Raw genomic sequence first — 115343 nt, 5'->3', positions numbered from 1 at the left:
TGTCTTGCGCGAAACAGTCTACGGGGTCCATGACAATCGCCTTTCTACGCCGCCCTTTCTCCCGCACACGCCGCCCGGATTTCGGGTTCTGGCTTCTTGTCTCCATGGTGTTGGCCCCATCGGTCCTGTCTTCGCATGGAATCGTACGCAGCGTGGCGACGGCCATGTTGCTGATGGCCGCACTGGGGCAACGGCGGCTGGTGGTCGTGGCGTTGCTGCCCGCGCTGCTGCTGATGCCCATGGCGCTGTATTACGTGCATCTGACGGGCCACCTGCCGGGGGTGCAGCTCTGGCTTGTGCTGTTCTACTGCTCGCTGCCGGTCATCATGGGATACCTGCATGCATTCTGGCCGTGGCTGGTGATGTGGGGGGCGGTATGTATTGGCGTGACGGCGGGATATGTCGCACGCCCGCGCGGGCCGGTGCTGCCGTCGGGATGGGGGCGGCGGGGATGGGTGCGGTGGTTCACGCTGCTGATGCTGGTGCCGATGGGCGCGCGGGTCATGCAGCTGAACCACGAAAATTTCCACCGTGCCGTGAATTACAACCCGTTTTACGGGCTGGAGGATTTCTACGATCATTCCTATCCATGGAACCTTGTCGCGGGGTACCTTGCCGGGCGGTATGAAACACGGCGCGTGACCGACATGGCGCGGCGGATGAACCACCAGCCGGTGCGCTTTGTCGCCCCGCCGGATCGCGACCCGCCACATATCGTCGTGCTGGTGATCGGTGAAAGCGCGCGGCGCGATCACCTGCACATGTATGGGTATGACGTGCCCGACACCCCGGAAATGGAACGCGAAGACGGGCTTCTGCGCTTTGGCGACATGGTGACGCCGTTTGATTACACGGTCGGGTCGGTGCCGGTCATCCTGTCGCAATATGACCGGGTCATGTCGCCACGCATCACGCAACATGACCTGATTTCCCTGTTCAACGCCGCCGGATATGGGACATGGTGGATCAGCAACCATCCCCGCCTTGGCCCGTATGACAGCGTGATCGGCGCCTATTCCGAACAGGCGCGTCACGTTATCTATACCACCGTGCATGGCGGGATGATGAGTCGGCCGAAACTTGACGAAGCCTTGCTGCCCGAATTTGCGCACGCCCTGCACGATGCGCATGGCAACACCTTTATCGTGGTGCATATATTCGGCAGCCATGAATTCGTGGCCGACCGTTTCCCCCGCGCCTATGCCCGGTTCGGGTCCGATTATGACGACAGCATCGCCTATACCGACCATATCATGGCGCAGATCACCGACATGCTGCGCGCCACACCGGGGGATAACATGCTGTTCCATGTGGCCGACCATGGGGTGCGGGTGGATGAATGCACCGCAGGCCATACACAGCATGGCGACCTGAAGCAGGATTACGCCGTGCCATTCCTGATCTGGCTTTCGCCCTCATGGATTGCCCATCACCCGGCACAGTACCAGACCGCGCGCACGCATCTCGACACGCCACTGATGACATGGAACCTGCCCGACAGCATCACCGATGCCGCCGGGCTGCACCTGACCGATGCGGACGCCACGAAATCCGTGTTTTCCCCCCGGCTGGCCCGTCCACACCGCGTGGTGCATGGCGACGGGGACAACATCAACGTGGATTATGACCACAGTCATAACACCGCCGAATGCCATATCATGCCCGACTGAATCATGCCCCCCGGCGGGAATGGGGGGAGCGCATCACCGGGCGCGCGCCAGAGATTGTCTGGAAACACACCCCTGATGAAAAAGGAAAGTTTCCGGGGGCCGCATTTTGATCGAAAAAGGCGGTGTCTTCTGAAGCTTTTTAGAAAAAGCTTCGCCAAAAAAACTTTATGATTTCAGCATGTTACCTGTGGGAACGCAGGCATCGGGCGATGGCTGCGCCTGATGCCTGACCGTGCGGTATCAGTGCTGCTGTGCGGCGCCGGGATGATGGCGGACATAGGCGTCGTAACGGCGCTGGTCCACGCAGAAGGCAAGGTTTTTATACAACTGGATATGCCGCTGTGCCGTGACCTGCTGCTGGCATGTGACGCGGTCGGCGTCCTTGTATTCATCCCACACACCACGCAGGACCGCGGCCTTTTCCTTTTCAGCGGAAACGCAGGCATATTTCACTTCATCGCCGAATTCATTGGTACAGTCAGCATCAATGTCATATTCGGGAAAGGCCGGGCTGGCGGCGGGCAGGTGAACCGAAGGATCGACATACAGGGAATCCAACATGGCCTCTGACACCGCATGGGCGGGCGACACCCCCGTAACAAGCGTGGCCGCCACAACCGACAGCACCGCGATAACGCCACCTGTTTTCTTCATGTCCGCAATCCTTTTACGCACATCCGGCCTGCCACCGCGCAGGTCCGTCGTGGCGCGCACTGTGATGGAGTTGCAGGTAATTGGAAAGCCCAAAATCCACCATCACCGGCCCTGCGTCACGCGGGCGTGATGGCGCGGGGCAACGACAATCCCGCCACACGCGGGGGTTGCGACTGGACACCGGTGGACAATGCCGCAATGATGATGCCCCATCACCCCGACAGGTCATGGCCGCGCCCCGGACCATCGGCCTTTATGCCGCATGTACGTACTGAGGGACCGACCGCATGACCGCACCAACGCCATCGTCACCCGCCCCATCGCATGACACGTCGCGGCCCATCCGCATCGCCATCATCGGGACGGGCACGATCGCCAATACGCAACATGTGCCCGTCATCCGCGCGCATGCGGGATTTGAACTGGTCGCCGGGGTCAACCCCACGCCCGTGACATGGTGGGACGCGGCGACAGGTGATGCCAAGATGTTTTCGTCCCTGACCACCCTGATCCAGTCGGGGACAGAGGTGGACGCGGTGGCGATCTGCACCCCGCCTGCGACGCATTACGCACTGGCGGCGCAGGCACTGGCGGCGGGATGGCATGTGATGCTGGAAAAACCCCCCACGCCCATCCTGTCACAGGCGATGGACCTGCACCGCCTGGCGCGCAACGCGCGGCGCACGCTGATGACGTCATGGCATGCGGCCTGCGCCCCGGCCATCGCCCCGGCACGACAGATCCTGTCGGCCAACGGCATGCGCGCCATGCGCATCACCTGGCGCGAAAACGTGCAGAAATGGCACCCCGGTGCGAACTGGTTCTGGAAACCCGGTGGCCATGGCGTGTTCGACGCGGGCATCAACGCGCTGTCGATCGCCTGCGCGGTGATGGACGATCCCCTGTTCGTGCGCGACGCCATTCTGGATATCCCCGCCGGGGCCGCAACCCCGTGCATGGCGCAGGTACAGTGGAGCACCCCCTCCCTGTCGAGCGGGGTGGAGGGCATATTCGACTGGACCCATCGCGGACTTGAGGTATGGGACATCGCATGGACCCTGAACAACGGGCGCAGGCTGTTGCTGTCACAGGGGGGCGGCGGCCTGTCGCTGGACGGGGTGGGCATCACCCTGCACGGGACGCATGAATATGAATGTGTCTATAGCCGGTTCGAATCCCTGGTCCATGCCGGCGCATGCGACATCGAATACCGCCCCGTCGCCCTGGTGGAAGACATCCTGTCCACCGGACAGCGCCGACCCGCCGAAATGGCGGTGCCGATCACACCCGACCCAGCCCCCTGAGACGCGCGTTGCCCGGTGTGTCCTGCGGGAGAGTATTTTAAAACAACTCATTGATAAAAAACAGGACAAGTTTCTGGGTGCCGCCTTTTGATCGAAAAAGGCGGCGTCTTCTGAAGCTTTCTGGAAAAAGCTTCACCAAAAACTTTTATGATTTCAGGACGTTATCGCGCCGGATTTTGCCAACAGTCTCTAACACGTCCCCTGGCATGCCCCCGGCGCGACCCCACCTGGCTATACGCGCCCATCGTCGCATCGCCGCCGCCAGCCATAACATCGCGCGATGGAGGCCCTGCATCACGGGGGATGCCATAGGGGGGGATTGTGTTCTATAATCACCCCGTGTGATCCCCAACAGGCGAAACGGACGGCAATTCAGGTGACATGGGTGACATGGGGCGAGTATCAGGCGCTCGTCCAGCTTTCGGCCGGGATGAACATGGCGATCCTGAGCTTTGTGGACATCAGCCTTCCGGCGATCAAGGAACGCCGCCGCGTCTTTGAAAAGGCACAGCAGGAACTCGAACGCCACAAAAAAAGCACACGCCACGACAGCAGTGACAGCGACGCGCAGGACACCCACAAGCGCAGCATCAGCGCCATGGACCAGAAGATGTACCTGCTGTGGAAAGAAGCCGCCACCTTCAGCAGCGAGGAGGACTCGCTCCTTAAATCCACCGGCGTGATGGGGGTGACGGGATCTGTCGTCAGCCTTGGGCTGCTGTGGTATTCGGCACAGCATTACAATGACCCGATTTCCCTTTTGGGCAAGATCCTGATCGGGCTGTCCTTTGGCTCCCTGCTTGGGGCATTCATCATCAATTTCATGACCGCGTCACAGGCCGGGATGCTGACGCGCAAATGCAACGATATCCGCAGCGAGATGCACGACCTGCTGTAAGGTGCGCGGCGCAATGCGCATCGGGCATGCGCCACCATGGCTTAGCCCCCGCGCACCGGACGTGGTATCGCCATGTCCCGACGCGGCATGAACGCCGCCACCCGATTGACCATCCCATCGCCACGAAAGGGCATCCGCACATGAACGCCACCGAAATCCGTACCCGCTTTGCTGCGGCGCTGGACAATATCCTGTCCGATGACGAAGTGCCCGCCGATGCCCGCATCCTGCCGCAGGCCCTGTCGCAGGCGCTGGTTGAATACCGCCTGTCCGCCGCACAGCCGGGACAGGACCTGACCCCCGCCGACATCACCGTGTCCGACATCACCGAAATCGACCGCCTGAAGGGCTGGGACGACGCAACCGCCGCCACCTTGCGCAGGATTACCGATGGGCAGGATGCGCGCGCCCTTCGGCTGGCGTTCCTTTATTACTGTCAGGCCATCACCCGCATGGCCGCCTGACGTCACGGCGCAAAAGGCGCGCAGGCGGGCGCGACATGTTATGGCCGCATGTTATGGCCGCCGCGCCCTTGCGCGCCACCCCGCCTTGCGTGGGGGCGGGCGTTGGTCCTTAATGTCCATCATCCATGGTGGGCATACGTTCAGGCGGGCGTGCCTGCCGCACTTGACGGGACATGGGCTGACGATGAGGCATCTTGGGCATACGTTGCGGCTGTCGCGCATATTTTTGGGGCCGTTTGCGACCCTTGCCCTGGTTGCGGGGATATCCACCATGGCGCAGGCGCAGCAGACGCAGGCCCAGCAGACCCGCTTTGGCCCCGTCGCCATCAGCAAGGACAGGATCACATGGCGCGGCCATGCGGTGCATCCCGTCCTGACGGGCAATAGCGGCCTGATGCTGTCACCGCCGATCGCGATGGGCGACAGCGATATCGTGGTGGTCCAGAGCATCGGCGGTTCCCTGTGTCCCGCCACGTTCGCCGTCTTGCAGGTCAGCCGTAAAAAAGAACAGCACACCAATTTCTTTGGCACCTGTTCGGACATCGTCCACACAAAGGTGGTGGGCGATACGCTGCAACTGCGCATGCCCTCCATGCACACCAACGGCGTGCAACGCACCTATACCTATCACGATGGGCTGGTCAGCAAGGAAGGTGTCCTGCTGAATTCCCCCTGTACCAAAGGTATTTGCGAGAATTACTTTGGCGACGAGTGAGCCAGGCGGTCTTTTTGTAACATAAAGTCACACGTTGTTACATAGCCATACATTTCCAGACATGCGACAAAGCCGGGTCATCATGAACGGAGAAGATCATGAACAAGCTCGTGCCGCTGTTTGGCGGTATGGTGCTGTTGGCAGGATGTGCCGCCAGCCCCGATAGCATCCGGCCGGCCTATATTCCCGACAGTGCCTATTCCAGCCTCAGTTGCCAGCAGCTTGGCGAGGCGGAGTTGAAGGAAGGCGACGTGTTGCAGACCCTGACGGACAAGCAGCACCGCGCGCGCAAGACAGACACATGGGGTGTCCTGATGGTGGGGCTGCCGCTTTCGGAAATGACCGGCAGCGACGTCAAGGGCCTGCTGGCGCGTGAAAAGGGCAAGATGGAAGCCCTGCACCGCGTTCAGGCGGCCAAGGGATGTGCGGGCGCGGGGGGCCTGAACGACATGGGGGTGCCCGGCGGCACCACGACCGGGACGTCGCATGGTGCATCCGGCAATACCGGCGCCAACAGCTATATCGGCGGTACGGGCGGCAGCGGGTCTTATGGCAGCACGGCATATGACACCGGGATTTCCAGCCGCGACAATGCCACCGGCATCGGCCCAAGCGGCATGATGAGCGATCCCGGCGGTATCGGAACCTCGGTCACGCCAGCGGCGAACCTGCCGGGCGCGGGCGATTTCCGCCACTAGAGCAGATCCGGTTTGAATGGACACATTCGAACTGGCGAATATGACTGAGAAATAATGAGTTAGAGCATATCCGGTTTGAATGCGTGCGTTCAAACCGGTGAAGATGCGCGTAAAAACAATAACCCGGAGCATTTTCACCGAACCGGTTTTCCGTGGAAATGCGTCAGGCGTCACATCCCCGGTGGTGGCCCCTGCCCTACCCTGCCGGGGCAGGGTTGCACGCATGCATGTCCCCATATGCCCCCGCCCCCTGCCGACATAATGGCATCGCGACGTCCCTGATCTGTCTGAACACAGATCCTTGATAAAAAAGAAAAGTTTCTGGGTGCCGCCTTTTTTCAAAAAGGTGATGTCCTGTGACGGGGTCTGGAAAAAGCTTTACCAAAAACCTTTATGATTTCAGGAGGGTACTGGCCCTGACTTTTTGAACAATCCTGCACTCCCTTTCTGCTGTCAGGGGCATCGACCATACATTTCGTGACATTTTCATCATCCCGTCATGATGGTTTCGCGGTTATGAAGGATGCAGGCCCCATCCATCGGGGATGGGGGGACAGGTAGGCTGGCCTTTGTGAACATGCACAATCTTCTGGTAATCTGCTTTGTGGCGGTGTGGTCCTGATGGCGCGCATTACGGCGCGACGGGTGCATGGGTGGTCCGCGCTGGTCGCGGCCCCAAGCCTGCTGTTTTTCGCGCTGACAGGTATTTTCCAGATTTTCGGGTTTCACGAATCCCATAACGGATACGTGCCCGTCCCGATTATCGAAAAGCTGGGCGAGCTTCATAAAAAACAGGCTTTCCGCACCAAGCCGCCACGCCCCGGCCCACCACGCCCCGCCGGGGACAACGCGCCACAACGCCCGCCGCGGCCTGCGTCCACACCCGTGCCGACCCTGTTGCTGCGGTGGTTCTTTGCCCTTGTTTCCGCAAGCCTTGTGGTGTCCACCGTGCTTGGCGTCTGGATCGGGCTGACACAGACGCGGCAGAAGAAACTGCATTACACGCTTCTGGCCGCAGGAACGCTGGTCCCGATCATACTGGCGATGCTGTAACGCGCCCCCTTAACATGGCGGGACGGGGAAATTCAGCGGGGGTTAGAGACTGTTTGAAAAGCGAGTCTCAATAACATCCTGAAATTATAAATGTTTTTGGTGAAGCTTTTCCCAGAAAGCTTCACAAGACACCGCCTTTTTCGATCGAGAGGCGGCACCCCAAAACTTTTCCTTTTTATCAATGCGTTGCTTTCAAACAATCTCCTATATCCGACCATGCCGCCCGGTGGGATCGTCCTCGGGCTCTTCCTCTGGGGGATCGGGGGGCAGGGTTTCATCATCCCCATCCGGGTCGTCGCCCCCTTCGTTATCCCACGTGCCCAAGCCGTCATCTTCCGCCACGTCATATTCCGGCAGTTTCAGCGGCGCGGGCACGTCGTCTTCCTCCCCCGGAAGCGGGGCAGTGGGATCATGATCCTCCGGGTGGGGATCGGGCGGGGCCTCTGGCGGGATGCCAAGGCCCGGTCCGGGGCGCGAAGGCTGGGCCTGTGGGCATGATGCAGGGCACATGGGCGTTGTCCTTGACCATCTTGCTGTCCCAAACCTGCGGAACAGGGCAAAGTTCCCGTCCCGGCCAAAAGTGCGCCCGATAGACCCGATAGAACAGCAGCCAAGCAGAACACCGCCTGTCAGAACAACGACAACTGGAAAAGCGGCCGTCGAAAAACAGCCATTGGGAAACAGCCAGTCGCCTGCCTTTCCTCTTGCCTTTTAGAGACTGTTTGGAAACAAGCTGTTGATAAAAAACAGGAAAAGTTCCTGGGTGCTGTCTTTTTTCAAAAATTCAGCGTCTTTCGAAGCTTTTTGAAAAAAGCTTCACCAAAAACTTTTATGATTTCACGATTTTATCGGACTTAGCTTTTCAAACAGGCTGTTAAAGACTTCTTTAAAACATCCCATCAAGAGAAAACGGGAACATTTCAGTAATAACAATAATTTTTCAAAAAATCAGGCTTCCATAATACCCTAAAATTATAAAGATTTTTGGTGAAGCTTTTCCTAAAAGCTTCAAAAGACGCCACCTTTTTGAAAAAAATCGACACCCAGAGACTTTTCCTGTTTTTCATCAATCACTTGTTTTCAGACAACCTCTTGGCGAAAGGCCATCAATCACATGCCATCGGCAGGTCAGTGCGCGATGGCCGGACACCCGATAACAGGGAACTTCACGACGGATATGGGGTTATCGCCCCAAGATATCGCCGTGACACGACCATGTGGGGCCAGCATCGCGGCACCCGCCCGGTGTGGTTGATGGCACCACGGCGATGCCCCATTCCCGAAGGGTCCGAACAATGAACAATATCCTTCTTGTCATCATCATTATCCTGCTGATCGGGGCGTTACCAACTTGGCCCTACAGCGTGGGATGGGGCTATTATCCCTCGGGCGCGCTGGGGCTTGTGGTTCTTGCGCTGGTGGTCCTGATGATCATGGGGCGAATATGACGCCCCATTCCCTACGCGCCCCTGCTGGAAAATAGAGGCAAAAACAGGCAGTCGGGCCATTCCCGCCGCCTGTTTTCATATTCGGCCCCGGCCCCTGCCTGGGGACAGGCCGGGACGTGATTGCATGCCCCGCGAATAACACCCTGCCTGTACCGGACGGGACGATACGGGTCTGCCCCCCACATGCGCCATGCGGACCATGCTGCATCATGACAGACAGGAACGAAAGGCTGGCACGGAACATTGGCACGATATACTGGCATGACACACTGGTACAAAAGGCTGGACGGGGCCGTTTTTCAGGAACGTGACGTCCCCTGAGGGATTGTTTGAAAACAAATCCAAGAAAAGTTTCCAGATGTCGCCTTTCGATCGGAAAATGCGACGTCTTCTGAAGCTTTCTGGAAAAAGCTTCACCAAAAACTTTTATGATTTCAGTCTGTTATTGATCCTGATTTTTCAAATAACCCCTGAGGCTTTCTGCACAGGATGTTACCAGAAAATATCCTGATGATTTCAATATATTGAATGGGTCATTTGTGAAAAATCCCCTATTCATGAATGATCCGCCGGGGTGGACCGCCATGGTGCAATTCCCTCGACAGGTCAGCTATGACCCGATCATCATGCATGCAGGAAAAAAAACGCACGACCATGCATGAACTGCCCCCCATGCCACAACACATCACATTGCGCATTGGTGCGCCCCTGCCCGCGCCGGTGTCACTGCCGCCCGGACACGTGGAATTCGTCATTGGCGACGTGCATGGCGAACGCGCGCACCTGCATGCGCTGCTGCGCCATTGCGCGCGGCATTTCCCCACCGCGACCTGCACCTCCCTTGGGGATGTGATCGACAGGGGGCCAGACAGCATCGGCTGCCTGATGGATGTGCTGGATTTCGCACGCCACGGCAAACTGCCGGGGACGGACATCGCCTTTCACGCGCTGCCGGGCAATCATGAACAGATGCTGTTCGCCCCCCTGTTCAACCCGGATTATCCCGACATCTTCGCCGGGCATGGCGGCGACTGGCTGATGCCATGGAAAGGGGCCTATGGCGGCGATACATGCCGCGCGCTGGTCCATGCCGCGATGGCGGCGGGCATCGCGCATGACGCGGCGCGGTCCATGGTGGATTATGCCATCGCACGATGGAAACCCGGCACGGATGGCCGCCCGTCCATCGCCACGTTCCGCACCATCGGGTCGGTACTGTTGCTGCATGCGGGCATCAACCCCACCGCGCCGGACCCCGTGGCATGGGCACGGCGGTATAACGCGCTGCATGCCCATGACGACGACAATCCCCTGTGGATACGCAAGGCATTTCATACCTCCACCACCCCATGGCCCGGCGGGTGGTTCGTGGTGCATGGCCATACGTTCGAACACCGCATTCCCACCGCGCGCGACGGAACATGCAAACCCATCGGGACATTACGACCCGAAGGATACCGGCTGGGCCTTGATGCGGGATCAAGTGCAACCGGAATCGTCGCCGCGGTCGCAATCACCCATGGTGCGGTGCAGATCATCACCGCCCACCAGTCCCGTGACGGATGAAACAGCCACACAGGGGATGATGGAGCATGCAAAGGGGACAGGTGTTCAGGCGTGACCTTATATTTTGATAACATGCAATATTTTTCAAAGATCTTTGAAAAAATATCCTTGCCCGGAACTTCTGTTGTTTTAGAGATTGCTTGAAAACAAGTCATTGATAAAAAACAAGAAAAGTTTCTGGGTGCTGCCTTTTTTTTTCAAAAAGGCGGCGTCTTCTGAAGCTTTTTAGAAAAAGCTTCACCAAAAACCTTTATAATTTCAGGGTGTTATTGAGCCTGACTTTTCAAAAAGTCTCTTAATGGGGTTCTGGCCCAAACCCCGCAAACAGTTGCCAGAACGCACCTGTAAAAGGCAGAGGCAGAGGCAGAGGCGGGGCCAGCACCACACCAAACCCGATCAGGATATCTGGTGCGGGTTCTGTCAGAAAGCTTCGGGAAATGCCGCCTTGCATCTGCTAAAAGGCGGCATCCGCCCCCTTCACATCCCGATTGCCGGGACAGGCATCGCCCCTGCAACCTGTCACGGTTTCGTCTGCGATTCCATGGGCGGTTTTTACGCGCCCGACGCCAGTGCGCAGCCACATTCACGCGGCATGACATCTTCCGCCACTCCCCTTGCCGCGGCCTGGCACGGCCATTCCCGCAGGACGGGACGGCCCGTACGATCCCAGGCATGCAGCAATGTCTGCTTCCATTCGTCACGGATTTCGCGGGGAATCTGGCGGATTGAGCGTTTCATGGCGTGACCTCCGTCATGCAGGGGTGACATGGTCCCTGTCGATACATAACATATCGCAATCATGACGTGCGGAATGTGGATTTTTCATGAATTCGCCCTCCACCCGATCATAAGAATGTCAACCACGCCATTGCAGGCATGGGCGGGTGGGCGTGACCTACATTCCGGGGGCGCCCGCACTGCCGGGGCCTGCGCCAGCCTGTTGCGGGGAACCGCCCATGCCGCCCGTCCCGTCGGGATAGCTGGCCCCGCCCGGCGGTGCCGCATGCCGTCCGGCACAGGCCGCAAGCCCTGCCGAAAGCACAAGGATATACAGGATGCGCGCTGTTGCCTGTCGCATATGCTTAACTCTCCTGTTCTTGGTTAAGGAATTATTTAAAATCAATGGATTGAGGCCATGAAAACACTTCCCCACATCACGTTTCACAAACAGGGGCAGCCTGACGGGCATGCACGACCTGCCATGACTGCCGGGGGAGGAGATACGGCCGATATCAGGGCCAACGCAGGGACCAACACCGGAACCCGGAGGAGACCGAGCCAGAGCCAGAGCCAGAGCCAGAGCCAGAGCCAGAGCCAGAGCCAATCCCGGAAACCGGGCACGGGCCGGAGTCAAGACCGGGATAATCCCCGGGTTGGGGCCTGTCACACGCCAACGCTGCACCCGGCAAGATGTTCGGCAAGAGATCCCGCAGGCCCCCGACCGACCAGTCACGATGGCCAGAGGCCACGTTGACCGGATCAGGACAGTAACCCCCTGAAGCAACAAAAGTTTTTTAAAAAATGTTTGAAAGATACGGCATTTCCAAAAATGCACGGCAACGCCTGACATCTTTCCCCATTCATTATCACGGGGCATGTCCAGACATTATTCCAAGAGCTTGTTTGAAAACACATCATTGATAAAAAACAGGAAAAGTTTTCGGGCGCCTCCCTTTTGCAAAAAAGCGGTGCCTTCTGAAGGCTTTTTAGGAAAATCTTCACCAAAACCTTTATAATTTCAGGATGTTATCGAGCCTTTCTTTTCAAACAGCCTCCAAAAACCACCACTCTTTCAATATGATATTGGCTCGCTCTTTTCATCCCTCCTGCCACGCCAAACCCATCCCCCTGCCCGGGCGTTGGCACGGATACACCCATGGCGATAGCAGGACAAAACAGGACAGGTCATGCGACAATTTTCATTTGCGGGGATATTCCTGCCACATGGGGGACGTACACACAGGATATTGCTTGGGGGGATGGTGCTGGGGGGCCTGCTGGCTGGGGGCATGATGGCACTGCCCGGCGCATGGGCGCATGAACCCACCCGGCAGCAGCAGGCCCGCGCATGCCGGGGCGACGCGCTGCGTCTGTGTGCGACCTCCATCCCCGATGAAGCCCGCATCACCGCCTGCATGCAGCGCAAGATCGACCGCCTGTCGCCACGCTGTCGCGCCATGTTCCATCCACCCGGCATGCCCGCGTCCCCGTCGGGAAAGGTAACGCGGGCCACCCCCTCCGTCACGCCGCAGCCCACGCCGCGCGCCACGTCATCAGGCGACCGGCGGCCGGTATGACCCCTTTCGTCGGCGGTACACGCAACCCGGCGCACCCCGGCGCGTTTTCCCTGCTCCCCCCACCAGGAGCCCATACATGACACGAACACGCGCGATGACCGTCCTGATGCTGTCGGTGACACTGGCCTGTACCGGCCTTGCCGGGTGCAAGCGCCATCATGAGACAGCGGGCGAAAAGCTGGATAAATTCGGCAACAAGGTGCAGGACACCTTTGACCCGCCCAAGGGTCCGGCGGAAAAGGTGGGACGCAGCATCGACCGCGCCACGGGCGACTGACCCCCACCCAAGCAAGGTCGCAGGGACGGGGCCGTGGCATGTGCGGGCCCGATACCCGACCGGCGTTACAAGGGTTTGGAGACTGTTTGAAAAGTCAGGCTCGATAACACCCTGAAATTATAAAGGTTTTTGGTGAAGCTTTTTCCAAAAAGCTTCAGAAGACGCCGCCTTTTTCGATCAAAAGGCGGCACCCAAAAACTTTTCCTGTTTTTTATCAATGATGTGTTTTCAAACACTCTCTTAGGGGATTTCCCTTCCTCTCTTTGAAACGGCGATTACGCTTAAAACAGGCAGTAGGCATCAGGGCATGCCGTGGCGGCGTCATCCCATGCGGGGGGCACCCGCCACGGCACGTGCGCAGGCCGCGACCGCCACCAGCATGGCCGCCAGCATCGCAAACGCCATCGGCAGGCCGCTGTACTGCGCCACAAGACCGATCAGCGCAGGCCCGATCAGTATCCCGGCATAACCAATGATGGTGATGCCCGATATGGCGGCCTCGACCGGCATGATCCGCTGCCTGCCCATCGCGCCATACAGGACCGGGACAATATTGGCACACCCCGCCCCCATCAGCGCCAGCGCGCACAGTGCAACCCAAAGCGAGGGCGCCACCACAACCAGTGCCAGCCCCATCGCCGCGCAGGCAGCCCCCACACCGATCACCCATGCATCGCCCATACGCCGCACGACGGCATCCCCCGACAGCCGGCCCAGCACCATGGCGGCGCAAAAGGCCACATAACCGCCCCCCGCACGCGCGGGCGGCAGGTGATGCGCGCTGGACAGGAAAATGGCACTCCAGTCCAGCATGGCGCCCTCGACCAGAAACGCGGCACAGCACATCAGCCCCGCCAGCAGCACGACCCCGCGCGGCAGCATCAGGCGACGTGCGACACCAGGGCGGGCAGCATCAGGGCGGGCGGCACCATCATGCGCCGTGGTGGGTTTCTGGGGGGGATGCCGGGATGCATGCAATGTCGGATTCCGGCAATGATTCCGCCACCATCCCCGGCAAGGATTCCAGCATGGACTCCGCCGCAGCGCCCGGCACAGCGTCCGTCACGGCATCCGGCGCAACCGCCGGTCCGAACACCGGCCCCAGCAGCCCCCCCGCCGCCAGCGCGATCGTGCCGCCAACGCATATGACACCCGCCACGGTAATGCCCGCAGGCGACATCCCCATGCCCAGCCCCCCGCTGGCCCCCGCCGCACCCAGCAGCGTGCCGACACTGAACATGCCATGGAAGCCCGACATCATGGGCCGCCTGCTTTCATGTTCCACCGCGACGGCCTGCACGTTGATGACGCAATCCATCGCCCCCATCGCCGCACCAAACAGCAACAGGCATGCCGCCAGCGTGACAAAGGTGGAGGCCAGCCCAAGCCCCGGTAACGCCAGACACAACAGCGCACACGCGACCACCAGCACCCGTCGGCATCCCGCGCGCGCAACCAGACGCGCGGCAATCGGCATTCCCACAACCGACCCCAACCCCAGACACAGCAGCAGAATACCCAGCGCCCCCGATGACAGCCCGGCACGCGCCCGCGCGAACGGAACCAGCGGCCCCCATCCCGCCAGCGCAAACCCCACCACCAGGAATACCATCCGCGTCGCCACCTGCCGCCGTCGCAGGCCAACGGGCAAATATCCGCCACATTCCACAGGCATATCAGCAGGGTTCCTCGGTTCACGGTGCCATGCGCCAACATCAGGGCAGGCAGGGGCAATGTCCGGCATGGATAGGGGATTATGCGCGCGCCCGGCAACCCTGCCCGCCACCAGCCGTTGGCCCCCTGCTTCTACGCGGTCCATGACGGACCATGGGAGAAATATCATCATGACAATATTGCGCACCCCCACCCTCCGCACGCCCCGCCATGACGGGGCACAGGGACAGGCACGACCCCCAGGGCGCAGGCGTGTCGCCGCGCCCCTGCGCCCGGTCGCGCTGTTGCTGTGCCTTGTCTCACTTGCGGGGTGTTACGGTGGCCGGGACTGGCACGACCATCACCATCATCGCGACGGATATTATGGCGGCGGATACCATGACGGGCGCGGCGGGTATGGGCGCGGCGGATATGGCGGAGGCGGATATGGCGGAGGCGGGCGCGGGTGGTAAGCAGCCGGCACCGGGCGGTGGCCAGCGCGGACAGGTGGTTGCCATATGACCACCATGGCGCCACCATGCGCCGCGTCGGTACAGCACGGAGCATGACGCAGGATGAAGGACCAGATCATCGAAGGCATAATTTCAATCGCCTTGGCGCTGGTGGTCCTCCTGATCCTGCAAAGAATACTGGGGTAGCAAAAATTACCGGGCCAGGGGTTTTTTCCCACCCGGAAGGCGCAGCAGTGATATGCAGCGGTATTGTGCCGCGATATTTCCGCACTCCTGCCGCAATGGCCGTGCGATATGTCACCCGGCAGCCCCGTTAGTGGAGAATGCAGGATGAAGAAAACGATATTTGGTGCGCTGGCGCTGATGCTGGGCCTTGCGCCCGCGCTTGCCATGGCGCAGCCAATGCCGCCGGGTTATTATCATTATGGTCCGCGTTACGAACGCCGTGGCTGGCGCAGGCCACCGCCGCCACCGCCCATGTGGCGCAGGCCACCGCCCGTGTGGGGCCGGTATTACGGGCCCCCCCCGCCGCCACCGCCTCCGCCGGTCTATCCTTACTGGTAAGGGATGGCGGAACGCGGCAGGATGCCTGCGTTCGCGAACAACGTCTTTGATGGAAACCTTCCGGACGTCGCCTTTTTCCGAAAAGGCGGCGTCTTTATGATGCCTTTGGCAAAAGCCAGAACCCGCGCCCCATTGAAATCATCAATGTTTTTGGCGAATATTTTTCCAAAAACCCTTCGAAGACATCATATTTTCAAAAAATTCCTATGCCTGAAAAGTCAGGCTCGACAACATCCTGAAATTATAAAAGTTTTTGGTGAAGCTTTTTCCAAAAAGCTTCAGAAGACACCACCTTTTTGAAAAAAGTAGAATCCATAACCTTTTGTTGTTTTTAGGGACTGTTTAAAAACAGGTCTTTGATAAACAGTAGGAAAATATTTTCTGTTGCCTTTCGAAGCTTTTTGAAAAAAGCTTCACCAAAAACTTTTATTATTTCGTGCTCTTATCGGATTTACCTTTTCAAAATGCGTCCCGCATCCCACCATGGCACTGACCCGACCGTTTCGGACATGCGCGCCCGCCGCGCCGGCAGTCCGGGCGAGGGCACAGCCCAGCATGCGCATTGCAATGTTGCAATAACGGCAGGGTGTTTCATTTGTGACGATGCATGTATTGCGCGCCAGCACATCCCCGGCACAACGATGGATGCCATCATCATGCCCGGCGTTTTTATTCCCTGAAATTAACACTCAATCAATACATGGGATATCATAGTAAAGGGTGCGTTACTTTCCGCACCAATGGAACCCGACGCCCATCGCGGCGTTGGGATCTGTATGGCGGATCGCCATGATCAGGCCACCAGACGTGTTCGCACCATATGGTACGGACACACATCAACGGAATCAGGAAGCATCATCATGGGTGAATTTACCGACAAGCTGAAGGGCACAGCCGACAAGACCGTCGGGTCGATCAAGGAAACCGTCGGCAAGGCCACAGGCAACGAGGAACTTCAGGCCAAGGGCACCGCCCAGAAGCTGAAGGGAGAGGCTGAAAAGGCCGTAGGTAGCGTCAAGGGCGCGATCAACAAGATCTGATCCCCCTGCCCCTGCGACCGGAGGCAACGGACCATACGCCGTCCCCCTGTCACCTCAATCCCCCACCGCACCATGCCGGTGCGTGGGGGAAGGGGGCAGGCCCACCCACCGGGGGCGCAGCAGAGCACCTTGCGCATGTCATGGGACACCATGGCATGCGTTTTTTATGTTCCCCAAAATCATGATGCCCAAATGATACTTTCCCTGCCGGGCCAAGGGGGATGCACCCTGCACCTGAGGGATTATTTGCAAAGTCAGAATGAATACCACACTAAAATCATAAAGGTTTTTGGTGAAGCTTTTCCCAAAAAGCTTCAGAAGACGCCGCCTTTTTCGATAGAAAGGCAGCACCCAAAAACTTTTATTTTTTATCGATGAGTTACGTTCAAACAATCTCTGATATGCAGATCAGGGCTTCGACAGGTTTGCAACGACCGGCGCGATACAGGCGGGATCCGTCATTTCCCCATCATCGTTATCATCACTGTCGCCACCATCACCGGCACCACCCAGCCATTGCCCATCGCGCGCCACCCGCCCGGCGGATGCATCAAGCGCGCAGTTCACGACAATCCGCGCCGCCCCCGGTGGGATAAGGGCGTCAAGGCGCAACGTGTCCGGTCCGCTCATGACATCGAATGTACCAATCGGTCCGTATGTCTGGCGCAGCCACGCCGTCGCGGCCCCCTGCCCCGGCAACAGCCGCACATCCCCCGCCCGCACCAGCAGTTCGGCGCGCCCATCCGGCCCCTGCGCGGGGACGGGACGCATATCGGGCAGGTCCGCAATGAACAGGCCCGCCGCCACCCGGCCGGGCAGGTGGGTCACATCCTGCATGAACGCCATGGCAAAGGGGGTGGCCGGCGCATCGCGCAACTGTTGTGGCGTGCCGGACTGCACAATGCGGCCATCGCGCATCAGGGCGATGGTATCGGCCAGTTCGCAGGCCTCGTTCCGGTCATGGGTGACAAGAATGGTCGTCAGGCCCAGCCGGTCATGCACGTCACGCAACCACCCCCGGATACTGCGCCGCACCAGCGGGTCCAGCGCACCGAACGGTTCATCCAGCAGCAGCACACGCGGCCCCGTCGCCAACGCACGCGCCAGCGCGACACGCTGCCGCTGTCCACCCGACAGTTCATGCGGATACCGCCCGCCCATGCCCGGCAGGTGCATCAGGTCCAGCAGTTCCTCCACCCGCGCGGCGATCTGCGCGCGAGTGGGACGTGTTTTGCGGGGACGGATCGACAGGCCGAACGCAATGTTACGCGCCACCGTCATATGATCGAACAGGGCGTAATTCTGGAACATAAAGCCGATATTGCGCGAACGTGCCTCCAGCATATCCACGCGCGCGCCATTCAGGAACACACAGCCCGCATCATGCCCGTCCAGCCCCGCAATGATACGCAGCAGCGACGTCTTGCCCGCGCCCGACGGGCCAAGCAGGGCGGTAAAGCTGCCGGTTTCCACCTCCAGCGAGATATCATCGACAATCGGGCGTCCGCCCACCCTGCGCACCAGATGTTCCAGGCGTACGCTCATGCGATTTTCCCCATCCGAAGGGCCGTGCGTTCGACAAGGCCCCGCACCGCGACCACGCCCATCGCCATGAGCGCAAGCAGCGCCGCCATCGCAAAGGCCGCGACCGTCTGGTATCCGTTATACAATGTCTCGATATGCAGCGGCATCGTTTCCGTCAGGCCGGGAATATGGCCCGACACCACCGATACCGCGCCGAATTCACCCATCGCCCGCGCCGTCGTCATCAGCACCCCCGACAACAGGGCCGCCCGCGCGCCCGGCAGCGTGACATGCCACAGCACCCGCCACATGCCCGCCCCCAGCATCACGGCGGCTTCCTCCTGCGCGCGGCCCATATGGCGCAGCATCGGCATCATCGTGCGCGTGACATAGGGAAACGTGACAAACAACGTCGCCAGCAGGATGCCCGGTGGCGCAAACATGACGGGATAGCCCCAGCGTTCCAGCGCCGCCCCCCACCATCCCTGCGTGCCGAACACCAGCAGCCACACCAGCCCCCCCACCACGGGCGATACGCTCAGAGGCAGTTCCACCAGCACGATCGCAAGCCCCCGCCCCGGAAACGAAAACCGCGTCAGCGTCCACGCCGCCATCACGCCAAAAAAGCTGTTGATCGCCACCGCCAGCGCGGTGATGAGCAGCGTAAGCCGGATGGCCGACAGCGCATCGGGATCACACAGGCCATCCCATGCCGCGCGCAGCCCGTGCGACAGCGCCCCGGCGAACACCATCACCGGCGGCAGCACCACCATCATCCCCACCATTCCCCACACAAGGGCGGCAAACCCCCATCGCCCGACCTGGCCGTTCATATCGCGCCCCCCGCACCGCCACGCCCGACATGGCGACGCACCCATGCGATCACACCCAGCGACGCCATCGCGATCGCCACCAGCACCAGCCCGATCAGGCTGGCCCCCTGCGTGTCATATTCCTGAAGGCGGATGACAATCAGCAGCGGGGCGATTTCGGTATGGTACGGCTGGTTCCCGGCGATGAAAATGACCGACCCATATTCCCCCACCCCACGGGCGAACGCCATCGCGAACGCTGTCAGCAACGCGGGATACAGCGCGGGCATCACCACGCGGGCCACCACCTGCGCACGGGTCGCGCCAAGGGTGCGCGCCACCTCCTCCGCCTCGGGCGGGAGGGCGCGCAGGACCGGGACAACCGTACGCACCACAAACGGCAGCCCCACAAACATCAGCGCCACGACAATGCCCAACGGCGTGAACGCCACCTTCATCCCCAGATGCGACAGCGGCGCGCCAACCCATCCATGCGGGCCATATAACGTCGCCATCGTAATGCCCACCACCGCAGTCGGCAGCGCGAACGGCAGTTCCACCAGCGCGTCGATCACGCGCCATCCCGGCACCCTGACCCGCACCAGCCCCCATGCGATCACCACACCCGCAACCACATCAAGTGCCGCGGCCACCAGCGCGGACACGAAACTGACCCGCAGGGCGGCAAGCATCCGCCCGTCATGGACGATATGGGCGAACGCACCCAGACCACTGCCGACCCCTTGTGCCCAGGGGCGCGCCAGCAACGCCAGCAGCGGCAGGATCACCAGCACACCCAGCCACCCCAGCGTCAGCGACAGCCCGACGCCAAAACCCGGCAGCCCGTCACGCCGCCGCCGCCACAACGTGAACGGAGCGTGCCCGCCCGCGCCCTGCCGCGCCGCGCAATGTCCGGCCATACCACCACCGTCCATATCATGGGCGGGTGTCATCGGGCCGGGTGTCATCGGGCATAAATACCGTCGAAAACACCGCCATCGGCGAAATGCGTTTTCTGCACCTGCGTCCATCCGCCAAGCGAGGCGATGTCGAATGTCGCGGTGTCGGCAAAGGTCGCGCGGTTTTCAGCAAGGATGGAGGGCGTGACCGGGCGGAAATAATGTTTCGCCCCGATCCGCTGTCCCGCATCGGTAAACAGGAAATCAAGATAGGCACGCGCAAGGTCCAGCGTGCCATGCGCCTTTGCATTGCGTTCCACCACCGCGACGGGCGGTTCGGCAAGGATCGTCAGCGGCGGGACGACCATGTCGAACTGGTCCGGCCCGATGTCGCGCGCGGCCATCAGGGCCTCATCCTCCCACGCCAGCAGGACATCACCGGTCCCGCGCTGTACAAAGCTGTTGGTCGCGCCGCGCGCACCGGTATCAAGCACCGGCACATGCGCAAACAGCGACCGCAGGTACGCCCGCGCCGTATCGGGCGTCGCGCCCGGCTGCCGCAACGCCCAGCCCCATGCCGCGAGATAGTTCCACCGCGCGCCGCCCGATGTCTTTGGATTGGGGGTGATGACCTGCACCCCGTCACGCACCAGGTCGGGCCAGTCATGGATGCCCTTTGGGTTGCCCTTGCGCACAAGAAAGACAATCGTACTGGTAAATGGCGTCGAATTATGCGGCAGCAATCCCTGCCAGTTGGCAGGCAGCAGGCCGACCGCCGCCAGCATGTCGATGTCATAGGCAAGGCCAAGCGTCACCACATCGGCGGGCGCGCCCTCCTGCACCGAACGGGCCTGCGCGCCGGACCCGCCATGCGACGTGCGCACGACCACCGGCGCGCCGCCATGCGTGCGCGCCCATTGCGCGGCAAAGGTGCGGTCGACCTCCTGATACAATTCGCGCGTGGGGTCATATGACACATTCAGCAATGTCGTCGCAGCCCACGCCGCGCGCGGCCGCGCCGCCAGCAGCGCGGCACAGCCCAGCCCGGCCTGAAGGAAACCACGGCGGCTCGAAAGGAATGATGGCTTCATGGAACAGTTCTTTCCAGGCGGCGTCACGTCGTTGACGGGTCTTTCCCCAGGATGGCCAGCCATAATGGTGACGCATGGCGGGGATAATTAAACCATTTTATATCGTTTAATACTCTAATCCACGCCCCTGAAACCTGTCAATAATCATCTTCCAACGGCGTGCTTCGCACAAATTAACGAATTATATATGTTGTATATACCCCTGTGGCAGGCATGGATGTTTCAATTTTTATAATTTAATTTCAATATGTTATAAACATGACGCAAAAAAGTGGGTCTGCGTGTCGGCGCTAAGCACTTATATTTTGATGTGTTTTCTAATTTAACTTTATTGACCGTATTATAAAATCCCATTACGGATATGAACCAGATTCCTTCCGCTTTTCCCTTCCTGTCCACCGAAATGGTTTTCCCATGACACCCTTGCCACGGTCAGCCACAGCAGGCGCGACGCCTTTTAGTTTCGCATCCGTCCTTTCATGGAATGCGCGCTGCCTGCTTGTCGCACCGCTTGCGGTACTGTCATGGGGAATGATGACGGCCACGCGCGCGCAGGGAGCGGCAACACAGGGGGCAGCAACACAGGGGGCGACCACACAGGGCACAAGCACACTGGGTACGAGCACACTGGGCGCACCCCCAAATGCAGTGCAGGGCACAATATCGGGCACGATCCCACACACGGCGCACCCGCTGTCGCCACGCACCATGGCGCGCGCGCCCGTGACGCCATCGGCCAATCCCGCCGCCATACATTCCACCACCGGCACCGCACAGCCTGAAAGCATGATGGTGCATGTTGGCCCACGCCCGCCCATCCAGACCTATCCCCATGCCAACCCGGTGGGGCAGCCCATCGTCATGACCGGTGCGCAGAACCGCATCAACGGCCATCCCTATGACTGGGGCGTGTTCAATCGCGGTAACGGGGAATCCGCGGGCTTTGGCCCGGTGGGTCAGTACGGCATCGCCCCGTGGGCCGAGGACTGGAGCCGCCTGCGCAACAGCACAAAACATACCGACCCGTTCGACGTGCTGAAATATATTCCGCTGACCCCTGACGGGCAGGTATGGATCAGTTTTTCAGGCGAGACGCGGCTGCGTAACTGGTTCGAGACACGTCCCAACCTTGGCACGCAAAAACCCAACGATTCAGGCCGCTTTGGCGTGCGCAACCTGTATGGCGCGGACCTGCATATCGGATCGCACCTGCGGTTTTTCGGGCAACTGATCAACGCCGATGCGGGCGGGTGGGGCGGATATGGATATGGCTCCACCTATCGCAAGCGTCTGGATGCGCAACAGGCATTTGTGGAAACACGGTGGAACCTGCTGGGTGCGAAAACGGGGTTCATGTTCGGGCGGCAACAGTTCCTCGATGCACCGTCTTACATGCTTTATAACCGTGAAACACCCAATGTGCCGCTGTCATGGGACGGGTTCCGCGCCTATGCCATCTGGAAACGCATCCGCATCGACGGCTGGGATTTCGTGCAGACGAACGACAGCCAGAACAAGATGTTCCACGACACCGAAAACTATTCCACGCGGCTGTACGGGTTCGACACCACATGGGCGCCACCGGATTTCCGTTTCCTGGGCGAACGTGGCTATTCCTTCGTCGATGCCTTTTATATCGGCTATAAACTCTCCGGCTCCTCTGGCGCGATCGCGACGCAGACGGGCACGGCGACGGGTTCGAACACACGGAACAATTTCGGCGTCCGCTGGCACGGGCAGGCCGGGCCGATCGAATTTTCCGTCGGCGCGGTATGGCAGGGCGGCGTGTTCCGATATGCCAAAACCAATATCGCCCGCAATGTCAGCGCCTATGCCATCAATTCCATCGTTGGGTACCGTGTGCCAAAGGACAGGCTGCATACCTTCGCCGGCGTGCAGACGGATATTTATTCAGGTGGCAATGACGCCAGAAAAAATGGGGATATCGGCACCTATATCTCGCCCTTCAATCCGCAGACCAACTATCTCGACACCACGACATACATGACTGCGTCCAACCTCATCAGTGTCGCGCCACTGGTGCGTATCACGCCGTTCAAATCCGTCAGCCTCCAGGTCAAATTCCCCCTGTTCTGGCGCGACAGCACCAATGACCGGGTTTACAAATCCTCTGGCGCCTACAGCTTTGCAGGGAATTTCGGCGGCAAGTTCATCGGCATGGCCCCACAGGCGTCACTGGCGTGGCAGATCAATACACATCTGTCATGGACGCAATATGTCTCGCGCTTCATGACGTCACGCGCCCTGAACGATGCAGGCGGGTCGAGCGGTACATATTACCAGTCCAACTTCGTCTTCCGCTTCTGAGAGGCTGTTTGAAAACAGATCATTGATAAAAGATCATAAAAGTTTCTGGGTGCTGTCTTTTTTCAAAAATGTGGCGTCTTCTGAAGCTTTTTGGAAAAAGCTTCACCAAAAACTTTTATAATTTCAGTATGTTATCAAGCATGACTTTTCAAACTGTCCCTGATCCCAGGTCAGGGGGCGTTGCACATGCCCCCGACCAAAGGATGTCGCCCTTTGATTCCAGGCACAAGGTCAGGGAATTCATGGTTTTTGACAGATTATTTTTAAAAGATATCTGTCCATACAGGGCATTTCAGAAAATCACCCCGCTGCGGAAATATCTGCCATCCAGTTTGAAAATTCAACACTGGAGCATTTTCACCTGTTTGAATGCAGGCATTCAAACCGGATCCACCCTAAAATCATAAAAGTTTTTGGTGAAGCTTTTTCCAAAAAGCTTCAGAAGACACCGCATTTTTGGAAAAAGTCAGCACCCAAAAACTTTCCTTATTTTTTATCAACGCGTTATTTTCAAACACTCTCTCAGGCGGCAGAAGGCGGTCATCGGCCCCCTGATGCACTGCCCTTTGCAGCATGCATTGCCCCGGCTGTCCCGCGTTGGTGGATTGGCGCCATGCGTGTCGTGACCATCCCGGCCATGTCCCGGCATACCCCTCACCTTATGACGCCCGCCAGATGAGGCCCACCAGATGAGGCCCACCATGTCCGGGCCATCACAGATCCCCGGATTTTTCAGGCGGCCGATTCTCTTCCGGCTTTGATAAGGCAGGTCGCGTTCCCCACTCCGCCCCCCCGATGTCACCCGATGTCGCCCGGCCACCAGTCCTGACATCAACCGCGCTGGCGGGATGCCGACCATGCGTCGCACGGACCCGGCACACACCAGTGGGCAGAGATGTCAGCGCCGTTTCAACGCGCGGTCGCGCGGAACAGGGTGGCGACGCGGCGGCGCAGGCTCGACAGGTCCGGCAGCACCACATTATGCAATGCCCGCACACTGTCATGGGTGGCGTAAAACCGCCGCCCGACCGCATTGGCCAGCACGATCGCGGTTCCGACGAAAATTCCGTCAATTTCAATAATTGTTGATTCCAGCATGATCTGTATCCGAAAAAATCTTACGCAGGGCCAGACGGTTTCGGCAGACCACAGGGATGCCTACCGTACTGGACGTATATGCCGGGGTCGCGCCGGCGCAGGAAAAACAGGACATCGACCATATCCACACATATATAGAAGCATGGGCTGACCTTCTATGGCAGTCATGGGTTTCGATTTGGCCTGCATCATATGCGCCAAGGGGAGGATGTCAACATTAAACAGTTCAAGTTCGTTTTAATACATATTAAACGTATTTATATGTATTTTTTATGCCCCTTATTTTCACATTGTTTATCATATGGTTACGATAAATCTGATGCCGCATGCGCCAATATCCATCTCCATCTACGGATCACAACCGACCGCCTGGCATCCCTGCGGCAGGGGTTTGCGCCATAAATCACGTAACGGGCGTGAATATGCATCGGCCCTGACACGTGATGATACACTCCCCAACATTCATGGCACCTGACAAAAGTGTTCAAACCTGCTATTCACGCGATGGGCATCAAATCTATTATTCAAGGTTAAATAAACACAGGAAGCACGATAATAAACATTTATATTACAAGTATGTTTTTATTTTTATTCATTCCACCACCGTCACACGACATGCGCATGACTGCACCCCACACCCGCGCGCGCATGCCACATGCCGTCAGACCTTTGCCAAGGAGATAGCCCGTCAGCATGGCCGCCACCCCGATGCAAGCCACCACGCGCCTGAGGCTGCTGGAACAGGCATGGCCCCTGATTGCACAGAAAGGCTTTGCCAATACCAGCATCAATGACGTGCTGGAGGCCGCCCATGTGCCCAAGGGTTCGTTTTATTATTATTTCTCCTCCAAGGATATCTTCGGTCAGGAGGTCTTGCAGTACAACATGCGCGAACATGCCGATGCGATCCGCATGTTCCTGTCCCGCCCGCACCTGACGGGGATGGAACGGATGATGGCGTACTGGTCATCATGGGCAGAGCGTGAGTCCAATCCCGACCCGCGCCAGAAATGCCTGATCGTCAAGATCGGGTCAGAGGTCAGCGAACTGTCCGATGGCATGCGCGTGGTCATGGAACGCGGAATTGACATGCTTGTGGCGCTTCTGGACGGGGGGATTCGCGCGGGCGTCAACGATGGCTCCATCTGCCCGGTCATCGAACCCGCACATGTCGCGCGCGAACTGTTCCATTACTGGCTGGGCAATGCGGTGGCGTTCAAGATACATCGCAACCCGCCGCGCCTGATACGTGCGCTGGACATCACGCGCACCATCCTGCTCGGGCTGCGGTCCGAGCAGGATATGCCGGTTGCCGTGCCATGAACGCCCCATGACAACGGGCGTGCTTCGATATCGCCTTTTTCAAGAGACTGTTTGAAAAGTCAGGATTAATAACACCCTGAAATCATAAAGGTTTTTGGTGAAGCTTTTTCCAAAAAGCTTCAGAAGACGCCGCCTTTTTTAAAAAAGGCGGCACCCGGAAACTTTTCCTGTTTTTTATCAATGCGTTGTTTTCCAACAGGCTCTTACTGCCCGTCAAAAGCATAATGGAACAGCAGCATCCCGTCGGTTTCCGACCATGGGCCAGAACGCGTATAGCCCCCTTCAAGCCCGACGCGGAAACGATGGTCCACCTGATAGACCACGCGCCCGCGCACATTCCCCGCAAGGCCACTGGCCCCATACCCGCCATAGGACCCAGGCGCCATGACTTCGGATTGCAACAGCGTGCTGGTGGGGTAATAGGGCGCGCCCCTGCTGTGATAATCCTGATATCCCGCCTCGCCCCGCAGGAACCATGTCCAGCGATCAGTATGGCCCGACCATTCCACCGGCACCATCGCCGCGAAATATTCATGCGGCGAGAAGTAGCCCCCCTGCCCCCATGTGAAGAAATAGGAATCCTTTTTATACCCGAAATAGATCAGGTCCGCCCCCACACGCAGGCGCTGGCGTTCGTGATACTGCCACACTGTGGCGCTGCCACCGGCCCCGGCCTCGGTCTCGGTATTGCCTTCGACATTATGCCCCTGCAGATAGGCGAACCCACCCCCGGCATAGGCATTCCACCCGGCCTCCCCCCATTCCAGCGCGGCATGGCCGAAATTGCGGGTGACACCGCCCCATGTCCGCCCCGTGCCCGGATCACGTTCCCCGGCATAGGACAGTTCGCTGTCCGTGACCATCCGCCGGCCGCCACTGATGCGCAGGATCAGGTTGTCCGTCAGGTGAGGGGAAAATTCGACGCCCCCCACCACGTTCGCCACCGCAAAGCCCAGCGGCGACGACCCCACATCCGCATTGAACCAGCGGTTGAAGTAGCTGAGGTTCAGCCCAACCCCTTGCGTATAATAATGATGGTATGCCCACCCGTGCGCACCATTGACCGCAACCGTCCCGAACTGCCGCGCGGATGTGGCATTGTCGAGCGGATCGCCCGTAAACAGCAGCGTGGGCGTCACGGAAAATGACAGGCGGTGATCCCACGACCCGAACGGCAGGGTTGCGGTGATCGGCACCGCGAATTCCGTCAGCTGCCGCAGGCCGGGCGTACCGGTGCGGCTGCGCACAAAGGTATTGGCGTCAAGCTGTGGTGAAATCGAATCCCGCAGATACACACGCTGCCGGTCGGTGGCCTGTATCTGGTCATCGTGATGCAGGTAATGGTACGTATCGGGCAACTGCGCGCCACGCAGGTTGACATACTGGCTGTCGATATCGGGCCAGCGGTAATCCGGCTTCAGGCTTTCACGCCGCGCGCAATGGACCACGCCCGACATGTCGCACTGCTGTGCATGGACATGATCCAGATCCGCAAGCTGATCGCGCATGGAATGGTCCATACGGGCCAGTTCGGCGCGGATTTCCCATGTCAGCGGGCTGTCGGGCGCAATCGCCGCCAGCCGCCCGGCATAGGCACGCGCCACCTTGATATCGCCCGTCCCGCCCGCATCGCGCGCGGCGGCGGCCAGGGCATAGATATTGTTGGGCTGGATATGCAACGCCGCCTGGTCCTCCGCCAGAGCGCGCGCGGGTTCCCCCCGCGCCTGATAGACACGGCCCATCGCAAGGCGGAGGTCAACCGAGTTGGGATACTGCGCCAGCAACGGCGCAAGTGCGGCCTGCGCGCGCCGGGGATGGCCCTGGGCATCCGCCCCTTCGGCGTCGAGTATGTGCAGCGCAAGGCCAAGCTGCGCCCGCAGGCGCGCCTGATCCGCCGTGGCATGCATGTCGGGATTGCGCACCAGCCGGTCATACACCTCAAGGCAGCGACGCGCATCGACAGCGTCGTGTACCTGAAGGTACAACCCGGCATAGGACAGCATCTCCCACGGTTGCGGGTCGGGGGTCAGGCTTTCTTCACGCGCCAGCACATCGCGCGCGACCTGCGGCATGTTGTGATCGATGAACGCATTGGCAACCATCGTGCCACGCACACCGTTGGGATCGGCACGATCCGCCAGCGCCATCAGCCCCGCACGGTCGAAATGCGGCGCGGCGTCGATGTCCCGCACCTGCTGCGCCAGGGTGATCTGCTGGGCCAGCGCGTCCACATCGCTGGACCTGTCGGCCGCACGGATACGCGCCAGCAGGCGCGCGGCCGTCGCGTCGTCATGATGGTCCAGCGCAAAGATCATGCCCGCCTGCAACGCCTCCGTGCTGGCCTTGGGGCTGTTGGTCAGGGCCTCCATGATACGGGCCGCCTGCATGCGGCGTTCGGGCATGTCGGTCCGGTCAAGCGCCTGCGCAAGGTGCAGACGCAGCCACGGATTGCGCGGGTCGGTCCCAACCGCGCGCAGCAACAGGCTGATACGTTCGTCATCGGTGGCCGCCTGTTCGGCCTGCGCGCCCAGGATCTGCCCCTCCAGATGGGCGACCATCGCCTCATGCCCACGGCCCAGACGCGGGATCAGCGCGCGGGCTTCGTCCACATTCCCGTTCTGCGCCAGAATATCGGCAAGGTTGAACAGCGCATCGGTATTGTCCGGCCAGCGATGCAAGATGGTGCGATAGGTCTGCATCGCCTCCGTCATGTTGCCTTCACGCCGCGCCAGCGCGCCCTGCAGGGACAACAGCGTCAGCGCGCTGCCCTTGCGCCGGGCCAGCACCGCCAGCCCTTCCTGCGCGCGTCCGATCTCCCCCAGGGCGATGGCGCGCGCAATGTCCGCCACCAACAGGTCCGGCGCACCGCCATGCCCCCCCCGCCCTGACGAGGACCATCCCTCCAGACTCTTGATCGCGGCGTCCCAGCGCGCCTTGTGGTCGGGGTCCAGCGCACGGGCACGCAGGAAATACGCCCGTGCGCGATCACGCTGCCCGCGCGATTCAGCCACAAAGCCAAGGCCGCCGATCGCCTCTATGTCCTTGTCATCAATGGCAAGCGCCTTGTGAAACAGCGCCTCCGCATCGCCATAGCGCCGCTGCGCCAGCAGGGTATAGCCCTGCATGCGGTCATTCGCACTGTCGAGGCGCCCCTGCTCGGCCTGGGCGCGCTGGCGCAGGGCGCGGATTTCCCCGTCATCGGGATGCAGCGACAGCCATTCGTCATAAAGCGGGATCGTCTGGCCCGCCACCGGTTCCCACAACAGCGCGCCACGCCATGCGGCCATTGCCTCGGTATGGATACCTGCGGGCACATGCCCCGACATCAAGCGTTCCAGCCCGGCCATCCCGTCCGTGCGCGAAACCGCCTGATAGGTCAGGACCTGATAATATGTCAGCGCCGCATCAAGGTCATGCGGGTTGCGCGCGACATAATCCGCAAGCTTTGTCCGCGCCTCCTGATACCCCAGCGGCGTGCCGCCAAGGATGCGGTAATATTCCATCGCCAGTTCGGGCGGCGGTTCGCCATGGCCAAAGATTTCGCGATATTTGACCATCGCGTCATGCATCTTGCCCTGCGCGACAAGGGCACGGGCCTCGGCCAGCAGTTTTTCATTGACCGGCCCGGTGCGGATCATCCCGCGAAGCTGCGCCACCTCATCCGCGACGCCCTGATGGCGCGCCAGTTCATTGGCCAGCCGCGTCGCATCGGCGAATTCGCCACGCCCCACCTGGATACGCCCCTGAAGGAACAGCGCATCCGTGCTTTCGGGGTCGATCTGCAATGCACGATGGACGGTTTCATGGGCGCGCACCATGTCATGATGCGCCAGCCAGTAATGCCCTTCCTCCAGCAGGAGGTCGAAAATTGCCGTCGCATGGGCAAGGCGCTGCGTCTCGGCGTCGATGGCCTGCGTGCGCTGTGCATCCATGGAGGTGATGTCGGTGGCGGGCGCGGCCAGCGGCGCGCTCGATTCCTCCTGATCCGACACGATATAAGGATGGGCCTGCGCCTCTGGCGTCTGTGGCGCGGATGCCTCCCGCCGCCCATAGATCGGACCCGTGTCCCCGATATCAATCCCCGCAGGCACGCCGGACGCCATACCGGCCGCGCTCCCGCCGCTGTTCCCCATGTCCGCCACGGCATTATCCGCCCCCATAGCGTCCACCGCCGGGCCGGGCACGCGTGCCGATGCACGGGCGGGGGGCCTGACCGGGGCTGAAGCCGGGGCGCTGGCAGGTGCAGGTGCGCTGACGGGGGGCTGCTTGGCGGGCGCACTGGTCGCAGATGCAGCCGGGGTGGGGCCGCGCGGGACCGGTGGGGGGGGGCGGTGCGGAAGATGCCGCCGCCGCGTCGGGGGCGGCGTCGTCACCGGTATCCACATCCGCATTCACACCGCCCCCGACATTGGCCGATGTCTCGCCCGATGCGGGGGGGGGCGTGCTGGCCGGGGCGCTGGCCGAAGCACTGGCGGACGCGGCTACAGGTGCGCTCACGGGGGGCTTGGCAGGCACACTGGTCGCAGACGCAGCCGGGGTGGGGCTACGCGGGACCGGTGGAGGGAGTGGTGCGGAAGATGCCGCCGCCGCGTCGGGGGCCACATCGTCACCGGTATCCACATCCGCATTCACGCCATCCCCGGCATTGGCCGATGTCTCGCCCGATGCGGGGGTGGGGGTGCTGGCCGGGGCGCTGGAGGACGCGGCTACAGGTGCGCTCACGGGGGGCTTGGCAGGCACACTGGTCGCAGACGCAGCCGGGGTGGGACTGCGCGGGACCGGTGGAGGGAGTGGTGCGGAAGATGCAGCCGCCGCATCGGGGGCCGCGTCGTCACCGGTATCCACATCCGCATTCACACTGCCCCCTGCATTGGCCGATGTCTCGCCCGATGCAGGGGTGGACGTGCTGGCCGGGGCGCTGGCCGAAGCACTGGCGGACGCAGCTACAGGTGCGCTGACGGGGGGCTTGGCGGGCGCACTGGCCGCAGATGCCGTCGGGGTCAGGATGCTGCGCGTTGCTGGCGCAGGCGCAAAAGCACCTGCCGCCACTGATGTCGAGGTCGGCGCGGCAGGCGTCGCGGACGGGATGGAACGCATCTCCAGCGATGCCGGGTCCGGCCGGGCAGGCCGCATCGCAAGCGCGGCCGGGTCCGGCACACCGGATTGCGGGCGCGATGTGATCGGGGCCGAGGGGGCGGACGCAGCCGACACGGCAGGGGGTGGGGCAACCACGGGGGCGGAGGGGGCGGAGCGCATCGCAAGCGACGCCGGGTCCGGGGCATAAGAGACGGAGCGCATTTCCAGCGATGCCGGATCAAGGGCGGCGGTGCGCACCCCGCGTGCGGTCGCGGCCGGGGACGCAACAGGGGACGAGGCGGGCGCACCCTCGCCCCAATCCGTCCCGTCATCCCCCGCCGGGGCGGGCGCGGCCGTGCGAAAGGCGGAGGCATCCGCCTGTGCCCAGGCCGTGGCCGGTACGGACAGTACCGCAACACCCGCCATCGCGGCCCCACCGGTCGCAACGCCACCGACCGTCATGCCCCACAGGGCCGTCGCACCCAGCAGGACGGCGCATCTGCGCGGCCCACGCCTGCCTGGCGCGGGAAGGAGACGGGGCACGACAGGCCCCGGCATGGTTGAATGATACCGCATCATATCCCTGCCCACGGGTACGTCGCCCCGCACGTCAATGCACACGCGAGATGTACGAAACATATCCCAACCCCGCCGAAAGCAGCCCGCAGGCACATACCAGCGCCAGTGCGCCACGATTGCGCACCGCCACGTTCACCCGTCCCTCGTAATCAAGGAAAACCCGTTCCACGAAAACATAACTCATCAGGCCCGCCAGCATGGCCACCACCAGCACGCCCGCCATCGTCAGGCCCGCGACCTGGAACATCAGCAGGTAATTCGCCAGCACGATCACCGGCCAGTGCCACAGGTAAACCGAATAGGAAATCACCCCCAGCGGCGACACCGGCCCCAGGGTAAAGCGCGCCACATCCGTGTGCGGCAACAAGATGATCGCCACAACCGCAAGGCAGGGAAACACCATCAGCCATGACGGGCAGGCATAATCACGCACATAGAACACGCATGCCCCCACCAGCACCCCAAGCGCCAGCGCATAGGCCATGTTGGCCACCATGCGCGACAGGCGCGGCCGGGGCAGCATCCAGACCATCGCCCCGATGCAGAACTGCCACATGCGATCGGCGATACGGTAATATCCCTGCCCATCGCCCATGACATGGTCATGCACGCTCAGGCCCAGCGACAGGACACAGATGGCGCAGATGGCGTACATACGCCACCGCACGCGCGGCAGCATCACCGCGATCAGGAAGATGACGCCATAAAACTGCATCTCCAGCGATAACGACCAGGTATGCAGGAACGGATAGGCCAGCGCCTGACCCTCGAAATAACCGACATGCCCCGCGGCCCAGATATTGGACAGGTACACCAGCGCATAGGCCCCGTTAAGCGCGATATCGGCGCGGTCGCTTTGCAGCACCCACCACAACATCCCCGCCGAAATCACGGCCACCATGCATAACAATGCCGGTAACAGGCGGTACAGCCGCCTGCAGACAAAACGCGCGGGCTGGAACGGGTCCTGCATCAGCGCCGAACGCCCCATGAAATAGCCAGATATGACGACAAAGATGTCCACCCCGACAAACCCGCCCCGCAGCCATTGCGCATGCATCAGAACCACCGCCGCAACCGCCAGCGCGCGCAGCCCGTCGATGTCACGGCGACGGTCACGCGGAAAGAACTCCTGCCGGAGCCCGTCGCGCCATGTGCTGCGGGCTGGCGTGATGGCGGTCATCTGTTGCATCGGCCTGTATTTCACATGTGGCGCGGGAATGCGGGCAAAGGCGGCAGGAACAGCGATGCGGGCGGGCGCAGCGATGTCAGGGCGTCGCGGGCGGGGCCGCGTCCTTTATCCGTTCAAGGTCCGGCAGGGTGGCGCGCACGATCGCATCCCCCCATGCGCGGTAACTTGCGGCGGTGGCATGGATGCCGTCCGTGGTGCTGACGCTGCCTTTCGCCATCAGTTGCGTCCCATCGACATAGGTGCAGGTCGGCGCGACATCGGCCTTCAGCAGGGCGGCAAGCGTACTCGCGCGCTGGTCGCTCTTGCCATAGCGGGGGCTGTACTGCCCCCAGGTCGGCCCAACCCAGAGGCACGCCGTCTTGCCGATGGCATAGGTCAGGGTCTTCACCTGTTCTTCCACCCAGCTGGCAGAGACGGTGTCCTGCCCATAGGCGCCCATCGTGTCACCAAGGATGACCATGATGGCGTTGGGGTGCCATTTTGCAATCAGGCCCGTGACCTCTGGCGGGGCGACGGGTTTCATGTCCGGCGCACGCACCGGTTCGTCACCGATGCGTTGCGTCGCCCCACACCCGTTATTGGGATTGGGCACGACCCAGTCCGCCGCCGTGGCGGAACATACGCCATACGTCACGACCTTCGCCCCCTGACGCGAGAATTCGTCCGGCAGTACCGACAGGAGCGAATCCTTGAAGGCAACATGGCTGTCCCCGATGATCAGCAGTGTCAGGCCTGCAAGAAGTGCGCTCATCTCTCAATAACTCCCTCAATCATTCCCACGCCCCGGCGCATGGCCGCCCCAGCGCGACATCATGCCCGGACACAGCCCCGGACATATCCCCCGACGCATCGTATCAGTGCGATGCGTCGGTCGTGTCCTTGACCCGGGCGGCTTCCTCCAGACGATGCTGCGCACGGCGGCGCAACAGCCGCACGGCCGCCGCCGCCACAAGACCCGCCCCCACAAGACCCAGCACATAAAGCGTGAGCGGACGCGTCCCGAGATACCAGTCCAGCCACATCCACCACGGCAGCGATCCCATCGTGAAGGTCGGCGCGGTGCGATAGCTTGTCAGCCTGTCGCCATTGCGCAGCACCAGATCACCCTGGATACGCGGCACGTCCTCCTTGCTGCGCAGGCCCATGACCAGATCATGCATGCGCGACGGCGTGTCCCCCATCAGCGCCACGACCGACCGGTCCGAACGATAGGGCGACTGCGCACCCAGCAGGACGCCCGCACCCGCGATCGGTGCATTCAGGTTGGCCTGAACCCCGTCCTGCAATCCCGCATGGTCATGGTCCTGGAACAGGTACCAGATCCCCTGCAGGCCCATATGCTGTCCCACACGGATATGACCGTCCGTCAGTTCATACGGCGCACGCGTCAACAGTTCCTCGAACTTTGGCGCATCCCCCGCCGTCGCCAGAATCAGGATGTCCCCCTGCGGCGGGTGTTCGGACAGGTCGTTGACATCGGCCACCTGCACGCCAGAGGCCGGATACCACGTGGTCGCACCGAAAAAGCCCATCAGGTCCATGAACGTGCCCGCCGTGCCCGCATCAATATGATGGGGCACGACCACCGTCGTTTCCGACAGGTCGGCCATGCGCGAGAACGGGAACGCCGCCTCTGCGAAATAGGACAGGTTGGGCAGGCGGGCGAAATGATAACCCCGGCGGAAATCCAGCCACGAATCGGAATCCACGCTCATGTGGATGTCATCGGGGGTGCGACGGCACACACCACGGTCGATCGGGCGGGCGTCAAAGCTGAACTTCAACTGGTTCTGCCCGAACAGGAGCCATGGTGGCAGGGCGGCGGCATGTTCCACCGCGCCGGCATGCTGGTTCACCAGCCGTTCGGACCATGCCGCCCACAGGCTTGGCGGCTTGAGCGTGAAGCTGTCGAGGTAGTTGTTATTCAGGTGGACATCAAGGCGCGATGTCTCCAGATCCACCACCGGGCCACCGGGCGTGCGCACCCACAGGTCGATCGGATAGGGCCGGTTGCGCCATGAATACAGGTCGGGCGGCAGATGGAACGGCAGCGCCATGACCGGCGGCGCGAACCCGCCCCCCTGCAGGTCGCTTGCTGCGACCAGTTCGCCAAAGCGTACCGGGCGGTCCGTGGGCACAAAGGCAGGCGCGTCATACGGATGGCGCGGCTGCAATGTCACGTCATTGACCACCTTCGTCCCCACCGCACCCAGCGTGTCGGACGAGAAGGCAAGCACGCGGGCCGCGACCTCCACTTCCTGCGCGTTGCGGCCGGTCAGGACAAGGATCGTGCCCAGCCGGTCATTGGGGTTTTCCACTTCCGACAGGGTCGGCCCCGTCGGGCGGGTGCCACGCGCGTCGATCGGCAGGTTTTCCCCGATCGCAATCGCATTGCCCGACGCCGGGATCGTGGTGGAAACGGGGAACGATACCTTGCGGAAATCCGCCAGCTTGCCAAACCATGACGCCACAAGCGCCGATGCCTTGAGCATCCCGTGCGCATCGGGATTGGGCATGACCACCGGCACACGCAATGGCGTGCGCAGGTTGGGGTCATAGAACGGCGCGGGCAGGTACGACAGCTTGCGGTCGGGGGCGATGCGCGTCGTCGTCAGCGTCACGGTGGAGAAATCGGAAATACGCGCCCACAGCACCTCGTTATAGAGGTCGTTGCAGTCACGGCGATATTCCCCCGCGAAGTGGAAGTTCAGCTTGTTGTCACCCGTGAAATAAAGCGGGTCGATGTCAAAGGTGATCGGCCCGAAACGCGGATGTTCGGGATCGACACGGATCGTGCCGACATATTGTTCATTCAGCGTGACGCTGACCGCACTTGCCTCCGGCAGGAGGGAGGGCGACAGCGCACCCGACAGCGTGATGCGCGCACGCGTCACAACCCGGTTGGCGGGCACGATGACATCAAGACCCTGCAACGGCGAAAACCCGCGCAACGTCAGCGGCCCGGTGGCCAGACCCAGGTCACGGAAGGTGGAGGTACGCGTGATTTCGCCATCCGCGACACGTGCGGCGTCGGCGGGGTCGATGGGCGGGGCCGACGGGTCGGCGGGCAGCGCGCCGGTATTGGTATCACCAAAGGGCGACGCAGGCGACACACCCGTACGTTCGGACAGGCGTTCGCGCATCTGTTGTGTGGCAGGCCCCGTCGGCAGGGACACCGCCGTCGCGGCCGGCAGCAGTTCCCCGGCAGAGGCAGGCGCGATCTGCGGCGGGGTGGGCAACGTCCCGGGCGGCTGCGGCAGGGAGGGCGGCGGCGGCGCGTTGACCGGGGGCGGTTCCACCGGGGTGGCCCCCTGTTCGGTTGCAACGGGCGTGGCACGGGAAGGAGCCTGCGCAAGCGAAGGCGCGATGGCGACCGGCAGTCCCAGCAGCACGATGAGCGAAGCCGTGGCGCCGTGGCGGGCGCTCCGTCGGACGGGTTTCAGCACGAGGCTCTTCTTCTCCAGTTTTTCTTCTTCGACATGTTCGCTTTCCGCCAGCGGCGCTTCCTGCGGGGCCTGCCAGCGGAACAGCCGCTGACCACGGCGGAACAGGCCGCCGATACTGCGCAGGACCATCAGGAAACTGCGCACGGGACGGTCGGGCTGAAAATCGCCCCAGTTGGACCACGCATCGTTGCGCCCGAACATGAACTCCACGATCTGGCGTTCCACGTCGAGGTCATCGACACTCCATTGCAGGTGCAGCTGCCCCGGCTTGGAAAACAGGATGACGGCGGGGATGCGCACGTCGATGCCGTCTTTTTCATTGTGATACAGCATCGTGACGCGCGTTTGCGTCGGCAGGGCATGTTCCGTCGAAAGGCGCGCCGCAATCCCCCCCAGCGAGATATCGCTGGTATGGGCATGGTAATGCTGCCCATGTTCATCAATCAGCGTAATCGGCAGGGTTGCGCGCACGCGCGGCTTGTGACGGATCTGGCGGGTTTCGCGCCCCACCGCGATGGAGGCGAGGACGATAATAAGGCTGACAGCCACCCACAGCGTATTGAGCGCAAAGGACTGCAACGCCAGTCGGTCATGATATTCCCACATCATCCCGCCAATGCCGCGCACCAGCGCCAGCGCCAGGATCACCGCCAGAATGACATTGGGATAGACCGCGTTAAGGTCGAAATACTCGCTCTGCAACAGGCCGCCCTTGTCCGTGACGTTGAATTCCCCCTTGCGCGGGTTCAGCAGCGTCATGATCGTCACCCGCACAAGGAACAGCGCCAGCGTGGTTTCGTAGATCTCGCTCCAGAAGGAATAGCGCCACCGCCCCTCCACCCGCGACAGCGTGCCGATGGAATGAAAGACATGGGGGAAGGCATAGACAAGGATCGCAAAGGGCGAGGCGGCGATGATGTTCTGTCCCAGAAACAAGAACGCCAGCGGGGAGGCAAGGAAGACCAGACGCGGGATCGCGAACAGGAAGTGCGACATCGCCGAAAGATAGCAAAGCCGCTGCTGCCACCGCAGGCCGGACCCCAGAAGCGGATTGTCCAGCCGCATGATCTGCAGCATCCCGCGCGCCCAGCGCACGCGCTGCCCGATATGGAGCATCAGGCGTTCGGTCGACAGCCCGGCGGCAAGCGGCTGGCGCAGATAGGCGGTATGCCATCCCTCGCGCTGCATCTTGAGCGCGGTGTGCGCATCCTCCGTCACCGTTTCGGTCGCGAACCCGCCAATGCCCAGCACCGCCGAACGGCGGATCGCGGCGCACGACCCGCAAAAGAACGTGGCGTCCCAGAAATCATTGCCGTCCTGCACCAGCCCGTAGAACATGTTGCCTTCGGGGGGCACGTTCTGCCCGGTGGCAAGGTTCCGCTGGAACGGGTCGGGGGAATAGAAATGGTGCGGCGTCTGCAACAGCGCCAGCTTTGGATCGGCCATCATCCAGCCGATCGTCTTTTTCAAAAAGCCGCGCGTGGGAATATGGTCACAGTCAAAGATGACGACATATTCCCCCTCCGTCACGCGCAGGGCGTGGTTGAGGTTGCCGGCCTTGGCATGGTTGTTCTGGTCACGGATGATATAGCCCGCGCCCGCCTCCATCGCGAAGGCGTGGAAGCTTTTGCGCCGCCCGTCATCAAGGATGTAGACATTCAGCTTGTCCGCGGGCCAGTCGATGGCAAGCGCACCCAGAACGGTGGAGCGCACAAGCGACAGTTCCTCGTTATACGACGGCACATACACATCGACCACGGGCCAGTCGGTGGTATCGGCAGGCAGCGGCAGCGGTTTGCGGTCCAGCGGCCATGACATCTGGAAATAGCTGAGGCACAGCGTCAGCAGCGCATAGAGTTCCGCCGCCACCAGCAGCAGCGACAGCGCCGCCTGCAAGGGTGAATGCAATTCCAGCGTCGTGGTCAGGCGCCATACCATGTACCGAAGCGACACCAGCAGGGACAGCATCATCAAAAAGCAGGTGACGCCGCGCCCCTTGCGTCCCTTGAGGAGCAGGAACAGCCCAACCGTCCCGCACGTGACAAAAGCCTGGCTGGTGGTCGATATCGTAACCCCGCCGGCCATCAGCATCAGGAAAACCCCGACCGCCATCATCACGAAAGGGGACGCGGCGGAAACGGCGGGCACGCGCGCAAGCTGCTCAAGACGCAAGCGTTTCAGGATCGCCCTGTATATCATCGCCCGTACATCGTTTCGGAATTCCAATAAACTGAGATACACCCGTCCGCCCGGAACATCCCGGACACTGTCGGCCACCCTTCAAATCCCCGGGGACAGCCGGGACCGGCCCCGACATCCATGCAATCTGCCTGCGAACCCGTGCCGGAATCAGGCCGGACCGGCCTTCGCACCTGTCGCACCCACATCAGGAACAACGTGGATGGCCCCTTGGATCGACACCTGATTCCAGACGTTTGTGAACGCTGTTAATATTGGTTAAAAAAGCATCTACCGACCACCCCAGAGCGTGTCAAGCAACATAATTCACGCCCATGGACGAAATCGGGTCATGGCCATCATATCGACATAATCACATGCAATGCAGCATGCTGCCTGCCTGTTGCCCGGACTGTATCAGCACATTGCACGCGCCAGGGCAATGCCGCGACAAGAAGGAATAATTTCCTGATTTTCCCGCATTGCCTGCATGGACTTCCGGGCTTTGTGCATGCTTTAAGGGTTAACAGGCCCAATCATAGGAATTATTTCACGCCTTACCAATCTGCCCCTTTTCCACGTCACGGACCCATCCAAATGCGAATCAGGGAACCGGCGACAGGTTATCCCGCTTCAGAGACCCATGGCATGCCACAGATCAAACTTAACTATTTTTTACATTAAAGATCCGTCCGAAGGGGTGGCATGAATGGCCCGACGCCATTTACACCCCCACCTTTCGTCGGCATGTGCGTTTGTGGCATGCCCTTTGACATGCCCGTGGGGCAAACATCGCGTGGCCCGTGCGTTACACGATTCCCAGACCAAGGCCACGTAAAGTCATGGATATGCAAGAATCTGATATCAGAAATGCAATATCTGACATGAAACAGACCCCTTCATGGCCCCGCCCGATGCCGCGCCCGTATCACAAGGGCAATGTGGCCGAAGACCTTCGCCTGACCACGCTGCGTATCTTGCAGACGGAACGGCTGGAGGACCTGTCGGTACGCCGCCTGACGCGGGAGGTACGGGTCGCGCCTGCCAATTTCTACAACCACTATGCCTCGCTCAACATGCTGCTTGTGGAAATCGCGGCGGATTGCCTTGATGAATTTTCAGAGGTGATTGGCCATATCGTCCACCGTTCCACCAACCGGCATGACGCGCTGAAACGCACGATCACGCATTATGTGGAATTCGCATGCCGCCATACGCAGCTTTACCGCGTGATGTTCGGCTATCTCAGCGACACGGCACAGCACCCGCGTTACTGCCGGGCGGCGCAACGCACGTTCAACCGCCTGCGCGACCTGGTGGAGGCAGACGTGTTCCCGCCCCCGCAACCGGTGGACGCACCGTCCGACACCGCGGCCGCCCCCATGCCCGACGATGCGACGCATGTGGGGCACTGCATCTTCGCCATGAGCCACGGGCTGGCGGGGATGATCGCGCAGAATCTCGTTGCGTTGGAACAGGGGCGCGAGGACAGCATCCGCACCTTTGTCGAACGCACCATCGACCTGTTCACGCATGACCGCCTGACGCAGCAGCCCGCGTCGTACCCGATCAAGGTATAGGCCCCACGGCATACGGCGTGGGGCGTGGGGCGTGGGGCACAGGTGCGCGCACGGGCCGCCGCACGACATCGTGAAAATCTGCTGCTGACGCTTTTTCCAAAAGGTTCAGACCCCGTCACCTGATGGGAAAAGCCCGCCCCGGAACATTGGTTTCCACCACCGCCATGCCCACCATCGCACCGTAGCCAGCCCCCCCGACCGCACAGAACCACAGGACCATAAACAACAGGGCCACAAACACATGGACCACGCACGGGGCCACACACGGGTCCGCACGCCATGTGGCATCAGCCGCCATGACCGGTGTTACAGCATCAGGCACGTGCAGGTGAGTGATGTTACACAAAATGTTTTGCAAATCTGTAACAACAATGGATATTTACCAAAAGTAATTTTAATTATTAATGTATTTTTTAAGAATCTTTAAATAAAAATACATAATTTATTGACATGTCCCATGTGTGATGCTGATATTCCCATGCCAATCCCGTGCCGACATTTCACGTTCGCGCCCACATTCATCCAACCGCGACATCCATGACGGTTTTGCCCGTCCCTGTCGCGCCGCGGCCCGCAACGCATGATGGCCGCGACAGACCTGCACAAGAAAGGCCGCCCCGACGGTCTGCCTCCCCTTTTCACCGGCAGAAGAAGACAGCATCGTGATGCGCACTATTTCTCCCTCATCCCCGGCGGATCACAACGGCACACCGTCCTTTCCCACCTCCTTTCCCCCGATGCCTGACCGCCTGTGCCGCGACATCGTGGACTTTTGCAACAAGCACCACACCACCTGCCGGGAAACGCGTTTCCATCCCAAGAGCATCATCATCGAGGAAAGCGCCACCGCGCATTACACCTTCCTTGTCCGGCACGGGACGGTGAAGCTGTCGAAATCCATGCCCAACGGCCGCAGCCAGATCGTGGGGTTTGTCGGCAGTGGCCACATCCTGGGCACCAGTTCGCAGGACGTGTACATGTTCCAGGCAGAGGCGATCACCGATGTCACGGTCAACAGGCTGAGCCGCACCATGTTCGAGGACATCCTTGTCAATGCGCCGGACATCCTGTCACGCCTGCTGGAGGAGACGACGGCGCAACTGGTGATGATACAGGACCGCCTGCTGGCGCTGGGGCGCAAGACCGCGCGGGAGAAGCTGGCGTCTTTCCTGCTGCGTGAGGCGACGCGCAACAATGGCAGCAACATCCACCTTCCGTTCTCGCTCCAGATGTCGCGCGCGGACATTGCGGACTATCTTGGCCTGTCCACGGAAACCGTCTCGCGCCTGATGAGCATGTTTCACCAGGAAAAGGTCATCCACCGTTCCCGCCAGGTGATCCAGTTGCTTGCACCATCGCACCTGGCCGCCATGGCCTGCACCATCCTGTAGGCTCCTCCTCTTCTTTTCGGGAACCGGCGCCTGACGCCTGATCCCCCGACACAGCCCCCCCACCCCCCGGACGTGTCATTCGGGACGTGTCAGTCGGGGCCTTGCGATCGGGTCCATGCCAATGCAGGCCATATCGCGTGGCAAAGGCGACATCGGGGACATTCCAGATGCTGTTTAAAAAGTCAGGCGCGATAACATACTGAAATGATAAAAGTTTTTGGTGAAGCTTTTTCCAAAAAGCTTCAGAAGACGCCGCCTTTTTCGATCGAAAGGCGGCACCCAAAAACTTTGCCTATTTTCTATCAATGATGTGTTTTCAAACAGTCCCTCATCAATGTTTGTGATGTGGGCCAGCCGCGCTGGCGCACGCAGGGACAGGGACAGGATGTGCCATGACCCCTGCCCACAATCATGGACGCGGCCACGATGGGGGGGAGAATAGCGGGGAGGAGAACACCGGGCGGAACATCCATCGGAACAAACCGGGAAATGCCGCGTGATCCCCCCGCAATCCCCACACCCGACAAACTATACACAAAGTTATCCACAGACCTGTCCGGAAATATGTTGGCAAGTCGTACGGAACACGTTCTGCAACGAATCAGAAAAATGGCGGAAAACCGCCACGGAATCGCATACCACCCCAAAAGGGGAACGGTTATATGACCAAGCAGGCCAAGATACGAGTCCTGTTTGGTAAAAAGAATCCACACCCGCCATCCGTCCACCCCACACCCTGCGCAATGCCGTGCCCCGCATCATGCCACGACTCGTGAAGGAAGCTGTGTCCACCCCTTTCATGCGGGCATTGCATCGCACGACCTGCCCGCTCGCCCCCAGACAAGCGCCCCCGAAGCGCGCCCCCCCCCAGATGCGCGCCCAGATGCGCGCCCAGACCGCCGCCGCCCTCACCGGTCCGGAACACACAGGTCGAAAACACATCTCGCAAACACCGCCCGCGAAGACAGGCCGCAAAGACAGACCGCAGCCACAGGCCCCGGATGTCCTCCGCCTGCCGCGACCTGCCGCCGCCGCCGCCAGAAGGGCGAAGGCATGTTCAGGGCACGATGCGCGCCATGTCACGGGCATGGGGCGACAGGTGGGCGGCCCGCACCACATATTCGTCGGCGGGACGGTCCGGGTCCTGCACCGCCATGGCAAGGTCGCGCACGATACGTGTCGCAACCCCCATACGGTAATGCAGCGGGTCCCAGAAACTGTCACGCACATCGGCGATGGGACCGGGAATATCGAAATCCACCACGATGCTGTTGGGCACGCGGGCCATGTCCGCGATGATACGCGCCCGGCACCGGGCAATGGCCGTGGCGCGGGCAGGGCCTGCATGCACCTTCATTTCGCGTGCGACAGGGGGAAACCAGACGATCTTGAGCGTATCATCCGGGATGCGCGCCAACAGCCGGGGCAATAGTGCGAGTGAGGGGGACAACGCGACCGGCGCGGCGGGCGACACAACCGGCGTGGCCGACAGCCACAGCGCGAAATTCGCGCTGACCCGCGCATGATCATATTGCGCGTCATCGGGGACAAAGCTCTGATACCCATCCGCCCCGGCATGGTCCGCCTTCAGCCCGAATTGGTAAAGCGTCTGGTTCACGGCTTCTTGCAACGCATACAGGTCGAGCATATGCCCATATCGTTGCCATGACGGGGCGGTATAGGACCATTCCGGCCACTGTTCATGCGGTCCACGCGCGGCATCGTCACCCGACAGGCACCACAGATGATCAAGGTCGAGCATGATGACCCGTGGTGCGGGATGGGCCTGCATGAACACCCCAAGCAGCCGGTCCTGTTCCCATGCCGTGGCGTTATTCATCGCGAGGTTGACGAAACGCGCGTCGAATTCCGCCCCCATCGCATCGGGCCGGATCAACCGCCCGGTTGAGGTCCCGATCATGGCCGAATCAAACCGTCCGGCCCGTGCCAGCGCGCCCATGGTGTAACGCGCGTTTCCCCCCGTCGGCACGCGCGACAGCGGCAGATGCACCGGCAGGACATCCCACGCATCCATACCTGCGATAAAGGCGAACATCCCCCCTACCCCCGATAGCACAACCGCAAGCAGCACGATGGCAAAGCTACGCCATGCCCGAAGGGAAGAAGAACAGGAACGGGACTCTATATGCATGGTATCTGATGGCGGCGGTGTGTCGGGCAATGGGGGGGGAGGGGCGATGATGTGGGGCACCCGTCGTCATGCCTGCGTCGGCCCTGTCCTGTGGCTGTGGCTGTGGCTGTGGCTGTGGCTGTGCGGCTGCCGGTTTTTTATCGTCCTGCCTACATCCTGGCAAATATCAGGGACGTTTTGAAAAGACAGGATGCATCCCCCCACGGACATCATAAACATTCCTGTCCAGGCTTTGCGCGGAATGTTTTGAACGACATCCCCTTTTTGAAAAAAAACATAGGCCGGAATTTTATCATTCCTTATCAACAGGGTGTTTTCAAAAATACCCTGTCGGGACGCACCGTAACCGGGATATTGACGACAGCCATGACAATGGCCGGATGCCGCTCCCTGATGTGCCAGCAAAAAGATTCACCCGTAAAAAGATTCATCGGCAACCTGCATAATCTCACGACGCCCCGGTGCCGGAACCTGTATGCGCCACCACCGTCAGACGATCCTGTATGCTGTGTCATGACGACGAAACGGCACGACAGAAACGGCATGACAGTGGCGGCACGACTGCGGCGGCATGATAATGGCGATACGGTACACCAACACGACACACCGATACGCTAACACCGATACGCTACACCGATACGCTACTGGCGGCCTGCGTGGGGAATCGGGCATTCTGCCCACACGATGCGTGCAATGCCGCACATGACAGAAGGAAACACGCGATGAATGAAGATGTCAGCCACAGCTTTGGCGATTCGCGCCTGCACGCCACGGTACGGATACATGGGGCGGAACTCTGCGCGCTGCATGATGTAATCGCGGGGTGCGACCTGCTGTGGAATGGTGGGGCGGCATGGAAACGCCATTCGCCCGTGCTGTTCCCCATTGTCGGGCGGCTCGACAACGATACGGCCCTGTTTGACGGGCACGCATGCCGCATCACGCAGCACGGCTTTGCCCGCGACATGGATTTCCGCTGGGTCGAACGCACGGCCGATGGCTGCGTCCTGGAACTGGGGGATACGGCGCAGTCACGCGCGATCTTTCCCTCTGCCTTCCGGCTGAAGATCACATACCGCATCGCCAATGGCGCGCTGTCGGTGGAATATCATGTCATCAATCCCGACCCGGCACGCACGTTGTCCGCCTCGCTCGGCGCGCATCCGGCCTTTGTGTGGCCCCTGCGTCCCGATGTGCCAAAGGACGCGCACATCATCGAATTCGATCAGCCCGAACCCGAAAATGTGCGCCGCGTCGCGGGTGGCCTGCTGTCGCCCGACCTGTTCCCCACCCCCATCACGGGCCGCGAACTTGCGCTGTCCGAAGACCTGTTCGCGGCGGATGCGCTGATCCTCGACCATCCCGCCAGCCACGGCCTGACCTATCGCATCCCCAACGGGCCGGGCCTGCGTGTGACGTGGAAGGGCTTTCGCCAGCTTGGGCTGTGGATGAAGCCGGGTGCGGATTTCCTGTGCATCGAACCGTGGTACGGCATGAGCAGCCCGCAGGATTTCCACGGCGAATTCGCGACGAAGCCCGGCCTGTTCCACCTGCCGCCAGGGCAGGAATGGCACGCGAAATGGACCGTTGCCCCGGTCTGACGCCACACAGGGCACAAGCCTTGCAAAAACATCATGGGACGGGGGAAGGGGCTGCGAAAATATCATATTGTCAGCAGCGAAATCCGGCGTAGCGTCCGCCACAGGAGCAGCTTGCGGCAATCGTGCCCGCCAAGGCTCATGGAAACGCTCAGATGAGTACTTTTCACCTTGCCCCCGCAACCGGCCTTCCCCCCGGCACGCAGGAAACCCGCCATACGGCCGCAAACGTGGTCGCGTGGTTCGCCGCCGCGTTCAAACGTCGCGGCATGATGGAGGTCGCGACACTTAACAGTGTTGCGGTTCCCATGTCGGCCCGCACGGCCGTGGAGGCTGCGAATCGCGGCTGAGGTTCCGGCCCTGTCGCGCCACCGGCCCCGTCGGGGATGGTGTGGCGCGATAAAGCGCATCGGGGATAATGCTTTTCCATGTCCATGGTGCCATAATGTGTGGCGGCGCAGTAATGCGCCGCCACATCTGTTTTCACCACCCGCACCACAGCAGAAGGAACCCCGTGTGAGCGAGCGATATGCAAGCGGGCGATACAGGCACGGACATTCGTGATGGCACGCCGTTACGTACGCCGGGGCGCGATTGCCACCCTGTCGGGTCTGCTGGTGTGCGTGCCCGCCGCGACCGTCATGGTGACATCCATGCCCCCCGCCGCCCATGCCGCCAGCGTCGGCATCCCCGGCCTTGGCGATTATGCGCAGTTCGGGGTCAACGTCACGGGCAATGGCTCCTTTGGGCGATGCACCGTACAGGTCACATTCGACGCCGCGCGTTTCGCCGCCAGCGCGAAGGTACTGGACAGCATGGGCATCCTCGACAATGTCGATACGACGCTGCTGCGCCGGCGGACCAATTTCTACATGCGCGTCACGGCGGAAGAAATCGCCCCCATCGTGGTGGACCATGCCTTTCAGCGGTTTGGCCATACCGACCTGTGCCATTTTGAATTCACATCGCATGACGGGTGGATGTACGGTGGGGGGGCAGGAACGCTTTTCATGAAATTCACCATCACCGGCCGCACCGCGACACAGGTGGACTGGTACAAGGCCAGTTTTGATGAACTGCATGAAGTGGCCAGCGGGTTCTGGGAAGACGCAGCATTCGCCGGCCCGGCACAGCCGGAGGAACCGGCATTCGGACGCCGGTATTAACGGACCCGGTACGTACGGACACATTACAAATCGCCACCTGGAAACACCCCTTGAGAAGAGATGACAAAAACTCCGGTCGCTACCTTTTTCAATCCTGCGGCATCTTGCAGTGCTTTTTGAAACAAGCCCCCGACGGTTTTCATCATCCCCTTTTCTCATCCCCGTGGGATACGGCCCCCCGCGTTGCACACATCCACCGGATGGCAGGCCCCCGGCGGCAGGCCCCGGCATGATCGGGCTCCCCACGATGTTTCCCGATGACGCCTTCCCTCGACACCAGGGACGCCTGCTGAAACCCTGGCAGAGGGACAGCATCAGGGATGACACGACCGTCAATGGATGAAACCCGGTTTCCCCTTTCAAACGGCACCATGCCAGCCACAGGCGGCATTCCGGCCATCGGCACATCGCGCCGCGATCCCACCCCCCACAAAGGAAGCGTCATGACCCAGCCCGGATTTTCCGGCACGTTCACCAAGGAATTTGAAACCCTGCTGCGCTGGCGGCGCGACGTGCGGCATTTCCGGCGCGACCCTGTGCCCGCCCCGGTGCTGGACGGACTGCTGGCGACGGCATGCCTTGCCCCTTCGGTCGGGCTGAGTGAACCATGGCGCTTCGTCCGGGTGGATGACCCCGCACGCCGGCAGGCGGTGCGCGATGATTTCGCGCGCTGCAACGCCCATGCGCTTGCCGCGCGCGATGGGTCCGACGCCAGCGATTACGCGCGCCTGAAACTTGCGGGGCTGGATGACGCCCCCCACCATGTCGCGGTGTTTTCCGACAATGACCCGACACAGGGACGCGGGCTGGGCCGGGGCACCATGCCCCAGACCACCACATGGTCCACCGTCATGGCCATCCATACCTTCTGGCTTGCCGCGACGGCGGCGGGCGTGGGCGTGGGGTGGGTGTCCATCATCGACCCGGCGCGCGTGACCGCGATGCTCGACGTTGCGGCGCAATGGGAACTCGTGGCGTATCTGTGTGTGGGATATCCGCAGGACCCCTCCGACATGCCCGAACTGCAACGGCGGGGATGGGAACATCGTGACCCCGAACGCCAGCAGTGGATCGACCGCTGATGCCCCCGCCCCCCGCACGCCATGCCGGACGGGGGGCGGAAATGGCCATCATGGCGGCGTGGGTGGCGATCATGGCGGCATGCCTGCCCATGGGCCATGGCGCGCGGGCGCAGGGATGGGACAATGCGGGATGGGGCAATGCGGGATGGCCCGGCGCGCTGTCCCCCTCCATGCCGGGCGTGATGCACCCGCAGGCCGCGACCGGTGCGCAGGCATGGCAGGGCACACTGGCGCATATGCGCGCGGCCCATGATGCGGCCCGTGCCACCTGGTCCGCCGACGCACATGCCGCCGCCGCCGCACGCCGGGACATGAACCGCCCCACCCCCGGTCGCGACGCGCCGGACAACACGGACATGCCCGATCGCAGCCCAGATCGCACATCGGACGCCGCGGCCATGGGCCATGATCGCGACAGTCGCGATCCCTATGCCCAGGACTGGGCGCGTTTCACGAACGAAGAAGCCCACCTGCGCCAGCAGATGCGCCACACGCCCTGATCGCGGCCCCACCACGCGGCATATGGATGAGACAACCGGCGGGAGACCATCGCATCCGCGCCGAAGGTATGATACGGATGCATGGATGCTGTCGGCCTTATGTGCCGGTCCTGCCCCAGTCTGGAGAATGCCTGCGTGTCGGCTGCCGTTCCGTCCTGCCACCCGCCTGCGCCACCGCCGCCCGACCGGTCCGACATGGCCCCCGATGCGGCCATGGTGTACGCGCATCGCCCCGCGCTTGCCGCGCTGCGACGCAGTGGCGCGATCGTGGACGCCCATGCCCTTGCCGCCGAATTCTGGGCCATTGATTACGCCATCGGGTTCATGGGCCATAACGACCCGCAGATGGAACGCGCACCCGGCCGCCACCCCACGCACGAAGGCCCATCGCACAGCAGGCTGGGCGCGATCGAACGTTACAAATACATCCGCACGGCCATTGGCACGCGATGCGAAAAGCTGCTGGTCCTGCTGATGGTGGAGGGACGGTCAATGCCCGCCATCGCCAGCCATTTCGGCACGGAGCAGGCCCATGTGGCGGGCGCGCTGGCGCTGTTGCTGGATATGCTGGTGGATCATTACGATGAAATGCCCGGCCCCCTGTGGAAGGGATAAACACCCCGGGGCGCGCCATGCGCAGCACACCATGCGCGCCATACCATAAAAACGGTCCATACAGGCGGACCCGGCATCCCACTGGAACATGAAGACATCATTTGAAACAGCCCGTTGATGAAAAACGGTAAATATTCAGGCGTTACTTTAACCTTGTAGAAATGCAATATATTGCAAAGCCATGTCGGTAAACGCTTTGCCAAAGACTGCCTTCATTCCCGTGGAGTATTGCTACACACCGTTCAAACGGCCCCTGACATCCTGTCGGATTGGGGACTGACATCGACCGGCTTCATAATTTGTGAAAAAATTGCAATTCCAACTGGCATTAAACCGAAAATACTATTTTATATTTTGGAAATGTTCTTTCGAAAAAGTCACCACCCCAACAGAATTCCAACGGTTTTCGGCCATGTCTGTTTCAAAATAGCTGGAACCAATGATCTTTCTGAGACGCTGTTTGAAAAATCAGCCTCAGTAATATCCTGAAATCATAAAGGTTTTTGGTGAAGCTTTTTCCAAAAAGCTTCAGAAGACGCCGCCTTTTTCGATCGAAAGGCGGCCCCCAGAAACTTGTCCTGTTTTTTATCAATGATGTGTTTTCAGACACTCTCTAAAAACTTGGCCTTTGAATATCCTGATGACGTCTTGTCCATCGGGTGCTTTCCAACATCGCCCTGCGCATCCAATAGCCGCCGGCATATGCCCATGCGGCTTCATGGTGAGGCTCTGCATGGCAAAGCGTCCTTAATAACATGCTGAAATTATAAAATTTTTGGGTATCTCTTTGCTGTAAACACACAAAAAAGATCTTACCTTCATTCAGGAACAGGCAACGCGCGCAGGCTTTTCCTTGCGTTTTCACTGTTTTTACCGCCACCCGCCTGCGACAGGAGGCCCGTCATGACCCTCTCCCCCACCGGCCATATCGCCGTCATCGGCAGCATCAATGTCGATTTCGTCTGCCGCGTCGCCCGCTTTCCCCATGCGGGGGAGACGATGCATGTCCACGCCGCGACAACAGGGCTGGGTGGCAAGGGCGCAAACCAGGCGGTGGCCGTCGCGCGTCTGGACACGGCAGTCGAACTGGCGGGGCAGATGGGCGACGATGCGCTGGCGCAGGTCGCACGTGACGCCATGGCCGATGCGGGGGTGGGGCTGCGTTTCGTGCGCACCGAAACCGGCGGACAGACGGGCCGGGCCTTCATTACCGTCAATGACGCGGGCGAAAACCAGATCCTGGTCCATGGCGGGGCGAACATGACGCTGCGCCCCGATGACGTCCCCGCGCTGGCGCGCGTGTTCGACGGCGCGCGCGTGATGATGGTGCAGATGGAAATCCCGCCGGACATCGTCGTACGCCTGTGTGAACAGGCGCGGGCGCAGGACATGACCATCATCGTCGATCCTGCCCCCGTCCCACCCGACGGCCTGCCCGATGCGCTGTTCACGCTGGCCACCGTCATGACCCCGAACGAGACGGAAACGCAGGCCCTGACGGGTATCCTGCCCACCGACGCCCCCCACCGCCCGCGCCGCCGCAGCCCACCTGCACGGGCGGGGTGTGGCATGCGCGGTCATAAAAATGGGCGCGCGCGGCGTGTTCCATTCCCGTCGCGACGGGGGGGGACGGATTCATTCCCCCCTTTGCCGTCACGGCAGTCGATACCGTTGCGGCGGGCGACTGTTTCGGCGCGGGACTGGCGCGCATGCTGGCATCCGGCGCGCCACTGGATCAGGCCGTGCGCTATGCCGCCGCATGTGGCGCGCTGGCGACGACACGTCCCGGCGCGGCAGAGGCCGCCCCCACGGCCGAAGAAGTTGCGGCACTGCTCGACACGCAGGAATGCGCATCCTGATGTCGCCCCTCCGCCCGCTGCCCATGTCCATGCCCATGCCCGCGATGCTGTTGCGTGGGCCACGGCGGGCCTGCCGGGATTGCGTCGGGATGTTGCGTATGCCGGATTGCGCGCCCCGCCGGACGCCCCCCGTAGACATGCCCGTTAGAGACCATATTAAAAAGTCGGGCTTAATAACATCCTGAAATCAGAAAGGTTTTTGGTGAAGCTTTTTCCAAAAAGCTTCGAAAGACGCCGCCTTTTTCGATCGAAAGGCGACACCCAGAAACTTTTCCTGTTTTCTATCAATGACGTGTTTTCAAACACTCTCTTAGGCTTGCTCCGCGAATGGCCCCCTTGGACATGCCTGCGCACTCCCCCGGATGTGCCGCACGCTAAAGTGAGTTTCCTTACCTACCTTCAGGTCGGTAGGCTTTGGGCATGGAGCACGGTACTCGCCGCATCCTGATGCAACGGGCTGAAGAGCTTATCCGCACACGCGGCTATGCTGCCTTCAGCTTTGCCGACCTGGCGCGGGCCGCGGGCATCCGCAAGGCAAGTGTCCACCATCATTTCCCCACCAAGGAAACACTCGGATGCGCGGTTATCGAGGACTACCTGCACCGCTTCACCGCCGAACTGTCGGCCGTGTGGCATGCGGTCCCCGATGCCCCCGGACGGTTGCGGGCCTTTGCCGCTTTTTTCACCAGCAGCGCCATGGCCGGCATGCTGCCGCTGTGTGCGGCGCTGGCGGCACAGCGCGACAGCCTGCCACCGTCGATGCGCCACCAGACGGCGGCATTTTTCCGGCTGCATCTCTCATGGCTCGAATCCGTCATGGCGGAAGGGATCGCGGCGGGCACGCTGCGCGGCGACCTGCCCGCATCCGTGCTGGCGCGTCGGTTCGTCACCCGGCAGGAAGGGGGGAGCCTGCTGGAATGGGGTCTGGGAGAGGCGCCCGGCGGGACTGCTGACGGCGTGCGTGCCGATGACGTGCTTCATGACCTCCTGCCCGGTGATGTCCGGGCGGGACCACCCGATCACCACAGGAAGACATGACCATGATGATAGACTGGAACACATATCGCGACCAGCTTGCCAAAGGTTTTGGAAAGGTCGCCACCCTGTCGCCCGGCACGGTCGAGGCCGTTGTCGCCGCGGGGGAGGCCGGGGCGAAGACCGGGCATCTTGATGCAAAGACGCGCGAACTGATCGCCCTTGCCGTGGCGGCCACGACCCGGTGCGACGGCTGCATTACCGTCCATTCCGCCGAAGCGGTCAAGGCGGGCGCCACGCGGGAGGAAATTGCCGAGGCTCTGGGCGTGGCCGTGGCGATGAACGCGGGCGCGGCCCTTGTCTATTCCGCGCGCGTGCTGGACGCGGTGGATGCGCTGGATACGGCCAAGGGCTGATCCCCATCTGGGCAAGGGACTGCGTGATAAAAGCTTCTGGCCCGGATTGTCCCGCAATGATTTGGGACATGCCGTCTTTTTCAAACGCTGAAGGACGGCGCCCGGACATCTTTGTGCCTTGGCTGTCGCTGTGCCTGTCCCTTTGCCTGTCCCTTTGCCTGCGTGCCCGGCATGCCGCACGCGGGATCGTGTGTGACATTTTCCCGCCTGCGCGCATCCAAACGCCGCGCAGGCGCGCATGCCCGGTTGCCTGCCGCCATGCGCGGGCATATCCCTGTGCGCCATGACCACACGCCCTTCCCATCCCCGCCTGGTTGCCCTGTGGGCCGCCGTGGCCCTGCTGTCATGGGGCAGCGCCTATCCCATCGTCCGGGTCGTGATGCACGAAATCGGGCCTGTTCCCCTTGCGGCGCTGCGCTATGCGCTGGCGGCGGTGCTGTCGGTGGGATGGCTGCTGTATGAACGCGCGCCCCTGCCACGCGCGCGCGACATCCCGCGCTTTGTCGCATGCGGGGGAATCGGCATCAGCCTGTACAATGTGCTGTTCAATACCGGCGAACTCAGCGTTTCCGCCGGGGCGTCCAGCCTGCTGATCAGTTCTTCCCCCCTGATGGCCGCCATCATCGCCGTGGCGGTGATGGGCGAACGGCTGACGGCATGGGGGTGGGTCGGATCGCTTATCAGTTTCGCCGGGGTCATCACCATCGCGGGCGGCGAACCGGGGGGCCTGTCATTCGGGTCGGGCACGACGCTGATCCTTGGTGCGGCATTGTGCAGCGCGCTTTACACCACCTTGCAAAAACGCCTGATCCCGACCTATGGCGCGATGGCCACCACGGCGTATGTGCTGATCGTCGGGGGGATCGTCCTGCTGCCATGGCTGCCGCAGGCGCTGGGACGGGTGCCGCACATGTCGATGGCCGGTATCGCCAGTGTGGCGCAGCTTGCGATACTGCCTGCCTTTGTCGGATATGCGGCATGGACGTGGGTGGTGGGACAGATGGGCGTCGCACGGGCGGCGGGCCTGCTGTACCTGCTGCCGCCGGTCACTTTGCTGGAATCCTTTGCGCTGGTGCATGAAGTCCCCGAACTGCGCACCCTGCTGGGGGGCGTGGTGGTCATGCTGGGTGTGTTCCTGGCCAATACGCTGGGCCGCGCCCCGGTGGAACGGATGCCGCCCGGCGGGGAATGACCCCATCTGGCGCGACGTCAGGGGGGAACCCAGGGGAAAGCGGCGGATGAAAACCGGTGTATGGAGAGCGGTGCATACGATCGGACACATGGATCATTCCGTATTGGAATGACCCCAGTTCCGAATATCGTTTTGCGCCCGGTGCGATCGAAAATACCTTGCGCGATGGCGTCACCGGGGGTGCGCGCCAACCGGCGACAGCCCCCGCCCTGCCGGGGGGTGTCGCCCGCCCGGCAACCTTCCCCCGGACCCGCCAACAGAAGATGCCAGCCGGGGAGACCAGCCGGGAATGCCGCCAGCAAACCCCACTGGTAAACGCCGTCAGGCAAACGCTGCCGGGTAAACGACACTGGGTAAACGCCACTGGGCAACGCAACAGGGTAACGTGCATGCAGAATGATCCGCGCAGCCATGGTCTTTGGGAAGTCACCGCCCCGCCCGCCCCGCCCACCACGGCGTTGCGCGGGCATGTGGATGTCGATGTCGCGATTATCGGCAGCGGCTATACCGGGATGTCGGCGGGGCTGCACCTTGCGCAGGAATCCTGCAATGTGGTGATCCTTGAGGCCAACGAGATCGGCTTTGGCGGGTCGGGACGCAATGTCGGCCTGGTGAATGCGGGCCTGTGGGTCATGCCCGACGACCTGCTGACGACGCTGGGCGCCACGATGGGCCGGCGGGTGCTGGACCTTCTGGGTAATGGCCCGCGGGAAGTCTTTGACCTTGTGGCGAAACACGCCATCGCGTGCGAGGCCACGCCCACCGGCACGTTACATTGCGCGGTGGGGCAATCCGGGCTGGACAACCTGCGCGAACGCGAACGCCAGTGGCAGGCGCTTGGCGCGCCGGTGCGCCTGATGGATGCGGGCGAGGCCGCGCGCCAGATCGGCAGCACGGCCTATACCGGCGCGTTGCTGGATGAACGCGCGGGCACGATCCAGCCCCTTGCCTATGCACGGGGTCTGGCGCGCGCGGCGATGGATGCGGGCGTGCGGCTGCATACCGCGACATGCGTGACCGATGCGCAGCAGGCGGGCGCGTGGTGGCACCTGCGCACCAGTGGCGGCGGGTCGGTGCGCGCGCGCTGGGTGATCGTGGCCACCAATGCCTATACCACCAACATGTGGCCCGAACTGCGCGCCGAACTGGTGCATCTGCCGTATTTCAACCTTGCCACCCGCCCCCTGCCCGCGCATGTGCTGGAAACGGTCCTGCCCCACAAACAGGGCGCATGGGACACCAGGGACATCCTGACCTCCTTCCGTCTGGACCAGGCGGGACGGATGATTATCGGCAGCGTGGGCGCGCTGGACCATGCGGGGCGGCGCATCCACCATGCCTGGGGGCGCAGGGCGCTGGCGCGGATTTATCCGCAACTGAAGGACGAACCCTTTGAAACCGAATGGTACGGCAGCATCGGCATGACCACAGACGCGGTTCCCCGTTTCCATCAGCTTGCCCACAATGTAGTGTCCATCAGCGGCTATAACGGGCGCGGTATCTCGCCAGGGACGGTGTTTGGCCGGGTGCTGGCGCAGCTTGTATGCGGCAGGATCGGGATTGCCGACATGCCGCTGCCGCTCTGCCCGGTGCAGCCGGTGCGCGCCCGCCCCGCGCGCGAAGCCTTTTATAACGTGGGGTCCGCCATTGCCCACGCGGGCACGGCATGGCTGTAGAGCCATATCCGCGCCCACAGGACTGGAGAACAGGAAGACATATGACCATCGTATCCGACGTACATGCCCTTCTGGAAAAGCTGGGCGTCGCGCGCGATGCCTATACCGGCGGCGACCTGATCGTACGCACCCCCATCACGGGCGAGGAAATCGCCCGCGTTGCGACCATTTCCGCCGATGCGGTCGATGGCGTGATCGCCCGCGCGGCCGACGCCTTTGTCGCATGGCGCAAGGTGCCGGGGCCACGCCGTGGCGAACTGGTGCGCATCCTTGGCAATGTCCTGCGTGACAACAAGGAGGCGCTGGGCCGCCTGGTATCGTTCGAGGCGGGCAAGGTCCTGTCCGAAGGGCTGGGCGAAGTGCAGGAAATGATCGACATCTGCGACTTTGCCGTCGGGCTGTCACGCCAGCTTTACGGCCTGACGATCCAGTCCGAACGCCCTGACCACCGCCTGATCGAACAGTGGCACCCCGCCGGTGTCGTCGGCATCATTTCCGCCTTCAACTTCCCCGTTGCGGTATGGTCATGGAATGCGGCGCTGGCGCTGGTCTGTGGCGATCCGTGCATCTGGAAGCCGTCGGAAAAGACCCCGCTGACCGCACTTGCCACCCATGCCCTGTTTGACGAGGCCGTGCGCCAGTTCGGCGCGGACGCCCCGGCCGGCCTGTCCGCGCTGATTATCGGGGATGGCGCGATCGGGCAACGCCTGGTTGATGACAGGCGCGTGCCGGTCATTTCCGCCACCGGGTCAACCCGCATGGGCCGCATCGTGGGCGAACGCGTGGCGCGCCGCTTTGGCCGCTCCATCCTTGAACTGGGCGGCAACAATGCCTCCATCGTCACGCCGTCGGCGGATCTGGACCTGACGCTGCGCGCGGTGGCGTTCGGCGCGATGGGCACGGCGGGACAGCGCTGCACCACGCTGCGTCGCCTGATCGTGCATGAAAGCGTGTATGACGCGCTGATCGGCAAGCTGAAGCAGGTATATGCCAATATTTCCGTTGGCTGCCCCGTCAGCAGCGACGCGCTGGTCGGCCCGCTGATTGACGAGGCCGCATTTACCGCGATGCAGGACAGCCTGAAGGCCGCAACCGCCGCCGGTGGCGCCGTGCATGGCGGCACGCGCGTGGATGTCAACGGCACGGGGTCGTTCTATGTCCGTCCCGCGCTGGTGGAAATGCCCGCGCAGACCGGACCGGTGGTGGAGGAAACCTTTGCCCCGATCCTGTATGTCCTGAAATATACTGACCTGGATCAGGCCATCGCGTTGCAGAACGACGTGCCGCAGGGCCTGTCCTCCTCCATCTTTGGCACCAACCTTCTGGAGGTGGAACAGTTCCTGTCCGCCGCCGGGTCCGACTGCGGTATCGCCAACGTCAATATCGGGCCGTCCGGCGCGGAAATCGGCGGGGCGTTCGGTGGGGAAAAGGAAACCGGCGGTGGCCGGGAATCCGGCTCTGACGCATGGCGTGCCTATATGCGCCGCCAGACGAACACCATCAATTACGGACGCACACTGCCACTGGCGCAGGGCGTGAAGTTCGACGTCGGCTGATGCCATCACATGCAGGGGCACTGCCCCTGCACCCCACCAAAGGTCCTCGACCTTTGGAAATCAAGACTTTCAAAAGCTGTTTGAAAAACAGAACCGACAGCCTGTCAGAATCATAAAAGTTTTTGGTAAAGCTTTTTTCAAAAAGCTTTGAAAGACATCGCACTTTCAAAAACAAGGGCGGGGCGCAGGTCTTCAGGGGCTTTGCCCCCGAACCCCCACCAAAGGTCCTGGACCTTTGGAAACCATGACTTTCAAAAACTGTTTGAAAAACAGAACCGACAGCCTGTCAGAATCATAAAAGTTTTTGGTAAAGCTTTTTTCAAAAAGCTTTGAAAGATATCACACTTTCAAAAATAATGGCGGACACTTCCTGCCATGATCCACGCACGCCATGGCGTCACCCGGCCGCAACCGCCGTCAGTATCCACTGTCGAAACGCCACCAGCGGGGCATAGCGCGTGCGATTGACAGGCCAGACAAGGTAATAGGCTTCCTCTGCCATTTGTGGTGCGGGGGGCGCGATTTCATGCAGTTCACCGCGTGCCAGTTCTTCGGCAATCAGGAAACGCGGCAACAGCGCCAGCCCCGCCCCTGCGCGCGCCGCCTGTGTTATGGTTGCGAACTGGTCACACAACATGCCGTGGATCTGGCACGCATCGACATCATGGGCATGGAACCAGCGTTCCCACGCATCGGGCCGCGACACCAGATGCAACAGCGGCGCACACAGCAGATCCGACGGCGTGCGAAAGGACGACCGCGCGGCCATGTCGGGGCTGCACACCGGCACGACCTGTTCATGCATCAGGAATTCCATCTCCGCCCCCGGCCAGTCAGGCAGGCCATAATGAATGGCAGCATCGAGGGCTTCTGCCGCAAATTCGAACGGGGCCGGACGGGTGAACAGGTTGATGGTGATATCAGGATGCAACAGCCCGAACGCCGGCACGCGCGGCGCCATCCAGCGCGCGCCAAAGGTGGGAAGCACCGCAAGGTTGAACGTACCGCCACTGGGACTGGCCCGAAAGCCAAGGGTCGCGGTGGAGATATGTTTCAATGCCTCGCGGATTTCACGGGCATAGGTTTCCCCCGCCATCGTCAGACGCACGGTCTGGCGTTCGCGGGTGAACAGGTCCGCGCCCAACTGTACCTCCAACGCACGGATATGGCGGCTGATCGCACTTTGCGTCAGATGCAGTTCCGTGGCGGCCGTGGTGAAATTCTGGTGCCGGGCCGCCGCCTCGAACGAGCAGAGCAGCGAAATCGAGGGAAGAAAACGTCGAGCCAGCGCCACAGTGCCATTACCATTTACGTCAGGAGACAAGCCGGTGGGAATGATAGGGCATCCCCACACGCCCGTCACGCCGCACCAGCGCATGCGGCCGCATTGGCTGGGGATGGCGCACGATACACAATAGTCCAGTGATGAGAAGTGGGAACATTCCAGGCGTTACCCTGTGTTTTGCATAATATGATGCATTTCAGGGATTTTTGAAATTTACAAAAAACCTTCATGATTCAACAGGTTAATTGGCCTTACTTTCAAACAGTCCCTAAAAGCATGTCTGAAAGTAAGGCTCGATAACATACTGAAATTATAAAAGTTTTGGTGAAGCTTTTTCCAAAAAGCGTCAGAAGACGCCGCCTTTTTCGATCGAAAGACGGCACCCAGAAACTTTTCTTTTTTATCAATGATGTGTTTTCAAACAGGCTCTTATCAAGGCGTCACCGACAGCATGCATGATACCAGCCTGCTGCCCGGACAGATTTTCACACCGCCGGCTTATGGCTGCCCTGCGTCCTGCCTGTCCCGGTTATGGCTGTCCCTGTTATGGCTGTCCCTGCCATATCTGCCCTTGTGATGGCTGCCCCTGTTATGGCTGCCCCCTGCGTGACACCGTTGCATGGCCTGCCGATGGGTTATACGTTCGCCCCGTTATGTCAGTACCCTGCCATGTCAGGCCCTTAGCGGGACAGTTCATACCGATGGGTATCTTTGTCCCCCTGCCTGCGCGCCGACGGGGTGCGCCGTTATCGCCTGCCCTGCCACCGGCCGGGACGGGCCAGAAGCGAAAGCCCATCCGTCCATGAGTCGAGTCCCCCTGCCCCGCAGCATCCACGGCCTGCTGGCTGCCTGCGCCATGGTGGCCACCACCTCACGGGCCCATGCGCAGGCCCCCGCCACGCAGATCGCGCAGGAACGTGCGCGGCTGGGCAATTCCACGCCCCTGATTGCACAGATCGACCCCGCGACCGTGCGGGATTCAACTACCCCGCCGCCGAGTGAAGGCGACAGGCTGGATACGAGCGGCAACCTGCTTGGGGACATGTGGGGGCTGCGGCCGTGGCTGTACAAGCACGGCGTGACCTTCAACCTTCAGGATGTGGAGGAACTGTGGGGAAACACCACCGGCGGCGCGCCCAGCGCCAATGACGTCGGCAGCGGCTCGGGCACCGGACCTTCCTATGACGCCGTGACTGCCCCCACACTGACCGTTGACCTCGAAAAACTCTTCGGGCTGAAGGGTGGCCTGTTCAATGTCAGCGCCCTGCAGACGCGCGGACGCTCCATCTCGCAGGACCATCTTTATAACTACAACCCCATCAGCGGCTTCGAGGCCGACCGCTCCACACGCCTGTTCGAACTGTGGTACCAGCAATCCTTCCTTAACGGGAAACTCGACGTCAAGATCGGGCAGCAGGACCTTGATACCGAATTCCTCATCAGCGATTACGGATCGCTCTACCTGAACTCCAACTTCGGATGGCCCATGGCCCCGTCCGTCAACCTGTATGGCGGCGGGCCCTCATGGCCCCTCTCCTCCCCCGCCGTGCGCATCCGTTACAGGCCCACAGACACCTTCACCTTCATGTTCGCAGCCGCAGACGACAATCCCCCCGGAAACCGCTACAACTCTTTCGGCATACAGGGCGGCAACAGCGCTGACCCCACAAACCAGGTCACAAATGACGGCAGCGGCACACGCTTCAACATGGGCACGGGCGCACTGCTGATTACCGAACTGCAATATGCGCTCAACCCGCAGCCAGACGACATGTCAAAGGCCACCAAGGACCCCGGCCTGCCCGGGATCTATAAACTTGGCGGTTTCTATGACACCGCAAAGTTCCCCGATTACCGCTATAACCGTCAGGGTGCCTCCCTCGGCGCACAGGGCGGATACCCGCGATGGGATCGCGGAAACTGGATGGTCTATGGCATCATTGACCAGATGCTGTGGCGACCATCGCGCACATCACCCCAATCCGTCGGTATCTTCGTTCGCGCAACAGGCAATAGCGGCGACAGGAACCTCATCAGCTTTGCCGCGGATGCAGGCATCAACCTCAAGGCGCCCTTCAGGGGACGGGATAACGACACCGTCGGCGTCGGCTGGGGAATCGGGCGTTCAAGCTCCGGGTGGAGACAGTATAACCGCGACGCAGGCTCCATCGTGCCAGGAAACGAAAACCATCTTGAGGTCACATACCAGGCACAGGTCACCCCGTGGCTCGTCCTGCAGCCGGATTTCCAATATGTCTGGCACCCGCAGGGCGGAACATCCGACCCGCGTTACGCAAGCGGCCTGAAACGCGTCGGAAACGAAACCATCTTCGGAATACATACAAACGTCAATTTCTAACTGCCTGAAATCATAAAAGTTTTTGGTGAAGCTTTTTCCAAAAAGCTTCAGAAGACGCCGCCTTTTTCGATCAAAAGGCGGCACCCAGAAACTTTCCTCGTTTTTTATCAATGATGTGTTTTCAGACACTCTCTAAAATATATCAGAAACGTTTCCGAACGCCTGTGCCGGGCGGGTGAAGGGATCAGTTCTTGAGCCGGATGGTCAGACGCTCCACCGAGAAGGCAAGCCGTGCGCCGGATGTACGCGACGTGAACTTGATCCGCACGCCGTTATTGTTTTCCATGACCGCCCCGCCGGTTCCCGCACCGATCGTGGCCTCCCCCTGCACGGACCAGTAGGTCCCCTCCAGATCCTGCGTGCGGTAGAGGTTGAAGACCCCGCCCTTGGCATGCATCGTTGAAAAGCCGATGGCGGCGCCGGAACCGCCACGAATCTTGAAATTGTAATCATGCCCCTGGAAGCTCAGCACACCCTTGCCCCACGACATGCCGGCCCCAAGGTCGGCGGCGGAAATGGTAAAAGTGATCTCCCCCGTGCGTTCGCCAAGCGCATCGGCGGCATGGGCGGGGACAACAGCAAAAGCAGGCAGGGCAACAACAGCCGAAAGGGCGGCGACAGATGCAAGGCGCAACGTAAACTCCTTCTTCACGCGATGTCGCCCAACCGTTTCAACTGATGGGCCACCGAAACGGGAACAGGCACGCAAAACGGATCAATCCGCCCTGAGGCATGCGGATTTGAAATATCATACATGTAATTAAGGAAACGCGAAGCGGATTATCGGTTCCTCATCGTGGCTGCGCCGCAAGCTGGGCGCGGGCCTCCCCATTGGGATAGGCATCGGTGTGCAGGTTGACATAGACCTGTCCCGCCATCAGCGCACGCGCCTGTTCAGACGACAGCAGCACCGCCCCCCGCAGGGGCGAGGCATAGGGCCCGGCCACCGGGGCAAGGACGCCGGCCTCCTGCCCTGTTCCTGCCGGGCCATGGAAATGGATGGCCGTGACCTTGCCACTCAGTCCCGTCCATTTGATCGTATAGGTGACAAGGTTCGTCCTGGGGTTCAGCCATGCCGTCACCCCGCCGCCCGGCGTGGTCGTCGCGCCGTGTTCGGTGGCGAACCGGCCCGATATATGCACGCTGCGGGCCTGCGCCGGGGCGATGGTGGCCACCGCAACGGCACAGCCAAGGCCCAGCATCAACGGGATGGATGGACGGAACATCATGCGTTTCCTCCGGCATGGGCATCATGGCCCGTTATGTCCTGCACGCGCATGCCCCCACATGCGCGCGTCCTGTCACACCGGATGGCATGACATGGCGGGTGCGGCCATCAGATGCAAAAAATACGCCCCACGCAACAGGAAAACACATCACGCCCCATACGCGATCCCCACCGGAAGGGAGACGTGTCAGATATCCAGCGGGCGTCCACGTTCCAGCGCCGCAAGTTCGCGCGTCATCCATGCCCGCCACAGACCGACGCGACACATGCCGGCACGACACAGGCCGATTCCCGTCCCCACGCCCGCCATTACCACCATCGTTACCGCGTACATGTTCATCGCCGTTTCCACCATCAGGGTCGATGGCGCCATCGTGGGCGGCGGCTGTGATCAAAAGATGGCCGGAATGTTACTTTTATGCAGCGCGGCGCGGCAAAAAAACGGCACGGGGAACAGCGACAGGGGGGGGAAGGAAACGCCGGGGATATGGTCCTTACCACGGATGCGAATTGGCGACGTCATTACCCGTCTGCATCACCATGTCGAGCACCATGTAACAGAACACCGCCGCCAGCAGCATCGCACAGATCATAAGGACATACCGCATGCCCCTGTGTGCCAGCATGCGGGGCAAAGGAAAAGCCCCGCCGCTGTCTGTCCTATCCCACGCCGGTGCCGCCTGATGCGGCATAGACCTGCCCGGTGATATAGCTGGCCTCCGCCGAGGCAAGGAGTACATAGACCGGGGCCAGTTCGGCGGGCTGTCCCGCGCGGCCCATCGGTGTTTCAGCCCCGAACTGGTGGATATGGTCCTGCGTCTGTCCGCCACTGACCTGCAACGCGGTCCAGAACGGGCCGGGGGCGACTGCGTTCACGCGGACTCCCTTGTGCACCATCTGTTTGGCCAGAGATTTGACCAGCGCCACGATCGCCCCCTTTGTTGCGGAATAATCCAGCAGGATTTCCGACGGGCTGAAGGCGTTGACCGATGCGGTGGCAATGATCGCCCCACCCGGCGGCATCAGTGGCACCGCCGCGCGGGCAAGGAAAAACAGCGCATAGACATTGGTGCGAAAAGTCTCGTCAAACTGTTCGGTCGTGATGTCGACAATGGATGCCTGATGCACCTGCCGCCCGGCATTGCTGACGAGGATGTCGAGACCGCCCAGTTCGGCATGCGCCTTCGCCACGAGATCCTTGCAATACTGTTCATCGCGCAGGTCGCCGGGAATGGCGATGGCCTTGCGCCCGGCCGCGCGGATCAGGGCCATCACGTCCTGCGCGTCGGGTTCCTCCTGCGGCAGATAGGCGATGGCGACATCCGCCCCTTCACGCGCATACGCAATGGCCGCGGCACGCCCGATGCCCGAATCCCCCCCGGTAATCAGCGCCTTGCGCCCCGCAAGGCGACCCGACCCACGATAGGTCCCTTCCCCATGGTCCGGGCGGGGCACCATCTTCCCCGCAAGTCCGGGCCATGGCTGCGACTGACGTGGGAAGGGCGGGCGGGGATAGCGGGTTTCCGGGTTAACCGCCGTATCCGCCGCCATGGGGACGGGGGCGGCATCCACGCCATGGGGGACCGTTGCGGCCGCACTGACCATTCCCGCCGCCATGCCCTGCAGGACGGTACGACGCGAAGACGGGGGCCGGACGGAAGGGGAAGAGGCGATATCATCGGCCATGGGGCTTTCTCCTGCTGTCATCCTTTTACAACAGGCCCGGCCGGGCAGGGTTGCGTCCCCATATGTTCAGGGGCGCATTGCCTCCCCACCCCGCTGCTCTTTTGCCGGGACATGCGGGAGAGGGGGAAAGTCACCAGTGAAGATTTCTGAAAAGGTCAGCCCCGGACAACTTTCAATCCAGCACAGGACTGTGCCGCAGCCCCCTATGGAGGGGAAAGCACGAAAGTTATTGCATGTTTTCCAAGAGATTGTTTGAAAAATCAGGCCCGATAACATACTGGAATTATAAAGGTTTTTGGTGAAGCTTTTCCCAAAAAGCTTCGAAAGACGCCACCTTTTTGAAAAAAGGCGGCACCCAAAAACTTTTCCTGTTTTTTATCAATGATGTGTTTTCAAACACTCTCTGAAAGCAGAGCATCCCCAGACACTTTTAAAAATATTCACCCAAAACTTCCATGATGTCCGTGGAGTGCCGGTCGCGATGATCCCGCCCCCTCCCGTGCGACAGGGACGCTTTACCGAAGGGCTGCGATACCGGTCATTTCCACGCGCCAGCGCGGGTCGGCCAGGCGGGCCTCCACCGTGGCGCGGGCGGGCTTGTTCGCCGTATCCAGCCATGCATCCCACGCCCGGTTCATCGCCGCCATGTCCCCCATGTCCGCAAGGAAGATCTGCATCGACAGCAGGCGGCTCTTGTCCGTCCCGGCTTCCGCCAGCAGCGCATCCACCTGGCGCAGGATATCGGCGGTCTGTCCTTCGGCATCGGCGTCAGGATCATCCGCGACCTGCCCGGCAAGGTGGACCAGACCGTTATGAACCACCGCCCCGGTCAGGCGCGTTTCGGGCTGAAGGCGTTTGATCGACATAGGGGTCTCTCCGTCTTTATGACTTTTACGAAAACAGGCTTTTGATGCGGTGTTTTCCCATGTCCTGGCAATATGCAGGACACTGTTGGGGCACATTACCCGCGCGGGCGCGACATTTCATACAGGGCGACGGCGGCAGCGTTGGAGACGTTAAGGCTTTCCATATCCCCCGACATCGCAAGGCCCGCAATCTCGTCACAATGTTCGCGCGTCAGGCGGCGCAGGCCCGCGCCCTCTGCCCCCAGCACCAGGGCGACGCGCCGCTGACGGAAAGACGCACCATCCAGGATCCCGCCCCCCGCATCGAGCCCCACCGTCCACATGCCATGGGATTTCAGCGCGTCGATCGTGCGTGACAGGTTGACCACACGCACCAGCGGCACGACCTCCAGCGCGCCGGATGCGGCCTTGGCCAGCGCACCGGTTTCCTCTGGCGCGTTGCGGTCCTGCACGATCACCGCCGCGGCACCGAACGCCGCCGCCGAACGCAGGATCGCCCCGATATTGCGCGGGTCCGTCACCTGATCCAGCAGCAGGACCGGCCCGGGACGTTCCACGATATCCTCCAGCGCGGGAGTGTCGAGCAGGTCCGCCAGAAGCGCGATTCCCTGATGCACGGCGTCACGGCCGCAAATGCTGTCGATACGCGCGCGATCCACGCGCTGCGGCTGGATCGGCAGGGCGCGCCCCATCCGTTCCTCAAGCGCGGCCTGCGCCTCCGCCGTGGTCAGCAACTGCCGCAGGTGACGGTGTGGATTCGACAGCGCCGCCATCACTGCATGCGTGCCATAAAGCCAGCATGTGCCGCGCGGCGCGACCTCTGCCCGGCCCCGTTCGGCGGCACGGTCAGGCCCACGATCGGACCCACGGTCAGACGATGCCCTGCCGCGCCCACGCGACGGCATGGCGGAAGCAGGAGGGGACGAATCGGCCGCACCCACAGGACGGCCCGGACGACGGCGGGAAGGACGCATGTTCATGCATGCGGTTTTAGGCATAAGCAGCCCGCGCGTCATCCGTAATTCTTGCAGCTTTTTGGTCGTGGGCATTGACACCCCGACATTGAATGATTATCACCCCGTCAACCCGGAGGGATGCCCGAGTGGCTAAAGGGGGCGGACTGTAAATCCGCTGGCGTACGCCTACGTTGGTTCGAATCCAACTCCCTCCACCATTTTCCTGAAAAATTATAAATAAATCAGTCCCCTAATAATAGGACAGGGTTGCATAGCCCTCTTGGTCCCCACCTTGATATCATCAGGCGGGTCGGGTTTATTGTGGTCATGCTGCTTGGGCCATGCCCGATATTGCCTCCAAGCTGCTGGCGCGCTTGCGGATGATGAACCAAAGAGCGTTTTACGTGAGTCCACCCCAGCACCGCAGTGGCCCTGCCAGACTGGTGCAAGATGCTCTTTCACGCCGCGCGTCGCGCCATGAGCAGAGATATAGAAGACGGGCGACCGGTTCCGCCTTCTGTTATGCTTGGAAAGCTGACAGATGAAGCAAGTTTTGATGCTATATTAAATTCGTAGCAGTCTGGTCGCACGGGGTAAGCAGCCCGCATTGATCCCTGAGAAAAAAGCTGGACCGGCTGAACAATCCCGCAATGTGGGATTACCCGGACATGGTGGACGTCACCAAGGAAAGCCGTATGAAAATATCGCCGGAACTCGATCAGGAGATCAGGGCGCGCATTCAGCGGATCCGTCAGAAAAAAGCGAAGCAAGCGACGCAGTCCACAAAAGACGTTGCTTCAAAGGGTCGTTTCTGGCCCTCATGTTTTGATCCTGCGGTCCAGTGACCATCTTACATGACGGGGCATGCGCAAACCCTGATCGTTCTCGGTCGCCTCTGCCCCTCTTAACGCCCGATGGAAAATGACAAAAGACACAGGCCTATGGCTGAGAAAGAAAGTATGATGCGCAGGTTCAGCAACCTCTGCATCACAACCATACTTGGCCTCACGCTTGCTGCCTGTGCGCCGCCCCCCACATACAGGCAGCACGATACGCCCGCATGCATGCACTACCGCGCGATGATGACCGCCCCGATGCCACCAGACGCCATGCACAGGTTACAGGCACAATGCGATGCCTCCCGGCAACGAGGAAAATAACCCGTGCATTCTCGCACGATACAGAAGTTCCCCCTATGAACTTTGCTGCATCACAAAAACTGTTGGGAATGGCGGTTCGAATGACAAAAGGCACCCTTCCCGACAATCGTAAAACGCGCACCGCCACAGACTGATTTTGAGAACCTGTTTGAAACGCCCGGGCCAGTCACCCGCAGGCATGATAAAAATTTTCGGTGCAGGCTTTTACATTCCTCATGAATTGCCAGAGTCCAACACAATCCCTGCAAGTCTTTTGATACTGCCTTTTTCCAAAAGGGGCTGTTCGAGAAACATCTGCAACTGATATTTTTTATGAGTTCAGTATATAAATACCCTTATTAAAATAAAGCATTTTAAGCGATTGTTTGAAAACAAGAAAAGTTCTTGGGTGCCGCCTTTTGATCGAAAAAGGCGGCATCTTCTGAAGCATTTCAGGAAAACATTCACCAAAAACATTTATAATTCCAGGATATGATTGATCCTGAATTTTCAAATAGCCACCAAGAATTTTATCGCGTCGATGGCATCAGAACGTCACGCCCCGCACTTTCCAACACGGCATCGCCCTGCGGAGAGTGAATGCGCCCACATAAAACATCACGAAAATGACGTTCCAAAGGGTTATTTTGTGAGAGACCGGGATTCCCGATAGCTTCTATAGCACGAGTGACCGCACTGATGGCATTTTCTGTCACCAGACGTTTAACCTGCTGTATTTCCACTTCAGAAATATTTTCTGTAAACCCTGATTGCAAAAGTGCCTTGTTACTTAAAAGCAATCCTTCCAGTTTACCAATAACGACATGAAAGCGTGGCAACGTCGCCAAAGAGCGACCCAGACCCGACGGAACACGTTCGTGCAGGAACTTAACAAACCAGTCACGGGCACTGCATGCTATTGCATTATATAGTGATGAAATCAGCAAGGCATGGTACCTCCCAAGCTGCGGGATCTCAGGATTGCTGACAGACGGGGATACCACGTTTATAATATGATCGTCGGGAATAAAAACATTATCAAAAATAAACGTATGACTTCCCGTGGCGCGCATGCCCAGTTGATGCCAGCTTTTTTCGATTCTTACACCAGGTTCATCCAGACGGACAAGAATCTGACCAATTCTTGGCGACTCCTCGGCCGTTGCAACCCACACCAACCCCCAGCGCAGGGCGGTAGAACCTGTCGAAAAAATCTTTCGCCCATCAAGACGCCAGCCATTCGTGTCCTTGCGAATAACTGTCTGGGGAATGCCACCCCTTGAAGGTGTACCAAGCTCTGGCTCAACACGCAGCGCATTGATGAGTGTACCATTATCCAGAATGTCTTTAAGCAGCCTGTCCTTTGCAGGCGTAGCCCAACTGGATTGCGCCACTGCCCATGTTTGAAGATATTGCATGGCAAGAATCAACGCAGTTGACGGATCTGCTGTTGCAATTTTTGCGACAATCCGCGTCATGTCCGATAATGGTATTTCCTGTCCGCCGATATTGCGCGGCACAGCAAGACCCAGATATCCAGCCTTACGAAGGTCTTCCAGGCTTTCTGTTGCAATCTCGCCAGAGCGGTCATGAACAACAGCACGGGCCGAAAAACATTCGAGAAATTCATCAAGGGTCGTATCAGTCATAATCAAAACTTTCCTGAATTAGAACTGCGCTCTTAAGCCACCATAAAACATACGCGGCGCCCCCATCTGAAGGGTATCCTGATCACCGGCAAGCGGGAAATTTTCGACCCCCATGGCCCCGATATAGCGAACATTTGTCAGGTTATAGACGTTAAAGTTTATACGAAAGTTCTTCATGATACCAATACGTCCAAAATCATAGGATGCACCCAGATTGGTCAACCAGTATGAAGGGACAGATGTTGCAGGATCTTGTGCCGTATAACCATAGCTGAGGTTACGCCGCCCGATATAAGAGGTATTAATAAATACTTCAGCATTATGGAAACTATAGGATGCGGATGCCTTGTACATCAAACTTGGGTATCCAACAACCTGACGCCCATGGGAATAATAGGTGATACCATCAGACGTAATATTCTTGGCATACGTCGCATGATTATAGCTGATGCTATTATAAATATTCAGGCCATGAACGGGAATGAATGTCAGGGCGGCATCAACCCCATTCATGTTGACACTTCCGACATTCTGAACCGATGAAAGGAACTGTGTCGGGGTCACGTTATAGGAGAGCGCCTGGAGCCTATTATGAAAATCAACCCGATAGGCAGAGATGCTTCCCGTGAGGTAGCGGGAGGTATAGCGATATCCTATCGAATAGGCCCATGCGGTTTCCGGCTGTACATTCCTGCCCTTTTCTTCATAAGCCTGCTGCGAGTTGACAAGAGGCGAAGCGGCAGCGCCGTATGTTGAAACCGGGAAGGCACGTACATTTTCCGCAAAATCAAAATATAATTCGTGATGTTTCCTGAAATTCCAATCTATGTTGATATGGGGCAGAAACGCCTTGGCTGTGGTCAGGCTGTCCCCGCCCGCAATGGCGGACGCACCGGTATAATCTGGATAATTGGCCAAAGCGCCAACACGGGTCGTGTTGAGAAGGGACCTGAATCCATAATGAATTTTCAACCCATGAACCGGGCTATAGGTATCGCTGACATGTGCAACAAAGGTATTGGTATTAAAAACCTGTGCATAAAGTGTCGCATATGGGTTATTCCATGGCCCCCAGGAATTTAACGGTGACCCTGTCCCCAGAACCGGTTCGCTATATTCATTTCCCTCAGTATTGAAATGATTGTTTTCGTACCAGAATCCCACATTGATATCATGATGTGCAATATTATAGGCCAGATTCGTAGTGCCACCGAAACGCTGTATCCCGGTATGGGTGACGTCCTCTGAAAGGGCTGCGCCATTTGGGGCGGGAACCATATCCTGCGTATACGGATTGGCCCATGTTGTATAAAAGGACTCACGATGACCATAGATACTGCCGGTCAGGCGAAGCCGGTTGGTTAACAGAAAATCATAATTGATGCCGCCCATATAATCACGCACTTCATTGACCCCATCATAATAGGACACATCCTTGGGATCGTTGGAGCGGTTTTCGCCCCGCATGTAATTGCCTTCTGCCGCCATATAAGCATCGCGATAGCCGTTTGGCGTTCCATAATAATAATCAGGTCTCTGCCCAACTGTATTAAGAATCTCAAGGCTTTTGGGCATATAGGTCATCTGGTCGACATCGGAATAATCAAAAAATGCCGAGATATGACTGCTTTCCCCGATTGGTTGATAAAGCTTGGCATTAATGACCTGCTGGAACTGGGGGCCAACCCCTGTCCATTTATTCGTATCATTGCGGGCATAGGAAACATAAAAACGGGTTTTTGCCGGTCCGATTTCACCGCTATCCAAACGAACGAACGTTCGGAACATATTATAGCTGCCGAAAGTCTGTGAAACTTCCGCGCCCTTTTTCTTTGCAGGGTCACGACTGGCATACGAAATGGCGCCACCAAGACTTGAGGTCGCGGCGACGTCTTCTGCCCCTGCCCCCTGCGATATTGATACCGTCCGTATATTTTCTGGTGAAATGGCCTGGGTGATACCTAATCCGTTATAGTTATAAAAAGTCTGCTCGCCCAAAGGCATTCCATCCAGTGTTGCGCCGATTTGATTACTCTGGAACCCACGGACATACAGTTGCGATGTCCAGATATCCAGACCCTGCCCATCACCACCCGCAAACATCACACCCGGAAGCTGGCCAAGGGTCTGAAGGGGATTGGCGCCTGCCACGTTTCGGGCCAAGGCCGTTTGCGTAATGATACTGGCCGTTGCATGGGACAGATGATGCCCGACAACACCCAGCAGTTCAGCGCCACTCGCCTGAACGGAGTCCCCTTCTTTGCCTGATGCCGCATTGGCATTTGGCTTCCTGGCCGGCCTAATGGCAGATGCCGATACTGTTCCACCATTATGCATATCCTGATGTGCAGGAACCTTCGGGTGGTTCGATGATATTATAGAAGGGGTCTGGGCATATCCATATGTCACAAAAGTCGTTGACAACAGAAAAGCACCATATATTTCAATAAAATTATGGTTTTGTTTGTATTTTCTCATTTTTATTTCCATATTATTTGAATTTTGATGAATTCATTTCATAGATTATGAAAATAACCCATGTAGGTTCCTGACAATCGCCGCAAACAACGCATGTGGTAATTCACTTCATATTTAAGTTGAATTCCATAATAACTAAATTGTTATGCAACTAATTTCACGGCATCTGATATTTTGCAAATCATTTCTATTATTTTATATAACTAAAAAATTTAGTTTATTATGGCACTCAAACCATATCGCTATCGCGATGCTTTCAGATTCTACCTTAGCCATAAAATATATTATGAAAATCAGTTTTGATAAATTATTACTTTTGTAATATGGGATTAATTCCAGATATTACATTAAATATACTCACATAGTTATTGAAATATTTATAAAAATTACTGCATGTATTTTATGAATCATTCCCGATAGTTTTCATCCAAAAATGCGCAGATCATGACGACAGCGAGGACGCTGCGGGAAAATGATCGTGCAAGCTTGCAGCACCCTCCAACGACCAAGAGCCGGGATGGCAAAGAACGCCTTGCCGCCCCTCCCCCCGGATCAGGGAGATGTACTACCCATCTGCGGGGCCTGATCCGCTGTTCCCATATGACTGGCCTGAACTGGCATAATGACAGGGTCATTTTTTGGATTGCATCGGGCGCCATGCACAGACAAGGCGTACCCCTGCCAAAGCATGATGATATTTTCTTATACATTATTTATTTATGTTTTCTTTTAAACACTATCTCATCCCGGCACCTACCATTTCGGGTAGGTGCGCGCGACTATGGTTTCCCATAGATTATATTCCAGATGTGAAAAACAGTCATACACCCTGATATTATGCAATCATATCTGCAATCTATACTTATTTATGCGAATGAAAATGGTAATATTACAATGCGCCTGACCCTTTATACCGATTACGCATTGCGTACGCTGCTCTATCTTGGGGCAAAACCGGATACTCGGGTCGCCATTCATGATATTGCGCAGACCTACGATATTTCCGAAAACCATCTGGTCAAGGTTGTCCACAAACTTGGCCGGGGTGGGTTTATCGTGACGAAGCGCGGACGCAATGGTGGCCTGCTGCTGGCACGCGCCCCGCAGGACATCCGCATCGGCGATATCGTGCGTTATACCGAAGAAGACATGGGAATCGTCGCCTGCAATCAGGAAAAGGGGTCATGTCGGCTGGCGGGTGTATGCCGTCTGCAGGGCCTGATGGGCGAGGCGCTGAACGCGTTCATGAGCGTGCTGGACCGGCGGACCCTGGCCGATGTCATGACCCATCCACACCTGCTTCAGACATTCCAGATGATGTTGCCTGCCGCCGTGCCGGAACCAATGACGCGCGAACATGAGTACAATGGACATGACCACAATCCCGCCTTTGCCTGATGGTCCTGCGCGCCGGATCATTGGGGAACTGTTGCGTGTTTCATACGATATTGCCGATACAAGGATGACCTGACATATAAAAACCGCAACCGGACAAGGAAGCCTTCCCAATGACATGGATGTGCAAGAAACGGGCTGTGCCTGCTCTGCTTTTCTTCGTGTTGCCGGTTCTGGCTATGCCCCTTGCGGGATGTGGGGATGGTGAAAGCCACACCCACACGGTTGTTGTGGTGCCCCAAGGATCAAAGGTGGTATGTACCGATGGGTCAAAACCACCCTGCCCCCCTGATGACTGACATGTTCTTAAAATAAGAGACCGTTTGAAAAATCAGGCTCAATAATATCCTGACATTATAAAGGTTTTTGGTGAAGCTTTTTCCAAAAATCTTCAGAAGGCGGCACCAGAAAACTTTCATTCCCTGTACCCATGAAATGCCCCCACTCTGTCTCCTGAAAGACGGGTTGGAAAAGCAGCTTCATTATCTAACCGGGACCATAAAAGTTTCTGGTGCAGCTTTTCCCGCAAAAAATCGACAGATATTGGTTTTCTGAAAAAATCAGCACCCAGCGGCCTTGGGGTTGCCCCGATAGGTTAGGTTCAGACAGCGCCGTCAAACGCTGCGGGGACATACAGCCCCGACCGTCTCTGGGCCATACCGCACGTGGCGTTGATCCTACTGTGCGAAACATCATGCCATATGGGGCACCTACCTGCGCGCGCCCATGATGATCCTGTTGGTCATGCCTGCCGTTGATGAAGGACAGTCCTCATGAAAGCAACATGGGCCAGATAGAAGGCAACGCCCCTATGCCCCTTCTCAGGTGACCCAAAATATTCCCGATCAAACATCCTAAAAGCTTTCGCGTATCGCCCTCCCCTTAACAGGGCACCTGTTTCAAAGCCTGCTTATATAATATTTGCCAAAACCTTTGTTATTTCAGGCAGGTGCATGTGGGTGTGGCTTTTTCATCACGCCATCGCATCAGAAAGCGGATATCCTGCATCCCACAGTTGTTATGATATAACGTTCTATGTAAGATGCGCCGCCTGACACCACCATTTTTCGACCATTCCCAACGCAGGCCCTTACATGCCCCCATCCCCGCGCATCCTTCCCCTGTTGTCATCTTCCTGCCTGCTGATTGGCACGACATGCCTGTCCGCGCTGCCCACAGGTGGCACGGCACATGCCGCAGCCGTGGCCACAACCACAACCACAACCAACGGCGGCACGAAAGAAGACGCACGCTCCACCTTTGCTGACAGCACGCAGCCCACCGCCACACAACAGAACACGCACGCCCCCACACGGCAGACCGTCACCGATTACACCGATGCACAGGGCGAACATGTTACGGTCAACGCGCATCTCGATCAGGTGCGTTCCGCCCTGCAACCTGCCACCGGGGCCAGTACCTATCGTTTTTCACGCAAGGATATCGAGGCCATTCCGGGCGGCGACAACGCACCGATGAACACCGTCCTGTTGCAGGCCCCCGGCGTGGCGCAGGACAGTTACGGGCAGATCCATATCCGTGGCGACCATAACGAGGTACAGTTCCGCCTTGATGGTGTGCAACTTCCCGAAGGGCTGAGTGTCTTTGGCCAGACGCTGATGACGCGCTTTGCCCATTCGATGTCGATGACAACCGGCGCATTACCCAGCGAATACGGTTTTCTGCAGGCGGGCGTTATAGATATCACAACCAAGAATGGCAGCACCGATCCCGGTGGTGAAGTTTCGGTCTATGGCGGGGCGCGGGATTATTTCTTTCCATCCCTGCAATATGGCGGGGCGCATGGCAAATGGGATTACTTTGTCACCGCAGATTTCGTGCATGACCGTGTGGGCATTGAAAACACGACGCCAAAATTCAACGCGCTGCATGACCTGACCAACCAATATCATTTCCTTGGTCATGTGCGCTATACCGCTGATGAAAATACCCGCATCAGCTTTACCGCAGGGGTATCGAACGCATATTATCAGCTTCCGAACAATCCTGGTCAGCAAAGGCAGTTCGCGAATCCTGACTTCCTTTCCAGTAACCTGTCCCACCAGGTCTATGGCAGCGTCAACAGCGCGGACCTGAATGAACGGCAAAAGGAAATCACGGATTTCGCGATCCTGTCCCTGCAAAAGGAAATCGGGAGTTTCAGCCTGCAATCATCGGTTTTTTCCCGCTACAGCTCCCTTGGCTATTCCCCCGACGCATTGGGGGATCTGGTATATAACGGCATCGCACAACGTGCGCAGCGTTCCGTCATGTCCACCGGGTCACAGACCGACGTGACATGGCATGCCGCCCCGCGCCATACCGTGCGCTTTGGCTATCAGGCTTATGTCGAACGTACGGTATCACAGACGGATTCCACCGTTTATCCCCAGACCGGGACAGACAGTGACGGGAATGCGATCTTCAGTGGCGTGACGGAAAATATTCATGATGGCAATGGCCGCACCGGCTGGCTGTATGGCCTGTATGCGCAAGATGAGTGGCGGCCGGTACGTAACCTGACAATCAATTACGGCCTGCGTTTTGACGGGGTGGATGAATATACACATTCCAAGCAGGTCAGCCCACGCCTCAACATCGTCTGGCAACCCTGGCGTGGCGGCACGCTGCATGCGGGATATTCACGCTACTTCACGCCACCGCCATTCGAACTGGTGGGGGGCACGTCGCTGAACAAATTCGCAAATACGTCGGCGGCACCGGGAACGTTGCAGGATACCACCGTCAAATCGGAACGCGACCATTATTTTGATGCAGGATTTTCACAGGTTCTGCTGCCGGGATGGCATGCATCATTTGATGCGTATGTAAAACTGGCGCGCAACATGATTGACGAAGGGCAGTTCGGCTCCCCCATCATCCTGTCGGCCTTCAATTACCGTCGGGGGCAGGTCAACGGATATGAATTCGCCACCGATTACAGCCATGGGCCATTTTCGGTCTATGGCAACTTTGCGTGGTCACGCGCCATCGGCAAGGATATCAACAGCGCGCAATGGAACTTTGATCCCTCTGACCTTGCCTATATCCGCCAGCATTGGATTCACCTGGACCATGACCAGCGGTGGACAGCCTCCGCCGGGGGCAGTTACAGCGCGTTTTACAAGACGGGACATCCGCTGCGCCTGTCGGCAACGATGGTATATGGCAACGGCCTGCGCGCCGACGGCGCCACCCCGAACGGGGCAAAGGTGCCGCAATATGTGACGTTCAACCTGTCACTGGTGCAATCGTTCCAGGACCTGTTTCAGGTCGGGTTCCTCAAACGCACACAGTTGCGCCTTGATGTCATCAACCTGTTCGACCGCCGCTATGAACTGCGTGATGGCAGCGGGATCGGGGTGGGCGCGCCGCAATACGGCCTGCGCCGCACGATCCTGACGGGACTGTCACAGCGTTTCTGACCCCCTGCCCGTCCCCTGTCATGGACCATGGGGACGGGACGGATCTTGTTTGGAAATATGGGACAGGCCGCCCATAGGAATAAGAAAATTTCTGGTGACGATTTTTAAAAATCCCTGAAATCTGTTTCCTTTCTAATGAACGGCACCAGCCGGACACATCCATTACTTCCGATCAGTGGCGATGTTATCAAATGGTTTTCAGGGTTTTAGAGGCTTCTTGAAAAAGAACCTTCAATAACATTCTGAAATTATAAAAGTTTTTGGTGAAGCTTTTTCCAAAAAGCTTCAGAAGGCGCCGCCTTTTTCGATCGAAAGGCGGCACCCCAAAACTTTTCTTGTTTTTATCAATGATTTGTTTTCAGACACTCTCTTACTGCGCGGTATAACCACCGTCGATCACCAGTTCACTTCCGGTCATAAACTTTGATTCATCGGACGCAAGGAACAAGATGCCATAGGCGATGTCATCAGGTTCCCCCAGATGACCCAGCGGGTGCAGCGCAATCAGCTTCTGGCGCGCGGCCTCCTGATCGGCGGTGTCGTGGGTATAGCCCTGCACCATCGGCGTCCAGATATAGCCGGGATGGATGGAATTGACCCGGATGTTATAGCCAGATTTCGCGCAATGCAGCGCCGCGGATTTGGTAAACAGACGCACACCCCCCTTGGACGCGTTATAGGCCGCCAGCATCGGGTCCCCCACCAGTCCCTCAATGGAGGACAGATTGATGATGGATCCCCGCCGGTTGGGCTTCATCGCCTCCACCGCGTATTTCGTCCCGAGAAATACACCATCAAGGTTGATCGACTGCACACGCCGCCAGTCGTCAAGGTCCGTGCTTTCGACCGAACCGCTGTAGAGGATACCCGCGTTATTGACCGCGATATCCAGTTGCCCGAAACGGGCGATAATGGCGGCAATCGCTTTTTTCCAGTCATCCTCCTGCCCGACATTGAGTTCGACGAACATGGCCTCCCCGCCTGCGGCCGTGATCTCCGCCACGGCAGCCTGTCCCTCGGCGGCCTTCAGGTCCGCAATGACGACCTTTGCGCCTTCCTTCGCCAGAAGCTGCGCCGTCGCCTTGCCAATACCCAGTGCGGCGCCCGTTACCAGCGCAACCTTACCTGATACACGTCCCATCATATCCTCCTGTCTTTTCACCTGATCCTATACCGTGCGGGCATGGTGGGGGGCATAATTTCGATCAAGCTGCGTTGAGGGACAAAGGCCGCCCGCCTGATGGCGGATGGAATGAGCGCATGGAATGACAAGCGCGTGTGCGGCCAGAAGTTTTTGGATGGCCTGTCGTCGCGCTATATTGACATTGATAATTATTCTCATATTGTTGGGCCATTCGTTCGAAACTGCCCCGCGCCCGCCCATGATACCGGGCGGGAAGACCGGTTGATTACCATCATGCCTGCCTGTTCATCCGTATTCATTGCATCATTCATGATTTCTACTCTGTCTGATTTCATACCGGCGCGTTCCCCCTGGCAACTTTCCGAACGTTACCCTTCTTTTCCACATATGCTGACAAAGGTATAAAGACATGCGCTTTACAAAAGGCCTTCTGGCTGCTGGTCTTGTGACAGGTATCGCCACGACGGTTTCACCGGCCCTTGCCCGTGAATACCCGATTGGCGGCCCGGTACAGGCCCACGATATGGAAATCGCCTCCAGCTACCTTGTCGGGGTGGACATGGCCCCGATGCCCGCCGACATGCCGATGGGCAAGGATGTGATCCATCTTGAAACCGATGTTCACGCAACGGCCGACAATGTCTGGGGCTATCCCGATGGTGCGTGGATTCCCTACCTCACGATCGACTATACCCTGACGAAGGTGGGCTCTTCCTTCAGCGCCAGCGGCACAATGCGCGCCATGACCGCAAAGGACGGCCCGCATTACGCCAATAACGTGAAAATGGACGGCCCGGGCAAATACACAGTCGAACTGCGCTATTCCTCGCCGGAAAAGAACGGCTTCCTGCACCATGTGGACAAGGAAACCGGAACCCCCGGATTCTGGGACACATTTACCGAGAAATTTACTTTCTCCTATCCGCAGAAATAAAGCGGCCCCACAGGCCAGCCGTGCTGGGGGCCGGGACATGGGAAACCATGTCCCGGCTTTTTTCATATCAGCCATCGGAAAAGAATAATGAAGGCCAGTGGGCATTATCCTTCTTCCTGACAGGATGTGTTCTGGAAAGGTAGTTTAAAAACAAGCCATCAAGAGGGAATAGGGAAATTTCAGGTTTTGTCCTGTCTGTTCAAAAGCCAGAGACTGTTTGAAAACAAACCATTGATAAAAAATAAGAAAAGTTTTTGGGTGCCGCCTTTTTCAAAAAGGCGGCGTCTTTCGAAGCTTTTTGGAAAAATATTTACCAAAAACTTTTCTTATTTCAGTATGTTATCGCGCCTGACTTTTCAAACAGTCTCTCAGGCTCAACCATCCTGCAATAGGAAAAGTTTCTGAGTGTCGTCTTTTTTCAAAAAGGTGGTGTCTTCCGAAGCTTTTTGGAAAAAGCTTCACCAAAAACTTTTCTTATTTTTTATATCAATGGTTTGTTTTCAAACAGCCTTGAAGAAAAACATCCCCCCATCCGGTTGCCAAACACAATCGCATGTTTGATGCCTTGCAGCGCCTGATGGATAAAGGCAGTCAAAAAAATACCGCCTTTGTGAAAAGGCGGTATTTGCAATGCTGCATGGAATTTTCAGGATATTACGATGATGCCGTGACACGTGCCGCAGATGGCCTGCGCGCCACCAGCCGTGTGGCCACGATCATGACCCCCAGTGTGATGACCCACGCAATCAGCTGGATGCCCATCGGGCGATCGGAATACCCGAACAGGGCCTTGGCCGCGCGGCCGATCATGCTGCCATCGGACAACAGCCATGACGTATCCCACATTTCATATCCACAGGCCGGGATGATGTCATCCCCCGCCAGCAGGGCTGCCGCCTGACTTGCCATCCCCGCCGCAAGAAAGGCGATCAGCACCCCCGTCACGCCAAACAGACGGTGCAACGGAATGACGATCAGGCCGCGATACAGCAGCCACGACACCGCACCACCCGCGACAATGCCCAGCATCCCGCCCGTCAGCATCGCCATCGGGCCGGAATGGGTGGACACGGCAATCCCATAAAGGAACAGCACCACTTCCACCCCTTCGCGCAGGACCGCGACCGCCACGACCACCGCCATTGCCGTCAGCGAACGCTGCCCCGAGGCCACCTGCGCCCCGAGCGCACGCATATCGCCCGCCATTTCCCGGCCATGGCGCGTCATCCATATGGTATGCCACCCCAGCATCAGGACCGCGACACATAAGATGGAGGCAGAAAATACATCCTGCCCATTGCCCGACAGCGCCTGCGACAGGCTGCCGGCGAACAGTGCGACAATCGCGGCCCCCGCGACACCGGCTGCGATCCCGCCGGCGACCCAACGCCCCCGATGTGCGATACCCTGTGTCGCCGCCAGCACGATCCCGATAATCAGGCCCGCTTCCATGACCTCCCGAAAGACAATAAGCAGACTTCCCAACATGGCTTATGGTCCCTGTGTCGCGGTTACGGTCCCGGTCGCCTGGTCCGGGTGGTAATCATCAAAGAATTTATAGGTGCCCGGATGCAAAGGTCCGGCATGCACCGTAATCGTCCCGCCCGGCACCACGATCTTTTCAAATTTCAGGTCATAGCTTTCGAACTCGTCCGTCGTGTCGTCCTGATTGGTCAGGGAAATCAGGAAACGCTGCCCTGCGGGCACATTGACGTGATCGGGGATGAAATGATGGTCTTTTACGGTCAGGTGGACGGGTTCCTGCGCCCTGGCTGGTGTCGCCAGCAAAAGCGCGGCAAGCCCGACGCACCGCAGGATAATCACATGGCGCATGTGTCTGTGGACTCCGCTATTGGCGCGATATTATGCAACTTATTATCACTGTCAATATGATGTGCTATAGACCGCGCAGGCAAGTGAGGTTCGAATGATTTCCCATCCCCTGGCATTCATGCGGCTGCCCTATGACCTGCTGGTCGCAATGGACAGCCGCATGTTCCATTTCTGGATGCAACCCGTCCATTATCTGGTGCGCATCGTGCATATCGTGGCCATGTCGATCTTCTTCGGTATGGATGTGCTGTTTGACCTGTCATTACTGCGCCGTGATTACCAGGCGGAACGCGCCATTATTGCGCGCCTTGCGTTCTGGTGGGCGCACTGGCTGTTCGCGGTGACGATGGTGTCAGGGGTGCTGCTGTTCTTTTACGACCCGGTGCATATCGGCAGCCGTGGTTATCTGTCGCCCAAGCTGTTGCTGACGACGCTGGCGCTGATCAATGCAGGCCTTTGCCACAGCAGTTTGTATATCCCCGCCATCCGGGGACAACCCGTTCCCCTTATGCGCGCACGTGTGGGTGCAGGCGTGTCGCTGCTGTTATGGACCGGGGTCATCATCATGTCATGCCTGAACAGCGAGGGCGTGCCCAAGGTCTTCCTGCGATAGGCCCGACAGGTATTGGAGCAATCCCGCAGGGTATTGCTGAATATAATATGATTATTTTACCAAGGCGCCCCAGGGGCGCCTTTATTTTTATTAAATGCCTGCAACGCGCTTGCCACGGTCCGGGTTTCGCTGTAGATGCGAATGACTATCATTTGAATCACCCAACGAATTAGCTGGAGAATCAGGACGTGCATACGGTGTCCAGGCCCATGTCGCAGCCCCCCCTTCAATGCCCTGCCCGACATCCACGCAGTATACGCATACGACCGCGCCTGTCCGGGGCCTTACTGGCTGGTACGATTATCGGCATAGCATTACCGGGTTTTTCAGAAACCGCGCGGTCACAGGATATCCCCCTGACGGAAATCCAGAAAGAACGCAAGGAACTGGGCAATTCCGGTCCGGCCGTCAACGAAACCGATATCGCAACGGTGGAGCAGTCCCAGGCCCCGCCGCCGCCGAGTGAAGGCGACAAGCTGGATACGAGCGGCAACCTGCTTGGGGACATGTGGGGGCTGCGGCCGTGGCTGTACAAGCACGGCGTGACCTTCAACCTTCAGGATGTGGAGGAACTGTGGGGGAACACCACCGGTGGCGCGCCCAGCGCCAATGACGTCGGCAGCGGCTCGGGCACCGGACCTTCCTATGACGCCGTGACTGCCCCCACACTGACCGTTGACCTCGAAAAACTCTTCGGGCTGAAGGGCGGCCTGTTCAATGTCAGCGCCCTGCAGACGCGCGGACGCTCCATCTCGCAGGACCATCTTTATAACTACAACCCCATCAGCGGCTTCGAGGCCGACCGCTCCACACGCCTGTTCGAACTGTGGTACCAGCAATCCTTCCTTAACGGAAAACTCGACGTCAAGATCGGACAGCAGGACCTTGATACCGAATTCCTCATCAGCGATTACGGATCGCTCTACCTGAACTCCAACTTCGGATGGCCCATGGCCCCGTCCGTCAACCTGTATGGCGGCGGGCCCTCATGGCCCCTTTCCTCCCCCGCCGTGCGCATCCGTTACAGGCCCACAGACACCTTCACCTTCATGTTCGCAGCCGCAGACGACAATCCCCCCGGAAACCGCTACAACTCTTTCGGCATACAGGGCGGCAACAGCGCTGACCCCACAAACCAGGTCACAAATGACGGCAGCGGCACACGCTTCAACATGGGCACGGGCGCACTGCTGATTACCGAACTGCAATATGCGCTCAACCCGCAGCCAGACGACATGTCAAAGGCCACCAAGGACCCCGGCCTGCCCGGGATCTATAAACTTGGCGGTTTCTATGACACCGCAAAGTTCCCCGATTACCGCTATAACCGTCAGGGTGCCTCCCTCGGCGCACAGGGCGGATACCCGCGATGGGATCGCGGAAACTGGATGGTCTATGGCATCATTGACCAGATGCTGTGGCGACCATCGCGCACATCACCCCAATCCGTCGGTATCTTCGTTCGCGCAACAGGCAATAGCGGCGACAGGAACCTCATCAGCTTTGCCGCGGATGCAGGCATCAACCTCAAGGCGCCCTTCAGGGGACGGGATAACGACACCGTCGGCGTCGGCTGGGGAATCGGGCGTTCAAGCTCCGGGTGGAGACAGTATAACCGCGACGCAGGCTCCATCGTGCCAGGAAACGAAAACCATCTTGAGGTCACATACCAGGCACAGGTCACCCCGTGGCTCGTCCTGCAGCCGGATTTCCAATATGTCTGGCACCCGCAGGGCGGAACATCCGACCCGCGTTACGCAAGCGGCCTGAAACGCGTCGGAAACGAAACCATCTTCGGAATACATACAAACGTCAATTTCTAACTACCTGAAACATCAGGTCCCATAACAGCCTGAAATCATAAAAGTTTTTGGTGAAGCTTTTTCCAAAAAGCTTCAGAAGACGCCGCCTTTTTCGATCGAAAGGCAGCACCCAAAAACTTTTCTTTTTTATCAATGATGTGTTTTCAGACACTCTCTAAAATATATCAGAACATACGGGGATAATGCCTGCGGCATCCCGCCATGCCCCGGCCGCACATGTCCCCCGGTATTACCGATAACGGGGGACGCAACGCGCCAGCAGGTTTTCAGGGCACTGTGTTCCAAAAGCAACACCGGCCATGTCGCCACGATCCCATCCCCCGCATCAACGGACGGGGGCGCGGCATGAAATTCGCATTTTCTGCGTGAAAACAATGTGATGTTACAAATCATGGCACGATCACACCCTGTCCGCGGCAATCGTGCGCATGGTTTCACATCCCGTGCCGGATTGCGTCCCATGCCGTTATGCGATGCGCCATGCATAATATTTCCAGACATAATCAAATCCGGCCATAATAAATAATCGCGCAATCCGTAACGAAGCATGTACCTGACCTGCATGATTACGCGGCATGAACCCAGGGGGCCATGCAATATACAGGCCAGAAATATCATCAGGTTCCTTTATCTTCATACATGAAAATCACGCAGATACATCAAATACATCGTGTCATATTACTGTAACACTCCCGTCACCAAACTATAACAAGACAGTGTGGAACCCAAAACCTAGGTTCGCGCCAGTAAACACCCAACCGGAATAACTGGGGCCTCGGGCTTGAGGGATCGCGCTGTATGAAAAAGACCAAACTCCTTTTGCTGACAACATGCATGAGCACCCTGCTGTTGCATAATGCCAACGCGGCCAGCACAGCCCGCAAGACGGCCCCGGCAAAGCAGCCCCCCGCACACGCCAAGACCACGACCACAGCCGCAGCCGCAGCCGCAGCCGCAGCCAGAACAAATGTCGATTCCGTGCGTGCCACACAGGCGGAATCGATCATTGTCCTTGGCGCGGGCGCAGCGCGTGAGACGCAGACGCTGTCACATACCGCCATCCAGGAAACCGCACCGGGGACCAGCCCGCTCAAGGCCCTGTCGAAACTGCCTGGTGTCATGTTCACCTCGTCCGATCCCCTGGGATCGTATGAATGGTCGCAGCAGATCATCATCCGTGGCTTTGACCAGAGCCGCCTTGGTTTCACCATGGATGGCATCCCGCTGGGCAACCTTGCCTATGGTAACGACAACGGGCTGTCGATCGGGCGCGCGCTCCAGACCGAAAATAACGGTGCCGCCACCCTGGCGCAGGGTGCGGGCGCGGTGGGCGTCGCGGCATCGAACGACCTTGGCGGCGCGCTGGAGTTCACCTCCATCGACCCGACCAAGAAATTCGGCGTCGATGTCGCGGGCACGGTCGGGTCCTATGGCACATGGCGCACGTTCGCGCGCGTCAATACCGGCACGATGAAGGGCGGCGGCCGACTTTATGTATCCTATGACTATCAGGACGCGAACAAGTGGAAGGGCGATGGCATCCAGCAGCAGCAGCAGGCCAACGCCAAATACATCCAGCCATTGGGCAAGCACGTCAAGCTGACGCTGTTTGGGGATTACAGCCAGCGCGCCGAAAACGATTATCAGGACCTCTCGCAGCAGATGATCGCGACCAAGGGGTACAATGTCGATAATATCACCGGCAACTATCCCCTTGCCCAGCAGATCGGCCGCGCGTACCAGAACGGGACGGCCATGCCCGCCGGGATCGCGAACCAGGACCAGTCCTATTACAACTCCGCCGGCCTGCGTCAGGACATCCTTGGCTATGGCAAGATTGACTTCAACATCACCGACCGGCTGAAGGGGTTTGTCACCGTCTACGGCCATACCAATACCGGCGAAGGCGTGTGGGTCACGCCTTATAACCCGACGCCGGCATCCCTTGGTGGCGGGGCGCTGTCCACGCGCACCACGGAATATGACATCCACCGCGAAGGCGTATTGTCCAGCCTGTCGTATAATATCGGCCATCACACGATCGAAGGCGGGTTCTGGTTCGAAAACAACAATTTCGAACAGGCGCGGCGTTTCTATCCCCTCAGCGCGACAAAATATACCGGCAGTTCCGTCCACTGGTTCGGCGGCAATTCCTTTGAAACGCAGTGGCAGGGCAATTACAATACCAAAACCTACCAGTTCCATATCCAGGACACGTGGCAGATCACGCCAAAGCTGAAACTGAATTATGGTTTCAAGTCGCTGGTGGTGGACAATATCGCGCAGGCGCTGCCGGGCAATTACATGGGCACGGCCACGGCCAACCCGTATGCATCGGGTTCGATCACCTCGGCCAACGGTTTCTTGCCACAGATCGGCGCGAACTACCGCTTTAACCGCAATCACGAAGTCTTTGCCGATTTCTCGCGCAATATGGCGGCGTTCGACAATTCCTCCACCGGTGCGACCAGCCCGTTTGCAACGACGGTGGCCGGGTATGAGGCGATCAAGAACAAGATCCACCCCGAGATGTCCTATAGTGAGGAAATCGGCTACCGCTTCCATAACAAGCGGATACAGGCGTCCATCACCGGATATTATGTGGAATTCGAGGACCGCCTTTTGTCCATTACGCAGGGCGTCGGCATTCAGGGCAACCCGGCGGTGCTGAGCAATGTGGGCGGCGTCACGGCACGCGGCATCGACACGGCGTTCAACTACCGCTTTGCCGATAACTGGTCGCTGTATGCATCATATTCGTATAACGACTCTGTCTATGACAACAACCTGACCGAATCTGGCGTAACGTACAACACCAAGGGCAAGAGCGTGGTCGCAATGCCGCGCAACCTTGCCAACGTGCAGGTCAGTTATGATGACGGCACGATCTGGGGTAATTTCCAGATGCAGTACCAGGGCCGCCGGAGCTATACCTATACCAATGACCAGTGGGTGAAGCCCAACGACATATTCAACCTCAACCTTGGCTATCGCTTCCACAGCCGCAACTGGGTGCTGCGTGGCGTCGATGCGCAGATCAACGTAACCAACCTGTTTGACAAGCGTTATGTCGCGACGGTCGGCAGTAACGGGTTCGAGGTTTCCGACCCCAAGGGCACATTCCAGACATTGCAGGCTGGCGCACCGCGCATGGTCTTCTTTACCCTGCGCAAGCATTTCTGAGGGCGTGCTGACGCTGCCTGAAACAGGCTGTTGATAAATCATAGAAAAGATTCCTGGCGTTGCCTTTCGATTGAAAAAGGCGACGTCTTTCGAAGATTTCTGAAAAAATCTTCACCAAAAACTTTTATGATTTCACGGCCTTATCGGGCTGACCCTTTCAAACAGCCTCTGGAGGTTTCTGGCGGCGGGTTTCCCCAGAACCTTCATCAGGGCACCGCTTTTTTAAAAAGGCGGTGCCCGAAATCTTTCATTATTTTCCCACGATGTTATTTGAAAATCCCCCCCACGACGGATGAGCAGACCAATGTCACATACCACCGGCCGCCGCGCATTCCTGAAATTCAGTGCGGCGGTGGCCGCGGGAACGGCATTGCCCGATAACCTGCGCCGCGCGATGGCCATCGCCCCCAACCGGGTGACGGGCACAATCCACGACGTGGAACATGTGGTGATCCTTATGCAGGAAAACCGCTCTTTCGATCATTATTTCGGCTGCCTGCAGGGCGTGCGCGGATATGGCGACCCACGCGCCGAACAACTTCCCGATGGCAACAGCGTCTTTTCCCAACCGGATGGAAAAGGCGGCCGCGTCATGCCGTTCATGCTGGATACGGCCCATACGTCATCGGCCTGCATCGCCAGCCTTGACCATAATTGGAAGGGCACGCAGACGGCATGGAACGACTGGGACACATGGGTGCCGCACAAGACACCCATGACCATGGGCCATTTCACCCGCGCGCAGATCCCGTACTATTACGCGCTGGCCGATGCCTTTACGATCTGCGACGCCTATCACGCCTCCATCTTCGGGCCGACCAACCCCAACCGGCTGTTCCTGTTTTCCGGCACAAGTGGCCTTGCCGCCGGGAATACGGGCAAACAGGTCATCGACAACTGCGATGACGGCAACTGGTCCGCCGACATGGCGCATGACCACCCGGATTTCGAACCGTTCCGCTGGTCTACCTATCCCGAAAAGCTACAGGCGGCCGGGGTGTCATGGCGTGTTTACCAGGAATATGACAATTTCGGCGACAATCCGCTGGCCTCCTTTGCACAGTTTCGCAACCTTGATACGAAATCATGGGCCTATCGCCGCGCGCGCATGGTCGTGCGGGGGTCGAATGCCGCCAACATGCATCAATCCGAAGGGCGCTACCTGATCCGTGCGTTCGAACATGACGTGGCGCACGGCACCTTGCCGCAGGTATCGTGGATCGTGCCGCCCGCCGCGTTGTCGGAACATCCCAATGCACCACCGGGATATGGCGAACACCTGATATCACAGTTGATGGACGTATTCGTACGTCATCCCGATGTCTGGGCCAAAACGGTTTTCATCCTTAATTACGATGAAAATGACGGTTTTTTTGACCATATGCCCCCGCCAGTCCCCGCCCTTGATCCGGCACAGGGCGCAAGCAGCGTAACAGTGGACGGTGAATCCTATCACGGCGTTCCCGTCGGGCTTGGCCCACGCGTACCCACGATCGTGGTGTCGCCCTGGACCAAGGGGGGATGGGTCAATTCGCAGGTGTTCGACCATACCTCCGTCCTGCGCTTTCTGGAGGCCCGCTTTGGCGTGGAGGCCCCCTATATCACCCCATGGCGGCGCGTGGTCTGCGGGGACATGACCTCCATCTTCGACTTTGCACAGACAGACCGCCGGTGGCAGGCGGACCTGCCGCGCACCGATACATACCTGGCCCAGACACGCCAGTCCTGCACGCTGCCGCTGCCGACACTCCCAACGCAGCAGGCCCTGCCACAACAGGAATCCGGGCAACGTCGCGCACGTGCCCTGCCTTACGCCCTGCATGCCGACCTTCTGCCCACGGGGGTCCTGCGCCTGGCGAATACGGGCACGCAGGGGGCGGTCCTGCGCATCCGCGACGCAGGGGTGACACGGCATTACACGCTTGATGCGGGCCATGACATGGATGTGCGGGTGGGGACGCCCCATGTCCCCGGCATGACGGTGGACATAACGGTACATGGACCCAACGGGTTCTTCCGCCGCTTTGCCGGCAAGGCACCGCCGGGGGTGGCGCTGCGATATGATCCGGTGCATGACGCGGTGGTGCTGTCGCTGCACAATCCCGGCCATACACCACAAAAGATACAGGTGGATGACGCCTATGCCCGCACCACGCAAAAGGTCGTCATACCACCCGGCGGGAACAGCGAAACCACATGGCCCGTCACCGCGTCGGACTGCTGGTATGACCTGACCCTGCATATCCCCCATCATGGCCATGACACCATCATATTGGCGGGACACATGGAAAATGGCAGACCCAGCCGGACCGATCCACATATGGGGCAGCAACAGGCATGACAGTCCTTACCCGGCGCAGAGCGCTTGCATCCGGCCTTGCGGCCTGCATGGCCCCGGCCGTGCCTTCCTTCACCCGGGCCGCGACGCCGGTGCTGGCCCCCCTGAAATGGGCGCCGCGCACCCGCCAGGTGATCGAAAACCTGATCGCAACCCATGGCACCACCAGCCCCGACGCACGCAATAACCCGGCGCGACGTCCCTATGCCGTGTTCGACTGGGACAATACCTGCATCGCAGGCGATTGCGAAGAAACGCTGCTGCATTATACCGCCAGCCGTTTCCTGTTCGCCATGCCCCCACATGTCTTTGCCCAGGCGACGGCACTTGATGTGCCCGCACGTATTTTCGATGGGGAATTCCGCACCGTGGACGGGCGCCGCGTGCGCTTTACCGACCTGCATGCGGATCTGTGCGCGGACCATGCCACGCTGGCGGCGCGACAGGGCACACCGGCGGCGGATGATCCGGTACTGCTCAGCCTGCGTTCGAAGCTGGTCTTTGCCTATGACGCCATCAACGCGACATGTGATGGCGACGTCGCCTGCCGATGGATCATCCGGCTGCTGGCAGGATATGACGCATCGGGGCTGGCGGCACTGGCGCGGGCATCGAACGCATGGCACCTTGGCCAGGGGATCGGGCGGGAAACCTGGACCACGCCCGCAATCCGCCCGGGACGCGCAGGCATCGTCGCACGCCCCATCCAGACGGGCCTGCGCCTGACGCCTGAAATTGCCGAGTTGCAGGCAGCATTGCGGGGCGCGGGGATCGAGGTTTATGTCTGTTCCGCCTCTCTGGAAGAAGTGGTGGCGGTATTTGCGACCGATCCGGATTATGGCTATGGCCTGCCACGCGCCAATATCCTTGGCGTTCGCATGCAGTGGCCCGGCGGCCGCCTTGGCCTGCATGGGGCCGCGCACTGGCCCGTGACCTATCGCACGGGAAAGGTCCGCGCCATCCGCGAAGCACTGGTCCGCCGGCATGGGCAAGGTCCGCTGCTGGTCTGTGGCGACAGCAGCGGCGACGCGGCCATGCTGAGCACATTTGCCGATACAGAACTGGGCCTGATCGTCAACAGGCTCCTGCCCGGTCCGATCGGCACCCTGTCCGCACAGGCCATCGCACAGATGTCCCTGCCCAACCCGCGCTTTGTCCTGCAGGGTCGTGACGACAATACCGGCGAGTGGCGCCCATCAGAACAGAGCATTCCAATGGGTCACACCCTGCCGCAGCTTTCAAGCCCCGTACCGGCCTGAACAAAAGGTCCCTGCCCGTTCCTGCAAAAATAATGAAAGTCTTGGGGTGTCGCCATTTTGAAAATGGCGACACCCCATCAAAAAAAACAGGAACATTTCTGTAATTTCCATGATTTTTTAAAAAAATCAGTCTCAACAATATCCTGAAATTATAAAAGTTTTTGGTGAAGCTTTTTCCAAAAAGCTTCAGAAGACGCTATCTTTTTGAAAAAAGGAAATACCCAAAGACTTTTCTTAGAGATTATTTGAAAACAAACCGTCGATAAACAATAGGAAATATTTTTGGTGCTGCCATTTAATCGAAAAAAGGCGATGTCTTTCGAAGATTTTTGAAAAAAGCTTCACCAAAAACTTTTATGATTTCATGATTTTATCGGACTTACCTTTTCTAAACTTCACTCCCAAAACTTTATGACCAGCACGAAATCCTTGTCCGGCACACTGTTGATACAGGCGGTGTGCCCGGACCGCTTCTGACACAATGACCCCGCCAGAGCTCTGGCGGGGTCATGTTACCAAAGGACCGCGACAGGCCGATGAATCAGAATGCCGCCTGAATACGTCCGGCCACCGAGTTACCGGTACGGCCCATCAGGTCATACAACTGGCTGTTGCGGGTCACGATGAAGTGGTTAAAATCCAGCATGAAACGGAAATGACGGTTGGGATACCAGTTCACGCCCGCCGACCAGACCGTCTGCTGCCCGCCCCGCACGCTGCCGATACCGCCAAGGTTGCTGTTCAGGTCCGCCACACTGTAACGCGCGGACAGTTCCAGCGCACCCCAGTCGCCCGTAGCGGGGTTGAAGGGGTGTTCCACACCAGGGGCGGAGAACGCACCTTCTTTGATGTTATACGACCGTCCCTTGCCAAACAGGGTATAGTTCGCCGCGCCGTAATACCCTTCGAAATTGGCGGCAGGCATGTTGCCCGTGGCCTCGGTTCCCTTGCGCTGCACGCCGATATGGTAATATTCGCCCTTCAGCGTCAGGCGCTTCCAGCGGAAGCCGAGTTCGGGACCAGCAGACCAGACGGTGCCCGCATTCCCGACCGTGGCGGACAGCAGCTTTGTCGTCGTCAGGTTGACTTCAGGTGCTTCGCTGGGGGAATAGACGCGGCCATTGGCGGTTTCATTCACCTTGAACGCGCTGATGGCCGACAGGCCGACATGCAGGTCAACATCGCGCGAGACATAGGGACGGCCCGCAACACGGAACGTCGCACCCGTCTGGCTGTCGCTGACGACGGCGGACGAACGGTTGCCATAGCTCTGGCCCGTCACGTAACCCGCAATCCACCAGCGTTTGGCATAATGCAGGGCACCAAGGCTGAAGCGCGCATCGCCCGCGGCGATGTTACGCACGATATCGGTGATGGCGGGACGTTCCATCATTTCGAATTCGTTGGAGCTTTCGGAATCTTCCTCGGTCACGCGCGGCTGAAAGTAACCGGCGGTCAGCACCGTATGGTGGATACCTGCATAATTCAGGTTCGCTTCATACAGCGTCACCGCGCCATCCGCGCTGCCTGCGCCGAAATCAGGCGTGATATTCGCAATCCAGTTCTTGTAACGGAAGGAGATGGGGATACGCAGGCGACGCGCATTTTCCGTCATGCCGGGAAACAGGCCCTTCGTTTCCCCCGCACGCGGGGACATGCCCATGAACCCGCCAAGGTCTTCATGGAACGCAAGGCCGATCTGAAGGGCATAGGCGCCATCCTCGGACGAGATGGTGGGACGACCGCCGGGGAAGCCGATCATCATGCCACCAAAATGAACGGCCTCTTCCTTTTCCGTCGCGGCACGGAACGATTTCCACGACGAATCAATCCCACGGTCGGACGGCGGCGTACCCACGTCGGATGAACGCAGCATGCCGCTGACCGACCCATTCATCCCCGGCCCCGTATCCCCACCAATCGCGATATCATTCGCCATGGCGGGGGACATCGGTGCGCCGGCCGGACGGGCCATCGCATGACGGACCGGCTGCTGGCCTGCGGTGGTGCGTCCTTCCGCACGGACAAGACGCTGACGCAGGGCGCTGATCTGCCCCGACATCTCACGCCGCATTTCCTGCATCTCCCGCTGGAGTTGCTGGATCTGGGCATCCTGCGCGGACGTTGCACATGCCTTATGAACCGGCATGGTGCCCCACAAGGCAGAAGAAGCCAGAAAGAACGAAGCAGCAGACCGGCGAATCATCTTGTTCATTCCGTAAATAAAAGATGATCGTGATGTAATCTGTTCGCGCTTTATTGTGTGTTATGTTTCCAAGACAGTTTCATGAAGGTTTTATGACAGCCGCGCATGCGCAAAAACCTGCCCCTTTCGGGGCAGGTCCACAACGCGGTCGCGGATTTATAACTGCTGAAAGGCTGTTATTACTGCGCGCTGTCCCACTTTTGCAGGATATCGGCCTTCACACTGGCGGGCACCGGCACGTAATCCAGGCGGTTGGCGGCCTTGTCGCCGCTTTGCAGGGCATGGCCAAAGAACTTGCGCACTGCCGCACCGTGTTCCGCCTTGGACACCGGCACGTAAACCATCACATAGGTCGGCGACACGATGGGCCATGCGCCCGCACCATCGGTGTCGATCAGGTCCACCGCGAAGTGCGATGCCCCCTTCCAGTCGGCGGCTTCGGCCGCACGGCTGAAACTGTCGAGGCCGGCGGCAACGAACGCACCGCTATGGTTCTTCAGCTTGACCGTCGCCATGTGGGTATTGGCGGCGAAGGCATATTCCACGTAACCGATCGCACCTTCGGTATTGCGCACGGACGCCGCCACGCCGTCATTGCCACGCGCGCCGATCCCACCGGGCCATGAAATGGACGCTCCGGCGCCCTGCGCGCCCTTCCATTCCGGTGAGACGCGGGACAGGTAGGCCGTGAACACGGCGGTCGTGCCCGACCCATCCGCACGATGCACGGTGGCGATGGCGGTATCCGGCAGCTTTACACCGGGGTTCAGGGCCACGATCTTCGGATCGTTCCACTGCGTGATATCACCACGGTAAATGGCGGCAAGCGTCGGGCCATCAAGCTGCAGCGAACCTGCGGGCACACCAGGCACGTTGACGACCGGCACGATGCCGCCCATCACGGTCGGGAATTGAAACAGGTGCGCGGCATCAAGCTTCTGCGGGTCCATCGGCACGTCGGATGCGCCAAAATCAACAGTCTTGGCCAGGATCTGGTTCTGGCCCGCGCTGGAACCGACCGTCTGGTAATTCAGGCTGACACCGATCGAATTGCGGCTGTCCGCGCCCCACGCGCCATAAATGGGCGCGGCGAAGCTGGACCCCGCCCCCGTGATGTCGGCGGCATGCGCCATGACAGGAGCCGCGGTCGCCGCAAGGGCAAGCGCCAGAAATCGGACAGGAAAGTACATAATACTTGTGTTCCCCAATACAACAACCAGATACCAGGTGAATATCCAGCGAACGCGGGCAAATATAACGACGAATTCAGGGGGTAGGATTATATATCCGTGACAGTTTTGTGACAGAAATATGAACCCCCATCCGCGCATGCGGGCGGCCAGAACGCACCGCATCCTGAATGCAGGCATTCCCCGAGGCCAGAAGGCAGGGGCAAAAAAGATCCCGCCCATCCCGGCAATGTTGACGCAAAATCCTGCCAGAAACCCTTTCGTGGTTCCCGCCCACCATACAACATGACTGCCACGGCCTGCTGAACGATGCTTTCACTGAAATGATAAAGGTCTTTGACGAGGCTTTGATTTCTGAAAAAACAGCAATACCGGAAACTTTTGTCATTCCTTAGCGGCTGTCTGAACAGTTTGCACCAACACCCACTGAAATAATAAAAGATTGTTTGAAAATAAGGAAAGTTTTTATGTGCTGCCTTTTGATCGAAAAAGGCGGCGTCTTCTGAAGCTTTTTAGAAAAAGCTTCACCAAAAACCTTTATAATTTTAGGGTGTTATCGATCCTGACTTTTCAAACAATCTCCAAAGTATTTCGGTAAGTTTTTCCCAAAAATCTTTCAAACACATAATATTTCAAAAATAAAATTCCACATTTCTTCTCAATGGGCTGCTTTCAGACAGTCTCTTCGAGACTGTCTGAAAAGATCATGAGATAATAAAAGTTTTTGGTGAAGCTTTTTTCAAAAAGCTTCAAAAGACGTCGCCTTTTTCAATCGAAAGGCAACACAAAAAATCTTTTCCTATTGTTTATCAAACGCTTGTTTTCAAACAGCCCCTTACAGATCCTGATCCGCGATCCCCCCACGCGGCCGCAGGACCGGCAGGATACGTCCCGTCGCGGCATAAAAAACGCGTTCAGAGATATTGGTGGCGTGGTCGCCAATACGTTCTAGATTCTTGGCAATGAACAGCAGATGCGTACAGGGCCCGATATTGCGCGGGTCCTCCATCATATATGTCACCAGTTCGCGGAACATGGAGACATAGAGTTCGTCCACCGCCATATCCGACTGCCAGACCTCCCGCGCCAGATCGGGGTCACGCCGGTCCATCGCATCAATGGTGCGACGCAGGTTTTCCTGCACCAGACGCCCCATGCTGCGCAAACCGGTGACTGACACGGGATAGGACAGCAGTTCCCCACGCAGCGCACGGCGCGCGATCGACGCCGCACAGTCGCCGATACGTTCAAGATCACCCGAGATCTTGAGCGCGGAAACCACTTCGCGCAGGTCGCCCGCCATCGGCGCACGCAGCGCCAGCAGACGGATCACCAGTGCCTCGGTCTGGCGTTCAAGGTCATCGACCTTGGGGTCAAGTTCGGGGGCCTCCATGGCTGCTTCTTCGTCATGATCCACAACGGCGGCGATCGCCTGTGATGTCTGACGTTCGACAAGGCCACCCATCTGGCTGATGAGGGAGCGCAGGTGTTCGAGTTCCTGCTCGTAGCTATGAACCGTATGCGCTGATTCGTTCGGCATGCTCGATATTTCCTGTATCAGCCAAAGCGGCCCGTGATGTAATCCTGTGTCTGCTTCTTGTGAGGTGCGGTGAACATCTGGTCGGCGGTATCGACCTCCACCAGTTCCCCCATATAGAAAAATGCAACCCGGTCCGCGCAGCGCGCCGCCTGCTGCAGGTTGTGCGTCACGATGGCGATGGAGAAATCACGCTTGAGTTCATCAAGCAGTTCCTCGATCCGTGCAGTGGAAATCGGGTCAAGCGCACTGGTCGGTTCATCCAGCAGGATGACTTCGGGGCGGGTGGCGATGGTGCGCGCGATGCACAGGCGCTGCTGCTGCCCACCTGACAGGGCGGCCGCGGATGCCCCCAGGCGGTCGCGCACCTCCGGCCACAGCGCCACGCGCTTGAGCACATCTTCCACGCGCTGGTCCATGTCAGAACGTGACAGCCGTTCATGCAGGCGCACGCCAAAGGCAATGTTGTCATATATGGACATCGGAAACGGTGTTGGTTTTTGGAACACCATGCCAATGCGCGAACGCAGGACATTCACATCCACGCCCGGCGCGATGATGTTGCGACCATCGAACATCACCTCCCCCGTCGCGCGCTGCCCCGGGTAAAGGTCATACATCCGGTTGAGGATACGCAGCAGGGTCGATTTTCCGCATCCCGACGGACCGATCATGCCAGTCACCTGACGTTCGGGGAAATCAAGCGAAATCCCCTTGAGCGCATGATTGGTCCCATACCAGAAATCAAGGTTGCGTATGGACAGCGCGGGCGGCGCGACATCCGTGACCCCACGGGCCACATCATCCATGACAATCGTATTCATTATTTTACGGATCCATTACGCAAGAGCCACCAGCGGGCAAGGATGCTGGTCGCAAGGACAGCGGCGGTAATCAGCAGGGCGCCAGTCCACGCCATCTGTACCCAGTCATCATAGGCCGATCCCGCATACTGGTAGATCGTGACGGGAAGGCTGGCCATCGGGGCATTCAGGCTGGTGGACCAGTTGAGGTTCCCAAGCGACGTGAACAGCAACGGCGCGGTTTCACCCGAAATACGCGCCAGCGCCAGCAGCACGCCGGTCATGATGCCACCACGCGCGGCACGCAGGCAAACGCTGAGGATCACGCGCCATGATGGCGCACCCAGCGCATAGGCCGCCTCACGCATGGCGCGCGGGACAAGGCGCAACATGTCCTCGGTCGTGCGCACCACGACGGGAATGAACAGGATCGTCAGGGCGAACATACCCGCCCATCCCGAAAAATGCCCCGCCGGTTCGACAAAGATCAGATAGACGAACAGGCCGACAAGGATGGAGGGCACCGAAAGCATCATGTCCGAGACAAACCGCACAAGCGAGACGATACGCCCATCGCACGAAAACTCTGACAGATACACGCCCGCCATCATGCCAAGCGGCGTGCCGATCAGGGCGGCAAGGCCCGTCTGTTCCAGACTGCCGACGATGGCGTTGGCCAGGCCGCCACCCGTTCCGGGGGCCGCCGTGCTGTGGGTAAAGGTCGGCAGCGACAGCCCCGCCCCGCCGCGCACGATCAGCGTCCAGAGGATGGAAAACAGCAGATATACGACCACGACGGTCGCAACGATGCACGCAACGCCCACGGCGCGGTCCGTGATGCGGCGGCGGATGGCCTGCGCCCCGCCACGCTGCCACCCGCCGGTGGCGGGGGCGACAGGGGGGCTGGCCGGTGTCATGGCCTGTGTGCTGGTCGGGTTCTGGGCCGACATGGCGTCACCCTTTCCTTATTCCGCAGCGCCGCGACGCAGGAAAATGCGCGAGCAGGCCAGCGTAATGAACGAAATGATCATCAGGATCGCGCCAAGCGCCAGCAGCGCCGACAGTTTCAGGCTGCCGGCCGGGCTTTCGGGGAATTCCAGCGCGATCAGCGATGCGATCGTATTGCCGGGCGCAAACAGCGACCATCCCATATGGTTGGCATTGCCGATAACGAAGGTCACGGCCATCGTCTCCCCCAGCGCACGGCCGGTACCCAGCATGATCCCGCCCATCACCGCCTGACGTGACCATGGCACGACGACCTTGCGCATCACTTCCCACCGGGTGGCGCCAAGGCCAAAGGCACTTTCCTTCAGCACGGCGGGGATGGAGGTGAAGACATCACTCATCACCGAACAGATGAACGGCGTGACCATCAGCGCCAGCACGACCCCACCCGTCAGCAGCCCGGTGCCATAGGGCGCGCCACTGAACAGCAGCCCGACCCCCGGCACATGACCCAGCATATGCTTGGTCGCGGGTTCGACATGATGGGCCATGAACGGCACGACAATGAAAAAGCCCCACATGCCAAAGATGATCGACGGCACGGCGGCCAGAAGCTGCACGGCGGTTTCAATCACGCGCGCCAGTGCGGGCGGCGCCATTTCCACCAGCCAGAAGGCCACCCCGAACGCGAATGGCACGGCAAAGACAAGGGCCACGAGCGTAGTCACCAGGGTGCCGAAGATGGACGTCGCCGCCCCGAAATGCTGCGTTACCGGATCCCATGCGGTGCTGGTGAAAAACTGCGGGCCGAAATTGGCCAGCGCGCGCCAGCCACCGGCGACAAGGACAATGATGATCCCGGCCATGACCAGAAGTATGAGCCAGCCCGCCATGCGCGCGACCAGCCCGAACACAATGTCACCACGCCGATCCGACACTGCCGTATCCTTGGTGGTTTCATCCGAAATTGTGGTAGGAGCCATGTATTGCGCCATGTCTTTTCCTGATATGCGTAACGCATCTTCAGGGTTAGACAATGACAACGTGCAGGATCAATAATAATCCTTCAACACATATGTTAAGTTTTTATGACAGCCCACCTGCCTCTACTGTCATGCAAAGTTCATTTATTTCGTCTTGCCCGTAACCCGTTCTATCCGGCATAGCGGGCGCGAATGCACGATATGTGCACATAAAGACAAAGACAGCAGGCAGGACATGTTTGAATCCAGCATCGTTGAAATCAACGGGATCACCTTGGGCGTCGTCTTGCGCGACCACCGTGACGGGCCGTGCAGTTTCCGCGCCCTGCATGAACGCACCATCCAGATGAACGGCCGCAGCTATGCCACGATGGAGGATGCGCGCGCCCATGCCCGCAGCCTGATGCGCATGGGAAATGCCTGCCGCCCGATGCCCGAAGCCGCCTGTGGGCTGCATGCCTGAACATCAGGGGTGGAATTCCTGAAAATTCCCGACACACCGCCGTTTGCAGACAGGCGGCGTGCCGGGGGGCTTTTTATTTTCATGATGTCACCTTGCCCACGGGCGTAAGCAGCATACGCACCAGATACAGGCACGACAGCACGACCTGACGCTGCTGCATGGCCTGTGGCGTTGCGGGAACCTGTTGTGCGACCCGCCCCTCGATCATCCGCAAAGTGCCATGCTCGCCCGCCCGCCCCTGATGCCAACGCCGCATGAACAGCGCCAGCGCCTGCCGTGTGGCGGGGGGCAGGTCATTGCGGCGTGCGACATCACGCAATGCAATCACACTCAAGCCCAGCGTCATCGCCCGTAACTGCGCCCGCATGTACTCTTCGACCATGTCCGGCGGCACGGTGGCGGAATTACGCAATATCCGCACAAGGCTGCCCGCGCAGGCCGCCAGCCATTGATGTGCGGAGGCATGTTCCCGCCCCGCGCCCAGCCCCCGCAGGCGACGTGCGGTCCATGCCGCCGTACGGCGCATGTGGGAATCGATACGGAACGGCACGACGATGCGATAGGTCAGGATCGCGAACAGGATGCTGCACAAAAACGCCAGCGTCCCGTTCAGGAACGCCGCCTCGTCAATGCGTCCCTGGTTCATTGGGCCAACCAGCACCGGCAGGAACATGTTGAATGAAAATGCATATCCCGCCGTCGCTGCATTACGCGCGGCAAGGCCACCGATGGTCATGGGCACCAGCAATGCCAGCACCAGCATTTCCGGTGCGGTCATTGCGGGAATGACCCAGAACGCCAGCACCGTGCCCACACCCGCGCAGTACAGCCCCCCTTTGAAAAACGGCGTGCCCGCGATGACCGGATTTTCACGTGTCGCCAGCAGGCCATACACCAGCGCGAGGAAGGAAATGAACGCCGCCCCCTGCCGCCATGCCGTGACCTCCCACACCAGCCATGCGCCAAGGATGGCGCAGGACGCACGCACGCCATTTTCCAGCGCCTCCACCGCATGGCGACGGGAAACGACGCGAAAGCGGAAACGGTCATGGCGCACGGGATGGTCACTGGCATGGATTTCGGACAGGACATGCCCCACCTGCGCCAGGAGTTCCATGAACAGGGCGGCCATGGCCGGATGCGCCGCCGTCGCCTGCCGGTCACGCCAGATGGCCTGCAGGCGCGCAACCCCCGCCCGCATCCCCCCACCAGCACGCAGCACCGCGCACAGTTCGCGCCTATATTCCCACGCGTCATGACCCGCATCCGGCGCATGTATCCCCCCCGCCAGCAACAGCGACACCCCGCGCGCCCGCGCCAGCAGGCCCAGCATCGCCGCAAGGGCGGCACGCGCATGGTCCCCGGTCCGGCTGCCGGGTTCGAGTTCAAGCTCGCTGAACTCCACCTGACTGTTGAAGGCCACCAGTTCCCCCAACGTCGCCCCCATCGCGGTGGACGGGACCTCCCCCTCCAGCAGGTCCGCCACCGTGCGCGTCGTATTGCCGAACGCCACCATCAGGCGCGTATGCAATGCCTGGCGCGCATGGGGGGCGACAGAGGGCATGAACACGATCGCCAGCGTCGCCTCGCACACCACGCCCAACACGATATAGCTGGTGCGCGCCACGCTGATATCGAACACATGGTCGGGTTCCAGGATCGCGCCGGTTGCGATGATGGCCGATGTGAAACCCGTCAGCACCAGCCCATAGGCCCGGTAATTGTCCAGCAGCGTCGCCCCCGCGCAACACAGGCCGATCCATACCGCCAGCGCACAGAAAAACAGGCCCGGCGCCTGTGGAAATGCCGCAATCAGCGCCATGGCGGCAACAGAGCCCACCAACGTCCCCCCCACACGCCACCGCGCCTTCGCCAGACTTTCCCCGCGTGAGGACTGCGCCACCACCCACACCGTCAGCGGTGCCCATTGCGGGCTGTCGAGTTCCATCCACATCGCGATCAGCAGCGACAGGATCGCGGCGAACGCCGTACGCAGGGCAAAGGCGAAATCCGCCAGCGAAGGGGCATACAGCCACGACAGCCTGCGCACAAAAGGCGGCAGGAGGGCGGAAAACGTGTCGGGATCGTGGGGGCGCGCGGTCATGGCGTGGGCACCATGCAAATCCGCCCCCGCATGGGTCCAATCGTTTGTCGTGATGATATGATAAGGAGGGATTATGAAAGCCGGATTCGCCGCACCTTGCGAAACCTGATGGCAAAGACCTGACCACGGCCCTTCAGAAAGCTACCTGAAAAAACAGCATCAGTATCATGCCGGAATTAGAGGCTGTTTGAACAGTCAGTCTCAATAACATACTTAAATTATAAATGTTCTTTAGTGACGCATTCCGTGAAAATCTTCAGAAGACACCGCCTCTTTCGATTAAAAGTCGGAACCTAAAAACTTTTCTTTTTTTATCAATGATTTTTTCAAACACTCTCTTCTGGAAATTTCCGGTAAAGATTTTCAAGGCGGCTTTGGGGAAGGCAGCCTCCAGAAATCCCATAATTCCCGTGGGCTTCTTTCCAAACAGTCTTTAGATGGCACCATGACGGGCGGCATCACCCTGATGGGGCCGGAAACCTTTCTGCCTCATTCTTTCTGACGACAAAAGACCCTTCCCCTTACACACAAAACACATCATCGGTCCGCAAGCGCATACATACCTCCCAAACACGCGCCAGAACGGCGGACGGGTTGGGCTGGCGCAGGCGCACGATCGCCACCTCCGGCGCGACACAGGGCACGATGGGACAGGTACGCAGGCCCGCACCGCCCACGACCTCCGGCAGGGCCGCAACCGGCAGGATGCTGCACAGGCGACCCGCGCGCAGTTCGGAATGCAGCAGGCTGATGGAATCCGTCTCCAGCATGATGGTCGGGGTGACACCGGCCTCACGAAAGCCGGCATCAATGATCTGGCGGCTGCGCAGGTTGCGGGTAAACAGGCACAGCGGAATGGACGCGACCTCCGCCCAGTCACATTCGGACCGGTCAGGCACGGGGGCCGACAGCGCACCCGCCAGCACATACTGTTCCGCATAAAGTGGCCGCACATCGAACGCGCCCCCCAGCGGGACCTGATCGAGATAGGTTACACCCAACTGCACCTCATGTTCGCGCAACATACGCGCGATTTCGCCTGCCGCGGCGGAGCGGACTTCCTGATGCAGGCTGGGGATGGCGGTGCGGAAGCTTTCCAGCAGCAACGGAATGGTCAGCAGCGCAGGCGGCATCACCGCAACCGACAGCGACCCGCCCGATACGTCCTGTGCGAACGCGGCCTCCTGCTTTAACCCGTCAAGCGCCGCAAGCGTCTGCTTGGCCCATGCCAGCACCCGCCGCCCCTCCTCCGTCAGGCCAAGAAAGCGGCGGTTGCGATGGATGACGCACACACCAAGTTCGTTTTCAAGCTGCCTGATCCCTGCCGACAATGCGGGCTGCGACACACCGCAATGTTCCGCCGCACGGGAAAAGTGGCGGAAACGATCAAGGGCGATCAGGTAGGTCAACTGGCGCAGGAACACGGCATATCCGTCAGGTCAGGGGCAATGCCCCCGTTTTATAGAAGGTGCCTGTTTGAGGACAGCCAAGAGAAGTTCCAGATGCCGCCCTTTCCCTTAAGAAGCTGTTTGAAAAGTCAGACGCGATAACATCCTGAAATCATAAAGGTTTTTGGTGAAGCTTTTTCTAAAAAGCTTCAGAAGACGCCGCCTTTTTCGATCAAAAGGCGGCACCCAAAAACTTTTCTTTTTTATCAGTGCGTTATTTTCAAAAAATCCCTAATGCATTGATAATAAATTGGAAATTTCAGATGTTCCTTTGAAAGATCGTTGCCAAAAAAGAGCCTACCCTACATACCGCGCAAGGAACGGCGCCGTGACACTGCCGGTGGCCTGCGCCACTGCCTGCGGTGTGCCGGCCGCGACGATCGTGCCGCCTTCTTCACCTGCACCGGGCCCCATGTCGATCACCCAGTCCCCGCCCGCGACCATGCGCATGTCATGTTCGGCCACGATCACGGTATTCCCCTGATCCACCAGTTCATGCAGGTGTGCCGACAGGCGATCCACGTCAGAAGGATGCAGCCCGGTCGTCGGTTCATCCAGCACATACAGCGTATGCCCACGCCGCTGTTTCTGAAGTTCGGTCGCAAGCTTGATGCGCTGCGCCTCGCCCCCCGACAGTTCGGTCGCAGGCTGACCCAGCCGCAGGTGCCCAAGGCCGCTGCGTTGCAGGATCGACAGACACGTCGCGGCGTTGGGCACATCCGACAGAAACGCCAGCGCCTGATCCACATTCATCGCCAGCACATCGGCGATGGAACGGTCGCGATATGTCACCTCCAGCACCTCCGGCCGGTAACGCGCGCCATGACATGTCGGGCACGGGGCATAGACACTGGGCAGGAACAGCAGTTCAACCATCACCGAGCCAGCCCCCTGGCAGTGCGGGCACCGTCCCTTGGCCAGGTTGAAGGAAAACCACCCCGCATCATACCTGCGCGCGCGGGCAAGGTCGGTACGGGCATACAGCCTGCGCACAATGTCGAACAGGCCGGTATAGGTCGCAAGGTTTGAACGCGGGGTGCGACCGATGGGCTTCTGGTCAATCACCACAAGGCGCCCGATCCCCTCCAGCCCGGAGGCGATGCGCCCCTCGAGATGGCGGATTTCCGGGGTCGGGGCCTGCGTGTCCCCGTCGTCGTCGTCCGCCACCGGCAGGGCCTGCCCCAGTGCGCGCGCGACGATGCCCGTCAGCGCATGACTGACCAGCGAGGATTTCCCCGACCCCGAAATCCCGGTCACGGATGTAAACGCCCCCAATGGAAAGGCGGCCTCCAGCCCGTCAAGATTGTTCCAGTGAATATCCGCAAGCCTCAGCCAGCCCTGCGGCGTGCGCGGCGTATGGGTTACGGCCTGCGACGTGGCGAACAGGTACTCGCGCGTGCGTGACGCCGCGACATCGCGCAACCCCTGCGGCGGGCCGCAATACAGGATTTCGCCCCCACGCTCCCCCGCCTCCGGCCCGACATCGACAATCCATGCGGCGTGACGGATGACATCAAGGTTATGTTCGACCAGAAACAGCGAATTGCCCGCCGCACACAGCCGCCCCAACGCACCCAGCAACGCCTGCGTATCGGCCGGATGCAAACCCGATGACGGTTCGTCAAGCACATAGACCACGCCAAACAGGCTGGAATGGATCTGCGTTCCCAGACGCAGGCGTTGGTACTCACCGGGCGAGAGCGTCTGCACCCCGCGTTCCATCTGCAGGTATCCAAGCCCGAGCTGCATCAGCACGTCGATGCGCGCGACCATGTCGGCGGCAATCCGGCGCGCCGCGATCGCGATGGCATCGTCACCCGTACCCGCGGCCATATCGGCCACGCCTGCAAGCACGCCACGGATACGCCCAAGCGGCAGCGCCCCCATCGCCGCGATGTTCATCCCCGCGAACGTCACACGCAGCGCATCGGGGTTCAGCCTCTGCCCATGACAGAGCGGACAGTCGGTGGAGATCATGAACGACGCCGCGCGCGCGCGCATGTTCGCACTTTGCGAATTGGCGAAGGTCTGTGTGACGTATCGGCGCGCACCGGTGAATGTTCCCTGATACGCGGGTTCAACCCCACGGGCGATCGCGGCCTGCACCTGCGCATGCGTCAGGCCCGGATAGATCGGGACAGTGGGCGTTTCATCGGTAAACAGAATCCAGTCACGCGTCTTGCGCGGCAGGTCGCGCCAGGGGCAATCCACATCAATGCCCATGGTAATCAGGATATCGCGCAGGTTCTGCCCCTGCCATGCGGTGGGCCACGCGGCGACGGCGCGATCGCGGATCGACAGGCCGTCATCGGGGACCAACGTGGCCTGCGTCACATCATGGACACGGCCCAGCCCGTGACAGCGCGGGCACGCCCCCATGGGCGTGTTGGGGGAAAATGATTCCGCCTCCAGCCGTGCCAGACCGGGAGGATAGGTGCCCGCGCGCGAATAGAGCATGCGCAGCAGGTTCGACAGCGTGGTGATGCTGCCGACCGATGACCGGCCCGAACTGCCGCCGCGCTGCTGCTGCAACGCGATGGCGGGGGGCAGGCCATCGACAATGTCCACATCAGGCACCGGCATCTGCTGAAACAGACGCCGTGCATAGGGAGAGACGGATTCAAGGTACCTGCGCTGTGCCTCTGCATATAAGGTACCAAACGCCAGAGAGGACTTGCCCGATCCCGATACCCCGGTGAACACCACCATGGTATCGCGCGGCACATCAATCTCCACATCACGCAGGTTATGTTCGCGCGCACCGCGCACACGCACGAAATTCCGCCGGTCCGGTGATATGGGGGGGGTGGATGGCGGCATGATGCGAACTCCGGCATAAGGTCACGCCATGATCCCACCGCGCGCGCGCACGTTCAACCCCGCCACCTGCATAGGCATAATTGAGTACATGGGCATGGTACCGGCACGGACAGTACGGCCCGTCACATGTCCCGGCATAGCGGGGTATTATCCATCTTTGGCATTTATCCTGCCGGGATGAACGGGCGCATCGTTACAACATAAACGGCGAAAACCTCAATAATGCCCACAATAATCGTCATTTCACGGGCATGGTGTTGCATGCGCGCACTGTCATGAAACCTTCACATGAAATAATGCAAAGGTGCCGATAGATCATCTCCTGCCTTTTCACTCAGGAGAATCCCAGGTGCCACCCAAGTTGATCCGCAGTGGTCGTATTGCCCTTGGCCTGTTCTGCTCTGCCATTGCGCTGTCCGTTGCCCATGCCCAGACAGTACAGACCCCCACGGCAGAGAAGAAGTCCACCCGCACCCCCCACAAGACCAACGCAACATCAAAAAAGGAAAAAGGCGAGTTCTCCACATCGAATGTGGAACAGATCATGGCGACGTCCCGACGCACCCGTTCGGAACAGAGCGTCAACCACACCCAGTTGCAGCGCATCCTGCCCGGCATCAACCCGGTCAAGGCGCTTGAGATTCTTCCTGGTGTTGTCTTTGAAAATGCGGACCCATGGGGCAACAACGAACAGAATTCGTCGTTGTACATCCACGGCTTCAACCAGAACCAGCTTGGCTTTACCCTTGATGGTGTCCCGTTGGGCGATCAGTCCTATGGCAACTATAACGGCCTGTCACCACAGCGTGCGGCGTTGAGCGAAAACATCGCTTCCGCCTCGGTCGCGACGGGCGCGGGTGCGCTGGGCACTGCATCGACATCCAACCTTGGCGGTTCGCTGCAATTCACGACGCAGGACCCGATGCACAAGGCAGGCGGGCAGATTTCGCAGACATTCGGCAGTTGGTCGACATTCCGTACCTTTGCACGTGTTGACACCGGCGATTTCGGCAACGGCAACTCGGCCTATTTCTCGTGGGCGCGGCAGGATGCACGGGCATGGGATTTCGCGGGACACCAGGGCGGCAACCAGGTGAACGCCAAGTTCGTCCATCAGGGGTCCAAGGACAAGGTCACGGCCTTCTTCGACTGGTCAGACAAGACCGAACCCAACGAAGACGGCATCGTCGAACCCGCTGGCGGCAGCATGTATGTGCGCCCGTTCCTGTATCCGAACCTGAAGGAAGCGGTGAACTATTATAACGGTTCCGCCGCCTACAAGGCCGCGGGCAACAATTATCGCAATTACTATTCCGATGCACAGCGCGAGGATTTCCTGGCGTATGTGAAATGGACACATGATTTCACGTCCAACCTGCATTGGGACAACCAGATCTATTACCATCACGACATGGGCGAAGGCGTCGTCGCAGGCCCGATCAGCGCCGCCGGCCTGCCGACCCTGTTCAGCGCCTATTTCCCCAACGATTCCTCCTCCCAGCTTTCGGACGTGTTCGGCGGTTCGGGCATGGCGACGCGCACGACGGAATACTGGGACAACCGGGGCGGCATCATGTCCACCCTGCATTACAAGGTCGGCCACCACAATATTGAACTGGGTGGCTGGTACGAACGCAACGACAATACGCAGGCCCGGCGCTGGTACGCATTCAATATCGACAATCCCACCAGCCCGTATGACCGGCAGCAGAACCCGCTGATCCATCAATATACCAACCTGTTCTATACCAACACCATCACGACCCACCTGCAGGATAGCTGGCAGATCACCAAGAATTTCATGCTCAGCGCCGGGTTCAAGTCGGAACTGGTCTATACCGATGGCACCCTGCCGGTCGCGGCCCTGCCGGGATCGCTGTCGCCTTCGACCGCGCGCACCATCCCCGGTGGCAACGTCAATACGGTCAAACCCTTCCTGCCCGCATTCGGTGCGTTGTGGAACATCACGCCGCATGAACAGTGGTTTGCAAACATCCAGGAGAACATGCGTTCTTTCCAGGATACCGGTTATGGAAATGCCAGCCCGTGGGGCATGACCAGCCAGGCCGCGTTCGAGGATTTCAAGAAGCACGGCAAGGTCGAAACCGCATGGACATATGAAACCGGCCTGCGCACCAACCGCCATGTCCACCTTGGTCCACTGACGAACATCAGCGGACAGCTTGAATATTACCACGTGCATTATTCAAACCGCCTGCTGTCGGTCGCGTCCTCGCCTTATAACAGCAACGTGTCCTACATCATCGGCAGTGCAAGCATCCTGACCAATGTGGGATCGGTCACTACCGACGGCATGGATTTTTCCATGACGGCACAGTTCGGGCCGCATTTCTCCTTCTATAATGCGCTTTCGTATAACAAGTCGGTCTATAACGACAATTACGTGACCGGGACGACAGTTGTGCCGACGGCGGGCAAGAATGTCGCGGGCATCCCGAACTGGACCGAAAAATTCGTGGCCTCCACCAACTGGGGCGATTTCTATGGGCAGTTCGTCGGCGACGTGATCGGGCGGCGGTACACCACCTTCACCAATGACCTGTCGGCCAAGGCCTATGCCCTGTTCAGCATCAATGCCGGATACACCATCCGCAACATCCCGCATGTGCAGGGCCTGAAGATCCAGGGCAACATCACCAACCTGACGGGCACACGTGGGTGGTCCACCCTGAACACCAATAATGCAAGTGGCCAGTACACAGCCTTCCCGATTGCACCGCGCATGTTCTTCCTGACGGTCGGGGCAAGTTTCTGATCGGCAGGACGGGATTTCAGAAAGTTTTCGGGGGCCGCATCGCATGACAGGATGCGTCCCCTTCGACTGTCTGAATTTAAAAAGTCCCTGGTGAATGTTTTAAAAGCCACAAACAAATGTCATATTTTTTCAAAAATGTGACAATCAGGGACTTTCACTGTTTCCAGCCAGACCTTTTCAAAAAACGCCTGTCCCGATAACACGGGGCAGGCGTTTTCCTTGACGGGCCATCGCGTTTTAGAGATTGTTTGAAAACAAATTATTGATGAAAAACGAGAAAAGTTTTTGGATGCCGACTTTTTCAAAAAATCTGGGTTTTCCGAAGCTTTTTGAAAAAATCTTCACCAAAAACTTTTATGATTTCATGATCTTGTCGGACTTACCTTTTCAAACAGTCTCCCGGCGCTGCGGAACCTGAGCAGCGGTGTGACAATCCTGCACCAACGGGTCATGGGCCAGACTCTGCCCTTGAAGGCCCCCCCCCACTCACACCGCAAATGTCATGGGCGTCTTTGCCGTCGCCACACCATATTCGATATCGGAGCGCCCTCACTCTACCAAGATAGAATGAGCCAAGCGCACTGACACATTGGCCCTTCGGCCAGATATGCAGCATGGTCGGTGTGTCATCTTCCAGCTCTACTGGCGGCGATCAACCTCCAGCATAGGTTACTGTCGCACCGGTCCGCACTGGTGGAAACTCTGGAAACGAAAGACGGGCGGATATAACCGCGCGCCGTGACTGACCCCGATTATGGCCGCCCCTGTCCGTGGGATGTTTCCGGGTCGTCTCCTGACGGCGCATGGCATTTCCTCAACGCTGACCTGTCGCTTCGACCGTGCGAGATGCCACGCGCCTTTTCATACCCTTCATGCACGCTAACATCGCACATGCCTGCCCCTTCCTGCACCGGGGCGGCATAGGTTCACTATCAGCACCGCAAGACCACAGAATGCCGCCCCCTATTCCCCCAATAAGGCTGGCTGGGATGGGTGATAGAACAGCAGCGGCGTAGCTTGGCAATGATGGCGGGACCATAATCCTGTGCCGCAAAAATGCTGAAACGCGGACGGTACTTATGGCGTGGGGCCTGCCATCACGGCATGCGGTCACGGGGAACATTCAATAAGATGTATAATTTTCACATCTTTTATAATGCTGGAAAAAGATGTTCATGTTGCATACCTATCGACCCATGCGCCTGACCCTGCATACTGATTATGCCCTCAGAACATTGATTTATCTGGGAATCCATACGGACCGCCTGACCTCCATCCACGAGATCGCGCAGGCCTATGGCATTTCGGAAAATCATCTGATCAAGATCATTCACCGTCTTGGCCGTGGTGGCTTTGTGGAGACCCTGCGTGGCCGCAGGGGGGGATTGCGCCTTGGTCGCCCCGCGCATGATATCCTGATCGGTGATGTCGTACGTTATACCGAGGAAGACCTCGGCCTTGTAAGCTGCATGCAGGCCCCTGCCGAAGGGGTGCGGCCCTGCCTTCTGGTGGGGGGATGTTCCCTGCGCGGCATCCTGAACGAGGCGCTGGGGTCATTCATGAGTGTACTCGACAGCTATACACTGGAACAGGCCATCACGGCGCATGAACGCCGCCTGCTCGACGCGCCGCCGCCGACCACGCCCTGACGCCCTGACGCCCTGACGCCCTGACGCCCTGACGCCCTTCGCACATCCTCACGCCACATACCATCACCACGGTGCGGTGAATGTCCATATCCCCCTTGCCACATCATGCCACTGGCACATCATGCCCCTGCCACACATAAACCGCGTGACAGGGACACCGTGATGGTGGGGAACAGGGAGGGGGGTGTCAGCCCCCGGCGTTCTTCTTGCGCCGCCCGCGCGGTGCCGCGGTTTGCGGTTCCTCCGGCATGGGCGCCGCACCGGCATGGGCGGAAGCGGGAACCGTGCGCCCCAGTCCGCTTTGCTGCGCCAGGGCGGAACGTTTCGCCGCGTAATTGGGCGCGGTCATCGGATAATGCGACGGCAGGCCCCATTTTTCACGATACTGCTCCGGCGTCATGCCATAGGCCCGGTCAAGATGCCGCTTGAGCATCTTGAGCTTCTTCCCGTCTTCAAGGCAGATGATATAATCGGGGAAGACGGATTTCTTGATTGGCACGGCGGGTTGCAACGGTTCCGCCTTTTCCTGCCCTTCGCCGCCTGTGGCGCCGAGTGCGGCGAAAACGTTGCGGATCAGGTCCGGCACACGTTCGGGCGGCAGGCTGTTATTGATCATGTAAGCTGACACGATATCCGTTGTCAGGGACATGAGTTCAGGGGTCTGGATGTGTTTTTTATCCAATTTCTCACCATTCATGCAGAAAATATCAGAATAATATCACCGTTTGCATTGATAATAATCCCATGCGGCGCACTACGCAATTGTTGTCTTCCGGCGCTGTTGGTTCCTGTATATATGCATCACCTGAATTATTTATAGATCATCAGGATAATTTATACATGATTGCATCGACACGATCATGATTTCATCCATACGGCACCATACCGTGTCTCATGGCCGAATATTTTATGTATTTATCGCAATGGGTACCTGAAAAGTTCCCCCATTTATTGCCTGTCATCATCACGTTTTGCCCGCATATCTGAACATGTGCGTTTTTTTCTTCGCACCGGCCTGTCCAGAAATTCTTCTGCCCTGTCACCATGCACCGCCGCCCCTGCATCGCCCGTCCGTCGGCAATATCATAAAATCATAAAATTTCTGGTAAATACTCGTCTGAAAAATCATTACAAAGACCATGAATTCCTGAAAAAATGACCTTTCGTGCCATTCATTACTTCTGTCGGGGCTGTTTACGGATATCCCTCCCTTGCACCATCCCCTGACATGACGGCGGCGTTGCACCGTGGCGGACGGTCATGCACCCTATTGCGCGCATGGCTGCCGACGTGACAGATGGCGCCGTATCCATGGGCAGGCCATGGACACTGTTCCGTCCACACTGCGCGCCCGGCCATGGGATGGGACATGTTATGGATCGTAAACCCCTGATGGAAAACCGATACCGGATTCCCTCGCTTGCGGCGCTCAATGCGTTCGTGGCGTTCGCCCGCACCGGGGCCATCCGCCGGGCGGCGGCAGAACTGCGGATCGACCATGCCGCCGTCAGCCGGCACCTGCGCGATCTTGAACACGCACTTGGCGTGCCGTTGCGCACCGGCCAGGGCGGCCTGACCCCACAGGCCGAAATCTATTGCGCGCGGATCATCCCCCTGCTGGAGGGACTGGCCCATGCCACGGCGGACATGCGCCAGGATATTGCGCACCTGACTGTCACCTGTTCGCATGGCTTTGCCTATCACTGGCTGCTGCCGCGCCTGTCGGTCTTTCGCCGCGACCATCCATGCATCGACCTGTTACTGCGTCCCGTCGATGCCGATACCGGATTTGATCCCCGCCATGGCACTGGCGCCCTGCATGCCGACATCCGGTACATGACCGATGAACCGCAAGGACCGGAATACAGGGGGCCGGAACGCAACATGCGCTGCATGGAAATTACCCGCCCGGCGGTCTTTCCCGTGGCAAGCCCGCGCTGCCTTGCGCGCCTGTCCCACCCGCCCCGCACGGCGGCGGATCTGCTGGACGCCCCCCTGCTGCTGGAGGATGACGAGACGGAGTGGAAATTATGGTTCGCGGCCCAATCGGTGCAGATCGGCACGGTGCCCGCGGCGGGACGGCTGTGGCAGGCGCATCTTGCTCTGGCGGCCGCACGGGCGGGGGAGGGCATCGCGCTGGGCAATCCTTACCTGTTGGCGGAGGACCTGCGGGCGGGACTGTTATGCCCCGTCACCACGACGGCAACACCCCTGCGCCGGGTCGCGCTGGGGTCATATGTGCTGCGTGCGCCGGCACATGTGTGGGAAGGCACGGCCCTGCGCCTGCTGCGCACGTGGCTGTCCGCTCAGGTGGCGATCTATGAAGGGGAGTTGCAGGCGAGGGCACATCCCGGCCCCGAAACCTGACGGGTGTTAAAAAACAACCTGTTCACAGGAACAAAAGACACCTTCCGGGAAGGTCTGTTTCCAACGGGGGTCGCCTTTATCGCGCCGTCTGGCATGGCGCGTCATGCAGGGGGGATTGCCCCATTGCGCCGGTCGCGCGCGCCTTCCTCCGCCGGGGGCAGCCACAGCGTGCATGATGTGCCCTCCCCCTCCCGGCTTTCGATCTGCAGGCGGCCACCGTGGCGGTCCACGATATGCTTGACGATCGCAAGGCCCAGCCCCGTGCCCTGCTGCACCTGTCCCGGCACGCGATAAAACTGCTCTGTCACCCGGGGCAGGTAACGCGCGGGAATGCCGGGGCCGTTGTCACGCACGCACACGACCACGCCCCCACCGCACGGCCACGGCGCGTGCGGGCCGCCATCCCGCCCGGTCGCGTTCGCCACGGTGACATCCACCCGCGCCCTGCGCCCCGCGACACCGGGGGCATAGCGGATGGCGTTCCCCACCAGATTCAGCATGACCTGCACGATCTGGTCCCCATCGGCCATGACCGGCATGATGTCGGGCGCCACATCCAGCGCACAGGTAATGTCCGCGCCCTCCAGCAGGGGGCGGGCCTCGTCCATGGCGCGGGCGACGACGGGGGCGACATCGATGCGCGTGCGCGGGCGCTGATGTTCGACCATCTGCACCCGCGACAGGTACGACAGCCGGTCCAGCAGGCGCAGCATGCGTTCGGCCTGCCCCGCCATGATGCCAAGGAAGCGCGTCCGCGCAGGCGCATCATTGGCGGCAGGGCCACGCAGGGTTTCAATGAAGCCCGACAGCGCGGCCAGCGGCGTACGCAGTTCATGGCTGGCATGGGCGACGAAATCGCCGCGCATACGGTCCAGCGCATCCTGTCCCGTCCGATCCTCCAGCAGGGCAACGACAACCCCGCGCCCCCCCGGTGCCGAAGGCGCGATCCGCCGCAGCAGCACGCGCACGACCCGGCGCACCGGCACATCAAGCGTGACGGTCGTTTCCGCCGTGGTCGAAAGCTGTTCCAGCACCTGTTGCGTCGCGGGATGGCGCACGATCGCGCCCAGCGTATCGCCAAACATGTCACGTGCGGAGGTGGAGGCATGGGCCAGGTCGCCACGCGGGCCAAAGACGATGCACGCGCCGGGCAGCAGGTCAAGCATATGCGGCAGCGTCGCCAGCGGATCGACCTGCGACGCCGTCGCCGCACGGTCCATAAGGGTGGAGGACGCCGGCACCACCGCATCCGCATCCCTGCCGTGCGCCGTGCTGGCGCGTGATACGCCGTCCCCATGGCGATACCACCGCATGCCCCGCACCACCATGGCGCGCGTCAGGGCATACCCCCCGCCGCCCAGCGCGATCCCCGCCAGCAGGTCATGCATGGGCGCGCGCCCTGCGGGGCGGGGCCGCCATCAGGGCGTCACGTCACCGGACATGTCGTCAAGGGCATAACCGCTGGCCCGGACCGTGCGGATCAGGTCCGGCAAATCCCCTTCGTTCAGGATACGGCGCAGGCGGCGGATATGGACATCGACCGTGCGCGATTCCACATGCACCCCACGTTCCCAGACCGAACGCAGCAGGTCTTCGCGCGAGAAGACGCGGTTGGGATTGCGCATGAAGAATTCCAGCAAACGATATTCCGTCGGGCCGGGGGCCAGCACACGCCCCGCACGCGTTACGCGGTGGCTGACGGGATCAAGCACGACATCGACAAAGCGCAGCACCGCCGTCGCATCGGCCTGTGCCTGGACACCTCCGGCCCCGGCATTCAGCACGCTGCGCCGCAAAAGCGCACGCACGCGGGCGTTGAGCGCCTCCATCCCGCAGGGTTTCGTCAGGTAATCATCCGCGCCGGTGTCCAGCGCATGCACGCTGTCGCTTTCGGCGGTGCGCGCCGTCAGCATCAGCACGGGCATGTCACACATGGCCCCGCCACGCGCGCGCAGCCTGCGGCACAGATCCACACCCGACAGGCCCGGCAGCATCCAGTCCAGCACAAGCAGGTCGGGCTGCCACGATCCCACCTGTTCCAGCGCATCCAGCCCGTCGGCCACGGCGCGGACTTCGTATCCCGCCGCCTCCAGATTATAGGTGACAAGGACGGACAGCGCCTCGTCATCCTCCGCCACGAGGATTTTCGCACGGGGGTCCGTGCCGGGGTCGGTGGCCGGGGTGGAAGTCGACAGCGACGTCACTGCGTGTCATCCCCCGGCACAAGGTCGGCAATCGCAGCGGGACCTGAAAAACCGCCACGCGGGCGCACGACCGGCAGGATATCGCCCGTCACGGTATAATACACGCGCTCGGCAATATTGGTGGCGTGGTCGCCGATGCGTTCAAGGTTCTTGGCGATGAACAGCAGATGCGTGCAGGGCCCGATATTGCGCGGGTCCTCCATCATATATGTCACCAGTTCGCGGAACATCGCGGTATAGAGTTCATCGACGGCCGTATCTGACTGCCACACCTCATACGCCTTTTCGGGGTCGCGCTGCGTCATGGCGTCGATCGCGCGGCGCAGGTTGTCCTGCACCAGCCGTCCCATGCCGCGCAGCCCGCTGAGGGAGACGCGCGTGCCCAGCAGTTCGGTGCGCAGCGAACGCCGCGCGACCGACGCCGCGCAGTCGCCGATACGTTCCATGTCCCCCGTGATCTTGAGCGCGGAGACCACCTCGCGCAGGTCGCCCGCCACGGGGGAGCGCAGGGCAAGGATGCGGATGACCATCGCCTCTACATCGCGTTCAAGGACATCGACCTGCGGGTCGAGTTCCGGGGCGGCGGCGGCGGCATTTTCGTCATGGTCCACCACGGCGGCGACCGCCTGCGATGTCTGGCGTTCCACCAGCCCGCCCATACGAACCATCATGGCCCGCAGCCGTTCAAGTTCCTGTTCGAAACTGCTGACGATATGTGTGGATTCCTGTCCCATCAGCCCCTGTCCCATTTCCGCGTCCGCCATGCGCCCGATCGGTACTGCGCATATTTCACCATGATTTCAGGGCTTACGGACCTGATCGAAGGTATATTATATCGCCTGCGCATTTCTTCCAAGGTGGAAAGCCGGGGACGGCGCTATTGTCATATTTCTGAAACATCAACATTTTCAAACGTTTTTTGCCAAGGAAACCGCCCTCCATGATCCCCCGCGCCCTTTCCCCGCGCCGCCCGGCGGGCACCTGCGCCATGCCACGCCATGTGCTGGCCGCCGTGATGGTCGTGATGGGGGGGACGAACGGCACCACATGGGCGGCCACCCTCACCCCCGTCCCCTCCCCTCCCGGCGGGCCGTCACCTGCCCATGCGGCAGGGCCGCGCACACGCCATCTGGCCGCCTCCACCGCGCCCGCAACCACAGATGTGCGTACATCCGCGACCACGCCCGCACTCACACACGAACACATTTCCGTAACCCAGGCACACCCACACGGCCACCAGCCCGGCGGCGGCCTGCTGCGGGAGGAAAAGGCCCCGAAATCCGTCAGCACCATCGGCACGGATTTCATGGACAAGCAGGCCCCTTCGGCCACGGCGTTCGACATGGTCGCGATGTTGCCCGGGGCCAATGTCGCGACATCCGACCCGCTTGGCTTCTCGCCACAAACGAACATCAACGTGCGCGGCATGGGCGGGGATTCGATCGGCTACCTGCTCGAAGGGATGCCGCTGAACGACATTGCCTATTATAACGGCTATCCGGGACAGTTCGCGGATACGGAGAATTACCAGACCGTCTCCCTTGCCCAGGGGGCGGCAGATCTTGATGCCCCTGTGCTCAACGCGGCGGGCGGACTGATGGAAATGACGTTCCGCGACCCGGCCGAACATGCGGGCGGATATGCCGACGTGTCGTATGGGTCATACAACACCAACCGCGAATTCCTGCGGCTGGAGACGGGAACCCTTGGCCATACCGGCATCCGGGGCTTTGTCTCCTACTCCCACGGCTATACCGACAACTGGCGCGGGGTGGGGCATGACGAACGCCAGCATATAGATTTCAAGTTCCTGCGCGACTGGGGCAATGACAACCGCATCTCCCTCATCGGGACATGGAACACGATGGTCGCCAGCTACTATCCGCTGGTGGACAAGGCGGACTGGAAACAGTCGGGGCCATTTGGGGCGGCGAACAACCTTGCACGCACCTATGACCCCAATGACGCGGCGGGCGGGGCGGATTACGCGCCGCTGTACCGGCAGCCCGAACGCATCTTTTATGTCGCCGCCCCTTCGCACTTCAACCTGACACACGGGCTGCGGCTGAAGATGACGCCCTATGCGCAATGGAGTTATGGCAACGACCCGTCGGGCACGACGCTGGCGGATGCCGGGATGTACGCCGAAGGGCAGGCAACACCACGCGGCGTTCCCGGCGTGGATGATCTGGTGCGCGCGAACTGGACGCAGAACAGCTATCGCGCCGGGGTCAACGCCACCCTGGACTGGCACATCGCCAACCATGACCTGGTACTGGGCGCATGGTACGATTATTCCGACGACAATGAAAAACAGCCCTTCACCGCCGTCAGTGCGAATGGCACCGCCGCCGATATCTGGGTGGACCGTATCAGCCGCACCATCCTTACACCCGACGGGCGGCAGCTACAGGCAGGTGGTTTCCATTCCATCGCGCAGACCAACGCCCTGTATGCGGGGGACCGGATGACGTTCCTGCACAGGCGCCTGCACCTTGAGGTCGGGTTCAAGGACGTGATGCTCGACCGGCATGGCAGCACGACCGACGCCGCGTGGAACCAGACCAACGTGAGCAGCAACACATCCATTCCCCTGCCGCGCATGGCCATCAGTTACCAGATCACGCCACGCCATCAGGTGTTCTTCAACACCACGACCAGTTTCCGCACCCCCGATGAATCCGCGCTGTTCACCACCTACAGCCCGATTACCGGCGCACTCGACCCCAGCAGGGTAAAGAACCAGTATTCCGTGTCGGAGGAGCTGGGCTACCGCTATTCCGGGACGTGGCTGATGGGGGGGGTCACGCTGTTCAACTATGACTTCACCAACCGCGAGATCCAGACCACCATCGACGTGAACAACGCGACCGTGGCCTCCACCCTCAATGGCGGGGGACAGACGACGCGCGGCGTGGATGTGGAGGTCGGGACCCATCCGTGGCACCACTGGAGCCCTTATCTGTCGGGGGAATACCTGCACGCCACCATCGACAATGACATTTCCGCCAATGGCGACCTGCTGCCTACGCGCGGCCTTACGGCGGTCAACAGCCCCACACTTCAGGCGTCTGCGGGCCTCAGCTATGATGACGGGCATTTCTTTGGCATGGCGAGCGTCAAATATGTCGGCCACCAGTATGCGACCTTCATGAATGACGAACGCCTGTCGGACCATACCACCGGCAACCTTGCATTCGGATACCGCATGGACAGCCATTATTTCCTGTCACGTCCCGAATTTCGCATGAACTTCATCAACATCACCAACCAGCATTACCTGTCCGGTGTCGCCGCCCCCACCTTCAACGCCCGCGACACCACGGGCGTGCATGGCACCACCATCGCGGGGCAGGCGCCGACCTATTACGTGGGCGGCGGGCTTGCGGTCCTGTTTACGGCCTCGACCGGATTCTGAACGCATCTTTGGAACGGACGACGTGATGGAAGAACAGGAGAGCGCCTGAAAACAAACCGTTGATAAACAATAGAAAAAGATTTTTTGGTGTCGCCTTTCGATCGCAACAAGGCGATGTCTTCCGAAGCTTTTTGAAAAAAGCTTCACCAAAAACTTTTACGATTTCACGATCTTGTCGGACTTACCTTTTCAAACAGTCTCTTGGCAGGCTGTCGGGTTGGGAGCCAGAATGGACATTACTCATAACGTATGAAAATATATTTCTGTTTTTGTGTTGTAAATTCTATTATTTTTGTAATTTCAAAAATATTTCTGCGTAAAAAATCCCAATCCGGCAGCCTGCCAAGAAAATGGACAATACCAGACGTTAGTATATTGTTTGACATTCGATGTCCTGCAAAGATCTTTGGGAAAATATTTACTAAAATTTTATCATTCCCGCAGATTACGGCTTTAAATTTTAAAAACGTCCTTTCAGGATTTTCCCGAAAAACCCTGCAAAATATTGCATTTTTGAACGAGGTCGGCGACAGCCAGAGACTTCTATTCTTTTCTCAACAGCCTTCCGGCATCCGTTGCCGGACGCGGGCACAACAGCAGCACGCCCACCCCGGCCGCCACGAAGGCACAGGCCGGGATTGCCAGGAACCCGATCCCGATCCCTGCACGCGCCCCCGCCGCCTGTGCATGATCGCCCGCCACCAGCCCATATCCTGCCAGCAGCCACGCCAGCATGCTGCCCCCACCATCAAAAGC

98 protein-coding genes, 1 tRNA gene and 2 pseudogenes (1 of these 101 cut by a window edge) are annotated in these 115343 nt (G+C 59.6%); 54 read left to right on the top strand and 47 right to left on the bottom strand.

What is annotated here, in order from left to right; translation table 11 throughout:
- Nucleotides 1–29: 29 nt before the first annotated feature.
- The gene (locus tag FYB92_RS03460) at nucleotides 30–1670 is read left to right on the top strand and encodes a phosphoethanolamine transferase (protein ID WP_332828175.1); all 1641 of its coding nucleotides are present in this window, start codon (nucleotides 30–32) and stop codon (nucleotides 1668–1670) included.
- Between the two features lie 240 nt (nucleotides 1671–1910).
- On the opposite strand, the gene FYB92_RS03455 is transcribed toward FYB92_RS03460, so the two are convergent.
- A complete protein-coding gene (locus tag FYB92_RS03455; RefSeq protein ID WP_062810026.1) occupies nucleotides 1911–2324 on the bottom strand; it encodes a hypothetical protein in 414 nt (137 codons plus the stop codon).
- 80 nt (nucleotides 2325–2404) lie between these two features.
- Between FYB92_RS03455 and FYB92_RS03450 the strand changes: the two genes are divergently transcribed.
- The 7 genes from FYB92_RS03450 to FYB92_RS03420 all read left to right on the top strand — a co-directional run bounded on the left by FYB92_RS03450 (nucleotide 2405) and on the right by FYB92_RS03420 (nucleotide 7456).
- Nucleotides 2405–2599, top strand: a complete 195-nt coding sequence (locus FYB92_RS03450) for a hypothetical protein (RefSeq protein ID WP_139312545.1) — start codon at nucleotides 2405–2407, stop codon at nucleotides 2597–2599.
- 12 nt (nucleotides 2600–2611) lie between these two features.
- Nucleotides 2612–3628 (top strand): Gfo/Idh/MocA family protein, encoded by a 1017-nt coding sequence (locus FYB92_RS03445; protein ID WP_003621630.1) that lies wholly within the window; start codon nucleotides 2612–2614, stop codon nucleotides 3626–3628.
- Between the two features lie 385 nt (nucleotides 3629–4013).
- Complete coding sequence (locus tag FYB92_RS03440) at nucleotides 4014–4526, top strand: hypothetical protein (protein ID WP_040512760.1); 513 nt, start codon at nucleotides 4014–4016, stop codon at nucleotides 4524–4526.
- Complete coding sequence (locus tag FYB92_RS03435) at nucleotides 4487–4990, top strand: hypothetical protein (RefSeq protein WP_332828174.1); 504 nt, start codon at nucleotides 4487–4489, stop codon at nucleotides 4988–4990. Before FYB92_RS03440 ends, FYB92_RS03435 begins: the two co-directional genes overlap by 40 nt.
- Entirely contained in the window at nucleotides 4917–5705 is a 789-nt protein-coding gene (locus FYB92_RS03430) for a hypothetical protein (RefSeq protein WP_332828173.1), read from the top strand. Before FYB92_RS03435 ends, FYB92_RS03430 begins: the two co-directional genes overlap by 74 nt.
- Before the next feature lie 98 nt (nucleotides 5706–5803).
- Nucleotides 5804–6403 carry a hypothetical protein gene (locus tag FYB92_RS03425; protein ID WP_003621622.1) on the top strand — a complete coding sequence of 200 codons (600 nt, stop codon included), beginning with the start codon at nucleotides 5804–5806 and terminating at the stop codon, nucleotides 6401–6403.
- A 621-nt stretch (nucleotides 6404–7024) separates the two neighbouring features.
- Nucleotides 7025–7456 (top strand): hypothetical protein, encoded by a 432-nt coding sequence (locus FYB92_RS03420; protein WP_075625196.1) that lies wholly within the window; start codon nucleotides 7025–7027, stop codon nucleotides 7454–7456.
- Between the two features lie 204 nt (nucleotides 7457–7660).
- Here the strand turns inward: FYB92_RS03420 and FYB92_RS03415 are convergent, their stop codons facing one another.
- Nucleotides 7661–7966, bottom strand: coding sequence for a hypothetical protein (locus FYB92_RS03415; RefSeq protein WP_003621616.1), 306 nt, complete (start codon nucleotides 7964–7966; stop codon nucleotides 7661–7663).
- 477 nt (nucleotides 7967–8443) lie between these two features.
- Here FYB92_RS03415 and FYB92_RS03410 point away from each other — a divergent pair, with 477 nt between their 5' ends.
- The 3 genes from FYB92_RS03410 (at nucleotide 8444) to FYB92_RS03400 (ending at nucleotide 10470) form a co-directional block, all read left to right on the top strand.
- Nucleotides 8444–8755 carry a hypothetical protein gene (locus tag FYB92_RS03410; protein WP_332828172.1) on the top strand — a complete coding sequence of 104 codons (312 nt, stop codon included), beginning with the start codon at nucleotides 8444–8446 and terminating at the stop codon, nucleotides 8753–8755.
- Entirely contained in the window at nucleotides 8752–8904 is a 153-nt protein-coding gene (locus FYB92_RS03405) for a DUF3309 family protein (protein ID WP_003621614.1), read from the top strand. The genes FYB92_RS03410 and FYB92_RS03405 overlap by 4 nt, the downstream gene beginning before the upstream one ends.
- A gap of 672 nt (nucleotides 8905–9576) precedes the next feature.
- Entirely contained in the window at nucleotides 9577–10470 is an 894-nt protein-coding gene (locus FYB92_RS03400) for a metallophosphoesterase (RefSeq protein ID WP_175575193.1), read from the top strand.
- Between the two features lie 552 nt (nucleotides 10471–11022).
- On the opposite strand, the gene FYB92_RS03395 is transcribed toward FYB92_RS03400, so the two are convergent.
- Complete coding sequence (locus FYB92_RS03395; protein WP_139312547.1) at nucleotides 11023–11208, bottom strand: hypothetical protein; 186 nt, start codon at nucleotides 11206–11208, stop codon at nucleotides 11023–11025.
- Between the two features lie 157 nt (nucleotides 11209–11365).
- The gene (locus FYB92_RS03390) at nucleotides 11366–11548 is read right to left on the bottom strand and encodes a hypothetical protein (RefSeq protein WP_003621603.1); all 183 of its coding nucleotides are present in this window, start codon (nucleotides 11546–11548) and stop codon (nucleotides 11366–11368) included.
- A gap of 829 nt (nucleotides 11549–12377) precedes the next feature.
- Between FYB92_RS03390 and FYB92_RS03385 the strand changes: the two genes are divergently transcribed.
- Nucleotides 12378–12767, top strand: coding sequence for a hypothetical protein (locus tag FYB92_RS03385; RefSeq protein ID WP_247067441.1), 390 nt, complete (start codon nucleotides 12378–12380; stop codon nucleotides 12765–12767).
- A 76-nt stretch (nucleotides 12768–12843) separates the two neighbouring features.
- The gene (locus FYB92_RS03380) at nucleotides 12844–13044 is read left to right on the top strand and encodes a hypothetical protein (protein ID WP_225578748.1); all 201 of its coding nucleotides are present in this window, start codon (nucleotides 12844–12846) and stop codon (nucleotides 13042–13044) included.
- Between the two features lie 321 nt (nucleotides 13045–13365).
- Here the strand turns inward: FYB92_RS03380 and FYB92_RS03375 are convergent, their stop codons facing one another.
- Both FYB92_RS03375 and FYB92_RS03370 read right to left on the bottom strand, forming a co-directional pair.
- Nucleotides 13366–14022 carry a hypothetical protein gene (locus FYB92_RS03375; RefSeq protein ID WP_332828171.1) on the bottom strand — a complete coding sequence of 219 codons (657 nt, stop codon included), beginning with the start codon at nucleotides 14020–14022 and terminating at the stop codon, nucleotides 13366–13368.
- Nucleotides 13976–14890, bottom strand: coding sequence for an MFS transporter (locus tag FYB92_RS03370; RefSeq protein ID WP_332828170.1), 915 nt, complete (start codon nucleotides 14888–14890; stop codon nucleotides 13976–13978). The genes FYB92_RS03375 and FYB92_RS03370 overlap by 47 nt, the downstream gene beginning before the upstream one ends.
- A 146-nt stretch (nucleotides 14891–15036) precedes the next feature.
- Between FYB92_RS03370 and FYB92_RS03365 the strand changes: the two genes are divergently transcribed.
- The 4 genes from FYB92_RS03365 (at nucleotide 15037) to FYB92_RS03350 (ending at nucleotide 16774) form a co-directional block, all read left to right on the top strand.
- Entirely contained in the window at nucleotides 15037–15219 is a 183-nt protein-coding gene (locus FYB92_RS03365; protein WP_332828169.1) for a hypothetical protein, read from the top strand.
- Nucleotides 15220–15500: 281 nt separating this feature from the next.
- The gene (locus FYB92_RS03360) at nucleotides 15501–15734 is read left to right on the top strand and encodes a hypothetical protein (RefSeq protein WP_003621593.1); all 234 of its coding nucleotides are present in this window, start codon (nucleotides 15501–15503) and stop codon (nucleotides 15732–15734) included.
- A 21-nt stretch (nucleotides 15735–15755) separates the two neighbouring features.
- Entirely contained in the window at nucleotides 15756–16034 is a 279-nt protein-coding gene (locus FYB92_RS03355) for a hypothetical protein (protein WP_281649277.1), read from the top strand.
- A gap of 560 nt (nucleotides 16035–16594) precedes the next feature.
- Nucleotides 16595–16774 (top strand): CsbD family protein, encoded by a 180-nt coding sequence (locus tag FYB92_RS03350; RefSeq protein WP_040512744.1) that lies wholly within the window; start codon nucleotides 16595–16597, stop codon nucleotides 16772–16774.
- A gap of 408 nt (nucleotides 16775–17182) precedes the next feature.
- Here the strand turns inward: FYB92_RS03350 and FYB92_RS03345 are convergent, their stop codons facing one another.
- Genes FYB92_RS03345 through FYB92_RS03330 form a run of 4 tightly spaced genes read right to left on the bottom strand, consistent with a single transcriptional unit; the run spans nucleotide 17183 to nucleotide 21100 of the window.
- On the bottom strand, nucleotides 17183–18319 hold the full coding sequence (locus FYB92_RS03345) for an ATP-binding cassette domain-containing protein (RefSeq protein WP_332828168.1): 1137 nt from the start codon (nucleotides 18317–18319) through the stop codon (nucleotides 17183–17185).
- On the bottom strand, nucleotides 18316–19131 hold the full coding sequence (locus FYB92_RS03340; protein WP_332828167.1) for a sulfate ABC transporter permease subunit: 816 nt from the start codon (nucleotides 19129–19131) through the stop codon (nucleotides 18316–18318). Before FYB92_RS03340 ends, FYB92_RS03345 begins: the two co-directional genes overlap by 4 nt.
- On the bottom strand, nucleotides 19128–20078 hold the full coding sequence (gene cysT / locus FYB92_RS03335; protein ID WP_281649278.1) for a sulfate ABC transporter permease subunit CysT: 951 nt from the start codon (nucleotides 20076–20078) through the stop codon (nucleotides 19128–19130). Before cysT ends, FYB92_RS03340 begins: the two co-directional genes overlap by 4 nt.
- A complete protein-coding gene (locus FYB92_RS03330; protein WP_003621581.1) occupies nucleotides 20075–21100 on the bottom strand; it encodes a sulfate ABC transporter substrate-binding protein in 1026 nt (341 codons plus the stop codon). The genes cysT and FYB92_RS03330 overlap by 4 nt, the downstream gene beginning before the upstream one ends.
- A 414-nt stretch (nucleotides 21101–21514) precedes the next feature.
- Here FYB92_RS03330 and FYB92_RS03325 point away from each other — a divergent pair, with 414 nt between their 5' ends.
- On the top strand, nucleotides 21515–23428 hold the full coding sequence (locus FYB92_RS03325) for an alginate export family protein (RefSeq protein WP_332828166.1): 1914 nt from the start codon (nucleotides 21515–21517) through the stop codon (nucleotides 23426–23428).
- A gap of 401 nt (nucleotides 23429–23829) precedes the next feature.
- Here FYB92_RS03325 and FYB92_RS03320 read toward each other — a convergent pair whose 3' ends face one another.
- Together FYB92_RS03320 and FYB92_RS03315 are read right to left on the bottom strand one after the other, a co-directional pair.
- Nucleotides 23830–24003, bottom strand: a complete 174-nt coding sequence (locus FYB92_RS03320; RefSeq protein ID WP_332828165.1) for a hypothetical protein — start codon at nucleotides 24001–24003, stop codon at nucleotides 23830–23832.
- Between the two features lie 334 nt (nucleotides 24004–24337).
- Entirely contained in the window at nucleotides 24338–24526 is a 189-nt protein-coding gene (locus FYB92_RS03315; RefSeq protein ID WP_003621579.1) for a hypothetical protein, read from the bottom strand.
- 693 nt (nucleotides 24527–25219) lie between these two features.
- Here FYB92_RS03315 and FYB92_RS03310 point away from each other — a divergent pair.
- Complete coding sequence (locus FYB92_RS03310) at nucleotides 25220–25849, top strand: TetR/AcrR family transcriptional regulator (RefSeq protein ID WP_003621576.1); 630 nt, start codon at nucleotides 25220–25222, stop codon at nucleotides 25847–25849.
- Nucleotides 25850–26052: 203 nt separating this feature from the next.
- Here FYB92_RS03310 and FYB92_RS03305 read toward each other — a convergent pair whose 3' ends face one another.
- Nucleotides 26053–30222: a cellulose synthase subunit BcsC-related outer membrane protein gene (locus tag FYB92_RS03305; protein WP_332828164.1), complete on the bottom strand. Its 4170-nt coding sequence runs from the start codon at nucleotides 30220–30222 to the stop codon at nucleotides 26053–26055.
- Between FYB92_RS03305 and FYB92_RS03300 the strand changes: the two genes are divergently transcribed.
- Together FYB92_RS03300 and FYB92_RS03295 are read left to right on the top strand one after the other, a co-directional pair.
- Complete coding sequence (locus tag FYB92_RS03300) at nucleotides 30138–31133, top strand: hypothetical protein (RefSeq protein WP_332828163.1); 996 nt, start codon at nucleotides 30138–30140, stop codon at nucleotides 31131–31133. The two genes, FYB92_RS03305 and FYB92_RS03300, sit on opposite strands and share 85 nt — an antisense overlap.
- 42 nt (nucleotides 31134–31175) lie before the next feature.
- Complete coding sequence (locus FYB92_RS03295; RefSeq protein WP_075631636.1) at nucleotides 31176–31493, top strand: hypothetical protein; 318 nt, start codon at nucleotides 31176–31178, stop codon at nucleotides 31491–31493.
- A 42-nt stretch (nucleotides 31494–31535) separates the two neighbouring features.
- Here the strand turns inward: FYB92_RS03295 and FYB92_RS03290 are convergent, their stop codons facing one another.
- From FYB92_RS03290 to bcsA, 3 genes are all read right to left on the bottom strand, one after another.
- Nucleotides 31536–32696 (bottom strand): acyltransferase, encoded by a 1161-nt coding sequence (locus FYB92_RS03290; protein ID WP_003621573.1) that lies wholly within the window; start codon nucleotides 32694–32696, stop codon nucleotides 31536–31538.
- Nucleotides 32697–32772: 76 nt separating this feature from the next.
- Entirely contained in the window at nucleotides 32773–33447 is a 675-nt protein-coding gene (locus tag FYB92_RS03285) for an SGNH/GDSL hydrolase family protein (protein ID WP_062809546.1), read from the bottom strand.
- Between the two features lie 103 nt (nucleotides 33448–33550).
- Entirely contained in the window at nucleotides 33551–38341 is a 4791-nt protein-coding gene (gene bcsA, locus FYB92_RS03280) for a UDP-forming cellulose synthase catalytic subunit (RefSeq protein ID WP_332828966.1), read from the bottom strand.
- Between the two features lie 863 nt (nucleotides 38342–39204).
- Between bcsA and FYB92_RS03275 the strand changes: the two genes are divergently transcribed.
- The gene (locus FYB92_RS03275) at nucleotides 39205–39900 is read left to right on the top strand and encodes a TetR/AcrR family transcriptional regulator (protein ID WP_003621569.1); all 696 of its coding nucleotides are present in this window, start codon (nucleotides 39205–39207) and stop codon (nucleotides 39898–39900) included.
- Between the two features lie 115 nt (nucleotides 39901–40015).
- Here the strand turns inward: FYB92_RS03275 and FYB92_RS03270 are convergent, their stop codons facing one another.
- Nucleotides 40016–40222 carry a hypothetical protein gene (locus FYB92_RS03270; protein WP_332828162.1) on the bottom strand — a complete coding sequence of 69 codons (207 nt, stop codon included), beginning with the start codon at nucleotides 40220–40222 and terminating at the stop codon, nucleotides 40016–40018.
- Nucleotides 40223–40565: 343 nt separating this feature from the next.
- Here FYB92_RS03270 and FYB92_RS03265 point away from each other — a divergent pair, with 343 nt between their 5' ends.
- A complete protein-coding gene (locus FYB92_RS03265; RefSeq protein WP_003621567.1) occupies nucleotides 40566–41291 on the top strand; it encodes a Crp/Fnr family transcriptional regulator in 726 nt (241 codons plus the stop codon).
- Between the two features lie 1057 nt (nucleotides 41292–42348).
- Here the strand turns inward: FYB92_RS03265 and FYB92_RS03260 are convergent.
- Nucleotides 42349–43443, bottom strand: a complete 1095-nt coding sequence (locus FYB92_RS03260) for a hypothetical protein (protein ID WP_332828161.1) — start codon at nucleotides 43441–43443, stop codon at nucleotides 42349–42351.
- 722 nt (nucleotides 43444–44165) lie between these two features.
- On the opposite strand from FYB92_RS03260, the gene FYB92_RS03255 reads away from it, so the two are divergent.
- The 3 genes from FYB92_RS03255 to FYB92_RS03245 all read left to right on the top strand — a co-directional run bounded on the left by FYB92_RS03255 (nucleotide 44166) and on the right by FYB92_RS03245 (nucleotide 46207).
- A complete protein-coding gene (locus tag FYB92_RS03255; protein WP_062809551.1) occupies nucleotides 44166–45044 on the top strand; it encodes an aldose 1-epimerase family protein in 879 nt (292 codons plus the stop codon).
- A 152-nt stretch (nucleotides 45045–45196) separates the two neighbouring features.
- Nucleotides 45197–45391 (top strand): hypothetical protein, encoded by a 195-nt coding sequence (locus FYB92_RS03250; protein ID WP_003621563.1) that lies wholly within the window; start codon nucleotides 45197–45199, stop codon nucleotides 45389–45391.
- Between the two features lie 213 nt (nucleotides 45392–45604).
- A complete protein-coding gene (locus FYB92_RS03245; protein ID WP_062809552.1) occupies nucleotides 45605–46207 on the top strand; it encodes a hypothetical protein in 603 nt (200 codons plus the stop codon).
- Nucleotides 46208–46230: 23 nt separating this feature from the next.
- Here the strand turns inward: FYB92_RS03245 and FYB92_RS03240 are convergent, their stop codons facing one another.
- Nucleotides 46231–46353 carry a replication/maintenance protein RepL gene (locus FYB92_RS03240; RefSeq protein WP_220376162.1) on the bottom strand — a complete coding sequence of 41 codons (123 nt, stop codon included), beginning with the start codon at nucleotides 46351–46353 and terminating at the stop codon, nucleotides 46231–46233.
- Between the two features lie 297 nt (nucleotides 46354–46650).
- Between FYB92_RS03240 and bluB the strand changes: the two genes are divergently transcribed.
- The 7 genes and pseudogenes from bluB (at nucleotide 46651) to FYB92_RS03205 (ending at nucleotide 51654) form a co-directional block, all read left to right on the top strand.
- A complete protein-coding gene (bluB, locus tag FYB92_RS03235; RefSeq protein ID WP_062810028.1) occupies nucleotides 46651–47289 on the top strand; it encodes a 5,6-dimethylbenzimidazole synthase in 639 nt (212 codons plus the stop codon).
- A complete protein-coding gene (locus FYB92_RS03230) occupies nucleotides 47289–47789 on the top strand; it encodes a hypothetical protein (RefSeq protein ID WP_062809553.1) in 501 nt (166 codons plus the stop codon). Before bluB ends, FYB92_RS03230 begins: the two co-directional genes overlap by 1 nt.
- A gap of 135 nt (nucleotides 47790–47924) precedes the next feature.
- Nucleotides 47925–48404, top strand: a complete 480-nt coding sequence (locus FYB92_RS03225) for a hypothetical protein (protein ID WP_139312526.1) — start codon at nucleotides 47925–47927, stop codon at nucleotides 48402–48404.
- Between the two features lie 903 nt (nucleotides 48405–49307).
- A pseudogene (locus FYB92_RS03220) lies at nucleotides 49308–49853 on the top strand (PfkB family carbohydrate kinase); the annotation flags it as partial.
- 158 nt (nucleotides 49854–50011) lie between these two features.
- Complete coding sequence (locus FYB92_RS03215) at nucleotides 50012–50263, top strand: PfkB family carbohydrate kinase (protein ID WP_332828965.1); 252 nt, start codon at nucleotides 50012–50014, stop codon at nucleotides 50261–50263.
- A 420-nt stretch (nucleotides 50264–50683) separates the two neighbouring features.
- The gene (locus tag FYB92_RS03210) at nucleotides 50684–51301 is read left to right on the top strand and encodes a TetR/AcrR family transcriptional regulator (protein WP_332828160.1); all 618 of its coding nucleotides are present in this window, start codon (nucleotides 50684–50686) and stop codon (nucleotides 51299–51301) included.
- Nucleotides 51302–51306: 5 nt separating this feature from the next.
- Nucleotides 51307–51654 (top strand): carboxymuconolactone decarboxylase family protein, encoded by a 348-nt coding sequence (locus FYB92_RS03205; RefSeq protein ID WP_332828964.1) that lies wholly within the window; start codon nucleotides 51307–51309, stop codon nucleotides 51652–51654.
- Between the two features lie 80 nt (nucleotides 51655–51734).
- On the opposite strand, the gene FYB92_RS03200 is transcribed toward FYB92_RS03205, so the two are convergent.
- Nucleotides 51735–51914 carry a hypothetical protein gene (locus FYB92_RS03200; protein WP_139312505.1) on the bottom strand — a complete coding sequence of 60 codons (180 nt, stop codon included), beginning with the start codon at nucleotides 51912–51914 and terminating at the stop codon, nucleotides 51735–51737.
- Nucleotides 51915–51937: 23 nt separating this feature from the next.
- On the opposite strand from FYB92_RS03200, the gene FYB92_RS03195 reads away from it, so the two are divergent.
- From FYB92_RS03195 to FYB92_RS03185, 3 genes are all read left to right on the top strand, one after another.
- Nucleotides 51938–52846 (top strand): DMT family transporter, encoded by a 909-nt coding sequence (locus FYB92_RS03195; protein ID WP_062809557.1) that lies wholly within the window; start codon nucleotides 51938–51940, stop codon nucleotides 52844–52846.
- A gap of 389 nt (nucleotides 52847–53235) precedes the next feature.
- Entirely contained in the window at nucleotides 53236–54522 is a 1287-nt protein-coding gene (locus tag FYB92_RS03190) for an FAD-binding oxidoreductase (protein ID WP_332828159.1), read from the top strand.
- A 41-nt stretch (nucleotides 54523–54563) separates the two neighbouring features.
- On the top strand, nucleotides 54564–56078 hold the full coding sequence (locus tag FYB92_RS03185; protein WP_003621549.1) for an aldehyde dehydrogenase family protein: 1515 nt from the start codon (nucleotides 54564–54566) through the stop codon (nucleotides 56076–56078).
- A gap of 397 nt (nucleotides 56079–56475) precedes the next feature.
- On the opposite strand, the gene FYB92_RS03180 is transcribed toward FYB92_RS03185, so the two are convergent.
- A complete protein-coding gene (locus tag FYB92_RS03180) occupies nucleotides 56476–57402 on the bottom strand; it encodes a LysR family transcriptional regulator (protein ID WP_231106295.1) in 927 nt (308 codons plus the stop codon).
- A complete protein-coding gene (locus FYB92_RS03175; protein ID WP_275395033.1) occupies nucleotides 57392–57520 on the bottom strand; it encodes a hypothetical protein in 129 nt (42 codons plus the stop codon). The genes FYB92_RS03180 and FYB92_RS03175 overlap by 11 nt, the downstream gene beginning before the upstream one ends.
- Nucleotides 57521–58219: 699 nt before the next feature.
- Between FYB92_RS03175 and FYB92_RS03170 the strand changes: the two genes are divergently transcribed.
- Complete coding sequence (locus tag FYB92_RS03170) at nucleotides 58220–59722, top strand: carbohydrate porin (RefSeq protein WP_239015757.1); 1503 nt, start codon at nucleotides 58220–58222, stop codon at nucleotides 59720–59722.
- Between the two features lie 184 nt (nucleotides 59723–59906).
- Here the strand turns inward: FYB92_RS03170 and FYB92_RS03165 are convergent, their stop codons facing one another.
- From FYB92_RS03165 to rlmB, 6 genes are all read right to left on the bottom strand, one after another.
- Nucleotides 59907–60314 carry a hypothetical protein gene (locus tag FYB92_RS03165; protein WP_048859292.1) on the bottom strand — a complete coding sequence of 136 codons (408 nt, stop codon included), beginning with the start codon at nucleotides 60312–60314 and terminating at the stop codon, nucleotides 59907–59909.
- A 199-nt stretch (nucleotides 60315–60513) separates the two neighbouring features.
- Nucleotides 60514–60951 (bottom strand): CHRD domain-containing protein, encoded by a 438-nt coding sequence (locus FYB92_RS03160; RefSeq protein ID WP_003621541.1) that lies wholly within the window; start codon nucleotides 60949–60951, stop codon nucleotides 60514–60516.
- A gap of 186 nt (nucleotides 60952–61137) precedes the next feature.
- Complete coding sequence (locus FYB92_RS03155) at nucleotides 61138–61323, bottom strand: hypothetical protein (RefSeq protein ID WP_332828158.1); 186 nt, start codon at nucleotides 61321–61323, stop codon at nucleotides 61138–61140.
- 287 nt (nucleotides 61324–61610) lie between these two features.
- Nucleotides 61611–62636 (bottom strand): SDR family oxidoreductase, encoded by a 1026-nt coding sequence (locus FYB92_RS03150; protein ID WP_332828157.1) that lies wholly within the window; start codon nucleotides 62634–62636, stop codon nucleotides 61611–61613.
- Nucleotides 62637–63151: 515 nt separating this feature from the next.
- A complete protein-coding gene (locus FYB92_RS03145) occupies nucleotides 63152–63502 on the bottom strand; it encodes a RidA family protein (RefSeq protein WP_003621537.1) in 351 nt (116 codons plus the stop codon).
- A gap of 95 nt (nucleotides 63503–63597) precedes the next feature.
- Entirely contained in the window at nucleotides 63598–64482 is an 885-nt protein-coding gene (gene rlmB / locus FYB92_RS03140; protein ID WP_075595725.1) for a 23S rRNA (guanosine(2251)-2'-O)-methyltransferase RlmB, read from the bottom strand.
- 108 nt (nucleotides 64483–64590) lie between these two features.
- Between rlmB and FYB92_RS03135 the strand changes: the two genes are divergently transcribed.
- Together FYB92_RS03135 and FYB92_RS03130 are read left to right on the top strand one after the other, a co-directional pair.
- Nucleotides 64591–64676, top strand: a tRNA-Tyr gene (locus FYB92_RS03135).
- 450 nt (nucleotides 64677–65126) lie between these two features.
- Complete coding sequence (locus FYB92_RS03130) at nucleotides 65127–65303, top strand: hypothetical protein (RefSeq protein WP_192265495.1); 177 nt, start codon at nucleotides 65127–65129, stop codon at nucleotides 65301–65303.
- Between the two features lie 824 nt (nucleotides 65304–66127).
- On the opposite strand, the gene FYB92_RS03125 is transcribed toward FYB92_RS03130, so the two are convergent.
- Nucleotides 66128–67246, bottom strand: coding sequence for an acyl-CoA dehydrogenase family protein (locus FYB92_RS03125; RefSeq protein ID WP_332828156.1), 1119 nt, complete (start codon nucleotides 67244–67246; stop codon nucleotides 66128–66130).
- 18 nt (nucleotides 67247–67264) lie between these two features.
- On the bottom strand, nucleotides 67265–69724 hold the full coding sequence (locus FYB92_RS03120; RefSeq protein ID WP_081378588.1) for a TonB-dependent receptor: 2460 nt from the start codon (nucleotides 69722–69724) through the stop codon (nucleotides 67265–67267).
- 894 nt (nucleotides 69725–70618) lie between these two features.
- On the opposite strand from FYB92_RS03120, the gene FYB92_RS03115 reads away from it, so the two are divergent.
- Entirely contained in the window at nucleotides 70619–71122 is a 504-nt protein-coding gene (locus tag FYB92_RS03115) for an Rrf2 family transcriptional regulator (protein WP_332828155.1), read from the top strand.
- Nucleotides 71123–72213: 1091 nt separating this feature from the next.
- Nucleotides 72214–74544 carry a TonB-dependent receptor domain-containing protein gene (locus FYB92_RS03110; protein ID WP_332828154.1) on the top strand — a complete coding sequence of 777 codons (2331 nt, stop codon included), beginning with the start codon at nucleotides 72214–72216 and terminating at the stop codon, nucleotides 74542–74544.
- A 370-nt stretch (nucleotides 74545–74914) separates the two neighbouring features.
- Here FYB92_RS03110 and FYB92_RS03105 read toward each other — a convergent pair whose 3' ends face one another.
- The gene (locus FYB92_RS03105; RefSeq protein ID WP_332828153.1) at nucleotides 74915–75685 is read right to left on the bottom strand and encodes a glucose 1-dehydrogenase; all 771 of its coding nucleotides are present in this window, start codon (nucleotides 75683–75685) and stop codon (nucleotides 74915–74917) included.
- 99 nt (nucleotides 75686–75784) lie between these two features.
- Between FYB92_RS03105 and FYB92_RS03100 the strand changes: the two genes are divergently transcribed.
- Together FYB92_RS03100 and FYB92_RS03095 are read left to right on the top strand one after the other, a co-directional pair.
- A complete protein-coding gene (locus FYB92_RS03100) occupies nucleotides 75785–76093 on the top strand; it encodes a hypothetical protein (RefSeq protein ID WP_332828152.1) in 309 nt (102 codons plus the stop codon).
- Nucleotides 76094–76097: 4 nt separating this feature from the next.
- A complete protein-coding gene (locus tag FYB92_RS03095) occupies nucleotides 76098–76622 on the top strand; it encodes an iron transporter (RefSeq protein WP_040511007.1) in 525 nt (174 codons plus the stop codon).
- Nucleotides 76623–77276: 654 nt separating this feature from the next.
- Here the strand turns inward: FYB92_RS03095 and FYB92_RS03090 are convergent.
- Nucleotides 77277–78110 (bottom strand): FTR1 family protein, encoded by an 834-nt coding sequence (locus tag FYB92_RS03090; RefSeq protein WP_003621521.1) that lies wholly within the window; start codon nucleotides 78108–78110, stop codon nucleotides 77277–77279.
- A 3-nt stretch (nucleotides 78111–78113) separates the two neighbouring features.
- Nucleotides 78114–78455, bottom strand: a complete 342-nt coding sequence (locus tag FYB92_RS03085) for a cupredoxin domain-containing protein (RefSeq protein WP_003621520.1) — start codon at nucleotides 78453–78455, stop codon at nucleotides 78114–78116.
- 94 nt (nucleotides 78456–78549) lie between these two features.
- Here FYB92_RS03085 and FYB92_RS03080 point away from each other — a divergent pair, with 94 nt between their 5' ends.
- The 5 genes from FYB92_RS03080 (at nucleotide 78550) to FYB92_RS03060 (ending at nucleotide 87671) form a co-directional block, all read left to right on the top strand.
- Nucleotides 78550–79068 carry a hypothetical protein gene (locus FYB92_RS03080; protein WP_003621518.1) on the top strand — a complete coding sequence of 173 codons (519 nt, stop codon included), beginning with the start codon at nucleotides 78550–78552 and terminating at the stop codon, nucleotides 79066–79068.
- A 209-nt stretch (nucleotides 79069–79277) separates the two neighbouring features.
- The gene (locus FYB92_RS03075) at nucleotides 79278–80891 is read left to right on the top strand and encodes a carbohydrate porin (RefSeq protein WP_332828151.1); all 1614 of its coding nucleotides are present in this window, start codon (nucleotides 79278–79280) and stop codon (nucleotides 80889–80891) included.
- A 798-nt stretch (nucleotides 80892–81689) separates the two neighbouring features.
- The gene (locus FYB92_RS03070; RefSeq protein WP_332828150.1) at nucleotides 81690–84074 is read left to right on the top strand and encodes a TonB-dependent receptor domain-containing protein; all 2385 of its coding nucleotides are present in this window, start codon (nucleotides 81690–81692) and stop codon (nucleotides 84072–84074) included.
- A 304-nt stretch (nucleotides 84075–84378) separates the two neighbouring features.
- Nucleotides 84379–86415, top strand: a complete 2037-nt coding sequence (locus FYB92_RS03065) for a phosphocholine-specific phospholipase C (RefSeq protein WP_332828149.1) — start codon at nucleotides 84379–84381, stop codon at nucleotides 86413–86415.
- Nucleotides 86412–87671, top strand: coding sequence for a haloacid dehalogenase-like hydrolase (locus FYB92_RS03060; RefSeq protein ID WP_332828148.1), 1260 nt, complete (start codon nucleotides 86412–86414; stop codon nucleotides 87669–87671). The genes FYB92_RS03065 and FYB92_RS03060 overlap by 4 nt, the downstream gene beginning before the upstream one ends.
- A gap of 541 nt (nucleotides 87672–88212) precedes the next feature.
- Here the strand turns inward: FYB92_RS03060 and FYB92_RS03055 are convergent.
- From FYB92_RS03055 to pstC, 6 genes are all read right to left on the bottom strand, one after another.
- Complete coding sequence (locus tag FYB92_RS03055; protein ID WP_408902197.1) at nucleotides 88213–89886, bottom strand: OprO/OprP family phosphate-selective porin; 1674 nt, start codon at nucleotides 89884–89886, stop codon at nucleotides 88213–88215.
- A 170-nt stretch (nucleotides 89887–90056) separates the two neighbouring features.
- Nucleotides 90057–91067: a phosphate ABC transporter substrate-binding protein PstS gene (gene pstS / locus FYB92_RS03050; protein ID WP_332828147.1), complete on the bottom strand. Its 1011-nt coding sequence runs from the start codon at nucleotides 91065–91067 to the stop codon at nucleotides 90057–90059.
- An 835-nt stretch (nucleotides 91068–91902) separates the two neighbouring features.
- Nucleotides 91903–92607: a phosphate signaling complex protein PhoU gene (phoU, locus tag FYB92_RS03045; protein ID WP_003621507.1), complete on the bottom strand. Its 705-nt coding sequence runs from the start codon at nucleotides 92605–92607 to the stop codon at nucleotides 91903–91905.
- Between the two features lie 17 nt (nucleotides 92608–92624).
- Nucleotides 92625–93428 (bottom strand): phosphate ABC transporter ATP-binding protein PstB, encoded by an 804-nt coding sequence (pstB, locus tag FYB92_RS03040; protein ID WP_003621506.1) that lies wholly within the window; start codon nucleotides 93426–93428, stop codon nucleotides 92625–92627.
- Nucleotides 93428–94324: a phosphate ABC transporter permease PstA gene (gene pstA / locus FYB92_RS03035; protein ID WP_040512685.1), complete on the bottom strand. Its 897-nt coding sequence runs from the start codon at nucleotides 94322–94324 to the stop codon at nucleotides 93428–93430. Before pstA ends, pstB begins: the two co-directional genes overlap by 1 nt.
- Before the next feature lie 48 nt (nucleotides 94325–94372).
- The gene (gene pstC, locus FYB92_RS03030) at nucleotides 94373–95338 is read right to left on the bottom strand and encodes a phosphate ABC transporter permease subunit PstC (RefSeq protein ID WP_048859155.1); all 966 of its coding nucleotides are present in this window, start codon (nucleotides 95336–95338) and stop codon (nucleotides 94373–94375) included.
- 235 nt (nucleotides 95339–95573) lie between these two features.
- Here pstC and FYB92_RS03025 point away from each other — a divergent pair, with 235 nt between their 5' ends.
- Nucleotides 95574–95801: a hypothetical protein gene (locus FYB92_RS03025; protein WP_003621501.1), complete on the top strand. Its 228-nt coding sequence runs from the start codon at nucleotides 95574–95576 to the stop codon at nucleotides 95799–95801.
- A gap of 79 nt (nucleotides 95802–95880) precedes the next feature.
- Here the strand turns inward: FYB92_RS03025 and FYB92_RS03020 are convergent, their stop codons facing one another.
- The 3 genes from FYB92_RS03020 to FYB92_RS03010 all read right to left on the bottom strand — a co-directional run bounded on the left by FYB92_RS03020 (nucleotide 95881) and on the right by FYB92_RS03010 (nucleotide 102173).
- Nucleotides 95881–97905: an FUSC family protein gene (locus tag FYB92_RS03020; protein WP_192265472.1), complete on the bottom strand. Its 2025-nt coding sequence runs from the start codon at nucleotides 97903–97905 to the stop codon at nucleotides 95881–95883.
- 521 nt (nucleotides 97906–98426) lie between these two features.
- Nucleotides 98427–99329: a LysR family transcriptional regulator gene (locus tag FYB92_RS03015; protein ID WP_062809570.1), complete on the bottom strand. Its 903-nt coding sequence runs from the start codon at nucleotides 99327–99329 to the stop codon at nucleotides 98427–98429.
- 321 nt (nucleotides 99330–99650) lie between these two features.
- The gene (locus FYB92_RS03010) at nucleotides 99651–102173 is read right to left on the bottom strand and encodes an excinuclease ABC subunit UvrA (RefSeq protein WP_332828146.1); all 2523 of its coding nucleotides are present in this window, start codon (nucleotides 102171–102173) and stop codon (nucleotides 99651–99653) included.
- Between the two features lie 349 nt (nucleotides 102174–102522).
- Between FYB92_RS03010 and FYB92_RS03005 the strand changes: the two genes are divergently transcribed.
- The 3 genes and pseudogenes from FYB92_RS03005 to FYB92_RS02995 all read left to right on the top strand — a co-directional run bounded on the left by FYB92_RS03005 (nucleotide 102523) and on the right by FYB92_RS02995 (nucleotide 106598).
- Nucleotides 102523–104949 (top strand): TonB-dependent receptor, encoded by a 2427-nt coding sequence (locus tag FYB92_RS03005; RefSeq protein ID WP_117129671.1) that lies wholly within the window; start codon nucleotides 102523–102525, stop codon nucleotides 104947–104949.
- Nucleotides 104950–105515: 566 nt separating this feature from the next.
- Nucleotides 105516–105675: pseudogene (locus tag FYB92_RS03000) on the top strand (DUF932 domain-containing protein); the annotation flags it as partial.
- A 443-nt stretch (nucleotides 105676–106118) separates the two neighbouring features.
- On the top strand, nucleotides 106119–106598 hold the full coding sequence (locus FYB92_RS02995) for an Rrf2 family transcriptional regulator (protein WP_003621483.1): 480 nt from the start codon (nucleotides 106119–106121) through the stop codon (nucleotides 106596–106598).
- A 187-nt stretch (nucleotides 106599–106785) separates the two neighbouring features.
- Here the strand turns inward: FYB92_RS02995 and FYB92_RS02990 are convergent, their stop codons facing one another.
- Nucleotides 106786–107247: a MucR family transcriptional regulator gene (locus FYB92_RS02990; RefSeq protein ID WP_062810038.1), complete on the bottom strand. Its 462-nt coding sequence runs from the start codon at nucleotides 107245–107247 to the stop codon at nucleotides 106786–106788.
- A 743-nt stretch (nucleotides 107248–107990) separates the two neighbouring features.
- Here FYB92_RS02990 and FYB92_RS02985 point away from each other — a divergent pair.
- Nucleotides 107991–108965, top strand: coding sequence for a LysR substrate-binding domain-containing protein (locus FYB92_RS02985; RefSeq protein WP_332828963.1), 975 nt, complete (start codon nucleotides 107991–107993; stop codon nucleotides 108963–108965).
- A gap of 101 nt (nucleotides 108966–109066) precedes the next feature.
- Here FYB92_RS02985 and FYB92_RS02980 read toward each other — a convergent pair whose 3' ends face one another.
- Genes FYB92_RS02980 through phoU (FYB92_RS02970) form a run of 3 tightly spaced genes read right to left on the bottom strand, consistent with a single transcriptional unit; the run spans nucleotide 109067 to nucleotide 111903 of the window.
- A complete protein-coding gene (locus FYB92_RS02980; protein WP_332828145.1) occupies nucleotides 109067–110353 on the bottom strand; it encodes an ATP-binding protein in 1287 nt (428 codons plus the stop codon).
- A gap of 30 nt (nucleotides 110354–110383) precedes the next feature.
- On the bottom strand, nucleotides 110384–111169 hold the full coding sequence (locus FYB92_RS02975; RefSeq protein WP_003621473.1) for a response regulator: 786 nt from the start codon (nucleotides 111167–111169) through the stop codon (nucleotides 110384–110386).
- Entirely contained in the window at nucleotides 111166–111903 is a 738-nt protein-coding gene (phoU, locus tag FYB92_RS02970) for a phosphate signaling complex protein PhoU (RefSeq protein WP_050772135.1), read from the bottom strand. Before phoU (FYB92_RS02970) ends, FYB92_RS02975 begins: the two co-directional genes overlap by 4 nt.
- 206 nt (nucleotides 111904–112109) lie before the next feature.
- On the opposite strand from phoU (FYB92_RS02970), the gene FYB92_RS02965 reads away from it, so the two are divergent.
- The gene (locus tag FYB92_RS02965) at nucleotides 112110–114587 is read left to right on the top strand and encodes a TonB-dependent receptor domain-containing protein (RefSeq protein ID WP_332828144.1); all 2478 of its coding nucleotides are present in this window, start codon (nucleotides 112110–112112) and stop codon (nucleotides 114585–114587) included.
- A gap of 543 nt (nucleotides 114588–115130) precedes the next feature.
- Here FYB92_RS02965 and FYB92_RS02960 read toward each other — a convergent pair.
- A protein-coding gene (locus FYB92_RS02960) for an MFS transporter (RefSeq protein ID WP_225578742.1) crosses the window boundary here: on the bottom strand, nucleotides 115131–115343 show its final stretch. It continues 1155 nt past the right edge of the window; 213 of the gene's 1368 nt are visible here — the last part of the coding sequence; its start codon lies beyond the right edge, outside the window; the stop codon is at nucleotides 115131–115133.

The sequence above is a fragment of the Novacetimonas sp. GS1 genome (genome assembly GCF_036686925.1).
Classification (GTDB): Bacteria; Pseudomonadota; Alphaproteobacteria; order Acetobacterales; family Acetobacteraceae; genus Novacetimonas; species Novacetimonas hansenii.
This window is presented reverse-complemented; position numbering and strand designations above follow the sequence as displayed.

Excerpts from the sequence above, each read along its gene's own strand:
- FYB92_RS03425 (WP_003621622.1), top strand. The coding sequence starts at position 5,804 with ATGAACAAGCTCGTGCCGCTGTTTGGCGGTATGGTGCTGTTGGCAGGA.
- bcsA (WP_332828966.1), bottom strand. The coding sequence starts at position 38,341 with ATGATATACAGGGCGATCCTGAAACGCTTGCGTCTTGAGCAGCTTGCG.
- FYB92_RS03110 (WP_332828154.1), top strand. The coding sequence starts at position 72,214 with ATGCCCCCATCCCCGCGCATCCTTCCCCTGTTGTCATCTTCCTGCCTG.
- FYB92_RS03160 (WP_003621541.1), bottom strand. The coding sequence starts at position 60,951 with ATGATGTTCCGTCCATCCATCCCGTTGATGCTGGGCCTTGGCTGTGCC.
- FYB92_RS03395 (WP_139312547.1), bottom strand. The coding sequence starts at position 11,208 with ATGAAACGCTCAATCCGCCAGATTCCCCGCGAAATCCGTGACGAATGG.
- phoU (WP_050772135.1), bottom strand. The coding sequence starts at position 111,903 with ATGGGACAGGAATCCACACATATCGTCAGCAGTTTCGAACAGGAACTT.
- cysT (WP_281649278.1), bottom strand. The coding sequence starts at position 20,078 with ATGACACCCGGCCCGATGACACCCGCCCATGATATGGACGGTGGTGGT.
- FYB92_RS03085 (WP_003621520.1), bottom strand. The coding sequence starts at position 78,455 with ATGCGCCATGTGATTATCCTGCGGTGCGTCGGGCTTGCCGCGCTTTTG.
- pstS (WP_332828147.1), bottom strand. The coding sequence starts at position 91,067 with ATGTACTTTCCTGTCCGATTTCTGGCGCTTGCCCTTGCGGCGACCGCG.
- pstC (WP_048859155.1), bottom strand. The coding sequence starts at position 95,338 with ATGGCTCCTACCACAATTTCGGATGAAACCACCAAGGATACGGCAGTG.
- FYB92_RS03025 (WP_003621501.1), top strand. The coding sequence starts at position 95,574 with ATGTTTGAATCCAGCATCGTTGAAATCAACGGGATCACCTTGGGCGTC.
- rlmB (WP_075595725.1), bottom strand. The coding sequence starts at position 64,482 with ATGAACATGCGTCCTTCCCGCCGTCGTCCGGGCCGTCCTGTGGGTGCG.
- FYB92_RS03320 (WP_332828165.1), bottom strand. The coding sequence starts at position 24,003 with ATGCTGCAAAGGGCAGTGCATCAGGGGGCCGATGACCGCCTTCTGCCG.
- FYB92_RS03130 (WP_192265495.1), top strand. The coding sequence starts at position 65,127 with ATGGTGGACGTCACCAAGGAAAGCCGTATGAAAATATCGCCGGAACTC.
- FYB92_RS03265 (WP_003621567.1), top strand. The coding sequence starts at position 40,566 with ATGCGCACTATTTCTCCCTCATCCCCGGCGGATCACAACGGCACACCG.
- FYB92_RS03245 (WP_062809552.1), top strand. The coding sequence starts at position 45,605 with ATGGCACGCCGTTACGTACGCCGGGGCGCGATTGCCACCCTGTCGGGT.
- FYB92_RS03260 (WP_332828161.1), bottom strand. The coding sequence starts at position 43,443 with ATGCATATAGAGTCCCGTTCCTGTTCTTCTTCCCTTCGGGCATGGCGT.
- FYB92_RS03060 (WP_332828148.1), top strand. The coding sequence starts at position 86,412 with ATGACAGTCCTTACCCGGCGCAGAGCGCTTGCATCCGGCCTTGCGGCC.
- FYB92_RS03385 (WP_247067441.1), top strand. The coding sequence starts at position 12,378 with ATGCGACAATTTTCATTTGCGGGGATATTCCTGCCACATGGGGGACGT.
- FYB92_RS03315 (WP_003621579.1), bottom strand. The coding sequence starts at position 24,526 with ATGCTGGAATCAACAATTATTGAAATTGACGGAATTTTCGTCGGAACC.
- FYB92_RS03070 (WP_332828150.1), top strand. The coding sequence starts at position 81,690 with ATGAAAAAGACCAAACTCCTTTTGCTGACAACATGCATGAGCACCCTG.
- FYB92_RS03115 (WP_332828155.1), top strand. The coding sequence starts at position 70,619 with ATGCGCCTGACCCTTTATACCGATTACGCATTGCGTACGCTGCTCTAT.
- FYB92_RS03185 (WP_003621549.1), top strand. The coding sequence starts at position 54,564 with ATGACCATCGTATCCGACGTACATGCCCTTCTGGAAAAGCTGGGCGTC.
- FYB92_RS03240 (WP_220376162.1), bottom strand. The coding sequence starts at position 46,353 with ATGATGAAAACCGTCGGGGGCTTGTTTCAAAAAGCACTGCAAGATGCC.
- FYB92_RS03310 (WP_003621576.1), top strand. The coding sequence starts at position 25,220 with ATGGCCGCCACCCCGATGCAAGCCACCACGCGCCTGAGGCTGCTGGAA.
- FYB92_RS03435 (WP_332828174.1), top strand. The coding sequence starts at position 4,487 with ATGCAACGATATCCGCAGCGAGATGCACGACCTGCTGTAAGGTGCGCG.
- FYB92_RS03350 (WP_040512744.1), top strand. The coding sequence starts at position 16,595 with ATGGGTGAATTTACCGACAAGCTGAAGGGCACAGCCGACAAGACCGTC.
- FYB92_RS03095 (WP_040511007.1), top strand. The coding sequence starts at position 76,098 with ATGCGCTTTACAAAAGGCCTTCTGGCTGCTGGTCTTGTGACAGGTATC.
- FYB92_RS03230 (WP_062809553.1), top strand. The coding sequence starts at position 47,289 with ATGCCCCCGCCCCCCGCACGCCATGCCGGACGGGGGGCGGAAATGGCC.
- FYB92_RS03105 (WP_332828153.1), bottom strand. The coding sequence starts at position 75,685 with ATGGGACGTGTATCAGGTAAGGTTGCGCTGGTAACGGGCGCCGCACTG.
- FYB92_RS03205 (WP_332828964.1), top strand. The coding sequence starts at position 51,307 with ATGATAGACTGGAACACATATCGCGACCAGCTTGCCAAAGGTTTTGGA.
- FYB92_RS03390 (WP_003621603.1), bottom strand. The coding sequence starts at position 11,548 with ATGCGACAGGCAACAGCGCGCATCCTGTATATCCTTGTGCTTTCGGCA.
- FYB92_RS03155 (WP_332828158.1), bottom strand. The coding sequence starts at position 61,323 with ATGGCGCCATCGACCCTGATGGTGGAAACGGCGATGAACATGTACGCG.
- FYB92_RS03380 (WP_225578748.1), top strand. The coding sequence starts at position 12,844 with ATGACACGAACACGCGCGATGACCGTCCTGATGCTGTCGGTGACACTG.
- FYB92_RS03330 (WP_003621581.1), bottom strand. The coding sequence starts at position 21,100 with ATGAAGCCATCATTCCTTTCGAGCCGCCGTGGTTTCCTTCAGGCCGGG.
- FYB92_RS03190 (WP_332828159.1), top strand. The coding sequence starts at position 53,236 with ATGCAGAATGATCCGCGCAGCCATGGTCTTTGGGAAGTCACCGCCCCG.
- FYB92_RS03290 (WP_003621573.1), bottom strand. The coding sequence starts at position 32,696 with ATGCAACAGATGACCGCCATCACGCCAGCCCGCAGCACATGGCGCGAC.
- FYB92_RS03460 (WP_332828175.1), top strand. The coding sequence starts at position 30 with ATGACAATCGCCTTTCTACGCCGCCCTTTCTCCCGCACACGCCGCCCG.
- FYB92_RS03285 (WP_062809546.1), bottom strand. The coding sequence starts at position 33,447 with ATGAGCGCACTTCTTGCAGGCCTGACACTGCTGATCATCGGGGACAGC.
- FYB92_RS03255 (WP_062809551.1), top strand. The coding sequence starts at position 44,166 with ATGAATGAAGATGTCAGCCACAGCTTTGGCGATTCGCGCCTGCACGCC.
- FYB92_RS03445 (WP_003621630.1), top strand. The coding sequence starts at position 2,612 with ATGACCGCACCAACGCCATCGTCACCCGCCCCATCGCATGACACGTCG.
- FYB92_RS03195 (WP_062809557.1), top strand. The coding sequence starts at position 51,938 with ATGACCACACGCCCTTCCCATCCCCGCCTGGTTGCCCTGTGGGCCGCC.
- FYB92_RS02985 (WP_332828963.1), top strand. The coding sequence starts at position 107,991 with ATGGAAAACCGATACCGGATTCCCTCGCTTGCGGCGCTCAATGCGTTC.
- FYB92_RS03080 (WP_003621518.1), top strand. The coding sequence starts at position 78,550 with ATGATTTCCCATCCCCTGGCATTCATGCGGCTGCCCTATGACCTGCTG.
- FYB92_RS03300 (WP_332828163.1), top strand. The coding sequence starts at position 30,138 with ATGCAGCCGGGGTGGGGCCGCGCGGGACCGGTGGGGGGGGGCGGTGCG.
- FYB92_RS03150 (WP_332828157.1), bottom strand. The coding sequence starts at position 62,636 with ATGGCCGATGATATCGCCTCTTCCCCTTCCGTCCGGCCCCCGTCTTCG.
- FYB92_RS03125 (WP_332828156.1), bottom strand. The coding sequence starts at position 67,246 with ATGACTGATACGACCCTTGATGAATTTCTCGAATGTTTTTCGGCCCGT.
- FYB92_RS03175 (WP_275395033.1), bottom strand. The coding sequence starts at position 57,520 with ATGTTCCCACTTCTCATCACTGGACTATTGTGTATCGTGCGCCATCCC.
- FYB92_RS03250 (WP_003621563.1), top strand. The coding sequence starts at position 45,197 with ATGAGTACTTTTCACCTTGCCCCCGCAACCGGCCTTCCCCCCGGCACG.
- pstA (WP_040512685.1), bottom strand. The coding sequence starts at position 94,324 with ATGACACCGGCCAGCCCCCCTGTCGCCCCCGCCACCGGCGGGTGGCAG.
- pstB (WP_003621506.1), bottom strand. The coding sequence starts at position 93,428 with ATGAATACGATTGTCATGGATGATGTGGCCCGTGGGGTCACGGATGTC.
- FYB92_RS03170 (WP_239015757.1), top strand. The coding sequence starts at position 58,220 with ATGGTGGCCACCACCTCACGGGCCCATGCGCAGGCCCCCGCCACGCAG.
- FYB92_RS02995 (WP_003621483.1), top strand. The coding sequence starts at position 106,119 with ATGTTCATGTTGCATACCTATCGACCCATGCGCCTGACCCTGCATACT.
- FYB92_RS03010 (WP_332828146.1), bottom strand. The coding sequence starts at position 102,173 with ATGCCGCCATCCACCCCCCCCATATCACCGGACCGGCGGAATTTCGTG.
- FYB92_RS03455 (WP_062810026.1), bottom strand. The coding sequence starts at position 2,324 with ATGAAGAAAACAGGTGGCGTTATCGCGGTGCTGTCGGTTGTGGCGGCC.
- FYB92_RS03400 (WP_175575193.1), top strand. The coding sequence starts at position 9,577 with ATGCCACAACACATCACATTGCGCATTGGTGCGCCCCTGCCCGCGCCG.
- FYB92_RS03415 (WP_003621616.1), bottom strand. The coding sequence starts at position 7,966 with ATGTGCCCTGCATCATGCCCACAGGCCCAGCCTTCGCGCCCCGGACCG.
- FYB92_RS03345 (WP_332828168.1), bottom strand. The coding sequence starts at position 18,319 with ATGAGCGTACGCCTGGAACATCTGGTGCGCAGGGTGGGCGGACGCCCG.
- FYB92_RS03065 (WP_332828149.1), top strand. The coding sequence starts at position 84,379 with ATGTCACATACCACCGGCCGCCGCGCATTCCTGAAATTCAGTGCGGCG.
- FYB92_RS03090 (WP_003621521.1), bottom strand. The coding sequence starts at position 78,110 with ATGTTGGGAAGTCTGCTTATTGTCTTTCGGGAGGTCATGGAAGCGGGC.
- FYB92_RS03340 (WP_332828167.1), bottom strand. The coding sequence starts at position 19,131 with ATGAACGGCCAGGTCGGGCGATGGGGGTTTGCCGCCCTTGTGTGGGGA.
- FYB92_RS03210 (WP_332828160.1), top strand. The coding sequence starts at position 50,684 with ATGGAGCACGGTACTCGCCGCATCCTGATGCAACGGGCTGAAGAGCTT.
- FYB92_RS03145 (WP_003621537.1), bottom strand. The coding sequence starts at position 63,502 with ATGTCGATCAAACGCCTTCAGCCCGAAACGCGCCTGACCGGGGCGGTG.
- FYB92_RS02965 (WP_332828144.1), top strand. The coding sequence starts at position 112,110 with ATGATCCCCCGCGCCCTTTCCCCGCGCCGCCCGGCGGGCACCTGCGCC.
- FYB92_RS02980 (WP_332828145.1), bottom strand. The coding sequence starts at position 110,353 with ATGCATGACCTGCTGGCGGGGATCGCGCTGGGCGGCGGGGGGTATGCC.
- phoU (WP_003621507.1), bottom strand. The coding sequence starts at position 92,607 with ATGCCGAACGAATCAGCGCATACGGTTCATAGCTACGAGCAGGAACTC.
- FYB92_RS03355 (WP_281649277.1), top strand. The coding sequence starts at position 15,756 with ATGCCTGCGTTCGCGAACAACGTCTTTGATGGAAACCTTCCGGACGTC.
- FYB92_RS03420 (WP_075625196.1), top strand. The coding sequence starts at position 7,025 with ATGGCGCGCATTACGGCGCGACGGGTGCATGGGTGGTCCGCGCTGGTC.
- FYB92_RS03100 (WP_332828152.1), top strand. The coding sequence starts at position 75,785 with ATGGCGGATGGAATGAGCGCATGGAATGACAAGCGCGTGTGCGGCCAG.
- FYB92_RS03405 (WP_003621614.1), top strand. The coding sequence starts at position 8,752 with ATGAACAATATCCTTCTTGTCATCATCATTATCCTGCTGATCGGGGCG.
- FYB92_RS02990 (WP_062810038.1), bottom strand. The coding sequence starts at position 107,247 with ATGTCCCTGACAACGGATATCGTGTCAGCTTACATGATCAATAACAGC.
- FYB92_RS03325 (WP_332828166.1), top strand. The coding sequence starts at position 21,515 with ATGACACCCTTGCCACGGTCAGCCACAGCAGGCGCGACGCCTTTTAGT.
- FYB92_RS03370 (WP_332828170.1), bottom strand. The coding sequence starts at position 14,890 with ATGATGATATTTCTCCCATGGTCCGTCATGGACCGCGTAGAAGCAGGG.
- FYB92_RS03360 (WP_003621593.1), top strand. The coding sequence starts at position 15,501 with ATGAAGAAAACGATATTTGGTGCGCTGGCGCTGATGCTGGGCCTTGCG.
- FYB92_RS03275 (WP_003621569.1), top strand. The coding sequence starts at position 39,205 with ATGAAACAGACCCCTTCATGGCCCCGCCCGATGCCGCGCCCGTATCAC.
- FYB92_RS03430 (WP_332828173.1), top strand. The coding sequence starts at position 4,917 with ATGGGCAGGATGCGCGCGCCCTTCGGCTGGCGTTCCTTTATTACTGTC.
- FYB92_RS03075 (WP_332828151.1), top strand. The coding sequence starts at position 79,278 with ATGTCGCAGCCCCCCCTTCAATGCCCTGCCCGACATCCACGCAGTATA.
- FYB92_RS03200 (WP_139312505.1), bottom strand. The coding sequence starts at position 51,914 with ATGGCGGCAGGCAACCGGGCATGCGCGCCTGCGCGGCGTTTGGATGCG.
- FYB92_RS03055 (WP_408902197.1), bottom strand. The coding sequence starts at position 89,886 with ATGAACAAGATGATTCGCCGGTCTGCTGCTTCGTTCTTTCTGGCTTCT.
- bluB (WP_062810028.1), top strand. The coding sequence starts at position 46,651 with ATGACCCAGCCCGGATTTTCCGGCACGTTCACCAAGGAATTTGAAACC.
- FYB92_RS03020 (WP_192265472.1), bottom strand. The coding sequence starts at position 97,905 with ATGACCGCGCGCCCCCACGATCCCGACACGTTTTCCGCCCTCCTGCCG.
- FYB92_RS03120 (WP_081378588.1), bottom strand. The coding sequence starts at position 69,724 with ATGAGAAAATACAAACAAAACCATAATTTTATTGAAATATATGGTGCT.